Below are 98,651 nucleotides of genomic sequence, written 5' to 3'. Positions count from 1 at the left end.
CTTATCCATCGACTTGGACTTTTTGTTCAGGTCTTTTTGTCTTGCATATTTTTTCATCCCTTATTCGTTATTTTTTTATTTTTCCTATTGACTTTTTATAGTTGGTCTTGTATTTTGAGGGCTTGAAATTGACCCATTTGGGGCTTCCGTCAATCTATATATATATATGCCGAAAACTTTTACAGTTCCGACAACGGGAAAAAAGAGTGGTAAACGCAAAAAAGCGGAGTTCCCAGCCTGAAAAATCAGGTGAAAACTCCGCTTATGCTCATAAAAAGTCTTTGTTTTGCTATTTTTTGGAAAAGGCATCTATGGAAAATCACTTTGGATTTTGCGCTCTAAAAAGCCCGCAAACCCGCATGAATACTAAGAAAAATGTGCCTGACAGTAAAATCAGGCACATAATCTGGTGGGAGAAGGTGGATTCGAACCACCGAAGTCACTGACAACAGATTTACAGTCTGCCCCCTTTGGCCACTCGGGAATTCTCCCATATTTAAGGACTGCATTTAGCAGTCCTCTTTTGGAGCTGGTGGACGGACTCGAACCCCCGACCTGCTGATTACAAATCAGCTGCTCTACCAACTGAGCTACACCAGCGTTTTTGGTGTTTGTTTTTGTTTTGTTTTGTCGCTGTCTCCCTGCGACTGTTATATAATACCACAGGGTTACCCATTTGTCAACACTTTTTTCAAATTTTTTTTGAAAAATTTCCGACAAAATGATTTTATTTTAAAAAGCTGCATTTTCCCTATTTTTGTAGTATATTTTGCACAATCAAACAGGTAATCATCGCACCTTTATATAGTCAAAATCACATCTATTCTCATAATCAAAAACTTTAGATAAATACTTAATTTTTAAAAAAATATTAAAACACAAAAAAATTTTTTTATTTTTTCAAAATTATTTTTTGTTTTTTCCTATTTTTTATTCAACAGAAAATATTATTCTCAAAAAAATTTTAGAAAAAACAGTTTCCTGAAATTTATTTTTTTAAGAACAGATAATTTTTTATTTCTAAATTTTATTTTCAACCCAAATCCGCAATTTAGCAAGAGAATTATTTAAATATTTTTTGTAAAATTTTCAAAATAAAAACACTCCTACGTGCTATTATTTCCTCTCTCCTGCATTTTTTATTTTAAGATATAAGAAAAAACTCACTTCCATATAAAATGCATAAGAGACGCTTCACAGCCTCAAAAGCTTTACCATAAAAAATCCCAAACCATGAAAAAACAGCCGCAGCAAAAGCCACGGCTGTAAAAATTATTTATCAATATTCGCCTTCAGGAAGCGGAGCTTTTTCTTCAAAAGTTCCGTTTACCATTGCTCTGAACTCGTCACCGCTCATCTTCTCATGCTTGATAAGATACTGGGCAACATTGTGGAGCTGGTCAATATGGTCTTTCAAAAGCTTCTCACAAGCCTTGTAACCGTTATTGACAATTCTCAAAATCTCCTGGTCAATCTTAGCGGCTGTCTCCTCGGAATAGTCCTTTACCTGTCCCATATCCCTGCCGATAAACACTTCATTGTTGCCTGAACCGTAGCAAACAGGGCCGAGAACATCGGACATACCATACTTAGTAACCATTGACTTTGCGGTGCTTGTAGCTCTTTCTATGTCGTTAGAAGCGCCTGTGGAGATATCTCCCATAATAAGAGCTTCTGCCACACGTCCGCCCAAAAGAACCACAATATCCTCCAGCATTTCATTTCTTGAGCTGTAGGTCTTATCCTCTGTAGGAAGGCTCATAGTATAGCCTCCTGCTCTTCCTCTCGGAATAATTGAAATCTGGTGAACAGGGTCCTGTGTCGGACAATACTGAGTACAGATAGCGTGACCTGCCTCATGATAAGCTGTAAGCTTCTTTTCTTTATCAGACATAACCTTGGATTTTTTCTCAGTACCAACAACAACCTTGATTGTGGCTTCCTCGATTTCCTCCATGGTTATAGCTCTTTTATTCTTTCTTGCAGCAAGCAAAGCGGCTTCGTTCAAAACATTCTCCAAATCAGCTCCGGTAAATCCGGCTGTTGAAGAAGCGATAGTTCTAAGATTTACATCAGGAGCCAAAGGCTTCTCTCTTGCGTGAACCTTCAAAATAGCTTCTCTTCCGTTGATGTCAGGATATCCAACAACAACCTGTCTGTCGAAACGTCCAGGACGAAGGATAGCCGGGTCAAGAACGTCAGGTCTGTTGGTAGCTGCAATAACGATTACACCTTCGTTTGCGCCGAAACCGTCCATCTCAACAAGAAGCTGGTTAAGTGTCTGCTCTCTTTCGTCGTTGCCGCCGCCAAGGCCTGCACCTCTCTGACGACCAACGGCGTCGATTTCATCGATAAATACAATACAAGGTGAATTTTTCTTTGCTGTATCAAAGAGATCTCTTACACGGGAAGCACCGACACCTACGAACATCTCAACAAAGTCAGAACCTGAAATTGAGAAGAAAGGAACACCGGCTTCACCTGCAACAGCTCTTGCAAGCAATGTTTTACCTGTTCCAGGAGGGCCCACCAAAAGTACGCCCTTAGGTATTTTTGCTCCCAATTTGTTATACTTTTCCGGTGTTTTAAGGAACTGAACAATCTCTTCCAATTCTTCCTTTTCCTCATCAGCGCCGGCAACATCTGCAAAGGTTGTCTTTTTCTTTTCATCGTTGGAGTTTTTAAACTTAGCTTTACCAAAGGTCATTTCTTTGCCGCCAAGTCCTGCACCCATTTTCTTCATCAAAATGAACCAGAACACACCGATAATTACGAACATTATCAATGTAGGAAGCATTTCCAGCCAAATAGACCTGTCAGCAGCTCGCTGAATATCGAATGTAAGCTTTTCACTGTCAGGCTTATCGGCGTTGTACTCGTCGATATACTCCTTTACATCGCTGTAGAAAAGGTCAACACTTGCCAGCTTATACTCTACTATAAGGTTACTGCTGGAATTTCCCTCTCCGAAAAATCCCTGATTCTGCATCATTTGCTTATCCTCAAGGCTTGGAATTTTTGCGCCTTCCTCAAGCTTCATTGTGAGGACGCCGGTTCCGGCATCGACGCTGAATTCCTCTACTTTCTGTTCCTCAAAAAGATACAGCACATCGGAATAAGTCATGGTATTCGACGTGCCGCCTCTCAAAAAGAACAAAAGCAGCAGAATAACCAAAATCGGCAGACCCAAATACAAAAGTAGATTCTTAATCTGCTTGTTTTTGTTCAATATCATCCACTCCTTTGTTTATTATACTAAATCCTCTCTATATTATGTAAACGAAGAAACAGTTATTTTCTCATTCATTATGAATACACAGAAGGCTTGAGTATTCCTATATACGGAAGATTTCTGTAGTACTCAGCAAAATCAAGTCCATAACCCACAACAAACTCATCAGGGATGTCAACGCCGACATAGTCCACAGGGATATCAGTCTGACGTCTTGAAGGTTTATTGAGCAATGTACAGATTTTAACTGAGCCTGCATGTTTCGCCGCAAGATATTTTGAAATAAAGGAAAGTGTGTTTCCGCTGTCGATAATATCCTCAACAATAAGGATATCCATATTTTCAACAGACTGAGAAACGTCCTTCAGAATATTAACTCGTCCCTTACTTACAGTACCGTTTCCGTAGCTGGAAGCTGCAATAAAGTCGATTTTACATGGTACAGTGATTTTCTTCATAAGATCAGCCATAAAAGAAATGCTGCCTTTAAGAAGACCAATGAGCATCAATTCTTTGCCCTGGTAATCCTTGTTTATCTGGTCAGCAATTCTGTCAACGATTTGTGCAATTTCCTCTTCGGAAAGCAGTATTCTTTCAATATCCTGATGCATAGTAAATTATACCTCCGTTTAGTGACGAGAAACTGAAATTTTAATTCCTCTTTTTGAATTTTTACTGAATTCAACATCATATGCCGCTCCGATTCCGTCTATCCACAATACATTGTTGTCAACAGCCACAAGAGGAACCGAGTATCTTTTCTCAGCAGGCATTTTTATTTCATTAAAATATTTTTTCAGGGACTTAGTAACCTTGCGTTTTTTTAGTGTAAAAACATCGCAGTCATCCCTTGTTCTGAAAACTGCGCCACGGCACTTTTCAACATCTAAAACCACCCCGTCGTCTTCTAAACAATCCACCAATTCAAAGCTGTAAACAGTACCCTGAACAGTGATTTTTTTAGGGTAGCTACCATTTATTATATCATCTAAATTCAGATATACAAGTCCTTTTTTTATTTCCTTGTCAAAGCTGTTTTCTTTGATTTTAAAACAGCCTTTTTCAATACAGGCTGTGTATTTTTCGTTAATCTGAACAGCGCCTTTTTCCTTAGAAATAATATCAGAGCAAAGCTCAACAAGCCTGTTCTGATTTATATTGTCCCCTGTCTTTTTAAAATAAATATAATTTATACAGTAACTCAGTAAAGCCGGATGAAGCTCCTTTAAAAGACTGCACCTGCACTCCGTATTTTTTACGGCATCCTTGGCACACTGGGTCATAAAATCGTCAACAAGTCTTGCAGACCTTGAAAGTCTTGTAATATTCCCGTTGACGCCCTCGTTTATATCCTTTAATACAGGTATTACTTTGTGCCTTATTGAGTTTCTTGTATAGTCATCGGTAAGATTTGTACTGTCTGTCACAAAAGAAAGATTGTTCTCAAGGCAATAACTTTCCACCTCTTCCCTTGTGACAAAAAGCAAAGGACGGATTACCTTTCCCCTTATAGGAGGGATACCCGCCAGTCCTTTTATGGAAGAGCCTCTCGCCATATTAAAAATAACGGTTTCACTGTTGTCAGAAGCTGTGTGAGCAGTAGCCACCGCCGCTTTTAATGACTTTGAAAGCTCCTCAAAAAATTCATATCTTTTAATTCTTCCGCTGGTTTCAGTGCTGACTTTGAGCTTTTTCGCCCATTGCGCCACATCCACAGTTCTCGAAAAAAATTCACAGCCTAAGCTTTCTGCAAAATCCTTTGAAAACTTCAAATCTCTTTCTGCCTCTTCACCACGCAGATTGTGGTTTAAGTGAGCCGCCGAAAGCTTAAAATCATATTTTCCGCTGTTTTTAAGCATATACAGACTGTGAAGCAAACAAACCGAATCCGCTCCGCCGGAAAGAGCCACAATAATATGTTCCTTTCCTTTTAAGATATTATAACGGTGGTCGGCTTCACAAATCTTATTTAAAACCAAAACAGAAGCTGTTTTTTCAGCTTCTATATTATTAAAAAAAATATTATTGGTCACGGTTTGCCTCCACAGAAGTAAAACGCATAAATTCGCCCTGCCAATGGAGCTTTACTGAGGTTGTCTCGCCGTGTCTGTTTTTAGCAACAATACATTCACCGGAATTTCTGTCCACATTTGGCTGAGCCTGAGCTTCTTTGGACTTATCCTCATAATAGCCCTCTCTGTACAGGAACAAAACAATATCTGCGTCCTGCTCGATAGAACCTGAATCTCTCAGGTCGGAAAGCTGAGGCTTGTGCTCCGAACGCTGTTCACTGGCACGGGAAAGCTGTGAAAGTGTGATAAGGGGAACATTTATTTCCTTAGCCATAATTTTCAGATTTCTGGTAATTTCAGAAACCTCCTGAACACGGTTGTCTATTCTTCTTCCGCTGGACATAAGCTGGAGATAGTCAATGATTACCAAATCCACATTTTTAAGACGGCGAAGCTTTGCTTTTATCTCAGGAACTGTGATACCAGGCGTATCGTCAAGATAAATCTCGGTTTTACTCAGAATATCTCCGGCAGAAATAAGTCTCTGCCATTCATCCTCGTTGAGCTTTCCTGTTCTAAGCTTTGTACCGCCTACAAGAGCTTCTGTGGACAAAAGACGTGAAGCAAGCTGCTCCTTTGTCATTTCCAAGGAGAAAAACGCCACCCTCTTTTTTGCTATGCATGCCACATTTTTGGCAATGTTCAAGGCAAAGCTTGTCTTTCCCATACCTGGACGAGCCGCAAGCAAAATAAGGTCGCTTCTGTTAAGTCCTGTTATAACTCTGTCAAGGTCACCGATTCCCGAAGGTATCGGCTTCATGCTGTCATCATCATCGCTGTTTAAAAGGTCAAGTCTGTCAAAGGTCTTTAAAATAACCTCATTGAGTCTTTCCAGTCCGTCAACGGTTTTGCCTTTTCTTATGTCAAAAATCTTTTGCTCCGCAGAATCCAAGAGAATTGACGGCTCGTACTCGTTGCCCGACGCCTCGTCGATAATCTCCCTTGCGGCGTTTATCAAGCTGCGGACGTCATATTTTTCACGGACAATTTTTGCATAAATATCAACATTTGATACAGCAGGACAGTTCTCGGCAAGTCTTACTATGTACGCCTTTCCGCTGGTTTCATCAAAATTTTTGTCCATCCTCAAGGCTTCCATCAAGGTGACATAATCCACCGTTTTGCCTTGGGTGTACATGCTCAGCATTGCTGAATATATTGTGCGGTGTAAGGAAAGGTGAAAATACTCCGGCTTAGTCAAAATTCCCACAATCCTGTTAAGACAGTCCGGCTCCATTATAACTGCACCCAGCACCGCCTGTTCAGCCTCAGGACTGTAAGGCATATTTATTCCGTCCAAGCCACCCGACATATTCAAATCGGTCATATTTTCACCCTCCTTTTAATTCAAACTACTAAAATCAAGCTTCGCTTACCTGAACCTTTACCTTTGCAATAATTCCGTTGTAAAGCTTGATTTCTGCATTATATGTGCCAAAAGCCTTGATATCAGCGTCAAGAGTAATCTTTCTCTTGTCAACATCGATACCCTTCTGCTTTTTAATCTCTGCGCTTATCTCCTTTGGAGTTACGCTTCCGAAAAGTTTTCCGCCATTGCCGGCTTTAGCTGTCATCTTAAAGGTTTCACCCTCAAGCATAGCCTTAGCTTCGTTAGCTTTTTTGATATCTGTTTCAATTTTATACTGCTTGGAATTTTCAGCATTTTTAAGCTCGTTCATAGCCTGAGCGTTAGCTTCCTTTGCAAGTCCCTTTGGGAAAAGGAAATTTCTTGCGTATCCGTCGGAAGCCTTAACAAGCTCGCCTTTTTTTCCTAAAGATTTTACGTCCTGAAGTAAGATTACTTTCATTTTGTTCACCTTCCGTAAATTATATTTTATGCAAGAAAATCATCAATAGCGTCAAAGAGCTGTTGTCTTGCACTTTCCATACTGGTGTCAGGCATCTGAGTAGCCGCCATAGTCTGATGACCGCCGCCGCCCAGTTTTTCCATAATAACCTGAACATTTATTTTTCCGTAGCTTCTGGCAGAGATATTCGCCGTGTTTCCGTTTGTCATAAACAGAACAAAGGAAGCCGAAACATCCTGAACGCCCAAAAGCTCGTCAGCCGCCTGAGCGGCAACAAGACGTGGGTCTTTTATTGTGTCGTCGGCAAAAGCCACTGCACAGCCACGGTAAATTTCCGAAGCGGAAACCAGTTTGTATTTTTCCTTATAGGTTTTGATATTCTCTGAGAAAAGCTTTTTAACTGCAACGGTATCAGCACCACGTCTTCTCAAAAACGCCGCCGCTTCAAAGGTTCTTGCACCGGTTTTTACAATAAAGTTCTTTGTATCAAGCATAATACCAGCCATAAGGGCGTCAGCCGCATAGGAGGTAAGACACTTTTCTGCAAGATAATTTATAATCTCGGCGCACATTTCCGAAGCAGATGAAGCTGTGCTCTCGTGATAGAATATCAATGTATTTGATATGTAGTTGACCATCTTTCTGTGATGGTCAATAACAATAACCTTTTCAAATTGCTTATAAAAGCTTTCGCTTTCCAAAAAGCTTGGTGAATGTGTATCAACAACAATCAAAAGAGAATTAGGAGTAACCTTAGAGCTTACATCGCTTGGAGATTTGAAAACATCCTCTTCCTCGTTTTCCTCAATCATATCAATAAGGGATTTCGCCATTGTCTTTTCCTTATTGATAACAACAAAGGCAGGCTTCTCCAAAGCCTTGGTTATCATGCAGTGCAAGCCTACAGCGGCGCCCACACAATCAAGGTCTGAAAATCTATGACCCATAATAAATACCTTGTCACAGGCGGCAATATAGTTTCGCATTGCGTTGGCGATAACCCTTGTTCTTACTTTGCTTCTTTTCTCTACGCCCTGAGAAACTCCGCCGAAAAACTCATAACCGTCGCTTTTCATAACGGCAGCCTGATCTCCGCCTCGTCCCAAAGCCATATCCAAAGCCGCACGGGCCATCATTTCACTTTCCTTTGCGGTTGTAGCGTATCTTCCCACGCCTATAGAGATAGTTGCGCTTAAATCGTTATATTTAATAGTTCTAATTTCGTCCAGTATTTTAAATTTTTCTTCCACCAGCTTTTGAATATCTCTCTCCTGAAAGATAATCATATATCTGCCGCCGGAAAGCTTTTTATAAAGAGCCTTGTAGTTTGCCGCCCATCTCTGCAAAGTATTTTCCAGAGTAAGCAAAACTCTTGCGCTCTCCTCTTCGTTTTCGTTTATAAACTCTTCTCTGTTATCAAAGGCAATAGAAGCCACAACGCTTCTGCTCTCTGAGTATTCCTCTTCAATATTTTTAAAATAGGTATTGTCGAAGAAATACAGAAGAGTTCCTTTTTTGCAAGTGTTTGCATAAACAGTAAATTTTCTCCCGTTGCACTCAATGTCTGTTCCCGCCTTTTCAAGAACATCAGCCACCCTTTTGTGACTTATATAATCGGAGATATCCTCTCCCGACGGGTCCAGCATATTTGCCGGGCTCTCCAAAAACATCTGGTTATACCATATAATAGCCCCGTTGTCGTCAACAAGAACAACAGGAAAACGAAATCTTTCCAGATACTCTGCGTCAGCGTTGTGAAGACTTCTAAAGGCACTGCGCACAGTTTCATAAATTCTGCTTTTAAACTTATAGGTTTCATAAATGGTAACGCCCATAGTTACAATCGAAATAGAAACCTCGATATAACCCATAAGCTGACTATATTGAAAAGTATAAAGCGCCATAAACAACATAACCACAGAAAAGATTCCGAAAAACGGTATGACCGTCCAACTTTTGTTCTTCATAGCTAAACCCCTTTTTAAAAGTGGATTATACTTCCATTAAGATTGGCAAAATCATAGGACTTCTTCTTGTTCTCTGAGTTATAAGCTTTGAAACATCGTCCTTGATTTTGTTCTTGATTGTTCCCCACTCGTGAACCTCGTTCTTATAACAATCCTCCAGAGCTTTATAGGCAAGCTGTTTTACCTCGTCCAAAAGTGACTCGCTTTCTCTAACATAGACAAATCCCCTTGAAACAATGTCAGGACCGCTTATAAGTCTTCCGTCATAGCTGTCTATTGACGCAACAATAATAATAAGTCCGTCCTGTCCCAGGTGCTTTCTGTCTCTCAAAACTATGCTTCCTACATCTCCAACTCCGAGACCGTCAACAAAAATCTTGCCGGCAGGAACCGGAGCAACCTCTTTCATATGGTCAACTGAAAGCTCAATACTTCTTCCGATATCGCCCACATAAATTCTATCCTTGCTCATACCCATAGACGCAGCTAAGTTAGCGTGTTTTATAAGGTGCTTTTGCTCTCCGTGTACCGGAATAAAGTACTGAGGTCTTACAAGACTGTGTATTATTTTAAGCTCTTCACTGCATGCGTGACCGGAAACATGAACCTCATACATGGATTCATATACAACCTGACAGCCTCTCTTTAAAAGCTCGTCAACAACGTGACCCACAGTTCTTTCATTTCCCGGAATCGGATTAGCTGAAATAATGATAAAATCTCCGACGCCTACTTCTACCTTTCTGTGGTCTGAGTAAGCCATTCTGGAAAGAGCTGACATAGGCTCGCCCTGACTTCCGGTTGTAACAAGCACAATCTGCTCTGCGGTATACTTATTGAGCATATCAATATCGATTATAACACCGTCAGGCACATTTATATATCCCAACTCACGGGCAACGGTAAGATAGTTTATCATGCTTCTTCCGGAAAAAGCAACTTTTCTTCCGTACTTATTGGCGCAGTTGATAATCTGCTGTATTCTGCTTATGTTGGAAGCAAAGGTGGCGATTATAATTCTGTTCTTTTCGGCACGTCTGAAAAGACCGTCAAAGCTGTCGGAAACCTTTGCCTCAGAGGGAGTAAAGCCGGGTCTTTCTGCGTTGGTACTTTCAGCCATCAAAGCCAAAACACCCTCGTCGCCCAGTCTTGAAAACTTAGGAAGGTCAATCATCTTTCCTGATACCGGTGTAAAGTCGATTTTAAAGTCGCCGGTATGAACGATTGTACCTGCCGGGGAATGAATTGCAATTCCCACCGCATCCGGTATGGAATGATTTACATGGATAAACTCAATATTAAAGCATCCCAGTTCAATGTTGCTGCTTTCTTTGATAACATTAAGTCCTGTGGAATGATTTATACCATGCTCTTTAAGTTTGTTTTCCACAAGACCGATTGTCAAAGCAGTTCCGTAAATCGGAACATTGAGTTTCTTCAAAAGGAAAGGAATACCTCCTATGTGGTCTTCATGACCGTGTGTGAGAACCAAACCCCTGATTTTATCAAAATTCTGTTCAAGGTAAGTAAAATCAGGGATAACAAGGTCTACACCAAGCATATCACCGTCAGGGAAAGCCATTCCGCAGTCCAAAATAATAATATCGTTGTTACATTCAAAAACAGTGATATTCTTTCCTATCTCATTAAGACCTCCCAAAAAGGAGATTTTAATAACCGGAGCTTCCCTTTTTATCTGTTTCAAAGAGCCCTTTTTGTTTTTATATCTTTTCTCAGGTTCATTTTGAGAAATATACTCAAGCCCCATATCCCCAGGTTTTTTCATAACGCCGTCACGGTTTCCGCCCTTTACATATCCGGCGTTTCTGGTGTTTTTCTTTCCTGTCATACGGGGTGCGCTCTTTTTGTTATATTTACTTTTTTCTTTAATCACTTATTTTTACCTCCGTAAATAAATAAATTATTCTCGTTCTGATTCTATATAATAATGCACCGTTAACCATTTAATTTCCCGAACAATTTCTCAACGGTGCTTTAATGCGTAACAAATAAAAGGTCAAACTAAACCCTTTTTATCAGCCTAAAAGAGCAATCACACAGAAGTTTATCTCAAAAACTTAAAATTCTAATGTTCATTTAGGCATAGATTCCGAGCATATAAATCATTACCTATATATTAACCTTTTATTTCTTTTATGTCAAGTCCCAGAGGAATTACATTAAACCGCCTTAAAATACCCTTGTTTTTGTTGACGTGACAGATATTAACGGATATAATTATATGTAAATAAAGTCAAATCCGGCGATTCGGATACTAAATAAAAGTGATAAATAAGGAGATAATATGAAAGCTGTTGAAATTTTCACAGACGGAGCTTGTAAAGGAAACCCGGGTCCCGGAGGCTGGGGGGCAATTCTCAGATATAAAGATAAAGAGAAAGAAATAAGCGGAGGAGAAGCCAACACAACCAACAACAGAATGGAAATCACCGCCGTTTTAACTGCCCTTAAAATGCTCAAGGAGCCCTGCGAGGTAACACTTTACAGCGATTCTCAGTATGTTTGCAACGCACTGAAGCTGGGATGGGCTAAAAAATGGAAGGAAAACAACTGGATGCGCAATAAAAAAGACCCTGCTCTCAACCCGGATCTTTGGGATGAACTTCTCAAGGAATACGACAAGCACAAAGTAACCATCGTCTGGGTAAAAGGTCATGCAGGCCATCCAGAGAACGAGCGATGCGACCGACTTGCCGTAGCTCAGGCTGAAAAGTACAGTTAAAATAATTTTATATGTACGGAGTGCATTAAGCACTCCGTTTTTAATTTTTTACTTCCTTATCCTTCATATAGTTCTTGTCCTTAATTCCACATTCTCTTGCGACAACAGAAGCGATATTTCTGTAATTCTCCATTTGTTTCCTTGAGGGGGCAAGCTTATCCATAACACTTTTTCTCTCGTCGTCGATATACATATTGTTGTTCATTTTCAACTGCAAACACTCCTTTCAAAATATCTGAAAATATTATTGTCGGGAACAAATACAGTTATGCAAAAGAAAAAGGCGTGAACATAAAATTCACGCCTTAAAATATTTTATATTACTTTTCAGACATAAGCTTGTTAAGCTCTTCAAGGAAAGTATTTATATCCTTAAACTGTCTGTATACAGAAGCGAAACGCACATAGGAAACCTCGTCAACCTTTTTAAGCTCTTCCATTGCAAGCTCGCCAATAAACTGAGAAGTAACCTCTCTGTCAAGAGAATTTTGCAGTTTCATCTCAATATCGTCTACCATTTTTTCTATCTGCTCGATTGAAACCTTTCTTTTCTCGCAGGCTCTGAGTATTCCGGACAAAAGCTTATTTCTGTCGAAAACCTCACGGGATCTATCCCTTTTTACAACAATTATAGGAACTGTTTCAATCACTTCATGTGTTGTAAATCGCTTGCCGCAGCCGAGACACTCCCTGCGTCTTCTTATACGTTCACCGTCATCGGCAGGTCTGGAATCTATAACTTTGCTTTCCTCATAACCACAGTATGGACATTTCATTTACAACACCTCTTTGTCTAAAATAACATCATCATCATGTAATATATTATATCAAAATATTCAATTTATTTCAATAGTTTAAAAGGCTATTTTGACACAAAAAGACCGTTTTCCCCTATAAAATCATCATATTTTAATATTATCTCCAATTAGACTTAACCATTTTTTTCTTTCCTGACAGAGCGTCATTTATGTTCAAAAAGGAATATCTGCGACAATTAAGCAGTTCCTTTCTTCCCTGCTCTGTTCTCGTGTATATGAGATAATATTTGCCCATAATTTTTTCAATATTTTTTCCTAAAAGCTCAGCGGTTTCCTTATTTCCTGCAAGAATACCTGGACATGAATAGCTTTTACTGTAGCTCTTTCGTCCGCCCAAGCCCTTTTTCACAAACACATATCTGGGATTATCAATAGAAGAAAACATTTCTCCTATAGCCTGAGAAAAAATCTGTTTTTCTCTTACAGATGCATTTTCCAAAGTACAGTAAATAAATGTGTTAGATGTATCAGAAGCAACTGTCACATATCCGCCCTTTTGAATTTTTCCGGTTTCAGTAAGAGTTTTTAAAACACAGTTTGCTAAAGATTTCATAGCCTTTTTAGGCGAAATCATTCTGATAAATTTCAATATTCCGGTTATACAAACAGGTACTGCCACCAAAGAGAAAATTACAACTAACATTATCCATACAGGCTCTGAGAAAAACAACAAACTGCTTCCTATACGACAATACAAAACATAAAACACTATAAACAAAAACTCACCGATAAAGTTTCTATACACAAAGCCTCTCGGGAACTTTTCTTTCTCTATTTGATTAACCTCAACAACCGTAGTGTATCTACCGTTACCCATGGACTCAAACCAGCTTTTTGCTGTTCTATCTCTCTGAGAAGCCAAATAGAGCATTTTAATATTTATATTCTTTATTCCCTCTGCATCATACGGCGGTTTAATAATATCAAGCCTTGATATTCCGCTTTCAATAACATTTACACTGTATGCAGGAGCCATAAAACATTCAAATCTCTTTTTTACAGTTTCATAGTCTGCGCCGAATATTTCATCAGGTTTGCCCTCGACAATTTTATTCAAAAGCTGAGACTTTTTATCGCTGACACTTTCCGGCAAAACCGTCACAAGATGCCATATATTTGAAACCTTATTAGGGTTATTCCTATCTACTCTAATAGCTCTTCCCCTCATCTGATTAGAAAGCATAAAACTGCCGACAAAGCTTGCTAGAATCAGAGAATTTATACACGGAGAGTCCCAACCCTCACCCAATAAAGATTTTGTACCAATGAGAATATTTATAAAGCCTTTTTCAAACATTTCCGTTAAAAGAGCGACACGTTCTTTTGAAGTTCCCTCAATTTCAACCTTCAAAAATCCTGTTCCGTTAATTTCCGAAGCCGATACCTCGACATTATCCCTCTGAGCAATCTCTTTTAAAGCCTCAATAATCTCACAGGGTATCACCACAAGGGAACCGGTTAAAATACACATCTTTATTTCCCCGGAAATACTGCGTCGTAAAGTTTCAAATATAGGAACCGTTCCCATTGTATGAAAAGGAGTGTCATTGCCCACTGAATCCAAAAGCTCTTTTTTGATATAGTCTGTCAAAATCAACATTCTTAAACCTTTATTCAGGTTATTCCATTCACTTTTTACAATTTCAACCATACTGTTCAGTTTACCAAGAGATGAAATTAAAAGCTTATCGGTCTCTTTACTTTTAGTCAAAGCCACCGTATTTTTTTCAATAAGTCCATTCCTCTTTAAAATATTTTTGATTTCTTCAGAAATTTCTTTAGTAAATATTTCCTCATGGTCTATGATAAACTGCAAAGCTATCTGACAATAATTAGAATTAAATCTTGGCAAGCCTTTATTAACGGTAATCAATTTTACAATTTCTCCCGGAACAAAAACTCCGCATTCCTCACAAGTTGTCATAAAAGCGGTAAATTCCAGCGGATATTCCAAAAAACAGCTTTCATTTTTATTAAGATTAAAAATTCCCGAAACGTCTACAGCTCTTGCCATAAAATTTTCTGAAACAAATTTTTTTATAAACTCATTTGATTTCTTTCTGTATAAATCTATTATTTCGAACTCTTCATCAGTGGGATAGTTGAAATATATAAAATCCTGATGAGGACAGAGTGTTCCCTGAGCCACAAGCTGAGGCACAAAAATTTCTTCATCAATTTCTCCGCAGGTAGAAATATACCTGTCCCACTCAGCAGGCGTACTGTCATAAGGAGGAGTTGCAGTAAGGGAAACCACAAAAATATCATCGCCCATAGCTTTGATAAATGCTTCAAGAGCTTTCTGCCACTCACTTTTAAGGTGGTGCGCCTCATCAAGGCATATTGTTTTTATTTTCTTTTCTTTAAGCTCAGCGACCAAGTCAAAATTGCTGTAGTCCTCTTTTTCAGTAAACTCAGTTTCCTCTACGCTTTCAACATCCTCAATTCTCTTCATTGCTGCATGCAGAGCCTGATAGGTCACGCAGGTGATAAGAGCCGGATTTTTCAGAGAGTATGAAACATATTCTGCTCTGTCATTTTCCTTGACAAAATGCTGATTAAATCTTTCACCCCACTGCTGTCTAATGGTTATCGACGGGGTTAAAACAATTGCAGGCTCATTTAATCTTCTTATAATCTCCAGTCCTAAAACAGTTTTTCCGCTTCCCGGAGCAGCCACTATATGTATTTTTTTATCATCCATGTGCTTTCCTAAATTGTTCAGAGCGGACTGCTGATAATCACGAAACTTCCCGGAAAATAAAATATTTTTAAAATTCTCCACCAAATCACCCCTAACTTATTTTTAATATAATACCATAATATATCCTGCTTTGACCATAAAATATTCAAAAAAGAACGACCCCGCATTTCTGCGGGGCCGCCGTGTAAAGCTTTTTCACGGGAAAAGCTTTGCTATTCTTGAAAAAGAGATTTTAAATTAGAAAACAGGATCTGTGTCAGCTGTATAGATTTTAACGTTGTCAATCTGGAAGGAGTTAGCATTTCTGCACTCAAATCCAAACCAACCGCCGTCTGTTGGTATTCCACCAGTGACAGTTGAGTTAACCAAAACAACATCATCTACTGTAAGCTTAACTCTATTGTTGCTTATTTCAGCTACAACATGAACTGTATTGCCGCTTGTGAAGTACTCATTATTGCTGAACATTGATGACCAGCTGTTAGCTGAACCATTCCACCACTCATAGAAGTACTGGTTGTTAGCATCGCCTACACCTGTCCAGATTCTCTGGTTCATATTTGCTGCACGGAAGTTAACACCAAATCTGATACCGTTTGCGGACATTGTTGTAACGTCAAATTCGATACGACCATTCTTAACTCTGTCAAGACCTTCGTCCTCGATAAATACGTTAGCTCTGCCGCCGCCAGGGAATCTAATCTGAGCCTTTCCGTCAACTGCTGTAACTGTTACATCGCCGCCTGCATTGTCTTCCTGGTTAACAAGCATTGAAACGTCACCGTCATCAAAGTTGTACTCTGCCAAGAGACCGTCAGCACTTACTGCGTTAAGAACAACGTCTGTATTTGTAACCTCATTAAGAACGATAGGAGCTGTTACGCCGTATCTTGTTGTATAGCCGTCAGCAGATGCGCTTGCGCCATACTCTCTGTTTCTGAGATTCTCAAATGTAACCATACCATTCTCATCAGCTACGCCTGTCTGCTTTGCGATTGAATCATCGTTATAGCAATCAAGAGCAACCTTTGCACCTGGGATTACTTCGCCCTCTTCGTTCTTAACTGTGATTGTGATTGTGCCGTAAGCAACTTCAAGAGCTTCTGCTGCATCGATGAGAGCCTGTGTAGCTGCATCAACTTCTGCCTGCTCTGCATCAGAATTCTGGAACAATGCCTCTACATTTGCGAGAGCCTCTGCGAATACTGCCCACTGATCTGGAGCGTAGTCAACCTCGTTGAGGCCGGAATACTTCTCATATGCTGCCATCATTTCTGATTTGTCAGACTTACTAACCTTAATGCTTACATTATCAATTACGAGATCCTTATAACCGATGAAGGAGTCTGTATTCTCAGGAGCCTTAGATGTTGAGTAGATACCGAACCAAGTCTGTCCGCTCTCACCGCCGATAAGGCTGAAGGAGAATGTATGCTTGCTTGTACCTTCATCTGTGATAGCCTGCTCGTTGAGTGGGAGGAGTGAATAAGACTTGCTTGAGCTGTACTCGCCTTCTCCGTATACAACGCCGTATGTACCGGCTGTACCGATTTCATAGTCGAAGGAAATATCGTATGTTACGCCTGGCTCGAAGCGGAAGTTCTGAGGAATTGTCTGCATAACCATTGCATTTCTCTGAACAAGACCGTTAACCTTTACGGACCACTCGCCGTCGATAACGTCGTCAAGCTTCTTGATATCCCAGCCAGCCTGTGTGTAAGGATCGTGGAGCTCGGAGAGGTGAGTTCTGTTATCCTCAACGCCTTCGATTCCGCCGATTACGAATGGGTAAACACCCTGAACGTTCTTCTCGAAATCATTGTAGAAGCTTACTACATTGCCTTCTTCATCGTACTCAAAGAAGGAAGCGTCGCTCTCTGTGATTCTGATATCGTCGAAGTAAACATTGCCTGTACCTGTCTGCTCGAGCTGGAGGTAATACTTCTCACCTTCAACAGGAGTGAAGAACAAGTAAATGTTCTGGAAGTAGCTTGTGCCGCCGATTGTAGCACTTGAGTTACTATGTGTATAAGCCTTGATATAGTTCTTAGCTATAGATCTGTTTGTGTAGTTTTCTGCTACAACATTGCCGTTAGAATCAAGGATTCTTACATATGCATTGCTGTTGCTTCTGTTGTCAACGCCGAGATATACAGCGTACTGTGTACCTGCTGTAAGATCTGTGAGCTCCTGCTTTGCGCTGATTTCGCCGTTAAGTACGAACATTGGGTTGCTGTACTGGCTCTTCTGAACTGTAGCTGTACCAGAAACTGTAGGAGCCTCTGTTCTGCCTGCTGCGATAAGCTGAATTGCTGTTACGTCAGCAACTGTGATGATACCATCTCTGTTAACATCAGCAATTTTCTCATCAACTATTGTTCCCTCATTCTTATTGATGTAGAGCTGAACAAGTGATGCGTCGTTAATATTAATAACTTTATCGCCGTTTACGTCACCGTAATTAACGTTTTCTGTTTCTACATCCCACAATGTGAGAATATTATCGATACCGCTGTTGAAGCCAGCGTCTACAATGTGCATACCCTCTGACCATACGATCTCGAGTTTTGTAGCGTCACCCTTCTTAACTATGTAAGGAGTTTCAGCGTCTGCCTTAATTGTAATCTGACGGTTTTCGTCAACTTTGATAATCTGCTCTTCTACTGCGCCGAGGTCTGTAAGCTTGTAGTACTTAACTTCTGATACATCGCTCCAAGACTCAGGAAGTGTCCAAGTTGTTGTGCCGCCTGCTGTGTTCCAGTGATAGAGTTTCTCGTCCTTAGAATCAAGGAACTCACCTGTTGAAGAATCCCAAAGCCATGGGATGAGGTATGTCTGGTTACCCTTAGAGTTGTCGTTGTCACCACGGTTTTCAGAACCGTCAAGAACTGTAATACCGTTAAATGTGATAACTCTCTCTCTGAATTCTGCGCTGTTAGGATCGCTTGACTTTCTTGTTACTACTACTTCGTTGCCTGCATCGTCACGGAGAACAGCCTTTACAGAAGGTGTCCAATCAGCTGATGTAGGAACTGTAGGATCTGCGTCATTTGCATACTCCCAAGATACTACTTCGAAGTGCTGCAAGAATTTTGTTGAAAGATTGTGTGTATAAAGGTTTCTAATCCAAGCATCGTAGTCATTTCTACCCTGCCAGCCTTCGAAGTCCTTCATGTTCATACCACCGAGGAGAGGAGCCTGAGCTTCGCCGCCATATGAAGGATAGTCGCCTACCCATACGTCCTTCTGATGGTTTCTGATAAATCTGATAAGTGTGGAGTTAACACCCTTAAGGTCTGCTCCGCCGTATGTAAGGTCTGTTGACCAGTGTGTAAATGTTGCATCCCAGTCGTTTGCAACACCCCACTCATTAGCCATTCTCCAGCCTCTCTCTGTGATTTCCTGAGAAATTACTCTTGTTCCCCAAGTACCGTCAGAAGGAGTCTGTCCGTTGCCCCAAACGTCAACGTATACGAAGTCGAGGTTTGTGCCAACCAATTCATAAAGCTTCTGGAAACGATTTTCTCTGTAGAGATCATCATATGTTGCATCAGGATCATAGTTAGCCATATCGTACCAACCGTTCATGTTGATACCCTGGTCAATCCAGTTCCAACCGTAGTTAGGTGTACCTGTAACATTCCACTTAATACGATTCTCGTTGAATGCCTCTGCTTCTGGATAGAACTCGGAAGCATTTACATGGATACCGAATACTGCGCCGTATTCCTTACCCTTTGTAAGGAGTGTATTCATATCCTCTGCTCCACCGATTCTCTCACCGATATTCCAGTAGTCTGGGTGACCTGAGTCATGACCTTCACTTGCATAACCCTTGAGGAGGATTGACTGTCCAAGACCGTCTGTATGAGCAGCAACTCTCTTAACGTTATCAAGAGTTGTGAGGAATGGGTTCTGAGCCTGTCCGCCGAAGTTCATGGAAATACGATATCCAACCAACTCAGGAACTTCGTCAGATTTAGCGATTTCGTGAGAAATATCACGGAAAGCAATAGCACCATCGTTCCAGTTGATAACTTCGTCGCCATTCTCGTCGCCTGTGATTACAACTCTTACATATGGGAGTTCAATAGCATTATAAACATATGTTGTTGTGTTTGTAGCGCTTCCAACATTTGTTGTTACTCTGTACTGATAGTCCCATGTATTACTCTGAAGTCCGAGAGTCTTAACTGTCTCATATTCGCCGTCTGCGTTAGGAACAGCACCGTCGTAAACCTCAGATACGATTCTTGTGTTGTTAGCGCCAGCGCCGCCGAAACCATTGGATCTGCCGTCAACTGTTGAGTTTGATTCCATTGAAGCACTGATCTTAGAATCAGAGATAACTGCGTATGCGTAGTCAGTTGTCTTGTTTGCAGATGTGCTTGTAAGCTTGAAGTACTCGTCGCCGTCAACCTTTGTCTTTGAAGAAATGATTGCACCGAAGAGGTTTGAAGCCTCGTCATTTGCATTTACAGATACCAAGCTGTGCTGTGGAATGTAAATCTTCAAGATTGGGTTAACCTGAGAATCAAGGTTATTTTTGATTTCTGTAATGTTGAATGCCAAAGTGTTATTCTCAATAACAAGTTCGCATGTCATTTCCATATCAATTGTGTTGTCCTCTGACTTGAGAGGGAACTTATATGTAACCTTGTCAGCAGCTTCTGTAGTTACTACTGTTTCAGGATCTACTGTAAGATCAACACCGTTGATTCTGATAGTATCAAGAGTTTTTGTCTGACCATAAACAACGTTTCCATTTGCAAGGTCGTACTTAATAACTCTCGGGAACTTAGCGTCTACAGTAACGCTCATTGCGTCATTTGTAAGAACAACAGTCTCTCTGTCAGGATCTACAGGAACCTCTGGAGGCTCTGTGCTTGAAGTTGGCTCTGTTGTAGGCTCTTCATCCTTATGCTCTCTTACATAAACTTCTGTAAGCTCCATACCACTTGTGCCGTTGTAAGAACCGCACTTGATAGCAATCTTGTCGCCCTGTGCATATGCAAAGTCAGGAATACTACCTTCAAAGAGGCCTTGACCGTTAACTGTAGCTTTAATAAACTTATTGTCTGTCCATGTAAGCTGAAGTCTGACTGTTTCGCCTGCGTTAGGACCCTTTACTCTGGTACCATTGTACCATGTTTCACCTGTTGCACCGTAGTTCTGCCAGAACCAACCACCTTTATCGTAACCGATGAACATGCCATTGTTGGTATCTGAGTATTTAAGCCAAATACCAAAACGTGTAGTTGAAGCATCGTTTACAGCCTTAATATCCCAATCCAAAGTACCCATATTTTCAATTACCATTGTGTCGTTAACAAAGGTAGCTGGGTTCTTGCTTGGATTTGGGTTGTTTCCGTTGTTAGGACCGGATTTAAAATGCCACCAACCATCTTCAGTCAGCTCATTGATGACGTCGGTTGTGTCAGATTTTTCCTGAGTCCAGCCGGAACCTTCGCCTTCTGCAAATACCATAGATGGAACTATGGATAACAGCATGCAGATGCTGAGTATCACAGAAAGCACTTTTTTGAACTGTTTGTTTTCTGTTCTCATTATTAAATCTCCTTTCAAAAATTCCCGAAAAGATCCGCATACTAATCTTGACGGGTACTGGCAGTACGCAGACTGCCTCTTGTTCTAATTATATCATCAAACGGAAAAAAGTCAACATTTTCACATGTTTTATTTAGGATAAATCACCCGAAAAATTCGATTTATAAGAAAATGAATGTATATAATACACAAAAAAATCAAGTCAATAAATGAACAAAAGGAAAATAAAAGAAATAATTATTAAATAATGAATTTTTTTATAATAGTTACCGAGCAAGAAATTAACATTTTTTTATTTCTCTCATTTTCACATGGATATATTGTACAAAAATTGCCTTCTGTAAAACAAATTCATTACTACCGTACCTTAAACTGACTTTAAAAAAGAAAAAGCAGCGAGTTTTCTCACTGCTTTCCATTATATTTCATTCAAATAGTCAAACCTTAACGCTTGCTGCCCATCTTTCAAAATCTTCTTTTACAGAATCAAATTTGCTTGCTGTAGTTCCGAAGTTTACAAACCAGAAAGATTCTTCAGACTCATAGCAAACGCCCATGTAATTATATTCAACATCGCTTACGGTTGAAGAATACTCAAAATATGGAGCATCTGTTCCTGTAAGTGTTTTGATATCATCTGCACTGTAGCCATTTACTTCTGCCACAAGAGCTGCATACTCCTCAACTGTTGCATCCTCGGAAAGTCCCAATGACTGCAAAGAGCTTTTTGTCTCCTCGATAGCTGCTACAACAATGTCATTGCCAACCTGATAGCATGCAGTATAACCAAGGCTCTGATCCATTTCCTTAGCATTGCCCGGCAATGTAACGGTAAAACCGTTTGATGAAAACTCTTTGTCCTCGGCTGAGCCGCAGCCTGCAAAAACAGAAATCATCATTGCAAGGAACAGTACGAGAGATACAATTTTTTTTCTACTTCTCATTTTTAATACTCCTTAAAATATATTTTTCAATCAGGTATTCTTGTCCACCTGATGAAATTTCTTTAAGTTTCCTTTTTTAGCACTTCTCTTGTCCAGCTCTGCCATAACTTCTTCAAGAGTTATACCCTGCTGAACCATCATAACCATAAGGTGGTAAATCAAATCAGAGATTTCAAGAACAGTTTCGCTGTTATCACCGTTTTTAGCTGCAATTATTGTTTCGCTGCACTCTTCTCCAACCTTTTTCAGAATCTTATCCAGTCCCTTTTCAAAAAGATAGCAGGTGTATGAACCCTCCTCGTTGTTTGCCTTTCTGTCAAGAACTGTTTCGTATAAGCTTTTCAAAACTTCGTCTGTCATTTATGTTTACCTCTCAATTACTTTATTTTAGTATAGAAACAACTGTGGTTTCCTGTGTGACATGCAGCTCCTGTCTGCTCAACTGTTATAAGCAAAGTGTCGTCGTCACAATCGGAAAAAATCTCACATACCTTCTGGAAATGTCCTGAAGTAGCTCCTTTGTTCCAAAGCTCCTGTCTGCTTCTGCTGTAAAACCATGTATAGCCTGTTTCAAAGGTTTTTTCCATGGACTCACGGTTCATATAAGCAAGCATCAAAACCTCGCCGGTGGACTTTTCCTGAATAATGGCAGGAATCAATTCCTGCTTTTTAAAATACTTATCAAAATCCATTTTCTACTCCGCTCTGCAGTCATTGGCTGTTATCTATTATATATAGTATAGCGTGACTGCACTTTTATTTTAAACTTTACTGCAAATCTGAATTGCAAGGCGCAAATCCAAATCCCCTGTATAAATAGCCTTGCCGCATATTGCACCGAAAATATCAATTTCTGCAAGGTTAATAATATCCTTAAGATTGGCAACGCCGCCGCTTGCAATAATATTACAGGATACAGCATGTGCCAGCTGATCCAAATCATTGAGATTAGGGCCGGCAAGAGTTCCGTCCTGGTCTATGTCGGTGTAAATAATTGTATTAACGCCGAAGGACTCCATTCTTTTTGCAAGCTCTATATAATGAATCTCGGAAGAATCTATCCAGCCTTCCGCCTTAACCATTCCGTTTTTGGCGTCAATGCCAACGACGATTTTATCGCCGTAAACTTTCAAAGCTTCTTTTACAAACTCAGGTTTTTTAACGGCAGCAGAGCCGAGAATAACCTTTGATATACCGTTTGAAAGATAATATTCTATGGACTCCATATCTCTTATACCGCCGCCAAGCTCAATTTTAAGATCGGTATTTTTTGCAACATCAAGAAAAATCTGAGAATTAACCCTTTTTCCGTCCTTTGCACCGTCAAGGTCAACCATATGAATCCATTTTGCTCCTGCATTTTGGAACGCAAGTGCTGTTTCTACCGCATTTTCAGCAACTTTATGTACCGTTGAATAATCACCTTTAAATAATCTAACACAATTTCCATCCTTAATATCAATGGCAGGAATTACTATCATTTACAAAACTCCCTTCGCAGATAATACCTCATTACTTCCTCTTTGTTTTACGGCAAGTCTCATGGCATGAGCCACGGCCTTAAACATAGCCTCAACCATATGGTGAGAATTTTTTCCGTATTCAGCGGAAACATGAAGAGTTATTCCGCCATTAAAGGCAAAAGCTCTGAAAAACTCTTCAGTCATACAGCAGTCATATTCTCCGCACCTGTCCTGCGGAAAATCGCCTTTAAAAACAAGATAAGGTCTGCCGCTTATATCGACGGCGGCAAAAGCCAAAGCTTCGTCCATAGGAACGTAAAAGCTTCCGAACCTTTCAATACCTCCCTTGTTGCCCAAAGCCTGAGAAAAAGCAGAACCCAAAACTATTCCCACATCCTCTATTGTGTGGTGGCAGTCAACCTGCAAATCACCCTCAACCTTTACACAAAGTCCGAAACCTCCGTGAATTGCAAAGGAATTGAGCATATGGTCAAAAAAGCCAACTCCCGTGTTTATGGAAATTTCGCCTCCGTTCAAGTTAAGAGACAGATTTATTTTTGTTTCTTTGGTATTTCTTTCAATCTGTGCGGTTCTCATAATTTTCTCCTAAAGCTAAATATATTCAAAAATCAGAAATCAATTCTTCTTTAAATTTTTTAAATAGTTTTCAATCTCTGCAAGAACAAATGCGGTTTCTTCGTCTGTGCCGGCAGAAATTCTTATATATTCTCCCATATACCTTATAGCTACGGATTTCGACAAAAGGTATTTCCAAATGTCCAAAGCCATGGTTGTTTTTACAAAAACGAAATTGGTAACTGTTGGATAAACCCTAAAGTCATCGGTAAAACAGCTACAATTTCTCAATCCATTATACAGCAAATCTCTATTGTATACAATAGATGAAAGAGATTTTTTAAAATATTCCTTTTCCCTGTAAATTATTGTGCCTACTTTCTGAGAAACAGAGTTTACATTATATGGGGATTTTACAGCTTTCATGGCTCTTGTAATTTTCTCATTGGCAACAGCAAAACCAAGTCTTAAAGCCGCAGAACCAAAAGCCTTTGAAGCGGTTCTCAGAACAATCAGATTGTCGTAATTTTCTGTTTCGCCTATCATTGACTGATCCCAGAAATCCATGTAAGCTTCGTCGTCCACAATCAAAGCGTCAACGGATGAAACGATTTTTCTTATCGCCTCTCTGTCAAGTCCCTGACCTGTCGGGTTGCAGGGATTTGAGAAAATAACACATTTTGCGCCGCTGTCCTTAATTGCCTTTATCATTTCGTCGGCGGTGAATTCAAGTTCAGGATTTTTGTTAATCTGAACACATTCAGCCTCGCATATTGAACTGTAAAATTTATACATAGAAAAATCCGGAGCAATAAAGAGAAGCTTTTCCCCTTTCATTAAAAAGGATGTTTCAATAACGCTTATAAGCTCGTCAGAACCATTGGCGGCAGTTACAAGCTTTTTATCAACTCCGTAAAAATCCGCAAAAGCTTCGCAGAGTTCCTCAGCCATAGGGTCGGGATATCTGTTGTAATCAATAGTCTTTACGGCTTCGGCAATTTTTTCTTTGATTTCATCTGTATATGAAAAAGGACTTTCGTTAGCGTCCAATCTTATTTTATATGTACCGCTTATGGGTTCATAGGGTTCAAGGTCTTTAATTTTCTGATTAAGACTATATGCCATTTATATCACCTTCATAGTTTTTAATGTCACTGAATAAAAAGAAACCCGGCAGGAAAAACTTTCCAAAGCAACTGCCTGCCGGGATAAATTTAAAATCAATCTTCAAATCTAACTGTAATACTGTTTGCGTGAGCGGTAAGTCCCTCTTTTTTCGCAAACTCCTCGATAAGCTCTGCGTCTTTTTTCAGAGCATCCTCTGTATAGTAAATAAAGCTTGACTTTTTAACGAAGCTGTCAACGGAAAGCGGTGAGAAAAATCTGGCTGTTCCGCTGGTTGGAAGCACATGGTTAGGGCCTGCAAAATAATCGCCCAAAGGCTCAGGACTGTAATTTCCCAAAAATACTGAACCTGCATTGTGAAGCTTTCCAACATACTCCATTGGATTTTCACAGCAAACCTCCAAGTGCTCCGGCGCAAGCTCGTTTGCAAAGTCCACAGCCTGAGTCATGTCACTGCATACAATTATAGCTCCGAAGTTTGAAAGTGAATATTCGATAATATCCTTTCTTGAAAGCTTTTCAACCTGTCTTAAAACCTCTTTTTCGGTTTCAACTGCGATTTCATCGCTGGTTGTAAGGAGAATTGAAGAAGCAAGCTTGTCATGCTCCGCCTGGCTCATAAGGTCAGCCGCAAGGAATTTCGGATTTGCTGTTTTGTCAGCCACAATCAAAATTTCGCTTGGGCCTGCAATCATATCTATGTCAACCACTCCGTAAAGAAGCTTCTTTGCAGTTGCAACGAAAATATTTCCAGGGCCTACGATTTTGTCAACCTTTGGAACTGTTTCCGTACCGTAAGCCAAAGCCGCTACCGCCTGAGCGCCGCCCATAAGGAACACCCTGTCAACACCTGCGATTTTTGCCGCCGCCATGATGTTGGGATTAGGTTTTCCGTCCTTACATGGAGGAGTAACCATTATAACCTCTTCAACACCGGCAAGCTTTGCAGGAATTGCGTTCATAAGAACTGATGACGGATAAGCCGCTGTGCCGCCCGGCACATAAATTCCCACTCTTTTAAGACCTCTCACACGCTGACCCATAATAACGCCGTTTTCCTTGGTGGTAAGCCAGCTCTGCTGAACCTGTCTTGCGTGGAAATCCTTAATATTTGCCGCAGCTTTTGTTATGGCTTCCAAAAACAAAGGCTCGCAGTCTTTGATAAGCTCTTCTATTTCATCCTTTGTAATCTCTGTTTTTTCAGGGGCTTTGCCGTCAAACTTCACGGTGTAGTCATAAACCGCCTTGTCGCCCTTTTCCCTTACATTATTTATTATCTCTGAAACAGCAGGCACAACATCCTTGTCGGAGTTTTCAGCTCTCAATTTCAGTTCTTTTATAAAGTCATATTCCTTTTTGCCGTCGGCAATAACCTTTGGTATCATTTGGAAATTTCCTCCTTTATCTTGTCAACCAGACCTTCAATCTCCTGTTTTCTAAGCTTTAAGCTTGCAATATTTGCAATAAGTCTTGCAGAAACAGGAACAACGTCCTCAATAACCTCAAGTCCGTTTTCTTTAAGGGTAGAGCCTGTTTCAACTATATCAACAATTCCGTCGGAAAGTCCAACAAGTGGCGCAAGCTCCACCGAACCCTCTATTTTTATAATTCTTACGTCCATTCCTTTTTTTTCGAAAAAGTTCTTTGTGACGTTTGGATATTTAGTAGCTATTGTTTTTTCTGCGTAGCCCTGGTAAAAATCCTTTCCCTTTGGAGCCGCAAGGGCAAAACGGCATTTTCCGAATCCCAAATCCAGAAGCTCATAGAAAATTCTGCCCTGTTCCAAAATTGTATCTTTTCCTACAACGCCTAAATCGCATACGCCGTGTTCAACATATGTGATAACGTCGGCGGCTTTGGCGAGAACAACCTCAATTTCTCCGTTTCCTATTGGAAGAATAAGGCGTCTGCCTTTATTTATAACCTGTGAGCAGTCATATCCGATTGCTTCAAAAAGCGCAATGGTGGATTTCTCAAGTCTGCCCTTTGTAAGTGCAATTCTAAGTGGTTTCATCATTTTATCTCCGTTATATCTTCGCTTACTTTAATTATTTTTCCTATATTGCCGGCTTTTGCATAGGCTTTTGCATCCTCTTCCTTATCAAAGGAGGAAAGCTCAGCTTTAACACCTGTCTTTCTTAAAGAGCGGGCATACTTTACAGCTTCAACCTCATAGCCCTTTTCCGCAAAAACAAGAACCTGTGAAGGTGTTGAAGGCTCGAAAAATCCCGATTTAAACTTAACCTGAGCCATTTCGTCGATATTGAGTGCAAAACCTGCCGCACCCATAGGAACTGAGAAATTATCAAGAAGTGTGTCGTATCTTCCGCCGGAAAGAATAGCCGCTCCGCTTCCGTCCACATATCCGGAAAATACTATACCGCTGTAGTAGTCGTTTCTCTGCACAAGTCCCAAGTCTATTGTAATTTTGTCGCCGTAACCCAGTTCGCAAAGACCACGGTACAGATCCATTATATAGTTAAGCTCGCCGCTTGCAGGAGAAAATTCTTCCATCTCCAAAGCCTTTTCCAAAACATCAATTCCGCCGAAAAGCTTAGGAAGACTTCTCATAGCTCTGACGCTAAGACTGTCCTCAAGTCCGTCCAAAATATCGTTAAGAGCAGGATAGTTTTTGCTCTCAATGGCAATTCTTATATCCTCTCTAATCTCCTCGGAAACATTCAGATTGTCGGAAAGCACCTTAAACAGTCCCGCATGACCTATTTCAATTCTAAAATCCTCAAAAACAGAGGAAAGGCTCTCGATAGCCGCTGATATTATGTCAAGGTCTGCGCACTTTCCGACAGCTCCCAAATACTCAACGCCCATCTGCAAAACCTCGCAGCTTTTTCCCATAAGGGATGGCTTGTTCTGATAAATCGCCTGTCTGTAATAAAGTCTTATGGGCAATGTATGGTTTTTAAGTCTTGTAGCGGCCATTCTGGCGATTGGCAAAGTGGAATCCGGACGCATAACAAGAATTCTTCCCTTGCTGTCGGTGGCTTTGAACATATCCTCCTGAGGAATACCCCAGCTGTCCGCCGAAAACAAATCGAAAAACTCCACACCCGGAGTTATAACCTTTCTGTATCCGAAGTCCTCGAAAACATTTTGTATCTTGTCACAGATACTGTCAAACACATTACATTCCTCAAAGAGAAAATCCTTAGTTCCCTCGGGAGTTATCATCATATATTTTTTCATAACTTTCTCCTGACAGTTTATTTCCAATTATATAAAAAAGGCAGAACATACCTAAAACGCTTTAGCGTGCTAATATGATATCATAAAAAATTACCTTTGTCAACATTTATTCTTCATTATTTTCTTCTGTATCATTTTTAACATCAATCTTTTCTTCACTTTCAAGTCCGTGATTTACCACTTTGTATTTCAATCTTGTTTTTACATTCTTTCCCAAAAGATCGTAAATCACAGCAAACACCGGAACTCCCAGCACCATTCCGGAAACACCGAAAAGTCCTCCGCCTACCAAAACGCTGAACATAATCCAGAAACCGGAAACACCTATCTGATTTCCCAAAATCTTCGGGCCTATTACGTTTCCGTCCAGCTGCTGCAAAACTATAATAAACACAACAAACCACAGACACTGGATAGGGTCAATAAGCAAAAGCAAAAATGCGCTCGGTATTGCGCCGATAAACGGGCCGAACACAGGTATAATATTTGTAAATCCCACAATAACGCTGATAAGGGGAGCATATTCAAATCTGAAAATACTCATACCTATAAAGCAAAGAATACCTATAATAATTGAGTCAACTAATTTTCCTATTAAAAATCGTCCGCACATATTATTTGAAACGTTAACTATTTCAATAGCTTTATTCAAAACCCTTTTCGGCATATAAGCATAGGAAACAGCCTTTACCTGAGCGCAGAGCTTTTCCTTGCAGGCGAGGAAATATACAGAAACGATAATTGCAATAAACCAGTTGTAAATATTTGAAGCTGTATTGATAGCAGCCGGGAAAATTGCATTTAAAAGATCCTTATAGAAATTCTGCATGTCACTGCCTGTAAACAGTGAAACCATTCTTTCAATGAACTTGTTTAACTGATTTTCGCTGATAAGATTTAATCCAAAGGTATTGTCAAAAAATTCAAGAACTTCGTTGAGCGCTTCCTCGGCGCCGTTCAAATACCCCTGCATATTCTGATACAGGGACTCAAAGCTTTTTGAAACCTGAGGAACCAAAATCGCCACAAGGAAAGTGACAATACCGAAAGCCACAATGTACGTACAAATCAAAGACAGGGTTTTATTAAGACTTTTCAGCCTTCTGTTTTTCTCTTCTATTTTGAAAAACACACGTTTCTCAAAAAACAGCATAAGGAAATTAAGAATATAAGCCAGCAAAAAGCCATATATAAAAGGCGTCATTATTGAAAAGAATTTCAAAATTATATCCCATACTGTCTTAAAGTTCATCATCACAAATAATAGCAGAACTGCATATGTAATCCATAAAATAACATTTTTAAACTTATTGTCTTTCAAGTGAAACAACCCCGTAAAGAAAAATTAAAATACGGTTCTATCATATTACAATAATCACCATAATGCAAGAGTTTATCTACATTTTCTCACTTTATTCGACATAAATCTGTATATTTTGAGTAATAATTAAAGTTTAAAACCCCAAGCAAACATTTAGTCCGCTTAGGGTTTTTATAAAATCAAAACAGTGACATCTGGGAACTTTCAGGCAAATCCTTAAAGGCTCCCACCGCTCTCAGAGTTTCGATAACAGATTTTGAAACTTTTGTTATTCTCAGCATTTCCTCAACGGAAAGATACTTTTCTTTCTCTCCGCACTCCTCAAGGCTTTCGGCAGCCGCCATTCCAACGCCTGACAGAACGCAGAAAGGAAGTCTTATTTTTCCGTCCTCGATAACAAACCTTTTCGCCTTTGATTTATAAATATCAATAGGCAAAACCTCAATGCCTCTTGCAAGCATTTCGTTTATTATCTGGAGCATAGGAAGCTCCGCCTGCTCTTTCATGGAGGCTTCTTTTCCCTTGTTCTTAATAAGCTGCATCTTATTTAAAACCGCCTGTCTGCCCTTTATAACTGTTTCGCCGTCAAAACCGTCGTTTCGCACGGTAAAATATGCGGCGTAATATTCAACAGGCTTGTGAACCTTGTACCAGCCCAATCTCAAAGTAGCTATCATATAAGCCGCAGCATGGGCTTTCGGGAACATGTACTTTATCTTCATACAGGAGTCTATGTACCACTGGGGAACATTGTGCTCCTTCATTGCATTAAAATGCTCCTCTGTGAGAAGCTTTGTAGCTTTACCCTTTCTGACAATTTCCATTATTTTAAAAGCCATGCCCGGCTCCAGTCCCTTATGCATAAGATATGTCATAATGGAGTCACGAGTACCGATAACCTCTGAAATTGTGCATGTGCCGTTGTGAATAAGGTCAGCGGCGTTTCCAATCCAAACGTCGGTACCGTGGGAAAGTCCGGAAACCTGCAAAAGGTCGGAAAAAGTTTTCGGCTGTGATTCAACCAGCATGTTTCTAACAAAGTGAGTTCCAACCTCAGGCAGTGAGAAAGTACCTGTCTGAGAGTCGATATCCTCTGGAGTTACACCCAAAGCTTTTGTTGAGGTAAACAAGGACATAACCTCGGGGTCACTCATGGAAACATCCATAACTGAAATTCCGGTAAACTCTTCCAAATAATGGTAAATTGTCGGAACATCGTGTCCAAGCTCATCCAGCTTACAAATCGTATCATGGATGGAGTGGAAGTCGAAGTGTGTTGTTATATTGTCAGATTTCATATCGTTGGCAGGGTGCTGAACCGGACAGAAGTCGTAAACCTCCATACCCTTAGGAACAACAACCATGCCTCCCGGGTGCTGACCGGTTGTTCTTTTTATACCGGTGCATCCTATTGCAAGTCTTGCCTGCTCCGCCTTGTGGAAAGCAGTTCCCTTTTCCTCTTCGTATTTTCTTACGTATGCCAAAGCGGTTTTGTCCGCAACAGTGGCGATAGTTCCCGCCTTAAACACGTTGTCCTTGCCGAAAAGCTCTTCCGTGTAGCGGTGAGAAAATGACTGATACTCACCGCTGAAGTTAAGGTCGATATCAGGAACCTTGTCGCCCTTAAATCCCAGGAATGTTTCAAATGGGATTTCGTGTCCGTCACGGTGCATTTCCTCGCCGCAGTTAGGACAGTTCTTAGGGGGCAAATCAAATCCTGAACCCACACTGCCGTCGGTAATAAATTCGCTGTGCTTGCACTTAGGGCAGACATAGTGAGGACAAAGAGGGTTAACCTCGGAGATACCGGACATGGTGGCAACAAAGGAAGAACCAACGCTTCCTCGTGAACCAACCAGATAGCCGTGAGCCTCGCTGTCTGCAACAAGCTTCTGGGCGGTCATGTACAAAACGGAGAATCCGTATTTTGTAATTGAATTAAGCTCCTTGTCAAGTCTTTCCTTAACAATATCAGGGAGAGGGTCGCCGTATTTGTCCTTTGCCCTCTGCCATGTGATGCTTGTGAGCTGTTCCTCCGCACCCTCAATAAAGGGCGGGAAATTTCCCTCAGGAATAGGACGGACACGCTCTATCATATCGGCGATTTTATTTGTGTTTTCCACAACAACCTCGTAGGCTTTTTTCTCGCCCAAATAGGAAAACTCCTTGAGCATCTCCGCTGTGGTTCTGAAATACAGCGGCGCCTGATTGTCAGCGTCGGTAAATCCCTTGCTGAACTGGAGTATTTTTCTGTATTCGCTGTCGTGCGGGTCAAGGAAATGAACGTCGCAGGTGGCAACAACCGGCTTGTTAAGCTCTTTTCCCAGCTTTACAACAGCCTTGTTAAAGTTCTGCAAATCCTCAACAGAGTTTACCATTCCGTCACGAACCATAAACATGTTGTTACCTGTAGGCTGAATTTCCAAGAAATCGTAAAAAGAAGCTATTTCTTTCTGCTCGACTATGGATTTTCCCTCGATTATAGCCCTCATAAGCTGACCCGCTTCACAGGCAGAACCGATGAGAAGTCCCTCTCTGTGCTTTATAAGCTCCGACTTAGGTATTCTCGGAGTTTTATAAAAATAAGTCAGGTGAGCCATTGAAATAAGCTTGTAAAGATTTTTAAGTCCAACCTTATTCTTTACAAGAATTATCTGGTGATAAGGCTTCAGCTTTTTAAAGTCGCCGCCGTTTATCTTGGTATTTATATCGCAGACATGTGTTATATTGTAGTCCGCCTCAAGACGGCTGCAAAGAGATACAAAAATCTTAGCCAAAATCATGGCGTCGTCACAGGCTCTGTGATGATTAAAATCTCCCAAACGGAGATATTTAGCTACAGTGTCCAGCTTACAGTTTTTAATATCCTTTAAAACCGCACGTGAAATAGCCACAGTGTCTATATAGGTATAATCAAAGGCTTCCCCCATATTGTTGCAGGCGGCTCTGATAAATGATGTATCAAAACCGGCGTTGTGGGCAACCAATACATTTCCGTCGCAGAACTCAAGGAAGCTTCTCACAGCCTCCTCCTGTGACGGAGCGTCCGCCACCATAGCGTCGGTAATTCCGGTAAGCTCTGTGATTTTCGCAGGGATAGGCATTTCCGGATTTGCAAAGGTGTTGAACTCGTCGACAATTTCACCGTTTACAACCTTAACAGCGCCGATTTCCGTAATCTTATCCCTTGCCGCAGAAAGTCCCGTTGTTTCAATATCGAAACAGATAAATGTGCCGTTTAAAGGCTCATCCCTGTTTCCTACAACAGAGTTTACCAGGTCGTCAATAAAATAGGCTTCTGTTCCGTAAATAACCTTAATATCGTTTCCGCTTTTGTTCAGAGCTTCAACTGTGTTCATAGCCTCAGGAAAAGCCTGGGCAACACCGTGGTCGGTGATGGCAACAGCCTTGTGTCCCCACTTGGCGGCTCTTTTTACAATCTCCTCAGCAGAAGAAACACCGTCCATAGATGACATGTTGGTGTGCATATGAAGCTCTACACGCTTTGTTTCTGCGTTGTCAACAACCTCTTTTTTGCTTACAGTGCCGATTGAGTCGGCGTTTAACACAATTTCTCCGGCATACTTGTCATACTCCATGCTTCCGGCAACAACAATAGTTGCGTTTTTGCTTATGGAGTCCAGCACTTCGCAGTCTTTAATGGAATTAAAAACCTTTACCGTGGTTGAGCCGGTGTAGTCGGTTATGTTTATGGTTATGATATTCTTGTCGCCGGACTTGGTGGTTTTCTTTTCAAATCCGAAAACATCGCCCCACACAACGGTTCTTCCCGTATCTGCCGCCAGGGTTCTTATAGGCACAATCTTTCCCTTAATAACCCTGCCGTAAAGTGGTCTTATAGTTGAAGTGACAATACCCGGAGTAAGGTCGTCCCCTTCTCTTATTTCTATAGTGGGATTTTCCACCGCTTTTTCTTTTACTTTCTTTTCGTGAACCTTGTTTCTGTTTTCCTCTTCCTCAATATAGAACTGAGCGGCTTTTGTTTCAGCCTCTCTTTTTATTGTTTCCTGGGCGTGCTGCTGTTCCTGAATATAGACCTCGTTTTCTGCGTCCATTTCAAGAACACCTTTATATTCAATATCAAAGTGCTGGGAAAACTCTGTCTGCACCAGCTTTGAAAACTCCCTGTCAAAATTACAGGAGTCAAGCAGAGCCTTTCCCCCGTGCTTTAACTCAATGGTTATAACCTTTCTTTCATCGTCGCATTCCGCTTCAGCGTTGGCAAAGGTTCCGTTAATTCTTGGAATATGGCGTTTTAAAGCCTCCACCATATCGGGAAAATACTCTGCTTTAAAATTGTCGTTTATAAAACGTGGATTGATATTTGCGCCCATAAGATTCAATCCGGTTTTTTTGATTTTTTCTTCCGCATTGAATATGGCTTTTCTCTCTATGTACTGAGAAAAAGAAACATAAAGATTCAGTGTTCGCTTAGATTTATTTATTTTAACCCCGGTGATTTCTCCACGGGCAATTCTTTCATCAAACGGTTCTTCCAAATAATCGGAAAACACTCTTCCTAAAGTATTCATCAAACATTCCTTTTCTAAAAATTACAGCTTTTCAATTTCTTCAATCAGTGCATCTATAAGTTTATCCTCGGAAACCTTTCTCAGAATTTCGCCTTTTCTGAAAACAAGGCCGTTGCCGTCGCCTCCGGCAATTCCTATGTCGGCTTCCCTTGCTTCTCCCGGGCCGTTTACAACACAGCCCATTATGGCAACCTTAATATTTTTCTTGCAGTCCCTCAAACGTCTTTCCGCCTCGTCTGCAAGGCCGATAAGGTCAATCTTTGTTCTTCCGCAGGTTGGACATGAAACAAACTGAATACCGCTTCTGTCAATATCCAAAGCCTTTAAAATATCCTTTGCGGCATATATTTCCTTTACCGGGTCGGCGGTGAGGGAAACTCTTATTGTGTCGCCTATTCCCTTTAAAAGCAGAGAACCTATACCTGCGGCGGATTTAATAAGTCCCATTCTCTCAGTGCCTGCCTCGGTAACTCCCAAATGCAGAGGATAATCGCACTGTTCAGCCGCAAGCTCATAAGCCTTTACCATTGTTGCAACATCTGAGGACTTCATGGAAAGCACAATGTCGTCAAAATCAAACTTATTCAAAAGTGAGGCATGATAAAGTGCGCTGTCACAGAGTGCCTGAGGTGTTGGATGACCGTATTTTGCAAGTATCTCCTTTTCAAGAGAACCGGAGTTCACGCCTATTCTTATAGGGATGTTTTTTCTTCTGCAAGCGTCAGCCACAGCCTTTACCCTATCGTCAGAGCCGATATTTCCTGGATTTATTCTTATCTTATCAATTCCCGCTTCAACCGCCTCCAAAGCAAGACGGTAATCAAAATGAATGTCGGCTACAACAGGAATACTCACAGCTTCTTTCAAAGCCGGAATAAGGGCAACGGCTTCCTTGTTGGGAATAGCCGCTCTTATAATCTCACAGCCGGCTTTTTCAAGCTCAACCGCCTGCTTAACGCTGTTTTCAATGTCGCTTGCAGGAACATTCAGCATTGACTGAATGGTAATTTTTGCTCCGCCGCCTATTTTCACATTTCCCGCAGTAACCTGTTTTTTACTTGCCATAGCTCTAACCTCCTATTATCTGCCAGATATCCTTCATGGAAATAATCAGCATAAATCCTATCAATATAATAAATCCGGACGCATTTATTGCGTTTTGTATCTTCATAGAAACCGGTTTTTTTCTTATAGCTTCAATAATAAGCATAACAAATCTTCCGCCGTCAAGAGCCGGGAACGGAAGCATATTGAATATGCCCAAGTTTACCGTAATAAAAGCCATCATGAATATCAGCGTGTTAAGACCGTCAATAAATCCGCTTGAAGCAAGACTCTGTGAAGTAATCTGAGAAATTGCAGAAGCCGTACCTATTGGGCCTGAAAGCTCAGATAAACCGAATTTTCCCGTTACAATTCCCACAAGACTGTCCCATACCATCTTTCCTATGGAAACAGTCTGTTTGAAACTTTCACTGACAGCGGTCAAAAAAGTTCTCTCTACAGGAACTGTATAGAAATCCACCGCAACCATAGGCTGCTGTGTTTCTGAATTTAAGTAGGTGTAAAAGTCCACATCCTCCAAAAGCACCTGTCTGCCTGCTCTCTCCACAAGGATATCAACACGGAATCTGATTCTGCTTTCCTTAACCTCTATCTGAGGAACCTGTGCTTCTTCATCGGAAACATAAGCATACAAAGACTTGTATCCATCTTCATATGCGCTCTGAGCCTCTTCCAAAGTTTCAGCGCTGTTCACGTTTTCGACAATCTGCAAATATTCGCTGTACATTGCCTGAGCGTCCTGGTCGCTCATATAATCGGTTTCACCGTTTTTTATGGCTTCATTTCTTTCGGAAAGAGTTGTTCCCAAAAATGAGAAGAGATTTACCAGGCAGTCCTCTTGGTAAACGGTAAGCTCTGTTCCGTCAACCTCAACGGGCTTTGTGGTGGCAAGTGCAAAGGAAATATCCCTAGAGCTTACAATAGAAGTTCCGTTTATCTTCAAAAGCTTGTCGCCCGCCTGCAAACCGCTGTTCTGTGAATAGGAAAGCTCCGGAAAAGAATCAATGGTGGTGGATGAATAAGTAGACTGTTGTACAACCACAACAAACATGAGAATAAATCCCAAAAGTATATTCATCACCGCACCGGCGATTACAACAATCATTCTTTTCCACACTTTAGCCTTTTCAAAGGATCTGGGGTTATTGCTGTCCTCGTCCTCGCCCTCCATGGCGCAGTAGCCGCCTATAGGTATAAGCCTCAAGGAATACTGGGTTTCACCCTTTTTAAATCCGAAAATCTTCGGGCCCATGCCCAGCGCAAACTCGTTTACCTGAATTCCGCTTTTCTTTGCGGTTATAAAATGTCCGAATTCGTGAATACCAACTATCAATTCAAACAGTAAAACTCCGATAATAATAAGTATAACAGCTGTGATAAAATCATCTCCAATTTTATATAATCATTCACTCTTATTATCTACGGCAAACCTTAAAAAATTATGTCGGCATTGCGACGGTTTTCTTAAAATTCACCTGTAACCTTGCAGACATACTCTCTTGCTCTTTTATCTGCATCCAAAACCTCTTTCAAGGTTGTGTAGTCGCCGGCAGCCACATTTTCCACCGCAGACTCAACAAGGTTTCCGATATCCAAAAACTTAATCTTGCCTTTTCTGAACAAAGCGTTTGCCGCCTCGTTGGCGCCGTTTGCGATAGTCGGCGCAAGTCCACCTGCCTTTATGGCTTTTATGCAGGTTTTAAGGCACTTGAAAGTTTCATAGTCCGGCTCGTAAAATGACATTGTGCCGATTTTCACCAAATCAAGCTCCTGAGCCGGAGATTCAAACCTTTGTGGATATGTTATTGCGTACTGAATAGGTATTCTCATGTCTGCAACGCCAAGCTGAGCTATTACGGAATTGTCCACATATTCAATCATGGAATGAATAACGCTTTCCCTGTGAACTACAACGTCTATTTTCTCAACAGGCAAACCGAAAAGCCAGTAAGCCTCGATAACCTCAAGCCCTTTGTTCATCAGTGTAGCAGAGTCGATGGTAATTTTTGCTCCCATGCTCCAGTTAGGGTGATTTAAAGCCTGTTCCACAGTGACATTTTCAAGCTCTTCTTTTTTCTTTCCGAAGAAAGAACCGCCGGAAGCTGTTATTATAAGCTTTTTAATCTCCTTTTGAGAGTTTGCGCCCTGAATACACTGGAAAATCGCAGAGTGTTCACTGTCAACGGGAAGTATTGAAACTCCCTTTCTCTTTGCGGTTTCCATAACAAGCTTACCGCCTGCCACAAGTGTTTCCTTGTTGGCAAGAGCCAAGTCCTTACCCTCTTCAAGTGCCGCCAATGTAGGCTCAAGTCCCACCATTCCCACAACGGAGTTCAAAACTGCCTGTGCCTCTCTTACGCAGGCGGCTTCCATAAGTCCGTCCATTCCGGCAAGAACCTTTGTATTTGTGTCAGCAACATTCTGTTTAAGCTCCAAAGCCTTTTTTTCGTCAACTACAGCCGCAATTTTCGGCTTATACTTTCTTATCTGCTGTTCCAGCATATCAATGCGGCTGTTTGCAGTAAGCGCCCAAACCTTTAAATTAAGCTTATCTACAACATCAAGAGCCTGAGTTCCTATAGAGCCTGTAGAACCCAGAATAGAAATATTTCGCATCATAAATATCACCGTCTTTCGGATATAAAATAATATTCACTTTTATCTGTTACAATGCTGATTTAATTACTTAATAAAAACATCATAGCGGTTATCGAAAAACCGAAAACCGCTATCCTATAATACAAAAGCCTTATGAGCTTTTGTTTAATTTTTTAGTATGTTATATTGATACTGCCGGAGCGATAAGAACCGCATATCTGCAAAACAGATAAACAAGCGGTGCTGTAAAAATAACACTGTCAAATCTATCAAGCAAACCGCCGTGTCCCGGCATAATTGTTCCATAGTCCTTTATGGAACAGCTTCTCTTGATAAGTGAGAAACAAAGGTCACCCAAAATAGCTATAACGGAATTTAAAATTCCAATTAAAGCAAGTCCGCCGTAATTGATATAAACCTTGTCTGCTCCGTAAATAAAGGAAGAGAAAATCATTCCCGCCACAATACCGCTGAGCATACCGAAGATTATACCGCCCACAGCTCCCTCAACTGTCTTTTTAGGGCTGATGTTCGGGCAGAGCTTATGCTTGCCCAAAAAAGTACCGGTAAAGTACGCACCCGCATCGGAAAGCCATGGAACACACAGACAAATAACAACATAAAAGGAAGTATACTGTCCGCCGACACACATAGCGGATATACTTGTCATACCGCATGTAATAAGAAGGGTTCCCACTATGGCAAAAGCCGTATCATCGTAACTTAAGTGGTCGTGATAGAATATAAGCGAAATCATCATAATAAGAGCAAACGCATACATCACAACCATCAAATTCATATAAAAAACAAGTACAGGGGTTACAAGAGACAAAGCTATACAAGGAATTGATATCATGTATTTTCTGTGAAGCTTTTTTGCGCTCAGATACTCACCTGTCATTATTGCATTGACCAAGCCCAAAATTATTCCAATAAAAATAGGAAACATCTCTGCAACAAACAATACGCCGATAACCAGAACAATGCCCACAGCAGCAGATATTATTCTTACTTTCATCTTCATTACCCCTAACTTATATTTTAAACGCCGCCATAACGTCTGTTTCTGTTGGCAAATTCCAGCAAAGCACGGTTCATGTCCTCTTTGGTAAAATCAGGCCAAAGCTTATCCATAATAACATACTCTGTGTATGCCGACTGCCACAGCAAAAAGTTTGAAATTCTGTATTCTCCGCTGGGACGAATAACCAAATCGGGGTCAGGCTGAAAAGCGGTATAAAGATTATCAGACACTGTCTGCTCGGTGATATCCTCAACCGAAAGCTCTCCCGACTTAACTTTCTCTGCGATTTTCTTAACCGCCATGGTTATCTCGGCACGGCTGCCGTAATTCATAGCGATATTGAGTACCATTCCGTCACGGTTTGCCGACTCCTCTTCGTTTTCTCTGATAAGCTCCTGAAGCTCAGAGTTAAAGCCTGTTTTGTCGCCGATAAATTTTACAACAATGCTGTCGTCCTTAAAATCTGTCAAAGCTTCGTTAAGATAAGACTTAAAAAGCGACATTAAAGCGGAAACCTCATCTGATGGACGTTTCCAGTTTTCAGTAGAGAAAGCATAAACCGTCAGGTACTTTATTCCGATATCGCTGCAATATCTTGTGATGGTTCTGAAATTGTTGGCTCCCGCCTTGTGTCCTGCACTTCTGGGAAGGCCTCTTTTTTTCGCCCATCTTCCGTTGCCGTCCATGATAATTCCGACATGCTTTGGAAGTTCAATCTGAGAGATATCGGTAAGTTCTTCTGTATTTTTCTGAGATTTTCCTATGCCAAAGATTGCCATAATCAGATCTCCATGATTTCCTTCTGCTTTGCTTCGGAAACCTTATCTGTTTCTTTAATAAACTTATCTGTGATATCCTGAACTTTCTTTTCTGCCTGCTTCAGATCGTCCTCTGTAAGCTCGCCCTCTTTTTTCATCTTCTTGAGAGTATCCATGGTTTCACGGCGTACATTTCTAATCTGAACCTTTGTATCCTCAGCCATTTTTGCGGCTTCCTTAACGATTTCCTTACGTCTGTCCTCTGTAAGAGGCGGGAATACAAGTCTTATTGCACGTCCGTCATTCTGGGGGTTGATACCGATATCGGAACACTGAATAGCTTTCTCAATGCCTCTGAGCACTGAAGAGTCGTAAGGCTGAATCATAAGTGTTCTTGCCTCTGTTACGGAAACTGAAGCCAGCTGGTTAACAGGTGTAGCAACGCCGTAATAGTCTACAGCTACTTTATCCAAAACCTTAGGATTAGCTCTGCCTGCACGGATAGCGGCGTAATCCTTAACAAGGTGATCAATTCTTCTCTGCATACGCTCAGAGCATTTATTTATTTGTTCTTTCATGGTTAGTTCCTCCGTCAATTACAAAATTTAAAGTTACACAAAGGGACAAATGTCCTCAATTATTTTTTAACAAGGGTTCCGATTTCTTCACCGCAGGCTGCATAGTAGATGTTCATTGGCTCATCAACGCTGAACACAAGAATCGGTATATCGTTATCTCTGCAAAGTGAAGCGGCAGTGCTGTCCATAACAGCAAGTTCTCTGCTCAAAACTTCCTGGAAAGAAAGTGTGTCGTACTTAACTGCGTCAGGGTTCTTCTTAGGGTCAGAATCATAAACACCGTCAACCATTGTGGCTTTAAGGATGATGTCAGCCTCAATTTCAACTGCACGAAGAGAAGCCGCTGTATCTGTGCTGAAGAATGGATTACCTGTTCCGCATCCGAAGATTACAACTCTTCCCTTTTCAAGATGTCTTACCGCTCTGTTTCTGATGTAAGGTTCTGCAACCTGAGGCATGGAGATAGCTGTCTGAACTCTTACGTCAAGTCCAAGCTGCTGCTCCAAAACATCGGCAACAGCCAAAGCATTGATAACAGTTGCAAGCATTCCCATATGGTCTGCACGTGTTCTGTCCATCTTGCCTGAGCTTCTGCCTCTCCAGAAGTTTCCGCCGCCTACAACAACAGCAACCTGAATACCTGCGTCAACGCATTTTTTAATAGGCTCGCAGTATTTGTAAACTGTGTCGAAGTCTATGCCGTGGCCTGCTTTACCTGCAAGAGATTCGCCGGATAATTTCAAAAGAATTCTTTTATACTTTACGTCCATGGAAAACACCTCATTATACTTCATATTTAAGAACATAATACACTATTTTGCTAAATATGTAAATACAAATTACATATTTTAGTTGGATTATCGTCAATTATTTTTGCCAAAACCGCTGTGTTGACAGAATGAACAGCGGTTTACCATTTTCGCTATCAGTGAAAATTTTATACAATTAACACATTAAAGCTTTACAAGTTTAGCAAAGTTTGCCATAAGAATTTTAGTTCCAACCTTATCAAAGGCAATTTCCAGCATTGTATCGTTGCCCATTCTTTCGGTTTTCACAACCATTCCCTCTCCGAATACCTTGTGCTTAACCATATCGCCCACAGAATAGGAAGCAGATCCTGCTGCGCCTGCCGGCTGTTTAACAAATTCAGTGTGGCCCTTAAAGCCGGAGGTTTTTTCCGTTGCGTAAGGCTCACGGTTTGCCATAGGCTCTTTTATCTTTCTTTCCATACCGGTAAGCTCTACAATCTCACCCGGTATTTCCCTGACAAATCTTGAAGGCATATTTCTATTTGTTGAACCGAACAACATTCTTGACTGACACTTTATAAGATAGAGCTTTTCTTTAGCCCTTGTAATGCCAACATAGGCAAGACGTCTTTCCTCGTTGAGTTCCTCCGGGTCCATTGTTGATGAAAATGACGGGAAAATTCCCTCTTCCATTCCCGGAATAAATACAACAGGAAATTCAAGACCTTTTGCGCTGTGCATTGTCATCATTACAACGCTGTCCGCCTCTTCATCGTAGTTGTCAATATCTGTCTGAAGAGCTATATCCTCAAGGAATGTGGAAAGGTCTGCTTCATCTCCGTAGTCCTCTTCAAAGTTTTTGATATTTGAAAGAAGTTCCTCGATATTTTCAATCTTAACTTCCGCATGGTCCTCTTTTGTTGTTTTGAGATAGTTTATATAGTCGGTTCTGTCCAGGATTTCATTGTAAAGACCCTCAAGGCTGTTGTACTCGTCCTGAGCATATTCGCTGAGCTCCTCAATCATATCGCAGAAGCCTTTAAGCTTTGAAGCCGACTTTGAAATATCGGGATAGTCTGCGGCGTTTTTGATAACATTGAAAATACTCTCGCCCAAAGCGGAGGCAATGTCAGCCGCCTTATTGACGGTTGTGTCGCCTATTCCACGTTTAGGTCTGTTTATTATTCTCCTAAGTCTTACATCATCGTCCGGATTGTTGATAACCTGGAGATATGCTGTCATATCCTTTATTTCCTCACGGTCATAGAAACGGTGACCTCCGATAATTCTGTGAGGAATACCGCTTCTGGACAGCGCAAATTCCACGGAGTTTGACTGAGCATTCATTCTGTAAAGCACAGCAAAATCGGAAAACTTTCTTCCCTTTGCCACCTCTTCCACAATGACCTTGGCGATATACGCAGCCTCATCTCTTTCTGTGGAAGCTGTATGCAAAACAATTTTGTCGCCCACCTCGTTGTTTGTCCAAAGGGTTTTGCCCTTTCTTGATGTGTTGTTTGCGATAACATTGTTGGCGGCGTTTAAGATATTCTTTGTGCTTCTGTAGTTCTGCTCAAGTCTGATAACATTTGCGCCTTTAAAAGTATTTTCAAAGGACAGAATATTTTCGATGGTTGCGCCTCTGAATTTGTAAATACTCTGGTCGTCGTCGCCCACAACGCAGATATTGCCGTGTTTTTCAGCCAGCATACTTACAAATTTATACTGAACCTTGTTGGTGTCCTGATACTCGTCAACCATAATGTATTTGAAAAGGTTCTGATAATACTGCAAAATCTCCGGACATTTTTCAAAGAGCAGAACTGTATTCATAAGCAAATCGTCAAAATCCATTGCATTTCCGGACTTTAAACGCTCCTGATAAATAGCGTAAGCCTTTGAAATGGTTATTTTTCTGCTGTCACAGCCTGCCTCCGCCTTCATCATTTCAGGGGTTATCATCTTGTCTTTCGCCCTTGAAATTTCATTGAGCACTGTTTTATGGGAAAGGATTTTTTCATCAACGGAAAGCTGTTTCAAAATATCCTTCATAAGTCTTTTTGTATCGTCGGTATCGTAAACGGTAAACTTATTGGTATATCCCAGCCTGTCACCGTATCTTCTCAAAATTCTCGAACAGGTTGAATGGAAAGTGGCTGCCCAAATATCGTCGCCGCCCTCGTCAACCGCATTGCATATTCTCTCTTTAAGCTCCCCTGCCGCCTTGTTGGTAAAGGTTATAGCCAAAATCTGCCAAGGTCTGCAAAGTCCCGCCTTGAGTATATATGCTATTCTGTTTACAAGCACGGTGGTTTTGCCCGAACCTGCGCCTGCAAGAATAAGCAGAGGGCCTTCCGTACAGAAAACCGCCTTCTGCTGCATATCGTTCATTTTAGAAAACTGCTTTTGCAATTCTGTAAGTTCCATAGTTTCTCCTTAATCGCCTTATTATTTCGATTTATTATACCACACAGAGCGTGCTTTCACAACAGAAAATTATATGAAAAGAACCGCCGAAAAAACGACGGTTCTATAATTGTAAAAATTAAATCTGTGATGAAACGCCGGCGTTGAAAATCATTCTGTATCTTGCCGGAGTTATGGAATATTCGCTTTTGAAAACAGCGGAGAAGTGACCGGAGTTTGCATAGCCCAAGGTTTTGGCAATCTCCTCTATAGACATTCTCGTTGTTTCAAGGTATTCCTTTGAAGCCTCAAGGCGCATATACTTGTGTAGCTTCTTAGGTGAAGTACCCAGGTAGTCATTGAAAATATTCAAAAGCGTTCTCTCGTTTATATTCAGATATGCGCTTAAATCGTCAACGGAAAATGTACTGAGGTTTTCCCTGATATAGTTTGTAGCCGAGGTAATAACCTTGTATTTCTTATCCATAACGCCACGTTTTATCTTGTCCAAAGCTATGTAATACAAAGAAGCAAACAAGGTTGACGCCAAAACACGGTTTTCCTCTTTCAAAGCCTCCAAAGCCATGGAGCTCATCATAAGCTCTTCTTTTTTCATAAAGAAATCGTAAACCACATTGGGCGTCAGGCTGTTTGTGCTGTTTTTGTACTCAAAGAGCCAGAAATTCCAGCACTTACCCGAACATGAATAGCTTAAACTTTCCTTGGCGTTGACAACTAAAAGCTGGTTTGCCACCACGTTAATCTCCTTGCCGTCAACATAAAACTTGCCCTTTCCCTCCATAGTATAGACAAAAATATATTTCTCGGCATCTATGTTCTTATGCACAGACAGATAACCCGGGTCGGTATAAAGCTTGTAAATGACCTGAACGCTTATTCTGTCAGGATATTCCCAGACTTCGCTTCTGTGAAAATCAAAATACATAGACGAGTTCCACCTTTCCAATCAAACATTCAACTCAAATATTGCCGGAGTTATCTTCACAATTATTATTTTCCTCAGTTTTTAAACAGCCTGCGCATTTGGAGCAGTCTCCGCAGCAGCTTCTGTTCTTTTTTGAGAAAAACAATCTGTAAATAGTATAAGCCACCATCGCCGCCGCAAGAATAGCAATAATAATATCAGCAGCCATAAAATACCTCCACAAAAAAGAGAACAGTTTTTAAAATCTTATTCATCAATTCATCATTTATCAATAAATCCCTGTTATAGGGGAAATTCTGTTAAATAAACAAGCTTCCTATCTGGAACACGGCAAAAGACATAATCCAAGCCACTGCAAGCTGGTAAACTACAGAAACCGCCATCCACTTTCTGCTGCCGAATTCCTTTCTCATTGCGGTGAGCGCTGCCACACAAGGTGTGTAAAGCAGAACAAACACAAGGAAAGAAAATGCGGACAATGTGGAAAATGCGCCTGTAAGAGAACCGCCGTAAAGCACAGCCATTGTGGAAGCCACGCTTTCCTTAGCGGCAATTCCTGTCACCAGTGAAACCGAAGCTCTCCAGTCGCCGAAGCCGCACAGTGTAAACACAGGAGCTATCAGCATTCCGATTGAAGCCAAAATACTTTCGTCTGACTCCACCATTTGCAGGCTGAAATTAAAGCTCTGCAAGAACCAGATAAGTATTGAAGCGCCCATAAGAACAGTACCTGCACGAACCAAAAAGTCCCTTACCCTCTCCCAAATGTGGAGCAAAAGAGTTTTTGCGGACGGAAGTCTGTATGGAGGAAGCTCCATAACAAAGGGGGAATTTTTGCCTTTAAGAACCGTTGACTTAAACAAAAGTGCAGTCAAAACGGCAATCACAACTCCCAGAATATAAATGCCGAATATCACCAAAGGTCCGCTGTCCTTGAAAAACATTGAAACCATCAAAAGATAAACAGGCATCTTTGCAGAACAGGACATGAAAGGAGTTATAAGGATTGTAAGCTTTTTATCCTTTTCACTCTCCAAAATTCTTGTTCCCATAACTGCCGGAACGGTACAGCCAAATCCCATAAGCATAGGAACAAAGGCTCTTCCGGAAAGTCCTATACATCTCAAAAGCTTGTCCATAATAAATGCCGCTCTCGCCATATATCCGCTGTCCTCAAGGAGTGAAAGCAAGGTAAACAGCAGAACAATCTGAGGCAGGAATGAAATAACAGAACCGACGCCGCCTATGATACCGTCTATCACAAGACTTTCAGCCCATTCGGAAGCATTTACATTATGCAAAAATGTAGTAAGTCCTCCGGCAAGCAAATCGGATATAAGCCACTCTGCCCCGTCCCTTAAAAAGTTTCCGATAGGGCCAAAGGTTATGGCGAACACCAAAAACATTGTCACCAAAAACAGAGGTATAGCCAAATATTTGTTGGTAGCTATCCTGTCAATCTTATCTGAAACCGTAAGCTTGCAGGGGTCATGATTTTTATGTACGGCACGGCTTGTTATTGCGCAGATATATTTATATCTTTCATCGGCAATAATCATTTCCCTGTCGATATTTTTACTGGAGTTTACCTCCTCAATATGGGAAATAATGTGTTCCCTTTGTTCTTTTGTGAAATCGTAATGATTCCATGTAACGCTGTCGCCCTCAAAAAGCTTAACGGCAGTCCAGCGTTTTCTGTGATACTTGCTCTGTTTTACCTCCTCCAGAGCGTCCTCTATATCCAAAAGCACATTGTTTACTGATTTTGAATAAATATTTTTAACCGGCACATATTTTGAAGCCTTGGCAAGCTCCACCGTTTTTTCTATCAAAGCTTCTATTCCTATATTCTTGCTGGCAGAAATAGGGACAACCGGTATACCCAGTTCCTTTTCCAAAAGCTTCTCGTCGATAGTGTCGCCGTTTTTTTCCAGCATATCTATCATATTCAGCGCAATAACCATAGGTCTGCCAAGCTCTGCAATCTGTGTTGTCAGATACAGGTTGCGCTCTATGTTTGTGGCGTCCACAATATCAATGATAACCTGAGGGTTATCGTGAAGCAGACAGTTTCTTGTAACTATCTCTTCAGGTGAATAAGGAGAAAGTGAATAAATTCCCGGTAAATCTATTATGGACATTTCCAAACCAAATTTATTTTTTATTTTTCCTTCTTTCTTTTCAACAGTAACTCCCGGCCAGTTTCCAACATACTGATTACTGCCGGTAAGCTGGTTAAAAAGAGTAGTTTTACCGCAGTTGGGGTTTCCCGCCAATGCAATCTTTATAACATTCAGGTTTCCGTCAGCGGAACCCCTCTCTTCATTTGCCATATAGTACAGCCTCCGTATTGTAAGATTGCTTGTTATCAATTGTTTTTTTCTGTATTTGTCCCCGTACAGGCTTCGCATTTCTTAAAAATTTTAACATACTAAATCAAACCAAACGCAAATCAGCCGGTATTCAAGGTTATTAAAACAATCTCAGCAAAGCTCGACAAAAATTTCTTTCGCCTCGCTTCTTCTTATACTAAGCTCGTATCCTCTTACGTTTATCTCAATAGGGTCACCGAAGGGCGCAGTTTTTCTCTTGTAAATAATTGCGCCGGGAGTAATTCCCATGTCGATAATTCTTCGTCTGAGCATTCCGGAGCTTCCAAGGCTTACGACCATGCACTTCTGTCCGATTTTAATTTCATCAAGCGTCATTAAAGATTACCACCTATATACAAAGTACAGTTTTCAATATCTAACCCACTTTAATAATTCTATTACATTTGAGAGAGAAAATCAACATAGAAAAGTAACATATAACAAAACAATCTTTCCTTTTTAACTTTTTGTACAATTTTTATTGTAACCGAGCTTTAAATATGTTAAAATATAAAAGTGAACTTTTATTAAGCGTATTTCAAATAAGAAAGGGAGTTTTTTATGGTTGTCAAAGACTTGATAGATATTTTGAAAGCAAAAGTTATCCTTCCGGGAGATTTGGACGCTGAAATAAAAACAGCCTGCGGCAGCGACATGATGAGCGATGTTTTAGCCTATGTAAAGGACCAGTCCGTGCTTCTCACAGGACTTGTAAACCCCCAGGTTGTAAGAACAGCCGAAATGATGGATATGCTTTGTATTATTTTTGTCAGAGGAAAAGAGCCAAACGAGGATATTATAAACTTGGCAAGAACCAGAGATATAACACTTATGTCAACACCGTACAGAATGTTTACAGCCTGCGGACTGCTCTATTCCAATGGTCTGCGAGGAGGCTGTGAAGTATGAGTGTAATACATCTTACATATGAGGTTTCCGGCGATGATTTTACAAGAGCCGGCGAAGCCTCAGGAATGGTAAAAAGCAAGCTTAAAAAGCTTGGATACAATAAAGACGCCATAAGACGTGTGGCAATCGCCATGTACGAGGCTGAAATAAATATGGTAATACACGCCGACGGAGGCGTGGTAGACGTGGATATTTATCCCGACAAGGTGGAGGTTGTCCTTGCTGATAAAGGACCTGGTATCCCGGATGTGAAAAAAGCAATGCAGGAGGGCTATTCAACAGCTCCCGACAATGTAAGAAACTTAGGTTTCGGCGCCGGCATGGGACTTCCAAACATAAAAAAATACACAGATGAAATGAAAATAGAAACCACCTTAGGCGTCGGCACAACAATGTATTTAACCGTACTTGTTAAACAATAAAATAGTATAAAAGAGGTCTTAATATGCCCGAGTATTTTCACTCCGTTGTTTTGGAGGAGGATAAATGCTGCGGATGCACCAACTGCATAAAGAGATGCCCCACCGAGGCAATTAGAGTAAGGGACGGAAAGGCTCATATAATAACAGAACGCTGTATAGACTGCGGCGAGTGTATCAGAGTCTGTCCTCACCATGCAAAAAAGGCACGCTCCGACAGCATCGAAGAAATAGAAAAATTCAAATATAAAATAGCTATACCTGCACCGGCTTTATTCGGACAGTTTAACAATATGGACGATATCGACATAGTTTTAAACGGACTTTTAAAGCTGGGATTTGACAGTGTATACGAGGTTTCAAGGGGCGCTGAGCTTGTTTCTCAGGCAACAAGACAGCTCATAAGAGAAAACAAGCTGAAACACCCAATAATAAGTTCAGCATGTCCCGCTGTTGTAAGGCTTATAAAGCAAAGATTTCCGGACCTTTGCGAAAATGTAATGCCCATGAAAGCCCCAATGGAGGTTTCCGCAATGCTTGCAAAGAAATACGCCATGGAGGAAACAGGACTTCCAATGGAGGATATAGGCGCATTTTTCATAACGCCATGTCCCGCCAAAGTAACGGAGATAAACCGACCAATGGATGTAAATAAACGCTCCTACTGTGACGGAGCTATTGCAATTTCAAAAATATACCCGAAGCTCACCTCGGCTATGGATAAGCTGACAAGCATAGAGCCTTTGGCAAATTCCGGAGTAATAGGCGTAGGCTGGGCTACCAGCGGCGGAGAAAGTGCCGCAATGCTTGGGGACAGATACCTTGCCGCCGACGGAATAGAAAACGTAATAAGAGTACTGGAAGAGCTTGAAGACGAAAGAATAAGGAATGTGGATTTTGTAGAGCTTAACGCCTGCACCGGAGGATGCGTAGGCGGAGTTTTGACCGTTGAAAATCCTTATGTAGCTCAGGCGAGAATTCATACCCTGAGAAAATATCTTCCTGTTTCACAAAACCACTTAAAAGACGGTGTTCCCGATAAAATGATGTGGGATAAACCTCTTGAATACGATGAAAACGTATTGAGCCTTGACAAAGACATAAACAGGGCTATGGAAATGATGGAGCAGATAGAAAAAATAGAAGCCAGTCTGCCGGGTTTGGACTGCGGTTCCTGCGGTGCGCCATCCTGCCACGCAATGGCGGAGGACATCGTAAAAGGCAGTGCAAAGGAAACCGAATGTATATTTAAGCTCAGAGAACAGATACAGCAGGTTTACCGTGACCTAATGCAGATGATGTAATCCGCAATAAAAAAGAGAGAGAAGGAAAAAATATGACAGTAAAAGAACTTGCCGAAAAATTGGGAGCAGAGATTATAACAGGAAAAAACAGCCTTGACAGAGAGGTTGACGGCTGTTATATAGGCGATTTATTAAGCTGGGTTATGGGCAGAGCTGAAATGGACAATGTATGGCTTACAGTTATGGGAAATATAAACACCATAGCAGTGGCAACACTTGCCGACGTGTCATGTATTGTTTTAACTGAAAATGCAGCCCTTGACGCCAACGCCAAGGCAAGAGCTGTTATGCAGGATGTGGCTATACTGAAAACAGAGGAGAACAGCTATCAGACTGCCATAAAGATTTACAAACTTTTTGAGGAAGAAGCTTAAAAATGAAAGCCTTTTATGACCTTCATATGCATTCCTGCCTTTCTCCCTGCGGAGATCCGGACATGACGCCAAATAATATTGTAGGCATGTCCACCCTTTTGGGATTAAATCTTATAGCTTTAACCGACCACAACACCTGCCAAAACTGTCCGGCAGTTGAGGAGCTGGGAAAAGCCAACGGAATCTGTGTTTTAAGCGGAATGGAGCTTACCACCTCCGAGGAAATTCATGTGGTATGCCTTTTCCCTACCGCTGAAAAAGCCTTGAAATTTGAAAGCTTTGTTTCACAGCACAGAATGAAAATCAAAAACAAAAAAGAAATATACGGAGAACAGCTTATTTTAAATGCCCAGGATGAAAAAATCGGAGAAATAGAAGAACTTCTGATTTTAGCCACCGATATAAGTATTATGGATATAAAAAAGCTGTGCAGCGAATACGGTGGAACTGCTTTTCCCGCCCACATCAACCGTGACAGCTGTTCTGTTCTTTCCGTTTTGGGTGAGATACCGCCGGAATGTAACTTTTCCGTCGCCGAGGTTTCACAGAGCGGTGATATTGAAAAGCTTACAGCCTCTCACCCCATATTAAAAAACATGTACATAATAAGGGACAGCGACGCTCATTATCTCGAAAACATGCGGGATGCGGGCCCGTATATTGAGATTGATGAACTTACGGCTGAAAACGTGATGAACTTTCTCGAAGACCCCTTAAAATAGCGAAAACGCCCTGTAAGATTTTTATTTCTTGCAAGGCGTTTTCCCTTTCTATTTTATTTATTTCATTCTTTTGTATCGTAATAAAATTCTTCCAATGTATCAAGACAGATACAGCCAAGGGGATTTCCGAAAACCGCACCGCAGTCTATGGCGATGTGGTTGTTTTTCTGCCATATTTTCCCCGTATAACTCTCGTCAATAAATCCTGTGGGCGTGTGTCCCGTCACAAAAAATCTGTCCTTGTCATAGACCTTTTCGTAATCCACCTCACCCATGAGAAAATCACTCATTCGGCAGTCATCAAAGCTGTCCATTTTTTCTTTTTCAGGAATGGTGTGAGAAAGAAAAAAGTTTTTTCCGTTTACGGTAATTTCCCTGTAATAAGGCAAAGTCGCAAGATAATTTATTATCTTTCTTCTGTCCTGTTTGTTAAGCTTTTTAAAGGCTTTGTAGGTGGTATGTCCGCCATCTGAAATCCACATTCTGTAGATTTCCAAAAGGCTCTCTGTGTCGTAGGAGTCAACGGACATTCCCAGGTGTTTCAGCATAAGAAAAGCCGTGTGGTCGTGGTTTCCCCTTAAAGCTACTATATTTTTTCTGTCCATAAGGTCAAAGAGCAGCTTTATTCCGTCCTTTCCCCTGTCCACCATATCACCGAGAATGTACATTGTGTCATCATCGGAAAACTTAATCAAATCCAGCAAACCCAAAAACTTATCATAGCATCCGTGAATATCAGAAACCGCATAAATCATTTTTAACACCCCCGTTTTATTTATTATACCACAGTATATCACAGTCATTGTTCTTAAAAAGTAACATAAAAAGCTAAAACAGAGAACCACACAAGCAGTTCCCTGTTAGAATACAAATCTGTCCATGAAATAAAGATAAAAAATTCAGCAGACTTTAAAAAGAGGTTGTATTTGTCGGCGGTTCAAAGCTTCTTCCAAAGCTTCCGTCAGAAGATTAAAATCAGCCACAAGTGAATTTGGTTTGTTCACACAGTCATCCTGAGCCATTGGCACAAAGTAGATGTTTTTCACATTGAATAACCTGCCGATATTCTGAGCAGAGCTTCCCAAAGCGTCGTTTGTTGCAGGCGCAAGCAAAACAGGTCTTTGAATTCTCAAATGAGATTTAACCGCCATAGTAACGCTGGTGTCGGTAATCCCGTTGGAAAGCTTCGCCAAGGTGTTGCCCGTACATGGTGCAACAACCAAAATATCACACATTTTTTTAGGGCCGATAGGCTCTGCTCCGCTTATTGTGGAAATAATTTTCTTTCCCGAAATACCCTCTATTTTATCTGCAAAGTCTTTTGCCTTTCCGAATCTTGTGTCGGTGGAGTATGCGTTTTCCGACATAATGGGAATAAGGTCGTACCCCAGCTCCGACAAAAGCTCAAACTGTTTTAAAACCTTTGAAAAAGTGCAGTAAGACCCGCAAAAGGCAAAGCCGACAGTGGCCTTTTTCACATTTCAGCCTCCCTGAGCATATTTACAACAGTATCTTTAATTATTTTTCCGGCTGTATCAGGCGACATTTTTCCCGGCAGGGACAGGGCATGTATAGTTTTTATTCCCAGTTCCTCTGCGGCTTGAAAATCCACGCCTCCGGGAACAGACGCCAAATCTATAATCAAAGTTTCTTTGTTAAGACGGGAAAGCAGTTTTCTGTCAAAGACCATATGAGGAACGGTATTGAAAATTATATCAAAATCAAGCTGGCAAATCTCCAAACCGTCGGTTCTAAGGGAATTCATGCCGTTTGCTTCAATCCAGCCTATATCCTCCGGCTTTCTTGCGCTTACCCAAACCGAAGCCCAAAGCCTTTTCAGCATAGGCGCCAGCACCCTGCCTATTCTTCCGCAGCCGCACACAAGACATCTGCTGGAACAAATGGTTTTCTCCGTATTGCCCATAGCCACATAAAGTGCGCCCTCGGCGGTAGGCATGGCGTTTCTCACGGCAAAATCCTCTCTTTCGCCGTAATCAAAAAGACTGCACTCCGAAAGCTTCGGATACAAAGCAAGAAGCTTTTCTTTCATAGGGGTAAAAACTTTCTTTCCTTTCAGAAAAGGCAGAATATCTTTCCCGAAATCAACGGTTTTTTCGCTGTAAACGCAGTTGAGATTTCCCTCTTTTATAGGAGGAACAGGAAACAGAACAATTTCACTTTCCTCAATGTTTTTTTGAAAATCGCTGAGAAAAAAACTGAGCTGCTCGGGATATTTTTCAAACCCCGAAGCCAAAACCTTGTATCCCTCTTTTTCAAGATACTTTCCGGTGTATACCAGTCTTTTATCTCCGCCTAAAATTCCGATTGATGGCTTACTATCTATATTCATAAAGCTTCACCGTCTTTCAAAAAACTATTTTGATTACAAAACATACTATGATAATCACCTTTATATTGTGAATTATCTTTGAACACTCTGTCCTCCACCTGCCAAATTTCAATCACAAATCACTCCACAAAAACAACAAAAATTCTGCCGCAGACCCAATTGCATCAAAACCATTGTCATTTCTAATAGAAAACGTCTCGCCCGCCTTGTAATGAGCTTCACTTCTAAATAAGAGTTTTTCAAGGCGGAGATAAAATAAAAGGTTTCGCCCGCCTTGTAATCAACTTTATTTTCCAAAACAACCTATGCAAGGCGGAAAAAAAAGACTCTGCCGCAAACTTAACTGCAACAGAGCCATTGTTATTTCTAAAAAGAAGGTCTCGCCCGCCTTGTAATGAGCTTCATTTCTAAATAAGAGTTTTGCAAGGCGGAGATAAAAAAGTCTCGCCCGCCTTGAAACGACGTTTATTTCCTAAAATAACCTTTGCAAGGCGGATATAAAAATCAACGGTTGAAGATTTTTATGTAGTCTTCGATTATGTCAACGCACTTTTCAAAACCAAGCTTGCTGGAATCAAGGGATAAGTCATAGTTTCTTGCGTTGTCCCACTCTGTGCCGGCATAATATCTGTGGTAATCGGCACGTCTTTTGTCGGTTTTTGTGATAATTTTCAGAGCCTCTTTCTCGTCAACACCGTAAAGCTCGCAGACATTTTTAACACATGCGTCCTGAGAAGCATATACAAATACGCTTATTACGTTTGGCATGTCTTTTAGAATGAAGTCTGCACATCTGCCTACGATAACGCAGCTGCTCTCCTCGGCTAAGTCTCTGATTATCTTTGCCTGATAATTGAAAAGATTGTCGTCGGAAGTAAAGTCGCTGCTGTCAGGAGGAAGGATTTTGTGGTCATAGACAAAATTCTTCTTAAAGAAAGATTTTCTCAAATTTTCATCTGCCTGACCGAAAAGAGCCGCATTTATTCCGCTTTCCTCAGATGCAAGGTAGATAAGCTCCTTGTCGTAAAAATGAACTCCCAGACGCTCGGAAAGCATACCGCCTATTATACGTCCGCCGCTGCCGAAGCCTCTGTTGATGGCTATTACAGTTTTTTTGTCGCTCATAAAATCCACCCCTGTTCTTACTCTCCCAGATATGCTTTCTTAATCTGGTCGTTGTTCATAAGTTCCTTGGCGTCGCCCTCCAAAACAATTTTTCCTGTTTCGAGAACGTAAGCTCTGTTTGCTATTGAAAGAGCCTTTTTAGCGTTCTGCTCAACCAAAAGAACTGTGGTGCCGCTTTTATTTATTGACTGAATAATATCAAAAATTTCAGAAACAAGCAAAGGTGAAAGACCCATTGAAGGCTCGTCCATCAAAACGATTTTAGGATTGCTCATCAAAGCTCTGCCCATTGCCAGCATCTGCTGTTCGCCGCCGCTGAGAGTTCCCGCAATCTGCTTTTTTCTTTCCTCAAGACGTGGAAAACGCTTGTAAATCATTTCAAGATTTTCTGCAATTTCTTTTTTATCTGAACGTGTGTAAGCGCCCAAAATAAGATTTTCATAAACAGTAAGCTGCTGGAAAATTCTTCTTCCTTCCGGAACATGAGCCATACCCATCTCAACAATTTTATGAGGCTGAGTTTTTGTAAGCTCCTTGCCGTTAAAGAGAATGCTTCCCTCTCTTGCCTTTAAAAGGCCTGAAACAGTGTGGAGAGTGGTTGTCTTTCCTGCGCCGTTGGCGCCGATAAGAGCGATAATTTCTCCCTCTTCAACCTTGAAAGAGATACCTTTAATAGCCTGAATCATTCCGTAGTTTACTTTAAGATTTGATACCTCAAGCATCGCCATAAAAATACCTCCTTATTCTCCAAGATATGCGGTGATAACTTCCGGATTGTTCAAAACCTCGGAGGTTTCACCCTTTGCAAGCTCCATACCGAAATTCAAAACGGTGAGCTGTTCACAGATACCGCTTACAAGACGCATGTCGTGCTCGATAAGCAAAATAGTCATGTCGAATTCATCACGGACAAAACGAATTGTTTTCATAAGCTCTTCTGTTTCATTTGGGTTCATACCTGCCGCAGGCTCGTCCAAAAGCAAAAGCTTAGGATGAGTAGCCAGCGCACGGGCAATTTCAAGCTTTCTCTGCTTTCCGTAAGGAAGATTTTCAGCGGTTACGGAAGCCTCTTTGTCAAGGTCAAAAACCTTTAAAATATCCATAGCTTCCTTGTTCATAGCCTTTTCCTGTTTAAAGTAGGAAGGCAGTCTGAAAACTCCTGCAAAGGAAGAATATTTATTATTGTTGTGAAGTCCAACCTTTACGTTGTCCAGCACAGACATTTTTGAAAACAATCTGATATTCTGGAATGTTCTGGCGATACCCTTGTGGTTAATCTGAGCCTGTGATTTTCCGTTGAGAACCTCTCCGTCAAGGGCAAAAGTACCGATAGTAGGCTTGTAAACGCCTGTGAGCAGGTTAAACACAGTGGTTTTTCCTGCACCGTTAGGGCCGATAAGACCATACAGGGTACCCTTCTCAATACGAAGATTAAGTCCGTCAACAGCTCTCAAACCGCCGAAAGAAATTCCGAGATTTTTTACTTCAAGCAATGCCATCAGACTTCAGCCCCCTTTGTTTCTTTTGGTACTTTTTTTCTTTTAAACTTGCTCTTAAAGATGTTCAATTTATCCTTAATAGTGTCGTTGTTGTTTATAATCATCATAACGATAAGGATAATAGCATATATGAGCATTCTGTAATTGTTGATATTGTCGTTGAACTGTCTTAATACCTCAGGCAAAGCGTAGAGGATAATTGTAGCTATTACAGAACCTCTGATGCTTGCCATACCGCCGAGAACAACATAAACAAGAACCATGATTGACATCATGTAACCGAAGTTCTTTGTTGTTGCGGAAAGTGAAGCTGTGTTGTGTGAATACAAAGCTCCGGCAACGCCTGCAAAGAAGGCTGCAAGTGCAAAAGCGATGAGCTTGTACTTTGTAACATTTATACCAACGGAAGCTGCTGCAATTCTGTTATCTCTGATAGCAGTGATAGCACGGCCTGTTCTTGAGTTTACAAAGTTCATGATAACAATGAGAGTTATCATAACAAGGATAAATCCGATTACAAAAGTTGAATCTCTCGGAGTTCCTGTAATTCCCTGAGGGCCGTTCAAAATCATCTTTCCGCCGTTTGCATAGTCCAAATTGATATTAGCTGAATTTTCAATAGCAATCTGTACACCGTTGTTGTCAACGCCCACATAAAGAACATTTACTATATTTTTGATAATCTCGCCGAAAGCCAAAGTAACAATGGCAAGATAGTCACCACGAAGTCTTAAAACAGGAATACCAACGATAATTCCGAAAATAGCTGCACAGATTCCTCCTATGAGGATTGCAATGGCAAAGCGCAGAAGTGAATTGCCTATTGTATTCTGTGTCATAATTGAGAACATACTTGATACATATGCGCCGACACACATAAATCCGGCATGTCCCAGGCTCAGCTCTCCCAAATAACCTACAACCAGGTTAAGGGAAACAGCCATAATAATATAAATGCAGATAGGAACCAAAAGTCCCTGATAAAGACTTCCCATGCTTCCGGAAGCCTGCCAAATCTGAACAATAGCAAAAATAACAACGCACATCAAAAGTGTGATGAGATTTTTCTTTGTAAGAGGATTGAGATTTGAAACATTCTTTTTCATATCCAATCACCTACACTTTCTCTGCAATCTTTTTGCCCATAAGACCTGTAGGCTTAACAAGCAAAACGATAATAAGAACAGCAAACACTATAGCGTCGGAAAGCTGTGAACTGATATAAGCTTTTGAAAGGTTCTCGATGATACCAATCAAAATACCGCCTATCATAGCTCCAGGAATACTTCCGATACCGCCGAATACCGCAGCAACGAAAGCTCTGATACCAGGCATAGCACCGATGTAAGGTGTAAGTGTTGTGTATGAAGAACACATAAGCACGCCTGCAACAGCTGCCAAACCTGAGCCAATAGCAAAAGTAAGGGAAATAGTTCTGTTTACGTTTACACCCATAAGCTGTGCAGCGCCTCTGTCCTCAGAAACAGCAAGCATAGCTCTTCCGGGCTTTGTTCTGTTTACGAAAAGTGTAAGCACAATCATAAGGATAACGGAAACTATAATTGTAACAATAGTTTCGCCGGAGATTGTAACCTGTCCGTCAAACAACGAAATAGGCTTCATGCTTACTACAGAGGTAAATGTCTTTCCGCCTGCTCCAAACACAATAAGTGCCAGGTTCTGGAGGAAATAGCTCATACCGATAGCTGTAATAAGAACAGCCAAAGAAGTTGCGTTTCTCAAAGGCTTATAAGCAACCTTTTCGATTACAACACCGAGCAAAGTACAAAAAACTATGCCGATTAAGATTGACACCCATGTGGGCATTCCCATAGTAGTCATAGAAGTAAATACAACATAACCGCCTATCATGATAACGTCGCCATGGGCAAAGTTAAGCATTTTAGCAATACCGTAAACCATAGTATAGCCCAAAGCAATAAGGGCATAAATACTGCCAAGGCTTATGCCGTTTACCAAATATGAAATAAATTCCATACTTTTTCTCCTTTCATACCCAATAAAATAACAATTTTTATTGTATCACACTTTTTTCACCAATACAATATTAAAACCGATTATTTTGCATTTTAAACGCCAAAAAGGCTAATAAGTTACAGCTTTAAACAGGTAAAAAGCGGAAAAATAAAAAAAGGAGTCTAACTCAATCAAAACAAAACCCCGCCCAAGGGTTTTATACCTCAGACGGGGAATTTTAAAATTTTAATTTACAAAAGTATTATACCGAAATTACATTGCTTTGTAAGCGCCGTCTTCGATAATCATACCCTTAGGCTCCTTGTTAGGCTCACCGTCAGCAGTCCAAGTGATTGTACCTGTAACGCCCTCAACAGTGATTTCTGTCATAGCAACCTTGAGGATATTACAAAGGTCTGAATAGTTCATTGTTGGGTCTGTTACGTTGCCCTTCTCCAAAGCAGCCTTAATTGCATAGATTGCATCGTATGCGTCTGCTGCAAACTGGTTAGGAGTCTCGTTGAACTTCTCTTTGAAAGCAGAAACGAAAGTAACAGTCTTTTCATCCTGAGCGTCTGCTGCGAATGGTGTGAGGAGCATTACGCCCTCTGCAAGGCTTGTGTCGAAGTTATCCATAGCAAGGATACCGTCCAAACCGTCGCAGCCGAAGAAGAGTGGCTCATAGCCCTTGCTCTTAGCCTGCTGGAGGATAAGAGAAGCTTCCTGATAGTAGATTGGAAGGAATACAAGCTCTGCGCCTGCGCTCTGTGCCTTCTGGAGGTGAACAGAGAAGTCGGACTTAGCGTCAGATGTGAAAGCCTCAGCAGCTACGATCTCAAGACCGTCTTTCTCAGCCTCAGCCTTAAATGTGTTGTAGATACCTGATGAATATGGGTCAGAGCTGTCATAGATTACAGCAATCTTTGTAGCAAGACCCTGCTGTGAGATATACTCAGCAGACTTAGCACCCTGGTTAGGGTCAGAGAAGCAAACTCTGAAAGCGTTGTCTGTGTTGATGCTCTCTACTGCTGTAGCAGAAGGAGTCAAAAGGAACATGTTGTCCTGTGAAGCATAAGAGTTAACATTGATACATGGCTTACTTGTAACAGAGCCAAGGGAAATCTGCATACCCCAGTCCTTAAGAGCGTTGTAAGCTGTAGCAGCCTTCTCAACGTCGTTTTCGTCGTCCTGCATCTTGAACTCGAGCTGGTAGCCGTTTACGCCGCCTGCTGCGTTGATTTCGTCAACAGCCAGCTGTGCGCCGTTCTGAACAGCCTTACCGTAAACAGCAGTATCACCTGTGAGAGGGCCTGTTGCGCCGATCTTAATAGTACCGCCTGTTGCACCTGTGTTTTCAGAAGCACCGTCAGCTGTAGTTGTGTTTTCTGTAGCTGTGTTGTCTGTGTTGTCTGTGTTGTTTCCGCCGCATCCTGCAAGTGCGCCCACTACCATGAGTGATGCAAGTGCGAGGGCAATAAATTTCTTGAACACTTTAAATACCTCCATTTTATTCATTTTTATGCATAATCTTCGCAATGTTATTGCACTTTGAAATATACTACCATTTTCAGCTTTTGTCAATAAATAAGGTAAAAAATACAAGTGCTTTGTAAAAAACATGTAACTAAGATAAAAAATACAGTCTGAATATGTGCATTTTTATTCATAAATTTTCTTTTTCTTGTCATAACAAAAACAACAGAATGATAAAACATCCGCCTAAGCCCTTACATAAAAAGCTTTAGACGGATGTTTCTGCTGTTACTATTCAGTTGTTTTTAGCTTTCAGCCCGGATTTCCGTTGGTTTTTATTTTTGGAATGTGGTAAATTCTTCTGAGGAGAAAAGATAAAAACTTCGGTCTTTCAATAAGTATAACTTTCATAAGCTACCTCCTGCCACAGCTCAAAGCTATTATTATGATGGTTATGGCTGCAATCATGACTACACATTCACATTCAAATATACTCGCCACAATCAATCCGGCGCCGAAAGCAATAGCCACAGCGTTTGGGCCTCTTCTGCAGCGGCTCATAATCATCACCCTTTACCATAATATACAAAGGCAAAAAACTTGTTACATAAAATTCTTGAAGTGACATTCTTATCTTGGTATAATGATTACCGTAAAACTAACAGGACGGTGTAATATGAGAACCATTGAAATAAACAAAAACGACAGCGGACAAAGGCTTGATAAATTTCTTACAAAGAGATTTAAGACAATGCCTCTGCCATTGATGTACAAATATATAAGAACCAAATACATAAAGCTCAACGGTAAAAAGTGCGAAATATCCTCACGCCTTAAAGAGGGCGACGTTCTCACCCTGTATATTAAGGATGAATTTTTTGACGCTCCAGTATATGACAGCTACGACTTTTTAAAAGCTCCCTCAAAGCTTTCAATAGTTTACGAGGACGAAAACATACTTCTTGTGGACAAGCAGCCGGGACTTATAGTTCATCAGGACGAAAACTACCACTTTGACAGCCTTATTTCAAGAATACAGCATTATCTTTACGACAAAGGCGAATACGACCCAAAGGATGAAAATTCCTTTGTTCCAGCTCTTGTAAACAGAATAGACCGCAACACAGGCGGAATTGTAATTGCCGCCAAAAACGCCGAAAGTCTTAGAATTTTAAACCAGAAGATGAAAAGCCGAGAGCTTGAGAAATACTATCTCTGCCTTGTTTTCGGAACTTTAAAGAAAAAAGAGGATTTGCTCATAGATTATCTTGAAAAGAACGAAAGCCAAAACCGTGTTTACGTTCTTAAAAAGCCCACAGAAAATTCCAAAACCATAAAAACAAAGTACAAGGTTTTAGACGAACAAAGAGGACTGAGCCTTGTGGAGGTAGAGCTTCTCACAGGAAGAACCCACCAGATAAGAGCACACATGGCTTCAATCGGTCATCCCTTAGCCGGCGACGGAAAATACGGCTTAAACGCTCAGAACAGAGCTTTGGGACTTACACGTCAGGCTCTTTATTCCTACAAGCTTGTTTTCAAATTTGAAACCGACGGAGGAATACTTTCCTATCTTGACGGCAAAGAGTTTTCAGTAAAAACAATATGGTTTGCAAAAAACGGCAAAATCGACTTTACACCTTTTGAGAACATGAAAACTCTCCCCTCCTCAAAGGAAAACAGCTCAAAAAAATCTGCTCCAAAAAGTCAGAAAAATAAAAACTACAAAAAACCGGACAACAGAAAAAAGCCAAGGAAATAAAATTCCTCGGCTTTCAAAAATTTATTTAATACACATAAAGGCGCTCATTGTGCCTCTTTTACCGTTTGTGGCACGGTGGCTCCATAAAAGGTCGCTGTTGCATTTTGTGCAAAGGTCGCTCAAAACCACATTTTCGGGATTAACTCCGGCGCTCACCACAATCTGTCTGTTACATTCCAAAAGGTCAAGCATATACTTGCCTTCGCCCTTATCAAAGACAAACTTTGAGCTGTCCAGTCCCTCAAGCCCTAAAAACTTTTCAGCCACAGGACTGTCAACCTCGTAACAGCACTTTGAAATTGCAGGGCCTATACATACCTTTACATCCTGAGGGTTTGTGCCGTAGTTTTCTTTCATGGTTTTTAAGACCTTTTCGCCTATTCTGCCCACGGTTCCACGCCATCCCGCATGGGCAAGGCCTATAGCCTTATTCTTTGTATCCACAAAGAACAGCGGTGTGCAGTCTGCGTAATATGTAACTAAGGTAACTCCCTTTTCATTTGTCACCACAGCGTCAACGCTCTGGATATCACGTGGTTTATAGATTCCCACGCCTTTATCCGCCTTAGTCACAACCCTTACAAAAGTATTATGGTCCTGAGCGGAAGCCACAAGGCTTTCATAGTCAAAGCCTGCTGCGTCGCAGAAAATCTTATAATTCTCAGTAACATTTTCATCCGGGTCGCCTCTGCCAAATGAAAGGTTCATAGATGTAAACTCATTTTCAGAAACTCCGCCTATTCTTGTAGAAAAGGCGTGATTTATAAAATCAATTTTTTCAAGCTCATTATATTTGAGAAAGCAAACACCTTTATTTTCTTTAAGTGTCATGGTCTTTGAATTTATACTGAACATTAAAACAACTCCCTTTAAGTGATTTGTTTGATTAGTTTATTTTACTATATAAGATTATCACTTGCAAGAAAAAATAATCGATGATATAATTTAATTATAAACAAAAACTATATTTTTCTGCCAAAACAATAAAGCAAAGGACGTGTAAACATGAAAACACCGCTTTTCGGAGCTTCAATAGAGGTAAACTGCGAATACTGCCAAAATTCCGTAAGCAACGGAAAGGAGTTTCTTTGTTCCGCAGGAAAAACAATCAAAAACGGAAAATGCAGAAAGTTTAAATACAACCCAACCATGCGCAAGCCAAAAGGAGAACCCACCCTCTCCCAAACCTTCACCCCCGAAGACTTCATGCTTTGATTTTTATATCCGACCTGCCAAGGTTGGATATAAAAATCAACTTCTACACAGGTCGGACGAGACGTTTTGTTTAGTCTTTGGAATGGTTCGCTTTCATTTAGCTTTTTTATTTTTTATTTCCTATCTGCCGAGGTTGGATATAAAAATCAACTTCTACACAGGTCGGACGAGACGTTTTGTTTAGTCTTTGGAATGGTTCGCTTTCATTTAGCTTTTTTATTTTTTATTTCCGATCTGCCAAGGTTTGATATATAAATTAACTTCTGTACAGGTTGGGCGAGGCGTTTTGTTTGGTCTTTGGAATGATTCGCTCTTATTTAGCTTTTTTATTTTCATAAAAAATAACATTAAACGAAAGGGAAGCGTTAAAAAAAACACTTCCCTTTCTTCATATTTTAAAGTTCAATCAGATATAGTAATCCGCAATGTGGCGGATTTTTTTTCTTGCGTTTTGAATGTGTCTGCAAACAGTTGAAGGACTCAAGCTCATCTCCGTTGCGATTACCCTAATGGTTTTGCTTTCAAGATAATATCTTGTCATGCACACTCTTTGTTTTTCTGTAAGCTCTTCCCTCATTGCTTTTTGCAGGATTTTTTTCATTTTGTCCTTTCCGCAGGAAACTCCGCCTGAATTTGCGCAGTAATAATCAAAAAACACTGCGTCGGCGTTGTCGTCCTTAATATGAATTACATTATTCGGCATCTTGTTCCACTCTCCACACTTCTGTTTCTCAAAAATTCCGCTGTTTTAAGACTTTCGTAATATATGGTTCTGTATTTTCCCAAAAGCTCATAAAAAGTACTTTTTTTCTCTGGGGGCGCATTTTTAATTCTTTCCTGTATCTTGTCGATATTACTTTTTATGATTTCCGCATTTTCCATATATTCTTCAGACCACTTAATATAATCCACCACAACCATCCCTTTCACATAAAAGAAATATTTTTTATATAACTTCCAAACGAGTTTTGCGGGGCGTTCAAAACTCTAATAAAATTTTAGCAGGTAAGGAAGAATTTTACAATATTTTCATCGAACGGTTGTTCCATGTGAAAGATATTTAACATTCACTGTACCAAAAAAGGTACAGTACTGCGAAAAATGTAGAAATATGTAGAAAAAATTTCCAAAAACTCTTGACAAAAAAATCCTCCCCGAAGATTCCGGAGAGGATTTTGTAAATAAAATATTATGATTCCTGATAAAGTTTAGTAGCTGCCAGCTTCATTTTACGTTCTGTCTGAGGTTCTTCCTCATTGACCGGAGCAGGCTTTAAAAACTTCTTTTTAAACTTAACCCCGTCAAAGCAGAGCTTATAAACAAACATAGCTGTTCTCTTTTCTCCGCATGAGTCGCAGGAAAAATCGGCACGAAAACCTCTGTTGTGGAATTTCAAATCAGAAGTGCGTGTCATCTTTTTTCCGCAGACAGGGCAGTCCATTTCAATAAGGGATTTATCCACCAACGGATTATCCAAATCCCTCAGATACTTGGGCTTGAAGCTCATTCTTCTGAAAAACTCGTCGTCAGTAACCGCAGTCTGAGAATCCAAAACATCACGGTTGTACACAGCTTTCAAGCACATTGCGCTGACTTCCGCATCGTTTACCGCTCTGTGGAGAGGAATTTCCGGTATCTCAATACCCATATGCTCACAGGCGGCGCTTAAACCCATCTGTTTTGATGCGTCGTACATATTCAAAGCCTTAGCGCAGTAAGTCTGCAAGTTGCAGTACTTTTTAACAAAGAGCGGTTTTGCGGTACCGAAATGCACACGGCAGTTTTCAGACAGCACCGACAAATCTGTGCTTCCCCAGGTCATAAGAACCGCATCTCCCAGAAAAGCGCCGAATTTTTTATAAACTGTCTTAAAATTCTCTTTTGCGCTGTTTAATTCCCACTGAGAAATGTGTGTAAGCTCCTGAACCCAAGGGTTAAACTTCATATTAAATTTCTGCATAACAATTTCAGAAAAGGTGTCAACTGTTTCAAGATTGCTGTCCAGCTTCACCGCTCCGATTTCGATAATCTCATTAAAATTTCTTTTAAGCGTTCTGCAAAAACCGCTGTTCCATTCAAGGTCCAAAATAACTATAAAATCTTTAACGTAATTATTCTCACTCATTCTTTCTTCTCAGCACTTTCGGTTAATTTTCTTGATAAGACAAAATTTACAGAACCAAATTCAAAACAAATTACTTCTTAAATGCTTTCTTCATTCTCAGTTCCTTGGAGAGAATTTTCTTGCGCATACGGATGCTCTTTGGAGTAACCTCAACAAGCTCGTCGTCTGCGATAAACTCAAGACACTGCTCAAGTGAAAGTATTGTAGGAGGTGTCAGCTTCAAAGCGTCGTCGGAACCTGAAGCTCTTGTATTTGTAATATGCTTTTTCTTACATACGTTAACAGTTATATCCTCAGCTTTCGGGCTTGCGCCGACAATCATTCCCTCGTAAACAGGAACGCCCGGGCCTACAAAAAGTCTGCCTCTGTCCTGAGCCTGGAAAAGACCGTAAGCAACTGTTTCGCCTGTTTCATGGGCAATCAAAGAACCCTGGTGACGTGTTATAATTTCGCCCTTAAACGGCTCGTAACCATCGAAAACGTGGTTCATAATACCGTTACCGTTTGTATCTGTCAAAAACTCTGGACGATATCCCATAAGACCTCTTGCAGGAATTCTGAATTCGATATGTGTTATACCGCTTTCACGTGTGCCCATGTTGATAAGTTCAGCCTTTCTTGAGCCGAGCTTTTCCATAACTGCGCCCACATAGCTGTCCGGAACTTCAATCATAAGATATTCGATAGGCTCACACATAACGCCGTCTATCATCTTTGTGATAACCTGAGGACGGGAAACCTGGAACTCATAGTTCTGTCTTCTCATCTGCTCAATAAGGATTGAAAGATGAAGCTCGCCTCTTCCGGAAACCTTAAAGGTATCTGCGCTGTCTGTTTCCTCAACACGCATAGCAACGTTTGTTTCAATCTCTTTGAAAAGTCTGTCTCTGATATTTCTTGAAGTTACAAACTTTCCTTCACGGCCTGCAAATGGGCTGTTGTTTACCATGAAGTTCATGGAAACTGTAGGCTCGTCAATCTTTACAAAAGGCAAAGGCTCTACACAGTCCATGGAGCAAACTGTTTCACCGATATTCAGGTCTGCAATACCGCTTACGCAAACCAGGTCGCCAACGGTTGCGCTTTCGCACTCAACTCTTTTAAGACCCTCGAACTGATAAAGCTTAGTAATTTTTACATTTTTGGTAACGTCGCTTGAGCTGCTGCAAAGTGTCACTGTCTGACCTGTCTTTACTGTACCTCTTTCAACTCTTCCGATGCCTATTCTTCCCACATAATCATCGTAGTCAATGTTTGAGAAAAGAAGCTGTAAGCCTGCTTCCGGGTCGCCCTCCGGAGCAGGAATTTCTCTTATTATCTCTTCAAAAAGAGGTTTCATATCTGTACCCGGAACATCAGGGTCAAGAGAAGCAAAGCCGTCTCTTCCTGAAGCGTAAACCACAGGAAATTCAAGCTGGTCCTCATCTGCGCCCAGTTCGATGAAAAGGTCCAAAACCTCGTCCACAACCTCGGCAGGACGTGCGCCGGGACGGTCGATTTTGTTTACAACAACCAAAGGCTTTTTGCCGAGACCCAAAGCCTTTTTAAGCACGAAACGGGTCTGAGGCATACAACCCTCAAATGCGTCAACCAAAAGCAAAACTCCGTCAACCATCATAAGGATACGCTCAACCTCGCCGCCGAAATCAGCATGTCCGGGAGTGTCAACTATATTTATTTTTACGCCGTTGTACATAACGGCTGTGTTTTTGGAGAGAATTGTAATTCCTCTTTCACGTTCAAGGTCGTTGCTGTCCATAACACGTTCCGCAACGTTCTCATTTTGTCTGAAAATACCGCTCTGTTTCAAAAGCTGGTCAACCAAAGTTGTCTTGCCGTGGTCAACGTGAGCGATAATTGCTATATCTCTAATATTCTCCATTTTGCTCATCAAATCATTCCCTCTTATAAGCATAAATTACTGTATCTCACAATCTGTAATTATAGCATAAGGCTCATTAAAAAACAAATAGTTTAACAATGGGGAAACTCAATTCTGTATTATTGTTAAATTTTACTCTTTTAAAGACAAAATTATTGTTTAGTTTAATTGATTTTCCGATACAAAGAAAAAAATACAGCAATAAACAGCAATAAAGGGTATTTTATATTTTACAAATGTTTTAATCTGTCTTTTCGGTGAAAAACTTTACTTTTTTACCCATATATAGTATAATAAGCAACGTAATTAACTAATTTGCACAAAATCGGGAGGTTATAATAATGGGCTACACTATAGCGCAGAAAATTATCAAAAACCATCTCCTTTCCGGCGAAATGGTAACCGGAACGGATATCGGTCTTAGAATTGACCAGACTCTTACTCAGGACGCAACAGGCACAATGGCTTATCTTGAGTTCGAGGCAATGGGAGTTCCCAGAGTAAAAACAGAAAAGAGCGTTGCATATATCGACCACAACACTCTCCAGACAGGATTTGAAAACGCAGACGACCACCGCTTTATCCAGACTGTCTGCAAAAAGCACGGCATCTACTTCTCACGTCCGGGAAACGGTATCTGCCATCAGGTTCACCTTGAAAGATTCGGCAAGCCGGGCAAGACACTTATCGGTTCCGACAGCCATACACCTACAGGCGGCGGTATCGGAATGCTTGCAATGGGCGCAGGCGGACTTGACGTAGCTGTTGCAATGGGCGGCGGCGCATATTATATAACAATGCCTAAAATGGTAAGAGTAAACCTCACAGGCAAGCTCAGACCTTGGGTTTCCGCTAAGGACGTTATCCTTGAGGTTTTGAGAATTATGTCCGTTAAGGGCGGCGTAGGCAAAATCATCGAGTACGGCGGAGAGGGCGTAAAGACTCTCACAGTTCCTGAAAGAGCTACAATCACAAACATGGGCGCAGAGCTTGGAGCTACAACCTCCATCTTCCCATCAGATGAAATCACAAGAGAATTTTTGAAGGCTCAGGGCAGAGAAGAGGATTACACAGAGCTTTCCTCAGATCCGGACGCAGTATACGACGAGGTTATCGACATCGACCTCAGCGCACTGAAGCCAATGGCAGCATGTCCGCATAGTCCTGACAATGTAAAGACAATCGAAGATCTTGCAGGCGGCAAAATCGACCAGGTTTGCATAGGCTCCTGCACAAACTCCAGCTATCTCGACCTTATGCGTGTAGCTGCAATCCTCAAAGGCAAGACAGTTCATCCTGACGTTTCCCTTGCAATCGCTCCGGGAAGCAAGCAGGTTTACAATATGCTGGCATTAAACGGCGCATTGGGCGACCTTATCGCAGCCGGCGCAAGAATTTTGGAATGTGCCTGCGGCCCATGTATCGGTATGGGACAGTCACCTAACAGCAAGGGTATCTCCCTTAGAACCTTCAACAGAAACTTTGAGGGCAGAAGCGGCACAGCCGACGGACAGATTTACCTTGTTTCCCCTGAGACAGCAGCGGCTTCCGCAATTACAGGCGTATTCACAGACCCAACTACTTTGGGTGAAGAAGTTAAAATCGAGCTTCCTGAGAAGTTCCTCATCAACGACAACATGGTTACTCCTCCTGCTTCAGAAGAGGATATGGACAAGGTTGAGGTTTTGAGAGGTCCAAACATCAAACCTTTCCCAACAACAAAGCCAATGGAAGACACAATCAATGCAAGCTGCGCATTGAAGGTTGGCGACAACATCACAACCGACCACATTATGCCGGCAGGTGCTAAGATTCTCCCGCTTCGTTCAAATATCCCTGCTATCTCTAACTACTGCTTCACAGTATGTGATAAGGACTTCCCTGAAAGAGCAAAGATGCTTGGAAGCAGCGTAATCGTAGGCGGAGCAAACTATGGTCAGGGTTCTTCCAGAGAGCATGCGGCTTTGGCTCCTCTCTATCTTGGCGTTAAAGCAGTTTTAGTTAAGAGCTTTGCAAGAATTCACAGAAGTAACCTTATCAACGCAGGTATTTTGCCGCTCACATTCGTAAACGAAAGCGATTATGATAAGATTTCTCTCGGCGACGAGCTTGTACTTCCGGATGTTAAGAAAATCATCCTCGAGGGCGGCGACGTTGTAGTTGAAAATGTTACAACAGGCGAAAAGATTATGGCTAAGTGCGAGCTTACAGGAAGAACAAGAGATATCATCCTTGCAGGCGGACTTTTAAACTATACAAAGGAGAACAGCTAACATGGAAAAAATCAGAATGACCACTCCCCTTGTGGAGATGGACGGCGACGAAATGACCAGAGTTATCTGGCAAATGATAAAGGACATCCTTTTGACACCTTTTATCGACCTTAAAACAGAGTATTATGATTTGGGTCTTGTTCACAGAAACGAGACAGACGATAAAGTAACCTTTGACAGTGCAGAGGCTACAAAGAAATACGGCGTTGCAGTTAAGTGCGCTACAATCACACCAAACGCTGCAAGAATGCCTGAATACAACCTGAAAGAGATGTGGAAGTCCCCTAACGGCACAATCAGAGCAATTCTGGACGGTACAGTTTTCAGAACTCCTATTCTTGTTAAGGGCATCACACCTTACATTCCAACTTGGAAAAAGCCAATCTGCATTGCAAGACATGCATACGGCGACGTTTACAAGAACACAGAAATGGTTGTTGAGCAGGGTTCAAAGGCAGAGCTTTGCGTTACAAAGCCTGACGGCACAGTTGAAAAATCTCTCATCCATGAATTTAAGGATTCAAACGGCATAATCCAGGGTATCCACAACCTTGACAAGAGCATTGGTTCCTTCGCAAGAGCATGCTTCAACTTTGCACTTGACCAGAAGCAGGATATCTGGTTTGCAACAAAGGATACAATCAGCAAGAAATACGACCACAGATTCAAGGATATTTTCCAGGAAATCTATGACAACGAATACAAAGAGAAATTTGAAGCCGCAGGCATCGAATATTTCTACACCCTTATCGACGACGCAGTTGCAAGAGTTATCAGAAGCGAAGGGGGCTACATCTGGGCATGCAAGAACTACGACGGCGACGTTATGAGCGACATGATTGCAACAGCTTTCGGCTCACTTGCAATGATGACAAGCGTTCTTGTTTCTCCTGACGGAATTTACGAGTACGAAGCTGCACACGGCACAGTACAGCGTCACTATTACAAGCACCTCAAGGGTGAGGAAACCTCCACAAACTCAGTTGCAACCATCTTTGCATGGTCAGGCGCATTGAGAAAAAGAGGCGAGCTTGACAACATTCCTGAGCTTTCAGCATTTGCAGACAAGCTTGAAAAGGCTACAATCGACACAATCGAGGACGGCGTAATGACAGGCGACCTCTATCTCCTTTCAACTCTTGAGAACAAGAAGAAAGTAAACACAAGAGAGTTCCTTGAAGAGGTTGGCAGCAGACTTAAAGCAATGCTTTAATCAAAAGAGGTGGTAAAATGGCAAAAAGCAACGGGATTTCCATGTCCGTAATCAGGCGTCTGCCAAGATACTATCGCTTTTTGACAGAACTGCACTCTGAGGGAGTCTTAAAAATCTCCTCCACAAATCTTGCGTCAATAATGAATGTGACCGCTTCCCAGGTAAGACAGGATTTAAACTGCTTCGGCGGTTTCGGTCACCAGGGATACGGATATTGTGTGGAAGATTTAAAAAATGAAATTGAGAATATTCTGGGGCTCAACAACAACTATCAAGCAGTGTTGCTGGGCGCCGGAAATCTGGGCAAAGCTGTGGCACGCCATATAAATTTCAGCGAAAGAGGATTTCAGCTTACAGCTATATTTGACCGTGACCCTGAAAAAATCGGAACAGAGCTGGGCGGCATAATAATCAGAAATGACAACGAAATTTATGATTACTGCCGTCAAAACAAAACCGATGCGGTTTTCCTCTGTATTCCAAAAAACAGCGTTGAAAACGTCATTGATAAGCTTTACGAGCTGGGAATCCGCAATTTCTGGAATTTCAGCCACTATGACATAGCAAAGGTTTATCCCGACACAGTGGTTGAAAACGTCCACATGAGCGACAGTCTTATGACTCTCTGTTACAGAATAAACGACAGCCAAAAAGAAAATTGATTTATAAACATAACCCCGCACCTGCAATAACTGCAAGTGCGGGGATTTTTACTATATTAAACTTAAATACTTTGGCGGCACAGCTTTTGTAAGCCATACACCATTTTCCGACAGATAAAATTTAAAACCATCCTCAGCCATTTTCCCTGTTTCAATTTTCAAAACAGCCGGCTTTCCGTGGCGTTTTCCAACCTTCTCTGCGGTTTCCACGTCCTTTGAAAGATGAACATAAAGCCGTGATTTAGGAACAAGTCCCTCTTTCATAATCGACTCTAAAAATCTTTCCGCCGTTCCGTGATACAGAAGCTCCGGCGGAGTAAGCTCTTTAAGCTCCACATCAACATCGATTGAATGTCCCTGTCTTGCTCTTATTTTGCTCTTGTCATCGCTTAAAGAATATCTCTGCTTGTTGTCCGTCTTTACTATGTATTCAAGCCTTTCCCTGTTGAAATCAGGGTATTTCTTTTTTACTCCGTTGATAAGTTCATCTATATTCGCCCAGCCGTTTTTATCAAGTTCAATCCCGATTATTTCGGGCTTGTGCCTTAAAATAAGGCATATATATTTTCCTATTTTAATATCATTCATTTTTATCACTTCCTATAAAAAATACATTGACACAGTTATATTATATGATATACTAAAAATAAAAAGCCAAGGAGATGAGCGGTAATGGCAAAGCTTGAAAAAATGCTCTATGATGATTTTAACAGAATTATCGGAAGAATTGAGGCAGAAATTCTTTCCGGAAGCAGTTCAGCCTCCCTTGAGGACACAAGCGATTTTGTAGACGGAGATGCAAGGTGCAGTGTCAGGATTTTTGAACGCTACAGCGCATTCGGAGGCAACCGTGTGAGCCTTTCCGTCACTCTCTTTCAAAAGGGAAACGGCCCTATACATCTTTCGGCAATCACCGCCGGCGGAAGCCAAGCTATGTTTTTTAAGCTAAATACCGTTGGCGAAGAAGCTTTTCTTGATAAGCTCCGTGAAATACTCTGATAAACAAAAAGTCACTGACTAAACCCAAAAGGCGCAATCGGTGACTTTATTTTTTATTAAAGCTCTCTGTCGATTTTCTCCCAGTCAATCTCCTTTGAACAATGACTGCAAATATCAGGTCTGTGATAGAGCATAGATTTCAAAGGCTTGTTACAATGAGGACAGCGATAACGCAGATGCATAAATAAAAACAGTGCGCCAAACACAAGGGTCACGCCCAAAAACATCAATGTAGGAATAAGCTTGGAAAAGTTGCCGTATTGCATAAAGAATGTAATAAAGAAATATGCATAAGCTAAGATTAAAATAATTGAAATGTATCTGATGTTTTTAATATTTATCTTCATAAACTCTCACCTCTGTATTTGAAATCTATTATACAACCATTTCTATAAAAAAAGCAACATTTTTCACAGAAAATATTTTAGACCTTGAAGAACTACGTCCTCCAAACCTTCTACCAAATAGACAGTGGTCCCTTTGGAATCACAATACTTTCTAATAAACTAAAAGGCTGTGGTCGATAAAACCACAGCCTTAATAATTTTTTATTTAAATTAAGTCAAACCCAATCGCAAGCGAGCCATTCTAAGTCGTTTAACAAATCGTCTCGCCCGCCTTGAAACGAACTTCATTTTCTAAAGGAAGCTTTGCAAGGCGGAAATAAAATAGAAATGTCTCGCCCGACGTGAAATAACATTAACCTATAATATTAAGTCATAAATGTCAGAACTAAAACAAAGGTCTCGTCCGACGTGAAATGACGTTAACCTATAAAACTAAGTTCTGCACGTCGGAAATAAATTATACGGGGTGAACTTTGTTTTCCATGTCTGCTACGTCGGAGTTGATTCCAACTTTAGCGTTTCTTCTCTTCTCGAAGAAATCAAGTGATACCTTCGGGAACTGAGCGTAGGAAAGAACATCCTCTTCCTGCTCAAGATACTGTGCAGGGAACTCCTGTCTGAGCTTCTCAAGTTCTGGCTTGAGCAAGTCTGCCGGACGGCAGTTTACAGGCTTCATGTCGCCGATGATCTTCTTTCTGAACTCTGGGTCGATAGGCATTGGAGTTGTACCGTACTTGCCGGCAACAAGGTCCTTAAACTCGTTTGTGCACATCTTGTAACGCTGACCCATGATTACGTTGAATACAGCCTGTGTACCAACAATCTGTGATGTAGGTGTAACAAGCGGAGGATAACCTGCGTCCTTACGAACTCTTGGAACTTCGTTGAGAACCTCTGTAAGCTTGTCTTCCTTGCCTGCGTCCTTAAGCTGCTTCAAAAGGTTTGAAAGCATTCCGCCCGGTACCTGATAGATAAGAGCGTTTGCGTCTGTAGCAAGCATTTTGGGGTCGAGAAGTCCGCTCTTTATGTACTTCTCACGGAGAGTCATAAAGTAATCTCTGATTTCTGTAAGAGCAACAAGGTCAATACCTGTGTCGTACTCTGTACCCTGCAAAGCTGCAACGATTGACTCTGTAGGAGCATGTGATGTGCCAAGAGCAAGCGGGCTGATTGCTGTATCGACAATGTCAGCGCCTGCCTCGATACCCTTCATAAGGCACATTGATGCAAGGCCTGAAGTGTAGTGTGTGTGAAGCTGAACAGGAAGGTCAACAGCTTTCTTGATAGCCTTAACAAGGCTCTCTGTGTTGTATGGTGTCAAGAGAGCAGCCATATCCTTAATGCAGATTGAATCTGCGCCTGCGTCTGCAATTCTCTTAGCGTACTCAACATAGTATTCGTCTGTAAATACAGGGCCTGTTGTGTAGCTTATTGCAACCTGAGCATGAGCGCCCTCTTTCTTTGCAGCCTTGATAGCTGTTTTGAGGTTTTTAATATCGTTGAGAGCGTCGAAAATTCTGATGATGTCGATACCGTTTGCAACTGAACGCTGAACGAAATATTCAAGAACGTCATCAGCATAGTGACGGTAGCCCAGCATATTCTGTCCACGGAAAAGCATCTGAAGCTTTGTGTTAGGGCATTTCTCTCTTATAATACGAAGTCTCTGCCATGGGTCCTCGTTCAAAAATCTAAGACAGCTGTCGAAAGTTGCGCCGCCCCAGCACTCAAGAGAATAGAAACCAACCTTGTCCATTTTCTCAAGTATAGGAAGCATTTCCTCAGTTGTCATTCTTGTAGCAATGAGTGACTGATGAGCGTCACGCAATGCGGTTTCAGTAATCTTTATCTTTTTAGCCATTTTGTATCATCCTTAATATTCAGATTATTTCAAAGTAAGAAGAACCTTTCCTGAGTCAACTGCTTCGCCCTTGTTAACAGCGATAGAAGCAACTGTTCCGTCCTCAGGAGCCATGATTTCGTTTTCCATCTTCATAGCTTCAAGAATTACCAATACGTCGCCCTTCTTAACAGCCTGGCCAACAGATACAGGAACATTAACGATTGTTCCGTTCATAGGAGCTGTAATCTCTGTGCCGCCTGCAACAGGAGCAGGAGCTGCCTTTGGTGCCGGAGCTGCTTTAGGAGCCGGTGCTGCAACAGGAGCAGGAGCTGCACCTGCGCCAAGCTCTTCAACCTGTACGTCGTATGCTGTGCCGTTTACTGTAATTCTCAAATTTTTCATTGTAAAATCCCCTTTTCTAAACCCACGCAGTAAAATAATTTAATGCAGGAATATATTTTATGTCGTTATATGTTTAATCAGATTGTTGAATGTTTCTTTGCAAGTGTTGGAACTCTCTTGCCCTCAAGCATCTCAAGAGCAGCAGCAATCTTGCCTCTGAGCTCGTCCTCAGTGATAACATCCTCAACAAAGCCGTTTTCAGCAGCCTTAAATGCTGAAAGCTCTGCCTGTGCAAACTTCATTGCAGCTTCCTTCTGCTTTGCAGGAACAACGTTCATCTTCTCAGGAGCCATGATAAATGCAGCAGCCTCAGGAGTAACAGGAGAGATTATAGCCTGTGGAAGAGCAAAAGTAACATCTGTGTTTGCGCCGCTTCCAGCCATTGCGATGTACAAAGCGCCTACAGCAGTACCTGTAACAACAGAAATCTTAACAGTTGTTGCCTCAGCATATGCGCTTGTAACCTTAGAAGCAGTCTTGATTGAAGTAAATTCTTCGCTGTTTACAAAAGTGATAACAGGAATTGAGAAAGCGTCGCAGAAACGAACAAACTTTGCAATCTTGTCGCCTGCATGATAGCCAACGCTCTCGCCCTTTGTGCCAACAAAGCCTACAACTCTGCCGTCAACTCTGCCAAGGCTTACAACAGCCTGTGAACCGTAGTTTGCATAGAGTTCAAAGAGAGTGTTCTCGTCAGCAACCATCTCAGCAGGGCACTTAGGAGCAGCAGCAGGTGCAGCCTCAAATGCAGCAGCTGAAGAGCTGAGGTTATTTGAAGGGAGATATGTAATAAGCTCTCTTGCCTTTGCAATAGCCTCTGCGTTGTTCTCTGCTGTAAGAGCGGAGATACCCTTCTTTGCGTTATCCTCAGCAGTTCCCTCTGTACCCATTGTGGAGAGAGAAAGTGTAGCCTTTTTATTCATGATGATAAAGTCAGCGTTAGCAGCTGTCAAAGCGCCTGTTCCGAGGCAGTTTCCGAGGATTACGGAAATCTGAGGAACAACACCGGAAAGCTGACCGGAAGCATTCAAAACATCGCCGTAACCAGCCAAAAGCTCGTTACCCTCTCTGAGCTTGCCGCCGATGCTGTCGTAGAAGCCTACAACAGGAGCGCCTGTCTTTAAAGCCAAGTCATATATCTTCTTTACTTTAGCAGCGTGAGCCTTGCTCATTGCGCCGCCGCATACGTCTCTGTTCTGAGCGAAAGCATAAACCGGCATGCCTTCTACCATACCAAAACCTGCAACAACTTCAGCATAGTTCTTGCCGGATTTTGCGAAGCCGTCTATTTCAGAAAAGCTGTTTTCGTCAAAAAACTTCAGCAGGTTCTTATATGCGGATGTATTCATTGCCGCTTCCCTTGCCTTGGTCATTTGTTCAATACTCATTTTAATATTCCTCCATTTAATTCTTTGTCAGAATTCAGTCTAATGAGGCAATCTTTGAGTTAGATTACCCCCAAAATATCACAGTTTATATTATATTATAAATTTAGTCAAAGTACAAGAAAAAATTTCTCTTTTTGTTAATTTTTACACGGTTTAAATAATTGACTGAGATTTATCGTCACTTTATCGTCAATTTGCTGAAAACCAAGCTGTACAAGCAAGTGGAACAATTCCTTTTTTTCACATTCCATAACGGATATATCCCTGTTCCATGCATAAGAGCCTGCCGCACGGACAAGGCAGTCACCGTCAATTCTGTCCTTTTGGCTAAGTTTTTCTGTATTCGGGCAGTAGTAAAGCTCCATTCCGATTATCTTTAAAAGGCTTCCAACCTGTTCTACACAGATATATCCTATTTCCTGACCCTTTTCCCTTGAAATGAGAGCCTCTGCACAATCTGTCTCTGGACAGCATTTTTCGATTATCTCACTGTCCTTAGATGGTAAAATAGTAAGCATAAAAATTCCCTGCCTTTATTTCTTGACAACATGCCTTGAGGGGTTCGGATTGGCGGTAAGCTTTTTAACCTCTTCTTTGGTAAGCTCACGCCATTTTCCCGGCTGAAGCATACCAAGCTTTACCTGACCAACCGCTGTTCTTTTCAGTCTTGCAACCTCAATTCCCAGCTTCTCGCACATCTTTCTAATCTGACGGTTTCTGCCCTCTCTAAGCACGATTTCCAGAACCGCTCTTCCCTCCTGCTTTTGAATAACTCTAACCTCAGCAGGCGCAGTTTTGTAGCCGTCGATTTCCATTCCCACAGACATTTCCACAATCTGGTCCTCGGTAATTCCCGGGCGCACCGTTACTCTGTAGACTTTATAAATATGTTTCTTAGGATGTGTGATTATGTTCGCAAATTCTCCGTCATTGGTCATCAGAAGCATTCCCTCTGAATCCCTGTCAAGTCTGCCAACAGGATATATTCTTTCCGGAATATCCTTTACAAGCTCCGCAACGCACTTTCTGCCTCTTTCATCGTTCATGGTTGTGATATATCCTCTTGGTTTATGGAGCATAATATATCTGTATTTCGGCTTTGCGGCGGCGGTAAGCTTTTTACCGTTTACGAAAACCTTATCGTTATAGGGGTCAACCTTATCCCCTATTTCCGCAACAACTCCGTTTACCTTTACTTTTCCCTGTGCGATAAGCTCTTCACACTTTCTTCTGGAAGCCACACCGCAGTCAGCCATCATCTTCTGTAATCTGATAATCATTCATTTCCTCCTTCTTGAAGGACTCCGTCCTCCAAACCTCCTGCCAAAGGGACGGTGGTTCCTTTGGCATCCCGGTTTTGCTCACATATGCGTTTTCATTAGAAAACAGCTTCATCATTCATTTGAGTTATTTTCCGGAAACAGCAAAAAGCTTTCCAATTTATTATTTCCGAGATAAACAACAGCTTTTCCGTAAGGTTCATCCCACATTACGGGCTGATAAATAAATTTAGGTATATAATAACGTACATTTTCTTCTATGTCAAAGTCCTGACCGCCGATTTTTCTCACAAAAGTCAAATTTTTATCGGGAACGAGCTTAATTTTCTCTCCTGTTCCGGCGACAGGCACTTCCACCGAAAGACTTTCCTTTGAAATCTCCACACTTTCTAACAGGGAAAAACCGTAATTGTAAAGGTTAATATGGTCATTCCAGTCAGATGGGGCATTTAATGTTACGGCTATTAAAGTCACTCCGTCTTTTTCGGCGGCAGTCACAAGACATCTTCCGGCGGCTTTGGTAAATCCTGTTTTCCCTCCGATACAGTATTCATACAAGCTCAGAAGCTTGTTATGGTTTGTATAGGAAAGAATTTTACCCTCCGGATAAATAAGCTCCACAGAGCCGTTTTTCATCTTAGCGATTTCCGCAAAGTCCTGATTTTTCATAGCCTCGCCCATAAGCAAAGCCATATCGTAGGCGGTGCTGTAGTGATTTTCGTAGTCCAAGCCGCTGGGAGTTACAAAATGGGTATCATTCATGCCTATTTCTTCCGCCCTTTTATTCATCATTTCGGCAAATTTTTCAGCACTTCCGCCGATGGTTACAGCCGCCGCATTTGCACCGTCATTTCCGGAAGCCAGCATCATACCCACTGCCAAATCGGAAAGCCTGAGCTTGTTGCCATCCTGCAAATACATAGAACTGCCCTCTGCAACCATATCTAGAGTAAACTCAAGGACTTTATCATCTTTTTCCGCCTCTTCCAGCGTCAAAAGGGTGGTCATAATCTTGGTTGTGCTGGCAATTTTCATTTTATCATGGGCGGATTTCTGAAAAATCACCTCACCGTTGTCCGGACAAAACAGTACCGCCGACTGAGCGGAAAGTTCAGGTTCGGCGGGATTTTCTGCGGCGTCCGCATAGGACGTTTTTATAACCAAGGTCAAAAACATCAACGACAACGTCAAAGCTCCGATTTTTCGCATTATCATAAAATCACCTCACATATTTGTTCACAAATATGCTTTGAAAAATAATTTTATGATAATTTTCAGACATCAAAATTATATTTCAGGGTCGTCAAGCTTTATATCTGCAAAATCTTCCTTTGCCGGCTTGTCCTTTTTAAATATAGCCCCTACCTTGCTCACCATATCGGGAACCATTCCTATTACATTTTCTATGGTTCCGTTATTGTTTTCAACAGTAACCATTCTTACATCGCCCTTACAAACGGTAAGAAATCCGATAGGTGTGATTGAAACGCCTGCGCCGCTTCCGCCGCCGAAATTATCTCTGTTTTCTCTTTTTGACGGAAAATCTGTTCCGCCAGCGGCAAAACCGTAGCTTACCTTTGAAATCGGAATAATTGTTGTTCCGTCAGGTGTTGTTATAGGGTCACCGATAATTGTGTTTACATCCACCATTTCTTTAATTTTCTGCATGGTGGTGTCCATCAGTTTGTTAATTGGATGTTCTTCCATGTTGATTACTCCTTTTTCTTTGAATTATTTTCATCAGACACAGTATTATTTTTTATTTGACTTTCCCGGCTGTTTGCAGGTTTTTTGCCTTTTCTCTCTCCTCTGATAATAGAGGGGATAATTCTGTTTTTATAGATTTTCAAAAGCTTCAAACCGTAAACAACCGCTGTTTTTATAATAAAAAACAGTTTTACTCTTCCCTTAAAGTCCACCGATATTTTACTTTCCGATTTATCATCAAAATCGGGATATATGTTTATATCGTAACTTCTGCATTTTGTATTTGAAACAATTATGCCGGCGCAGGGATAAACTCCGGCGCATACCTGTCCGTAACGTATCGCAGTTTTTGCGGCGTCGCCGCAGGCGACAGATATATCTATATAAAATCTTTTTACAATTAAGTGTTCAAAAACATATTTTAATGCGCCTTGGGCAATCTGTGATACATCACGAAGTATATCTATTATACCCGTCAAACCTTCCCCTTTATACAGATTTTTTAAAAAAGAAGATTTCGGTTTTTCCGGCTTTTTCTCCTGAGGCTTTTCTTCCTTTTTTTCCTCAGTTGTTTTTTCCTTAAAATCCTCGGAACTTATGGAAATAAAAAGCCACCTGAGCTTATATTTCATTTTTTTATCGTAGGAAAAACTCACATGTACGGAAGAAATCAGAAAAAGTATCAGCAACAGCGCAACAGAACCTAAAATCCACAGCCACGCCAATGTACCACCCCAATTCTTTTATTAAGCCTGCGCCTGTTTTGTTATGATAAGGACTTATTTAGCCATATCAAGAAGGCTTTGAGCCTCACCGGCAAGGGCGGAAAGCTCTTCTCCGGTAAGGGGTTCTTCTTTTTCTCCCTCTTTTTCAGGCAGGCTTGGCAAATCATCCAAAGAGGAAAGACCGAAGCATCTCAAAAAGTTTTCAGTCGTTCCGTAAAGCAGAGGTCTGCCGGGAAGTTCAAGTCTTCCTCTTTCTTCAACCAAATCCTTAGCCGCAAGGCTTGACAGAACGCCGCTGCAGTCAACACCTCTCACCTGCTCCACAAAAGCCTTGGTGACAGGCTGATTGTAAGCCACAACCGCCAAAACCTCTAACGCCGCCTGGGATAACGGTGTGTTTCTCTTCAAATCCATAACGGTGCGTATCTGAGGCGCATAAGCTTTTTTAGTAACCATCTGATAGGAGTCGTTGAGCTTTATAATCTCAAGTCCTCTTTTCTCACTGTTATATTCTTCCACAAGCACTTTGATATATTCAAGTGCCTGAGCCTTTTTTATGTCCAAAGCCGACATTATTTTATCTATGGAAACAGAACCGCCGGAAGCAAACAAAATCGCTTCTATGGCGCAAATATTTTCTCTGTCTGTCATACTTCTTCACCACCTGCTTCATTTTCCGGTTCTTCATCTTTAGAGTAGGACAAATCCGCCTCTCTCTGGAGCTGTTCTATATCGCCCAAATCGTCCTTAACAACCACCTGAGCATTTTCTCCGTCGCCCTCTATTCGTATGCGCTTGCCCTTTACAAGCTCCAGCACAGCCAGGAATGTGGCAACAAGCTCTCCCCTTTCGGTACTTGTTTCAAAAAGATTGCCGTAGGTAAGGTTGTGTTCGTTTTTAAGGCGTCTGAGCACATGGACAATCCTTGAGCCGACAGACACAATCCTCTTTGCCACAATTCCGGAAAAAGCCTCTGCCGGCGGCGGAAGACGTCTTTTTCCCCTGCCGCAGGCGCTCTCGTAACCTCTGGCGATATCCTCGGGAGGATGCTTTCTTTTATAGGTGAGGTCGTACTCGACCGGAGAAGCTCCCCTGTAAAAGGCGTCAAAGTTTGCCATAGTTCCCAGAATAGCGGCTGTTTTTCTGCAAAGCTGATACTCTATAAGCTGACCCTCAAGCTCTTTTTTAAGCTCCTGAGCCTCTTCCTCGTGCTTTGGAAGCAGGAAAACCGACTTGATATAGACAAGTCTTGAAGCCATCTCCAAAAACTCGGAAGCTATATCCATGTCCTGCTCCTGCATTTTTGAAATCTGCTCCATATACTGCTCTAAAAGCTCGCTTATTTGAATATCGCAGATATTTATTTTATTTTTGGAAATCAGAGTAAGCAGCAAATCCAGCGGCCCCTCAAACTCGGGCAGCTTGTATTGCAGCACAACCGGTGAATGTTCCAACAATTATCCCTCCGCTGTAAAACTTATTATAAGAAACTAAAAGGCAAACCAGTAAGCCACATAATGCCGTTGTAAATATAGTTTGCAACAAAGTTGATAGGATAAGAAAGCACTCCCACCCACATCAAAGCCAAAACTATAAGGATAAAGTATCTTTCATAAGGAATAAACTTATAAAGTATTCTGTCAGGCAAACATGCATAGAGCACCTTTGAGCCGTCAAGGGGCGGTATTGGAATAAGGTTAAACACCGCCAAAATAATATTGATAAACACATAATTCACTAAGAAACTCAAGATGATATATCCTGCGGTATTTGTATAAATAAATCTTGCACAGAATGTAACATACATGTTTAAAAACAGTCCGCCCACAGTTGCGGCAATCAAATTGGCAAGAGGACCTGCCAAAGCCACAAGAGCCATATCTCTTTTTGGCTTTTTGAAATAGCGTGAATCAATAGGTACAGGCTTTGCCCAGCCGAAACCAAACAACAGCAGACACAAAGCACCTAACGGGTCTATATGCTCAATAGGATTTAATGTAAGTCTTTTTCTGTATTTGACGGACACATCGCCCAACTTGTAACCAACAAAGGCGTGAGCCCACTCGTGAAATGGCAGAACCAAAAAGATAATAAGCAGAACCGCCAGAATTGTAGCTATAGCGGATTCAAAGGTGAGTCTGCCGTTAATCAAATCGAAAAGCATAATATACCTCCTGATATACTTGATTTTGTAGTATTTTTGTTTTATACTCTGTATTTGAATACAGAAATACAGTTTAATTATATTACATTTTCCTTTTAATTACAATAGCCATAAAGGTATACATGTAAATAATGCACAAATATTGGTAATATAAAAAAATTATTGAAATAAAAAGTTAAAACCCCTTGCATTTACAGATGAAATCTGTTATTATAGCATAGTTAAAATGTTTATTATGATTCTAAGGAGGTGCAGAAGCATGGCAAAATGTGATTTCTGCGGTAAGGATATTGCTTTCGGTATAAAGGTTTCCCACTCACACAGACGTTCAAACAGAACATGGAAGCCAAATGTAAGAAGAGTTAAGGCTGTAGTTAACGGTACACCTAAGCACGTACACGCTTGCACCCGCTGCTTACGTTCAGGTAAGGTAACAAGAGCTGTTAGCGCTCCTAAGGCAGTTTAATATCAATACGCACACTTAAATCCCCGAGCAGGACTCGGGGATTTTTATTTTTGTATTTTTTCTACAAATACATATGTTAAGGTTTGTACATAATAATATTGCGAACCCTATTGACAGTCACGTGAACTCATGATATAATCTTCTCAACTCAATAAAGGGAGTGATGAATTTGATATTAACAATCCCGGGAACGGCAATATCATATAAAGAAGGTAACGAGAACAATGTATACGGTTTAATCGAACCTGTATTCAAGGCAACCGGAGGTCTTACTCTCGCCCAGGTAAGAGAGATTACGGGACTTGAAACCACCACAATCCAAAATTGGGTAAAGCGTGGCTGGGTTATGAAACCCGAAAACAAGCGTTACAAGGAACGCCATGTTATAAGAATTATTCTTATAAACAGTATAAGAGGTTCAATACAGATTGAAAAAATTATCCGCCTTATGGAATACATAAACGGCGACGTGGAAGACACCTCCGACGACCTTGTTCCGGACAGCACTCTTTTTAACTTGTTTTTCAAAACTGTTTGGCTGTGCCAAAGAGATAACTTAAACGGCGAAGAAGAAATGCTTAGGGCAATCGAAAATGAAACCCAAGGTATTGATTATCTTAATTCCGACGGAAAAGAAAGATTATCAAAAGCTTTGCTTATTATGACTCTGGCATACCAAAGCTCCGTTATAAGACAAAAGGCAGAACGTATTATAAATAATTTATTATGATTTTTAAATCAAAAAGTGAGGAAGTAGAAATGGAAGGATTCAATCCGGTAAACAAAGTAAATTCAAAGGTCAAAAAAATTATCCCCATAGTTGCGGTCATTATTGTAATAGCAATTATTGCATCATTTTCCATAGTAATCGTTCCCGCCGGAAGCACCGGCGTTGTGATGACGCTTGGTAAGGTTTCCGACAATGTAATGCAGGAGGGACTTCATTTTAAAGTTCCTTTCGTTCAGAATGTGGCGATAATAAGCAACAAAATCCAGAAACAGGAAGTTCAGGCAAACGCTGTTTCAAAGGATTTGCAGACAGTTGAAAGCGAAATTGCGGTAAACTACCGTGTAGGACTTGACTCCAGCGCCAACATTTATAAGAACATCGGCGAAAGATACGAGGAAATAGTTCTCCTCCCCGCAGTTCAGGAAAGCATGAAGTCAGTCAGCGCAAAATACACAGCCGAAGAGCTTATAACTCTCCGTGCTCAGGTGGGCGAAGAAATCAAATCTTCTCTTGAAGAAAAGGTAAGCGAATACGGTATTGTTATCGAGAAATTCAGCATTGTAAACTTTGATTTCTCAGAGGAATTTAACGAGGCAATCGAAGCAAAGCAGGTTGCCGAACAGAACCTTATAAAAACCAAAACCGAGCAGGAACAGGCTATAGTTATAGCTGAGGCAGAAGCCCAGAAAAAGCTTATTGCCGCTCAGGCAGAGGCAGACGCTATCACTGCAAAGGCACAGGCACAGGCGGACGCCAACAAGCTTTTGGCAGAATCCCTCAACGACAATGTTGTTGAATATGAAAAAATCCAGAAGTGGGACGGAAAGCTTCCGACTGTTACAGGTTCAGACGCTTTGATAAGCTTTGACCCCAACCAAAACGAAGAAGAATAATCACAATTTAAAACAATTTAGTTTTTGTCAGGCAGTGAAAACTGCCTGATTTTTTATATAATCTTGTGCAAAAAACAAGACTTAAACTCCCTCTTTTCGGCAATTATTTTTTTGAGTGTTGCACTTGACAAAATCCGGAGACATGCTATAATAATTAAAGTTATGTTAATTTTACCTGCATAACTTTCCTTGCGGCGAAAGCCGCCAAAAGTCCAAAAGGAGGTGCAACAAATGGCAGTAAAGGCTAATTACGAGACAGTAATGGTTATTTCAATGAAGCAGGGTGAAGAAGGAATCCAGGCAATCGTTGAGAAGTTTAAGGCTTTGATTGAAAAGCACGCTACACTGCTCAACGTTGACGAGTGGGGCAAGAGAAGACTTGCATACCTCATCAACAAAGAGAGTGAAGGCTATTACGTTTTGATGAACTTTGAGAGCGAAGCAGAGTTCCCGGCAGAGCTTGATCGTGTTTACAAGATCACAGACGGCGTTCTCCGTTCTCTCATCATCAAAAAAGGTGAATAATTAAGGTATTGGAGAACAACTATGCTAAATAGAGTTATTTTGATGGGCAGACTTGTTTCAGACCCTGAACTCAAGACAACATCATCAGGCATCAGCGTTACAAGCTTCAGAATTGCGGTTGACCGCAGTTATGTTAAAGCAGGCACAGAACGCCAGACAGACTTTTTTGATATAGTTTGCTGGAGAAGTACCGCAGAGTTTGTATGCAGATATTTCTTTAAAGGCTCTCTTATCGCCCTTGAAGGTCAGCTTCAGAGCAGAACCTATCAGGCAAAAGACGGCTCTAACAGATATGTTGTTGAAGTTGTGGCTGACAACGTTTCATTCACCGGCGAACGCAGAGAAGGCGGCGGATATTCCCCGGGAGGCTACTCACAAGGCGGCTACTCTCAGGGTGGTTATTCACAGCCATATGACGCAGCTCCTCAGCGTGGTTATTCTGCTCCGGCAGAACCGGCAGCTCCTTCCTACTCAAACGGTTCGGCAGGAGATTTTGAAGAGATGCCCCTCGACGACGACTTACCGTTTTAAGACCTTAACACCTTAAACAAAAACTTAACGATTAAATATATGAAAGGAGACCTTTACCATGGCTGAAAGACCTATGAATCGCAGCAGAAAGCCACGCAAGAAAGTTTGCGGTTTCTGCGTTGACAAGGTAGAAAACATAGATTACAAGGATATCGCAAGACTCCGCCGTTATATGTCAGAGCGCGGCAAGATTTTGCCACGTCGTGTAACAGGCACATGCGCAGCACACCAGAGAGCTCTCACAGTAGCAATTAAGCGTGCTCGTCACCTTGCTCTTCTTCCTTACACAACAGACTGATAATTGTCTATGTGACTTAAAAATTACACCCTATCCGATTGGATAGGGTGTTTTTTTCATAGAAAACTTTTAATTATATAACTTTTTTAGTTTTCTGCTAAAAAAATTTGAATTTTCATTATTTCCGCACCGAAGCAGAAAATGACTGTTTTTTGAAATTTTTTTAGGTTCTTTTAGAACTTTGAAATCACTTTCAAGAACAAATCCGCATTTTTTTAGAAAGTCATACCTTTCTTTTTCCGACATACCGTCAAGAGCTATTTCTATTTCAGATAGAATCCTTTCTTCTTTAGTCACGGATATCACTCCTTCTTATTATCTGCGTAAATTTAATGCAGCTGTTATCCTTTACACAGAATTCTTTTCTCAATGGCCTTTCATCCATTATCATTTCAATTACTTTTGGCTCTCTTGGAAAACTTCTCGACATAACCTTAATAGTATCGCTCAGTTTCCAAATACAATTCATCGCTGCACATTGATTTTTTTGAGCCATCTTTTTATCCTTAGGGTTAATTACTACTCCATATTTAATTACCATGTCAATAGCTTTACGACAAATATTTAAGCCCTCTTTAGTATCAAGATCAAGATATTCATCGTCGTCAATTTTTATAACTGAATGCAGAATTGATTCGCTGTTTATCCATTCATACGCATCTGCAAAATTAAAATAGAAATATATTCCTTTTCCAAGCCATTCCTTATCACTTTCGGATGGCTTAAAAAAATTCTCCTTTAATATATTATCTGCACTTTTGTTACTTGTACCATGATAACCAGTTAGAAACATAACCTCACCCTATTATATTATAACAAATGCGTCAAGAAAAAACAATAAAAACATCGAAAAAACAGAAAAATATTAAAATAACAAGACAGCTCCAATACATTATCAGAGCTGTCTCTAATTTTTTATATAATATAATATAATATAATATAATTGTATAATATATAAGTTACATCAAAGACTTGTAAAGAGCCTTTATTTCCTCAACTGAGGTGTCACGTGGGTTGCCCGGACGGCAAGCGTCTGCATAAGCTGACTCGGCAAGGAAGTCCAAATCCTCTTCTTTTACGATTTCTTTCAGGTCAGCAGGAATACCAACATCAGCGGAGAGCTTCTTAACTGCGTCGATAGCAGCCTTTCTGTACTCTTCAACGGTCATTTTCTCTGTTCCCTCTACGCCCATAGCTGCGGCAATGTACTTATACTTGTCGCCTGTTGCCTCTGCGTTATATTCCATAACTGTTGGAAGAATAATAGCGTTGGCAACGCCGTGAGGTGTGTCATAAACTGCACCAAGAGGATGAGCCATTGAGTGAACTATACCCAAGCCAACGTTGGAGAATCCCATACCTGCTACATACTGACCGAGAGCCATTCCCTCTCTGCCCTCCGGTGTGTTTTCAACTGCACCACGGAGGTTTTTAGAGATTATCTCAATAGCCTTCAAGTGGAACATATCTGTCATATCCCAAGCGGCTTTTGTTATAAAGCCCTCGATTGCGTGGGTCAAAGCGTCCATACCTGTAGCAGCGGTAAGTCCCTTAGGCATTGATGACATCATGTCAGGGTCGATGATTGCAACAACGGGGATATCGTGTGTATCAACACATACAAACTTTCTGTTCTTCTCAACGTCTGTGATAACGTAGTTTATTGTAACCTCAGCAGCTGTACCTGCTGTTGTAGGAATAGCGATTGTAGGAACTGCTTTATTTTTTGTAGGAGCAACACCCTCAAGACTTCTTACATCTGCAAACTCAGGATTTTCAACAATAATGCCGATAGCCTTTGCTGTATCCATTGCGCTTCCGCCGCCGATTGCTACAATGTAATCAGCGCCGCTGTTTTTGAAAGCTTCAACGCCTGTCTGCACGTTTTCGATTGTAGGGTTAGCCTTTACATTGCTGTATACTTCATAGGCAAGGTTGTCCTTATCGAGAACATCCAAAACCTTCTGTGATACTCCGAATTTAAGCAAATCAGGGTCAGTAACAACAAAAGCCTTTTTAAAGCCTCTTGCCTTTGCCTCTGTTGCAACATTGGCAATAGCGCCTGCTCCATGATAAGATGTTTCATTTAATATAATTCTGTTAACCATATGTATATCCTCCATTTCGTTATGGCTATTATTTACAATATATATTGTGGCACAGCAAATGTTAATTGTCAATATAAATCTTTTAAAAATCACCTATATTTCTATTTATATATTATGAATTTTCACACATATATCCATATTATTTTAAAAAAATCGGGACAACCGCAATGCAGTCATCCCGTGAATATCAAAGTATCATTTTGTCTGTAAATGAATCGTTGGCTGTATCTGAGTAAAGCTTCATAAGCTTTTCAAGGGTCATACCCTTTCTCTCTTCCCCGCTGAGGACCATAACAATTTTACCGCCTGACATTACAATTGTTTTATTTCCTGTTGTGAGAGCGTCGGAAATATTGTGAGTTACCATCATTGTTGTTATGTTATTCTCCTTGACAATGCTGTTTGTCAAATCCATAACCTTTTTAGCGGTAACAGGGTCAAGAGCGGCTGTATGCTCATCCAGCAAAAGAAGCTTTGGAGTAACTATTGTAGCCATAAGCAGTGTAAGAGCCTGTCTTTGACCGCCGGAAAGCAAACCAACCTTTGTTTTAAGTCTGTCCTCAAGTCCCAGACCCAATCTGCTTAGTGTTTCCTTATAAAACTTCTCGTCGCTTTTTCTAACTCCTATTCCAAAGCCACGGCGTGTGCCTCTGCCGTAGGAAAGAGCCAGATTTTCCTCAATAGTCATGTTGGGAGCAGTTCCCTTTAAAGGGTCTTGGAAAAGTCTGCCCATATACTTTGCCCTTTTGTGGTTTGGCATATTTGTAATATTCACACCGTCCAAAGTGATTTTACCGCTGTCGGGGATAAAAGTACCGGCAATAGCGTTGAGCATTGTAGATTTTCCCGCTCCGTTGCTTCCGATGATTGTTACAAAATCGCCTTTTTCCAAATTAAGAGAAACACCGTTGAGGGCAACCTTTTCATTTGCGGTATTGGGATTAAATGTAAGGTAAATATTTTCAAGACTTAACATTCTTTGTCACCCTCCTTGTTTTCTTCTTTGCTATCTTTTCACCGGTAACCTGTACACAGATTGCAATTACAACAATCAAAGCGGACAAAAGCTTGAAGTAAGAAGCCGGCAAACCGAACTGCAAAACGATTGTAATGAAAATTCTGTAAACCACAGCACCTAAAACTGCTGAGATTATGTTGTTCAAAATAGAACGCTTTCCGAAAATAGTTTCACCGATAATGATTGAAGCGATTCCCACAACTACAGTACCTGCGCCGGACTTTGCATCTGCAAAGGTCTGATCCTGTGCCAGCACAGCTCCGGAAAGAGCCACAATTCCGTTGGCGATTGCAAGTCCCAAAACCTTCATATTGTCGGCATTTATAGAGCTTGCCTTAACCATTTCCTCATTGTCGCCTGTAGCTCTCAAAGCCATACCCACCTGAGTACGCAGGAACCATACAAGAGCGATAACAGCAATTAAAAGTATTACAAACATAACCGGAATAATTGCAAGCTTTCTTGACACAGCGTCGCCGCCTATAAGGTCAATAGCAGGTGTAAACACTGTAGTCATTCCGTTTATGGAAACTGTAGGCTTGTCGCCCATGATAATCAGGTTGATTGAATAAAGTCCGGTCATTGTAAGTATTCCGGCCAAAAGTGCGGGAACTTTCAGCTTTGTGTGCAAAAGTCCTGTGATAACACCGGTGATTGCTCCGGCAAGAAAAGCCAAAATAAGGGACAAAATCGGGAACAAAACTCCGCCGCCGAAAGGCTGCTGAAGCTGAGTGACCATAACTGATACTGCGGCACCTGTTATAAAGGAACCGTCAACTGTCAAATCAGGTATATCAAGAACTCTAAGGGAAACAAATACGCCCAAAGCCAAAATAGCGTATATAATTCCCTGTTCTATAGAGCCAAGACCCAAGGTTAAATACTGCAAAATAAACACCTCTCAAAAATTCTTCATACATACTCATCCGCCGGAAAACTATTTTTGTTAACCGGCGGAATTATTTTAATTATTCAAAAATCACTGTTTTGTCGCTGTTCAAAATCTCATCGCTGAGTTCAACTCCGATAGCGTCTGCTGTTGTTGTATTTACATATGTGTACAAATCCTCAAAAACCATAACAGGAATATCGGAAATGCTTGTTCCTTTAAGAACCTTATCAACCATATTGGCTGTTTCAATTCCCAAATCCTCATAGGTAATACCGATTGATGCAAAACCGCCGTCCTGAACAAGAGAATCTGCTCCTACATAGCATGGGATTTTTGCATCCTTACAAATCTGAGAGAGAATTGACATACCCTCGGCAACAGTGTTGTCTGTCGGTGAGAATACTGCGTCGCACTTTGTAACAAGTGATTCAGCCGCCTGCTGAATAGCTGTGCTGTTCTCAACATTGGCTTCAACATAACTCAAGCCCTTTTCCTCACAATATGCCTTTGCTCTTTCAATATTTGCTACAGAGCTGTCCTCACCTGAGTTGTAGATAAATCCAAAGGTTTTGATATCCGGTGTAAGCTCCAAAGCCATGTCGATTATCTTTTCAACAGGAACGCTGTCTGAAGTACCTGTGATGTTTTTGTCAGGCTTTTCAAGGCTTGTGGTAAGGTTTGCTGCAACCGGGTCGGAAACCGCTGAGAAAACAACAGGAATCTGTGAAGAATAGTTCATAGCAGCTGTAGCTACCGGTGTGGAAATTGCGACAACAATGTCGTAACCGTCTGCTACAAATTTATCCATCATAAGAGGAATTGTTGTTGAGTCATTCTGAGCTGACATACAGGAAATCTCAGCATTTTCGCCGTCCTTGTATCCAAGCTCTTCCAGTCTGTCAATAATTGACTGTTCAATGGTATTGAGGGATGAATGTTCAACTATCTTGATAATTCCGATTTTAACTGATTCACCTGATGACTGACCATCTGTGTTTCCGCCTTCGCTGTTTCCGCCGCATCCTGTGAAAATCGCTGCGCACATAAGAATTGACAATACTATAGATAAAAACTTTTTCATTTTTACTCACCTTTCATATTTCAAAAAATTATTTTATACTGATATTTTTCTAAAAAACTTTTATGAAATACGCCATCGTTCTTTAAGTAAAATCATATTATCACCTTAAAAACAAAAATAAAAAAGTCCTCGGGTTATACTATAACCCAAGGACAGACAATCAAAATATCTGCGGTGCCACCTTGTTTGGCGAAACGCCCACTCATCGAATGCAAACACATTCTATCTCTGTAACGTGAGAACACGTTGCGGGATACTTTGTTCCCCCGCACCCTCCGAGGTCCATTTGCAATACCGGTTTCTGCCTCAATCCCAGCACCTGAGGCTCTCTGTGAGATCGTATAATGCGTTATCTCCTCATCAATGGTTTAATGTATTAAAATATTAACTGACATTATTATATTCTCATTCATTATAAATGTCAAGCTTTTTTTGACATTTTATTCAAAACATTACAAATTTACGTCATTAAACTATGTAACCCGCTATTATCAGCTGTAAGCAAGTCACGTCTGTCACGTTAAATTTTCCGTCACCGTTAAAATCATAAGTGGATTTTCCGAAAAAACATTCCTTCTTTTTTGTAAGAAACTTTTGAAGAAGTTCGCAGTCAAGGTTATTAACAACTCCGTCGGCATTTAAATCTCCGGCGTTGTTGTTTTCAAACTTGTTGTAGTTCCCACCTGTGACAAAGGAATTCCCGCCAGCCTCATTAGCTTCCTGAACTTCACCTACAGAGGAAAACTCAATCCCCTTTTCATTGGCAAAGGTTTCGGCATAGGAACCGCTGTAGCCGTATATTACAAGCTTATCACAGCCGTCAAAAGCATGCTCTTCAATATATGTAGTTGCCGGAGGTATATACACATATTCAAGTGATTTACAACCGTAAAAAGCATACTCTCCTATTGACTTAACAGTTTCCGGAAGAGTAATTTCCTTAACAGAAGAACATCTGTTAAAAGAATATTTCTCTATACTTTCCGGCTGTCCCTTAATTTCAATGGTTTCGGCAGATGAACAGCTGTAAAAAGCATTTGCGCCGATTTTTGTCACCGAAGCCGGAATAATTATTTTTTTAAGATTTATACACCCTGAAAAAGCGCTGTCGCTTATGGTTTTTATAGTTTCAGGAAAGTTTACCTCTGTTATGTTTTTGTTACCGTAAAAAGCGCTCCAGGATATTTCGGTCACATCTCTGTTTGAAATCTGACTTGGTATATCCAAAACGGAAGAAGTTCCCATATATCCTGCAACGGCGATAGTTCCGTCATACCTGTATGTATACTTATAATCATCACTGGCAAAATATGTCTCTGCGCTTACAGGGAAATGGGTTAATACGGTAATAAAAAAAAGAACTGCCGCTGCCGGCAATACACCTTTTGCGCATTTCATTGATATTCCTCCCTATCAAAGGAAAAACACTTTAGTAATCCCATAGTTCCTTTTAATTCTATCTGATTTATCAAAATAAATCAAGATAATATCCTCTTTTGCGCTAAATTTCATTAACTTTTCACATAATGCGACATATTTTTCACATTAAAACAGCAAAAGAGAAACCCAAACCGAAAAACGGTTCGGATTTCTCCTGTAAATATGTTATCTTAAAAATTATTCCTTTATCATGTCGAGAATAATTGCCTTTGCCTGCATAATAGCCTCGTCAACCTTTGTTGGGTCTTTAGCTCCAGCCATAGCCAGGTCAGGCTTTCCGCCGCCGTTGCCGCCTGCAATCTGAGCAACTGCCTTAACTATCTTGCCTGCATTTGCGCCCTTCTCTCTTGCTTCCTTGCCGCATGCGCATCCGAAAGTAACCTTACCCTCGTTGATACCTGCAAGAACAATTACAGCCTTTGGAGCAACGTCGAGAATTTTTCCGCACATTTCCTTAATCATGTCGCCTGTAACGTCAGTCATAGCTGCACAGATAATTCTAACGCCCTTTTCAAGCTGGCTGTTAGCCATAAGGGAATCAATCTGAGTTGCAGCAATCTTATCGCTGAGCTCCTGAATTTTTCTTGACTGCTCTTTAAGCTCGCCGGCAACTCTTTCTGCGCCTGCAACAATCTCTCTCGGATTGGAGATTTTAAGTGTAATAGCTGTCTGTGCAATCATGTTCATTGCGTTTTCAACCATAGCCAAAACGCCGTGGCCTGTCACTGCCTCTATACGTCTTACGCCTGCTGCAACAGAGCCTTCCTGTCTGATTTTAAACAAGCCGATTTTTGCTGTGTTGTCAACATGAGTACCGCCGCAAAGCTCTGTAGAGATATCTCCTGCCTTTACAACTCTTACGATGTCGCCGTACTTTTCGCCGAACAAAGCCATTGCGCCCATTTTCTTAGCCTCTTCAATAGGCATTTCCTTAACCTCAACAGGCATACCTGCAAGGATAACCTCGTTGACTCTCTCCTCTACAGCCATAAGCTCCTGAGCTGTCGGAGCTGAGAAGTGTGTAAAGTCAAATCTTACAGAATGGTCTGTAACAAGCTGACCTGCCTGCTCAACGTGATTTCCCAAAACCTCTCTCAAAGCAGCCTGGAGCAAGTGAGCAGCAGTGTGGTTTCTCATAATATCCATACGGCGCACAGCGTCAATTTTAGCGTCAGCAGACATACCTACAGCCACGCTGCCTGACTTTACAACACCAGCCTGGAGGAAAATTCCGCCCTGGTCCTTAGTTGTGTTTGTAACTTCAATCTCAAAGCCCTCGCCGGAGATAACGCCTGTATCGCCAATCTGACCGCCGCTTTCACCGTAGAAAGGAGTTTTGTTGAGAACAAATATTGCGCTCTCGCCCTCGCCTACAGCCTCTACACGCTCGCCGTCCTTTACAATAGCGAGAATTTCAGCCTGAGTTTCATTTTCGCTATAGCCTACAAACTCAGTTTTTGCAACGTCTGTAAGGTCTGTGCTGTCGCTTATCCAAGCGTCTGCGCCTGCGTTCTTTCTCATATCACGGGAACGCTTTTTCTGCTCTGCCAAAAGCTCATAGAAACGGTCTATATCAACGGAGATACCCTTTTCCTCAAGAATTTCTCTTGTAAGGTCAATCGGGAATCCGAAAGTATCGTGAAGCTTAAAGCTGTCCTCACCGGAGAGAACCTCAACATCGCCTCTGTCGATAATGCCCTGGAGCATATTCATGCCCTGCTCAACAGTGTTAAGGAAGTTTTCCTCCTCAACCTTAATAAGCTTTGTGATGAACTCCTGCTTTTCTCTAAGCTCAGGATATGCGCTTTCGTTTTCCTTAATAACAGTTTCGCAAACCTTGTAGAGGAAAGGCTCTTTCATGCCCAAAAGTCTGCCGTGACGTGCAGCTCTTCTCAAAAGTCTTCTGAGAACATAGCCCTTGCCCTCGTTTGATGGCATAACGCCGTCGCCAATCATAAAGGTTGTGCTTCTGATGTGGTCTGTAATAACACGAAGTGAAATATCGCTCTTTTCGCTCTCGCCGTACTTAACACCTGTAAGCTCGGAGATGTGCTTCATAATGTTCTGAACTGTGTCAACCAAGAACAGGTTGTCAACACCCTGCATTACACAGGCAAGACGCTCAAGTCCCATACCTGTATCGATGTTTGGATGGTCAAGAGGTGTGTAGTTGTTGTGTCCGTCGTTGTTGAACTGAGTAAATACCAGGTTCCAAACCTCAACAAATCTGTCGCACTCACAGCCAACATGGCAGTCAGGCTTGCCGCATCCCTTTTCAGGGCCTCTGTCGAAATAAATCTCAGAGCAAGGGCCGCATGGACCTGAACCGTGCTCCCAGAAGTTGTCCTCTTTGCCCATTCTTACAATGTGGCTTGGGTCAACTCCAACCTCCTTTGTCCAGATGTCAAAAGCCTCGTCGTCGTTTTCATAGATAGAAACATAGAGAAGCTCCTCAGGCATTTCCAAAACCTTTGTAAAGAATTCCCATGCCCAGGCTGTAGCCTCGTGCTTGAAATAATCGCCGAAAGAGAAGTTACCGAGCATTTCGAAATATGTTCCGTGACGAGCTGTAATACCAACACGCTCAATATCAGGTGTTCTGATACATTTCTGACATGTTGTAACACGCTTTCTCGGAGGTGTAACCTCTCCTGTAAAATACTTTTTCATAGGAGCCATTCCGCTGTTAATAAGCAAAAGGCTGTTGTCGTCCTTTGGAATAAGGGAAAAGCTTGGAAGTCTTAAATGACCCTTGCTTTCAAAGAAAGAAAGAAACTTTTCTCTCAATTCGTTAAGTCCTGTCCACTGCATAATTATTACTCTCCTTGTTTTCCTTTTATCTCATTCAATAAAATAAAAAACTCCTGCCCCGAAATGGGACAGGAGATAAACCTGCGGTACCACCCAAATTGCCGTTTTAAAATTAAAACGACCCCTTGAATTTCTTTAACGCAGAAATACGTCCGGCTCATCACCGAAAGCTCAGGGGCGGCCCATAACCTTTTCCGAAGAACTTTCCACCAGCCGTTCTCTCTCTTTGCGGAAATAAAAGTTAATTAACCCCGTCAACGCCGTAATAGGTTATATAATTTTATCTTGATTATTATACTCCCAATAAATCCTATTGTCAATACAAAACATAAATCATTCCGCTGAATAAAATTCCATTGACACACCGGAGTCAAAAACAAGCACATCCTTTGGCATTTTTGAAATCTTATGTACAACATACATATCTCCGGTAGAACCTGCGATATTATAAATCTGAATCAGGTATATCACCCAAAACCATTCAATACCGCAAATCAGATTAAGTATCATAAGCACCACGCCCCAAATCACCATGGGAGCCAGCGCAGTAACAATATACATATTTTTATTGAAATAATCCTTGCTGCCGGCATATGCATACAAGAGAGAAAATCCGTATTTAACGGTCTTTGAACCGAAAAATTTCATTGCCATTCCATGGACAAGTTCATGCAATACCAAGTAGATAAACATGCCGGCAAATATAATTATAATTTTTACAATGTCAAAATACAGAAAATATTCTCTTGTAGTAACCACGCCGGCGATTATTCCCATTACAGCGGCAACAGCCAAAGCGGCTATATTTATTCTAAGCGCAAGCTTTTTATCCTTTTGCAAATCCAAGGATAAAATCCTTCTGTAGCCCTGCGGTAATTCAGATAAGCATTTCATTGTTCTATCCCTCATATTTAAAACAAATTATTTTTCTCTCGCAAGTGACTGAGCCATTCTGTGGTAAGTGTGTCTTATTCCCCTTATAGCCACACTGTAAGCCATAATATTTTCAGGCAGAGCCATTCCCACATAACCTGAATCGCCTATATGGTGAATATCTGTTCCTGTCATCTTACACTCAAGGGCAATTCTCTTTATTGTGTCTGTGTCTGCACCCTCCTGAGATGTTCCTATAGATGTTATTGTAAGCTTTCCAAGGCTGTGGGCATAGCTTACAAGTCCTCTGATATACTCTGTAGTGATACCCGGAACTGTTCCCGGCGCAGGAAGAAGAATAATATCTGCACCAGCCTCGGCAAAGCTTTTTATATCATCCTTGGTTATAATATTTTCTCCGCCCTCTCCCACAATACCGGAAGCGTGCATTTTTCCTGCGCAAAGGGCAATTCTATCCCCGACTCTTTCGGAAATTGATTTCAGAGAATCTACAATAGCCTTATTGCTTACGCCGTTTCCCGGATTGCCGGTGAGAACAATCATATCAACGCTCATATCTGCGGCAATTTCAGCATTATCTGCTGTTGCATATCTTCCTGCGCTCATTTCCCACAAGGTTTCTGCGTTTTCCTTAGCTGCTTCATCGTCAACAGGTTCAAGGTTTATTCCCACCATTCTTCCTGTAAGTCTTTTAACCTCTCTCACAGTGTCCTCCGGCTTTACTTTAGGCAGAGCCATTATATTCGGTGTTCTCACGTCAAACATATTTAAAAGTATTAAATCTGCCCCCATAGAAGCTGCAAACTCTGCATTTGTAACATCTGTAAGCAGAGGTATTGTAACGCCGATAGTTTCAGAAGCAAGTACTCTGCCCTCGCTTCCTGCTATAGCGGATAAAAACTCGTCCTTTGTAAGATTTATAAGCTCCTGTGGAACCATATTCAAAATTCTTTTTGCCAATTTTAATTCCTCCTTAATGTGGATTTTTTATTTTAATTATACCATAACGCAGACTTAACGTACAGCTTTTATTATGTCCATAATAACCGAAAAAACAGCTTTAATTTTTCACATATAAAATAAGTAAAAAACATATAATCTTATTGTAATTTTCACATAATTAGACTATAATAAAAATGTAACAAAAAGACAAAATATATGTAAGACTCAAAATTAAAGGAGGATAATAACATGAAACAAAGATTTTTTAAATGTGAACACTGCGGTAACATCATCGCATTTGTAGAGGACAAAGGTGTTCCTGTTGTATGCTGCGGAGAGAAAATGAAGGAAATCATTCCTGGTTCTACAGACGCTGCAACAGAAAAGCACGTTCCTGTTATCGCTGTTGACGGTAAGAAAGTAACAGTAACAGTCGGCGAAGTTCCACACCCAATGGCTGAAGAGCATTTTATTGAGTGGATTTCCATAGAAACAAAAGAAGGCAACCAGCGCAAAGAGCTCAAGCCGGGCGCAGAACCAAAGGCAGAATTTGTTCTCTGTGACACAGACGAAGTTATCTCTGCTTTCGCATACTGCAACCTCCACGGCCTCTGGAAAGCTGACAAATAATTTTTTTATATCCGTTTATTTTATTTCCGCCTTGGACAGATTCATCTGGAGGATTACCTCCTCGATGCGGCGGGTTTAAGTTTGTTTTCCTGACTGAGAGTGGTTTACTCTATCAGAGGTGCGATTATAGTTCAATCTAAAAAACACCATATGTCAGGGTTAAGTTTGTTTTCTGACTGAGAGTGGTTTACTCTATCAGAGGTGCGATTATAGTTCAAGCTAAAAAACACCATATATCAGGACTAAGTTTGTTTTCCTGACTGAGAGTGGCTTTCTCTATCAGAGGTGCGATTATAGTTCAAGCTAAAAAACACCATATATCAGGACTAAGTTTGTTTTCCTGACTGGGAGTGGCTTACTCTATCAGAGGTGTGATTTATGTAACTATAAAACAACACTTATAGTTCAATCTTAAAAAACACCATATGTCAGGGTTAAGTCTATTTTCTGACTTGGAACCGTTCATTTATAATTTTTAAAAAAGCTAAAACTGCCGGAAAAGTTTTTACACTTTCCGGCAGTTTATTTTTTTATCTTTTTTTATAAAGCAGGTATCTTATTATAGCCAAAACGATTACACCGCCTGCTATCCAGCAAAATATATACTCCATAAAACGCCTCCGAAATCAAAGCTCACGTTTTTTCATTATTCTGACGCTCATCATATAGGATATTACAAGTATAATAACAGTTCCAAGAATTCCAGCCGCTGTCATAAGCACCATATTTTTCATAATCTCGTTTACAAAGAAATTCAATGTCTCTTCACTGTAATTTCTCAGCACCAAAATCATTGCCGCAAGCACCAGCATACTTCCGATTATAATGCACATAAGAACAGCCTTTCCGTTTATAGAACCGAATTTCAGCTGTACAGGTATTAAAACTGACATTAAAACAATCATAACCAGCCACAAAAGGCAAACTATAAGCATAAGTCCGTTAATATCCAAAGTATCTCCCTTTAAAAAGGTTACAGCCGTTACAACAGCTATTGAAACTACTACACCTAAAATAAGACTTACAACACCCAGCAGGTATTTGCTTTTGACATATTCTTTCCTGCTGACCGGCATTGTCATCAAAAAAGACGTGCCGTTTTCCATATCATCAAAGCTTATGGTTGTTGTAAGCAGAGAAATAACCATAACTGCAACATATGCGAATAAATACACTGCCAGTCGGGTTTTTGAGAAAGCAGCCATAGACACTAAAATCGGAATAAATAGAAAAACATTTTTATTGCTGAATATAATCCTTATATCCTTTATTATAAGACCTTTCATTTATTCTCACCGCCAGTCTTTTCTATCAAAGCTCGCGTTTTTTCATTATACGATTGCTTATTGCGTAAGAAAGACACAAAAGAAGTGCAACTACCAAAACGCTTATAACAGTTGACATAACAGCATTTCCCAGAATTACAGTTTCAAGAAACCAGTTCAAATCTAAATTCAAGACCTCTAAAAGCTGAATAGCTCCGAAAGCACCTGCAACACTCAAAATAACCACTGCAAAGAGAACCACTCTTCCATGTTCTCCTCCAAATTTAAGCTGAATGGGCAGTAAAATTGATATAAAAACAAGCATCATGAAAAATATCACGGCACAGGAAAATACCAGCTCGTTAAAATCAACCTGACCCTTTTTCAGCATATTTATAGCTACATTCAGAACCACAGACAACAAGATGCCGCAAAGCTCAGCAACAACAGCGAATACATATTTTCCCCTTACGTAATCCTTTCGGCTCACCGGAAGAGTCATCAAAAATGATATACATCTGTCGTAATCGTCATAGCTGATTGTTGTAACAACCAGAGTTGTAAAAAGGATTGATATATAGGAGGTTACAAAAGCTGATATAGCCACATCGGTAAAGGCAACCATACCCATAATCACAAGTATAACTAAAAACATACTCTTGTTGCTAAGTATGATTTTTAAATCCTTAATTAACAGGCCTTTCATGGATTTTCACCGCCTATCATCATTGTAATGACGCTGTCAATTCCTCCACGCTCCACAACTATTCCCGGATAATTATCCATATAGAACTGTTTTTCATCGGTAAGACAGCTGACACCGAAGTTTTCTTTTTTAATCTTCAAAATATGTGATTTATCAAGCTTTCTGTATTCTTCATCCCTGAGCTTTAATATTCCGTAACTGCTCAAAATAACGTCGGTATCCTGATGAAGAATAATTTTTCCGTTATCAATCATGTATATATCGTCGCATAAACCTTCCAAATCTCCGGAAATATGGGAGCTTATAAGTATCGCTCTCTCCCCCTGCTCCATATATTCCCTAAGCATATCAATTATACTTTCCCTTGCCATAACGTCCATACCTGCGGTTGGCTCGTCTAAAATCAGCAAATCCGCATTGTGGGTTATGGCAATAATCAATTTCAACCTTGCTTTCATACCTGTGGAAAACTCTTTTATTTTCTTATTCAGAGGCAGTTTCATCTGTTTGCATTTTTTCAAAAAGTCTTCCTTATCAAACTGTGAATAAACAGCGGACAAAACAGGTATTATATCCTTTACCTTTAATTCTCCGGAAAAACCGCTGTCCGAAAGCAAAACGCCTATTTTTTCCTTATCCTTTGACTTAAAATCGGAAAGCTTCTTTCCGAAAATCTCAATTTCTC

At 41.0% G+C, this 98,651-nt stretch carries 95 protein-coding genes, 2 tRNA genes and 2 other annotated features; of the genes, 19 read left to right on the top strand and 78 right to left on the bottom strand.

From position 1 onward, the window contains the following. Positions 1-407 precede the first annotated feature (407 nt). From B5F08_RS06135 to B5F08_RS06095, 9 genes are all read right to left on the bottom strand, one after another. Positions 408-492: transfer RNA gene (locus B5F08_RS06135), tRNA-Tyr, on the bottom strand. Positions 493-524: 32 nt separating this feature from the next. Next, positions 525-600 (bottom strand) — tRNA-Thr (locus tag B5F08_RS06130). 679 nt (positions 601-1,279) lie between these two features. Further along, positions 1,280-3,229 carry an ATP-dependent zinc metalloprotease FtsH gene (gene ftsH, locus B5F08_RS06125; protein WP_087377430.1) on the bottom strand — a complete coding sequence of 650 codons (1,950 nt, stop codon included), beginning with the start codon at positions 3,227-3,229 and terminating at the stop codon, positions 1,280-1,282. A gap of 77 nt (positions 3,230-3,306) precedes the next feature. Further along, positions 3,307-3,843, bottom strand: a complete 537-nt coding sequence (gene hpt / locus B5F08_RS06120) for a hypoxanthine phosphoribosyltransferase (RefSeq protein WP_087377428.1) — start codon at positions 3,841-3,843, stop codon at positions 3,307-3,309. Between the two features lie 18 nt (positions 3,844-3,861). After that, positions 3,862-5,265: a tRNA lysidine(34) synthetase TilS gene (tilS, locus tag B5F08_RS06115; protein ID WP_087377426.1), complete on the bottom strand. Its 1,404-nt coding sequence runs from the start codon at positions 5,263-5,265 to the stop codon at positions 3,862-3,864. Continuing rightward, on the bottom strand, positions 5,255-6,631 hold the full coding sequence (gene dnaB, locus B5F08_RS06110; protein ID WP_087377424.1) for a replicative DNA helicase: 1,377 nt from the start codon (positions 6,629-6,631) through the stop codon (positions 5,255-5,257). Before dnaB ends, tilS begins: the two co-directional genes overlap by 11 nt. A gap of 34 nt (positions 6,632-6,665) precedes the next feature. After that, on the bottom strand, positions 6,666-7,112 hold the full coding sequence (gene rplI / locus B5F08_RS06105) for a 50S ribosomal protein L9 (protein ID WP_087377422.1): 447 nt from the start codon (positions 7,110-7,112) through the stop codon (positions 6,666-6,668). Positions 7,113-7,138: 26 nt separating this feature from the next. Next, on the bottom strand, positions 7,139-9,079 hold the full coding sequence (locus B5F08_RS06100) for a DHH family phosphoesterase (RefSeq protein ID WP_087377420.1): 1,941 nt from the start codon (positions 9,077-9,079) through the stop codon (positions 7,139-7,141). Positions 9,080-9,104: 25 nt separating this feature from the next. Beyond that, on the bottom strand, positions 9,105-10,973 hold the full coding sequence (locus B5F08_RS06095) for a ribonuclease J (protein WP_442856063.1): 1,869 nt from the start codon (positions 10,971-10,973) through the stop codon (positions 9,105-9,107). Positions 10,974-11,384: 411 nt separating this feature from the next. Here B5F08_RS06095 and rnhA point away from each other — a divergent pair, with 411 nt between their 5' ends. Next, entirely contained in the window at positions 11,385-11,822 is a 438-nt protein-coding gene (gene rnhA / locus B5F08_RS06090; protein WP_087377418.1) for a ribonuclease HI, read from the top strand. A 40-nt stretch (positions 11,823-11,862) separates the two neighbouring features. Here rnhA and B5F08_RS13255 read toward each other — a convergent pair whose 3' ends face one another. From B5F08_RS13255 to B5F08_RS05960, 27 genes are all read right to left on the bottom strand, one after another. Beyond that, a complete protein-coding gene (locus B5F08_RS13255; RefSeq protein ID WP_158096238.1) occupies positions 11,863-12,033 on the bottom strand; it encodes a hypothetical protein in 171 nt (56 codons plus the stop codon). 109 nt (positions 12,034-12,142) lie between these two features. Further along, on the bottom strand, positions 12,143-12,598 hold the full coding sequence (nrdR, locus tag B5F08_RS06085; RefSeq protein WP_087377416.1) for a transcriptional regulator NrdR: 456 nt from the start codon (positions 12,596-12,598) through the stop codon (positions 12,143-12,145). Positions 12,599-12,737: 139 nt separating this feature from the next. Further along, complete coding sequence (locus B5F08_RS06080; RefSeq protein WP_158096237.1) at positions 12,738-15,425, bottom strand: DEAD/DEAH box helicase family protein; 2,688 nt, start codon at positions 15,423-15,425, stop codon at positions 12,738-12,740. A 156-nt stretch (positions 15,426-15,581) separates the two neighbouring features. Continuing rightward, positions 15,582-20,912 (bottom strand): endo-alpha-N-acetylgalactosaminidase family protein, encoded by a 5,331-nt coding sequence (locus B5F08_RS06075; RefSeq protein ID WP_087377412.1) that lies wholly within the window; start codon positions 20,910-20,912, stop codon positions 15,582-15,584. A gap of 437 nt (positions 20,913-21,349) precedes the next feature. Next, positions 21,350-21,856, bottom strand: a complete 507-nt coding sequence (locus B5F08_RS06070) for a hypothetical protein (protein ID WP_087377410.1) — start codon at positions 21,854-21,856, stop codon at positions 21,350-21,352. 30 nt (positions 21,857-21,886) lie between these two features. Next, the gene (gene hisE / locus B5F08_RS06065; RefSeq protein ID WP_087377408.1) at positions 21,887-22,216 is read right to left on the bottom strand and encodes a phosphoribosyl-ATP diphosphatase; all 330 of its coding nucleotides are present in this window, start codon (positions 22,214-22,216) and stop codon (positions 21,887-21,889) included. A gap of 17 nt (positions 22,217-22,233) precedes the next feature. After that, positions 22,234-22,548 carry a phosphoribosyl-AMP cyclohydrolase gene (gene hisI / locus B5F08_RS06060; protein ID WP_087377406.1) on the bottom strand — a complete coding sequence of 105 codons (315 nt, stop codon included), beginning with the start codon at positions 22,546-22,548 and terminating at the stop codon, positions 22,234-22,236. 69 nt (positions 22,549-22,617) lie between these two features. Then, complete coding sequence (gene hisA / locus B5F08_RS06055; protein WP_087377404.1) at positions 22,618-23,337, bottom strand: 1-(5-phosphoribosyl)-5-[(5-phosphoribosylamino)methylideneamino]imidazole-4-carboxamide isomerase; 720 nt, start codon at positions 23,335-23,337, stop codon at positions 22,618-22,620. Continuing rightward, positions 23,338-23,916, bottom strand: coding sequence for an imidazoleglycerol-phosphate dehydratase HisB (gene hisB, locus B5F08_RS06050; RefSeq protein ID WP_087377402.1), 579 nt, complete (start codon positions 23,914-23,916; stop codon positions 23,338-23,340). Between the two features lie 39 nt (positions 23,917-23,955). Next, a complete protein-coding gene (hisC, locus tag B5F08_RS06045) occupies positions 23,956-25,020 on the bottom strand; it encodes a histidinol-phosphate transaminase (RefSeq protein WP_087377400.1) in 1,065 nt (354 codons plus the stop codon). A 95-nt stretch (positions 25,021-25,115) separates the two neighbouring features. After that, entirely contained in the window at positions 25,116-26,405 is a 1,290-nt protein-coding gene (gene hisD / locus B5F08_RS06040) for a histidinol dehydrogenase (RefSeq protein WP_087377398.1), read from the bottom strand. Next, positions 26,402-27,037 carry an ATP phosphoribosyltransferase gene (hisG, locus tag B5F08_RS06035; RefSeq protein ID WP_087377396.1) on the bottom strand — a complete coding sequence of 212 codons (636 nt, stop codon included), beginning with the start codon at positions 27,035-27,037 and terminating at the stop codon, positions 26,402-26,404. The genes hisD and hisG overlap by 4 nt, the downstream gene beginning before the upstream one ends. After that, a complete protein-coding gene (locus B5F08_RS06030; protein WP_087377394.1) occupies positions 27,034-28,224 on the bottom strand; it encodes an ATP phosphoribosyltransferase regulatory subunit in 1,191 nt (396 codons plus the stop codon). The genes hisG and B5F08_RS06030 overlap by 4 nt, the downstream gene beginning before the upstream one ends. A 106-nt stretch (positions 28,225-28,330) precedes the next feature. Then, entirely contained in the window at positions 28,331-29,545 is a 1,215-nt protein-coding gene (locus B5F08_RS06025) for an AI-2E family transporter (RefSeq protein ID WP_087377392.1), read from the bottom strand. Between the two features lie 179 nt (positions 29,546-29,724). Continuing rightward, complete coding sequence (locus B5F08_RS06020; protein ID WP_087377390.1) at positions 29,725-34,098, bottom strand: PolC-type DNA polymerase III; 4,374 nt, start codon at positions 34,096-34,098, stop codon at positions 29,725-29,727. Positions 34,099-34,119: 21 nt separating this feature from the next. Then, positions 34,120-35,163 carry a flavodoxin-dependent (E)-4-hydroxy-3-methylbut-2-enyl-diphosphate synthase gene (gene ispG, locus B5F08_RS06015; protein ID WP_087377388.1) on the bottom strand — a complete coding sequence of 348 codons (1,044 nt, stop codon included), beginning with the start codon at positions 35,161-35,163 and terminating at the stop codon, positions 34,120-34,122. A 4-nt stretch (positions 35,164-35,167) separates the two neighbouring features. Continuing rightward, positions 35,168-36,496, bottom strand: coding sequence for an RIP metalloprotease RseP (rseP, locus tag B5F08_RS06010; protein WP_242968312.1), 1,329 nt, complete (start codon positions 36,494-36,496; stop codon positions 35,168-35,170). 131 nt (positions 36,497-36,627) lie between these two features. Beyond that, positions 36,628-37,782, bottom strand: a complete 1,155-nt coding sequence (locus B5F08_RS06005) for a 1-deoxy-D-xylulose-5-phosphate reductoisomerase (protein ID WP_087377384.1) — start codon at positions 37,780-37,782, stop codon at positions 36,628-36,630. A gap of 160 nt (positions 37,783-37,942) precedes the next feature. Beyond that, positions 37,943-38,779, bottom strand: a complete 837-nt coding sequence (locus B5F08_RS06000; protein ID WP_158096236.1) for a phosphatidate cytidylyltransferase — start codon at positions 38,777-38,779, stop codon at positions 37,943-37,945. Positions 38,780-38,802: 23 nt separating this feature from the next. Beyond that, on the bottom strand, positions 38,803-39,564 hold the full coding sequence (locus B5F08_RS05995) for an isoprenyl transferase (protein WP_087377380.1): 762 nt from the start codon (positions 39,562-39,564) through the stop codon (positions 38,803-38,805). A 2-nt stretch (positions 39,565-39,566) separates the two neighbouring features. Beyond that, positions 39,567-40,121 (bottom strand): ribosome recycling factor, encoded by a 555-nt coding sequence (gene frr / locus B5F08_RS05990; RefSeq protein WP_087377378.1) that lies wholly within the window; start codon positions 40,119-40,121, stop codon positions 39,567-39,569. Between the two features lie 59 nt (positions 40,122-40,180). Next, positions 40,181-40,891: a UMP kinase gene (gene pyrH / locus B5F08_RS05985; protein WP_087377376.1), complete on the bottom strand. Its 711-nt coding sequence runs from the start codon at positions 40,889-40,891 to the stop codon at positions 40,181-40,183. Between the two features lie 183 nt (positions 40,892-41,074). Beyond that, positions 41,075-43,300, bottom strand: coding sequence for an ATP-dependent helicase (locus B5F08_RS05980; RefSeq protein WP_087377374.1), 2,226 nt, complete (start codon positions 43,298-43,300; stop codon positions 41,075-41,077). A 118-nt stretch (positions 43,301-43,418) separates the two neighbouring features. After that, on the bottom strand, positions 43,419-44,225 hold the full coding sequence (locus B5F08_RS05975) for an AraC family transcriptional regulator (protein ID WP_087377371.1): 807 nt from the start codon (positions 44,223-44,225) through the stop codon (positions 43,419-43,421). A 34-nt stretch (positions 44,226-44,259) separates the two neighbouring features. Further along, entirely contained in the window at positions 44,260-44,433 is a 174-nt protein-coding gene (locus B5F08_RS05970; RefSeq protein ID WP_087377369.1) for a FeoB-associated Cys-rich membrane protein, read from the bottom strand. Positions 44,434-44,524: 91 nt separating this feature from the next. Beyond that, positions 44,525-46,558: a ferrous iron transport protein B gene (feoB, locus tag B5F08_RS05965; protein ID WP_087377367.1), complete on the bottom strand. Its 2,034-nt coding sequence runs from the start codon at positions 46,556-46,558 to the stop codon at positions 44,525-44,527. 150 nt (positions 46,559-46,708) lie between these two features. Then, positions 46,709-46,933: a FeoA family protein gene (locus tag B5F08_RS05960; RefSeq protein ID WP_087377365.1), complete on the bottom strand. Its 225-nt coding sequence runs from the start codon at positions 46,931-46,933 to the stop codon at positions 46,709-46,711. Positions 46,934-47,158: 225 nt separating this feature from the next. Between B5F08_RS05960 and B5F08_RS05955 the strand changes: the two genes are divergently transcribed. The 5 genes from B5F08_RS05955 to B5F08_RS05935 are packed head-to-tail and all read left to right on the top strand — an operon-like array spanning position 47,159 to position 50,325. Beyond that, positions 47,159-47,506, top strand: a complete 348-nt coding sequence (locus B5F08_RS05955) for a DRTGG domain-containing protein (RefSeq protein ID WP_087377363.1) — start codon at positions 47,159-47,161, stop codon at positions 47,504-47,506. Further along, positions 47,503-47,928, top strand: coding sequence for an ATP-binding protein (locus B5F08_RS05950; protein WP_087377361.1), 426 nt, complete (start codon positions 47,503-47,505; stop codon positions 47,926-47,928). The genes B5F08_RS05955 and B5F08_RS05950 overlap by 4 nt, the downstream gene beginning before the upstream one ends. 23 nt (positions 47,929-47,951) lie before the next feature. Then, complete coding sequence (locus tag B5F08_RS05945; RefSeq protein WP_087377359.1) at positions 47,952-49,229, top strand: [Fe-Fe] hydrogenase large subunit C-terminal domain-containing protein; 1,278 nt, start codon at positions 47,952-47,954, stop codon at positions 49,227-49,229. A 32-nt stretch (positions 49,230-49,261) separates the two neighbouring features. Continuing rightward, a complete protein-coding gene (locus B5F08_RS05940; protein ID WP_087377357.1) occupies positions 49,262-49,603 on the top strand; it encodes a DRTGG domain-containing protein in 342 nt (113 codons plus the stop codon). Between the two features lie 2 nt (positions 49,604-49,605). Next, positions 49,606-50,325 carry a PHP domain-containing protein gene (locus tag B5F08_RS05935; RefSeq protein WP_087377355.1) on the top strand — a complete coding sequence of 240 codons (720 nt, stop codon included), beginning with the start codon at positions 49,606-49,608 and terminating at the stop codon, positions 50,323-50,325. Positions 50,326-50,387: 62 nt separating this feature from the next. Here the strand turns inward: B5F08_RS05935 and B5F08_RS05930 are convergent, their stop codons facing one another. From B5F08_RS05930 to B5F08_RS13250, 10 genes are all read right to left on the bottom strand, one after another. Next, positions 50,388-51,080 carry a metallophosphoesterase gene (locus B5F08_RS05930; RefSeq protein WP_158096235.1) on the bottom strand — a complete coding sequence of 231 codons (693 nt, stop codon included), beginning with the start codon at positions 51,078-51,080 and terminating at the stop codon, positions 50,388-50,390. A gap of 144 nt (positions 51,081-51,224) precedes the next feature. After that, complete coding sequence (locus tag B5F08_RS05925) at positions 51,225-51,803, bottom strand: dipicolinate synthase subunit B (RefSeq protein ID WP_087377351.1); 579 nt, start codon at positions 51,801-51,803, stop codon at positions 51,225-51,227. Continuing rightward, entirely contained in the window at positions 51,800-52,675 is an 876-nt protein-coding gene (dpsA, locus tag B5F08_RS05920; RefSeq protein ID WP_087377349.1) for a dipicolinate synthase subunit DpsA, read from the bottom strand. The genes B5F08_RS05925 and dpsA overlap by 4 nt, the downstream gene beginning before the upstream one ends. A 504-nt stretch (positions 52,676-53,179) precedes the next feature. Next, a complete protein-coding gene (locus tag B5F08_RS05915) occupies positions 53,180-53,800 on the bottom strand; it encodes a cytidylate kinase-like family protein (protein ID WP_087377347.1) in 621 nt (206 codons plus the stop codon). Positions 53,801-53,817: 17 nt separating this feature from the next. Beyond that, on the bottom strand, positions 53,818-54,528 hold the full coding sequence (locus tag B5F08_RS05910; protein WP_087377345.1) for an ABC transporter ATP-binding protein: 711 nt from the start codon (positions 54,526-54,528) through the stop codon (positions 53,818-53,820). Positions 54,529-54,540: 12 nt separating this feature from the next. Then, on the bottom strand, positions 54,541-55,299 hold the full coding sequence (locus B5F08_RS05905) for an ABC transporter ATP-binding protein (protein ID WP_087377343.1): 759 nt from the start codon (positions 55,297-55,299) through the stop codon (positions 54,541-54,543). Beyond that, the gene (locus B5F08_RS05900; protein ID WP_087377341.1) at positions 55,299-56,405 is read right to left on the bottom strand and encodes a branched-chain amino acid ABC transporter permease; all 1,107 of its coding nucleotides are present in this window, start codon (positions 56,403-56,405) and stop codon (positions 55,299-55,301) included. The genes B5F08_RS05905 and B5F08_RS05900 overlap by 1 nt, the downstream gene beginning before the upstream one ends. Before the next feature lie 10 nt (positions 56,406-56,415). After that, complete coding sequence (locus tag B5F08_RS05895) at positions 56,416-57,297, bottom strand: branched-chain amino acid ABC transporter permease (protein ID WP_087377339.1); 882 nt, start codon at positions 57,295-57,297, stop codon at positions 56,416-56,418. Positions 57,298-57,549: 252 nt separating this feature from the next. After that, positions 57,550-58,767, bottom strand: coding sequence for an ABC transporter substrate-binding protein (locus B5F08_RS05890; RefSeq protein ID WP_442856062.1), 1,218 nt, complete (start codon positions 58,765-58,767; stop codon positions 57,550-57,552). Positions 58,768-59,163: 396 nt separating this feature from the next. Next, positions 59,164-59,310 carry a hypothetical protein gene (locus tag B5F08_RS13250; RefSeq protein WP_158096234.1) on the bottom strand — a complete coding sequence of 49 codons (147 nt, stop codon included), beginning with the start codon at positions 59,308-59,310 and terminating at the stop codon, positions 59,164-59,166. Positions 59,311-59,425: 115 nt separating this feature from the next. Here B5F08_RS13250 and B5F08_RS05885 point away from each other — a divergent pair, with 115 nt between their 5' ends. Further along, on the top strand, positions 59,426-60,511 hold the full coding sequence (locus B5F08_RS05885) for an RluA family pseudouridine synthase (RefSeq protein ID WP_087377336.1): 1,086 nt from the start codon (positions 59,426-59,428) through the stop codon (positions 60,509-60,511). A gap of 21 nt (positions 60,512-60,532) precedes the next feature. Here the strand turns inward: B5F08_RS05885 and pgeF are convergent, their stop codons facing one another. Beyond that, entirely contained in the window at positions 60,533-61,366 is an 834-nt protein-coding gene (pgeF, locus tag B5F08_RS05880; RefSeq protein ID WP_242968310.1) for a peptidoglycan editing factor PgeF, read from the bottom strand. Positions 61,367-61,516: 150 nt separating this feature from the next. On the opposite strand from pgeF, the gene B5F08_RS05875 reads away from it, so the two are divergent. Then, the gene (locus B5F08_RS05875; RefSeq protein ID WP_087377334.1) at positions 61,517-61,726 is read left to right on the top strand and encodes a hypothetical protein; all 210 of its coding nucleotides are present in this window, start codon (positions 61,517-61,519) and stop codon (positions 61,724-61,726) included. 406 nt (positions 61,727-62,132) lie between these two features. On the opposite strand, the gene B5F08_RS05870 is transcribed toward B5F08_RS05875, so the two are convergent. The 4 genes from B5F08_RS05870 to typA all read right to left on the bottom strand — a co-directional run bounded on the left by B5F08_RS05870 (position 62,133) and on the right by typA (position 65,742). Beyond that, positions 62,133-62,429, bottom strand: a complete 297-nt coding sequence (locus B5F08_RS05870; protein ID WP_087377332.1) for a sigma-70 family RNA polymerase sigma factor — start codon at positions 62,427-62,429, stop codon at positions 62,133-62,135. Beyond that, positions 62,414-62,638: a hypothetical protein gene (locus B5F08_RS05865; RefSeq protein WP_143256362.1), complete on the bottom strand. Its 225-nt coding sequence runs from the start codon at positions 62,636-62,638 to the stop codon at positions 62,414-62,416. The genes B5F08_RS05870 and B5F08_RS05865 overlap by 16 nt, the downstream gene beginning before the upstream one ends. Positions 62,639-62,915: 277 nt before the next feature. After that, the gene (locus tag B5F08_RS05860) at positions 62,916-63,851 is read right to left on the bottom strand and encodes a 3'-5' exonuclease (RefSeq protein ID WP_087377329.1); all 936 of its coding nucleotides are present in this window, start codon (positions 63,849-63,851) and stop codon (positions 62,916-62,918) included. A 70-nt stretch (positions 63,852-63,921) separates the two neighbouring features. After that, entirely contained in the window at positions 63,922-65,742 is a 1,821-nt protein-coding gene (gene typA / locus B5F08_RS05855) for a translational GTPase TypA (protein WP_087377327.1), read from the bottom strand. A 332-nt stretch (positions 65,743-66,074) separates the two neighbouring features. On the opposite strand from typA, the gene B5F08_RS05850 reads away from it, so the two are divergent. Genes B5F08_RS05850 through B5F08_RS05840 form a run of 3 tightly spaced genes read left to right on the top strand, consistent with a single transcriptional unit; the run spans position 66,075 to position 69,881 of the window. Beyond that, positions 66,075-68,006 (top strand): aconitate hydratase, encoded by a 1,932-nt coding sequence (locus tag B5F08_RS05850; RefSeq protein WP_087377325.1) that lies wholly within the window; start codon positions 66,075-66,077, stop codon positions 68,004-68,006. 1 nt (position 68,007) lies between these two features. Further along, positions 68,008-69,219, top strand: a complete 1,212-nt coding sequence (locus tag B5F08_RS05845) for an NADP-dependent isocitrate dehydrogenase (RefSeq protein ID WP_087377323.1) — start codon at positions 68,008-68,010, stop codon at positions 69,217-69,219. A 17-nt stretch (positions 69,220-69,236) separates the two neighbouring features. Continuing rightward, positions 69,237-69,881 carry a redox-sensing transcriptional repressor Rex gene (locus B5F08_RS05840; protein WP_087377321.1) on the top strand — a complete coding sequence of 215 codons (645 nt, stop codon included), beginning with the start codon at positions 69,237-69,239 and terminating at the stop codon, positions 69,879-69,881. A 51-nt stretch (positions 69,882-69,932) separates the two neighbouring features. Here the strand turns inward: B5F08_RS05840 and B5F08_RS05835 are convergent, their stop codons facing one another. Further along, positions 69,933-70,469 (bottom strand): RNA 2'-phosphotransferase, encoded by a 537-nt coding sequence (locus tag B5F08_RS05835; RefSeq protein WP_087377319.1) that lies wholly within the window; start codon positions 70,467-70,469, stop codon positions 69,933-69,935. Between the two features lie 84 nt (positions 70,470-70,553). Here B5F08_RS05835 and B5F08_RS05830 point away from each other — a divergent pair, with 84 nt between their 5' ends. Continuing rightward, a complete protein-coding gene (locus tag B5F08_RS05830; RefSeq protein WP_087377317.1) occupies positions 70,554-70,880 on the top strand; it encodes a DUF6054 family protein in 327 nt (108 codons plus the stop codon). 56 nt (positions 70,881-70,936) lie between these two features. Here B5F08_RS05830 and B5F08_RS05825 read toward each other — a convergent pair whose 3' ends face one another. The 13 genes from B5F08_RS05825 to B5F08_RS05770 form a co-directional block, all read right to left on the bottom strand. Next, entirely contained in the window at positions 70,937-71,227 is a 291-nt protein-coding gene (locus tag B5F08_RS05825; protein WP_087377315.1) for a hypothetical protein, read from the bottom strand. 457 nt (positions 71,228-71,684) lie between these two features. Continuing rightward, the gene (locus B5F08_RS05820) at positions 71,685-73,088 is read right to left on the bottom strand and encodes an oxaloacetate decarboxylase subunit alpha (RefSeq protein ID WP_087377313.1); all 1,404 of its coding nucleotides are present in this window, start codon (positions 73,086-73,088) and stop codon (positions 71,685-71,687) included. Between the two features lie 24 nt (positions 73,089-73,112). Next, positions 73,113-73,472: a biotin/lipoyl-containing protein gene (locus B5F08_RS05815; protein WP_087377311.1), complete on the bottom strand. Its 360-nt coding sequence runs from the start codon at positions 73,470-73,472 to the stop codon at positions 73,113-73,115. Positions 73,473-73,549: 77 nt separating this feature from the next. Further along, entirely contained in the window at positions 73,550-74,860 is a 1,311-nt protein-coding gene (locus B5F08_RS05810) for a carboxyl transferase domain-containing protein (protein ID WP_087377309.1), read from the bottom strand. Between the two features lie 137 nt (positions 74,861-74,997). Then, positions 74,998-75,378, bottom strand: a complete 381-nt coding sequence (locus tag B5F08_RS05805) for a hypothetical protein (protein ID WP_087377307.1) — start codon at positions 75,376-75,378, stop codon at positions 74,998-75,000. Positions 75,379-75,393: 15 nt separating this feature from the next. Further along, entirely contained in the window at positions 75,394-76,140 is a 747-nt protein-coding gene (locus B5F08_RS05800) for a pseudouridine synthase (RefSeq protein ID WP_087377305.1), read from the bottom strand. After that, entirely contained in the window at positions 76,109-76,258 is a 150-nt protein-coding gene (locus B5F08_RS13245) for a hypothetical protein (protein ID WP_158096233.1), read from the bottom strand. The genes B5F08_RS05800 and B5F08_RS13245 overlap by 32 nt, the downstream gene beginning before the upstream one ends. After that, positions 76,255-77,355 carry a D-alanyl-D-alanine carboxypeptidase family protein gene (locus B5F08_RS05795; protein ID WP_087377303.1) on the bottom strand — a complete coding sequence of 367 codons (1,101 nt, stop codon included), beginning with the start codon at positions 77,353-77,355 and terminating at the stop codon, positions 76,255-76,257. The genes B5F08_RS13245 and B5F08_RS05795 overlap by 4 nt, the downstream gene beginning before the upstream one ends. 72 nt (positions 77,356-77,427) lie before the next feature. After that, a complete protein-coding gene (ytfJ, locus tag B5F08_RS05790) occupies positions 77,428-77,847 on the bottom strand; it encodes a GerW family sporulation protein (RefSeq protein WP_087377301.1) in 420 nt (139 codons plus the stop codon). Between the two features lie 5 nt (positions 77,848-77,852). Then, on the bottom strand, positions 77,853-78,572 hold the full coding sequence (locus tag B5F08_RS05785; protein ID WP_087377299.1) for a DUF2953 domain-containing protein: 720 nt from the start codon (positions 78,570-78,572) through the stop codon (positions 77,853-77,855). A 54-nt stretch (positions 78,573-78,626) separates the two neighbouring features. Further along, positions 78,627-79,223 (bottom strand): SMC-Scp complex subunit ScpB, encoded by a 597-nt coding sequence (gene scpB / locus B5F08_RS05780; protein WP_087377297.1) that lies wholly within the window; start codon positions 79,221-79,223, stop codon positions 78,627-78,629. Further along, entirely contained in the window at positions 79,220-80,026 is an 807-nt protein-coding gene (locus B5F08_RS05775; protein WP_242968308.1) for a segregation and condensation protein A, read from the bottom strand. Before B5F08_RS05775 ends, scpB begins: the two co-directional genes overlap by 4 nt. A 26-nt stretch (positions 80,027-80,052) precedes the next feature. After that, positions 80,053-80,736, bottom strand: coding sequence for a site-2 protease family protein (locus B5F08_RS05770; RefSeq protein ID WP_087377295.1), 684 nt, complete (start codon positions 80,734-80,736; stop codon positions 80,053-80,055). 259 nt (positions 80,737-80,995) lie between these two features. Here B5F08_RS05770 and rpmB point away from each other — a divergent pair, with 259 nt between their 5' ends. The 6 genes from rpmB to rpsR all read left to right on the top strand — a co-directional run bounded on the left by rpmB (position 80,996) and on the right by rpsR (position 84,179). Next, positions 80,996-81,202 carry a 50S ribosomal protein L28 gene (gene rpmB, locus B5F08_RS05765; protein ID WP_087377293.1) on the top strand — a complete coding sequence of 69 codons (207 nt, stop codon included), beginning with the start codon at positions 80,996-80,998 and terminating at the stop codon, positions 81,200-81,202. A gap of 169 nt (positions 81,203-81,371) precedes the next feature. Continuing rightward, entirely contained in the window at positions 81,372-81,932 is a 561-nt protein-coding gene (locus B5F08_RS05760; protein WP_158096232.1) for a DUF1836 domain-containing protein, read from the top strand. A 29-nt stretch (positions 81,933-81,961) separates the two neighbouring features. Next, a complete protein-coding gene (locus B5F08_RS05755; RefSeq protein ID WP_158096231.1) occupies positions 81,962-82,825 on the top strand; it encodes a prohibitin family protein in 864 nt (287 codons plus the stop codon). A gap of 231 nt (positions 82,826-83,056) precedes the next feature. Beyond that, entirely contained in the window at positions 83,057-83,350 is a 294-nt protein-coding gene (gene rpsF, locus B5F08_RS05750) for a 30S ribosomal protein S6 (protein ID WP_087377288.1), read from the top strand. 21 nt (positions 83,351-83,371) lie between these two features. Next, positions 83,372-83,881 carry a single-stranded DNA-binding protein gene (locus tag B5F08_RS05745; protein ID WP_087377286.1) on the top strand — a complete coding sequence of 170 codons (510 nt, stop codon included), beginning with the start codon at positions 83,372-83,374 and terminating at the stop codon, positions 83,879-83,881. A 58-nt stretch (positions 83,882-83,939) separates the two neighbouring features. Further along, positions 83,940-84,179 (top strand): 30S ribosomal protein S18, encoded by a 240-nt coding sequence (gene rpsR, locus B5F08_RS05740; RefSeq protein ID WP_087377284.1) that lies wholly within the window; start codon positions 83,940-83,942, stop codon positions 84,177-84,179. A 69-nt stretch (positions 84,180-84,248) separates the two neighbouring features. Here the strand turns inward: rpsR and B5F08_RS05735 are convergent, their stop codons facing one another. From B5F08_RS05735 to B5F08_RS05690, 10 genes are all read right to left on the bottom strand, one after another. Further along, positions 84,249-84,476: a hypothetical protein gene (locus tag B5F08_RS05735; RefSeq protein ID WP_087377282.1), complete on the bottom strand. Its 228-nt coding sequence runs from the start codon at positions 84,474-84,476 to the stop codon at positions 84,249-84,251. After that, positions 84,469-84,972, bottom strand: coding sequence for a hypothetical protein (locus tag B5F08_RS05730; protein WP_087377280.1), 504 nt, complete (start codon positions 84,970-84,972; stop codon positions 84,469-84,471). Before B5F08_RS05730 ends, B5F08_RS05735 begins: the two co-directional genes overlap by 8 nt. A gap of 166 nt (positions 84,973-85,138) precedes the next feature. Then, a complete protein-coding gene (gene fucO / locus B5F08_RS05725; RefSeq protein WP_087377278.1) occupies positions 85,139-86,287 on the bottom strand; it encodes a lactaldehyde reductase in 1,149 nt (382 codons plus the stop codon). Between the two features lie 187 nt (positions 86,288-86,474). After that, a complete protein-coding gene (locus B5F08_RS05720; protein ID WP_087377276.1) occupies positions 86,475-87,263 on the bottom strand; it encodes an ABC transporter ATP-binding protein in 789 nt (262 codons plus the stop codon). Further along, positions 87,250-88,194: an ABC transporter permease gene (locus tag B5F08_RS05715; protein WP_087377274.1), complete on the bottom strand. Its 945-nt coding sequence runs from the start codon at positions 88,192-88,194 to the stop codon at positions 87,250-87,252. The genes B5F08_RS05720 and B5F08_RS05715 overlap by 14 nt, the downstream gene beginning before the upstream one ends. Before the next feature lie 79 nt (positions 88,195-88,273). Further along, a complete protein-coding gene (locus tag B5F08_RS05710) occupies positions 88,274-89,278 on the bottom strand; it encodes an ABC transporter substrate-binding protein (protein ID WP_087377272.1) in 1,005 nt (334 codons plus the stop codon). Positions 89,279-89,423: 145 nt separating this feature from the next. After that, positions 89,424-89,651 (bottom strand) — a binding site (T-box leader). Between the two features lie 95 nt (positions 89,652-89,746). Beyond that, on the bottom strand, positions 89,747-90,676 hold the full coding sequence (locus tag B5F08_RS05705; RefSeq protein ID WP_087377271.1) for a leucine-rich repeat protein: 930 nt from the start codon (positions 90,674-90,676) through the stop codon (positions 89,747-89,749). A gap of 219 nt (positions 90,677-90,895) precedes the next feature. Next, entirely contained in the window at positions 90,896-93,529 is a 2,634-nt protein-coding gene (gene alaS / locus B5F08_RS05700; protein WP_087377269.1) for an alanine--tRNA ligase, read from the bottom strand. 61 nt (positions 93,530-93,590) lie between these two features. Next, positions 93,591-93,796 (bottom strand) — a binding site (T-box leader). A 66-nt stretch (positions 93,797-93,862) separates the two neighbouring features. Then, positions 93,863-94,423 (bottom strand): DUF3267 domain-containing protein, encoded by a 561-nt coding sequence (locus B5F08_RS05695; RefSeq protein ID WP_158096230.1) that lies wholly within the window; start codon positions 94,421-94,423, stop codon positions 93,863-93,865. A 27-nt stretch (positions 94,424-94,450) separates the two neighbouring features. After that, positions 94,451-95,383: a DUF7916 family protein gene (locus B5F08_RS05690; RefSeq protein WP_442856061.1), complete on the bottom strand. Its 933-nt coding sequence runs from the start codon at positions 95,381-95,383 to the stop codon at positions 94,451-94,453. Positions 95,384-95,614: 231 nt separating this feature from the next. Between B5F08_RS05690 and B5F08_RS05685 the strand changes: the two genes are divergently transcribed. Beyond that, a complete protein-coding gene (locus B5F08_RS05685) occupies positions 95,615-95,995 on the top strand; it encodes a desulfoferrodoxin family protein (RefSeq protein ID WP_087377265.1) in 381 nt (126 codons plus the stop codon). A gap of 626 nt (positions 95,996-96,621) precedes the next feature. Here B5F08_RS05685 and B5F08_RS05680 read toward each other — a convergent pair. The 3 genes from B5F08_RS05680 to B5F08_RS05670 all read right to left on the bottom strand — a co-directional run. Next, positions 96,622-97,281: an ABC-2 transporter permease gene (locus B5F08_RS05680; RefSeq protein WP_087377263.1), complete on the bottom strand. Its 660-nt coding sequence runs from the start codon at positions 97,279-97,281 to the stop codon at positions 96,622-96,624. Between the two features lie 25 nt (positions 97,282-97,306). Continuing rightward, positions 97,307-97,966, bottom strand: coding sequence for an ABC-2 transporter permease (locus B5F08_RS05675; RefSeq protein WP_087377261.1), 660 nt, complete (start codon positions 97,964-97,966; stop codon positions 97,307-97,309). Then, positions 97,963-98,651: ATP-binding cassette domain-containing protein (locus tag B5F08_RS05670; protein WP_143256361.1), on the bottom strand; the 689-nt coding region annotated here is incomplete at its 5' end. The genes B5F08_RS05670 and B5F08_RS05675, both read right to left, overlap by 4 nt.

This window comes from Anaeromassilibacillus sp. An172 (assembly GCF_002160515.1).
GTDB classification, from domain to species: Bacteria; Bacillota; Clostridia; order Oscillospirales; family Acutalibacteraceae; genus Limousia; species Limousia pullorum.
This window is presented reverse-complemented; position numbering and strand designations above follow the sequence as displayed.

Excerpts from the sequence above, each read along its gene's own strand:
- hpt (WP_087377428.1), bottom strand. The coding sequence starts at position 3,843 with ATGCATCAGGATATTGAAAGAATACTGCTTTCCGAAGAGGAAATTGCA.
- dnaB (WP_087377424.1), bottom strand. The coding sequence starts at position 6,631 with ATGACCGATTTGAATATGTCGGGTGGCTTGGACGGAATAAATATGCCT.
- rplI (WP_087377422.1), bottom strand. The coding sequence starts at position 7,112 with ATGAAAGTAATCTTACTTCAGGACGTAAAATCTTTAGGAAAAAAAGGC.
- B5F08_RS06100 (WP_087377420.1), bottom strand. The coding sequence starts at position 9,079 with ATGAAGAACAAAAGTTGGACGGTCATACCGTTTTTCGGAATCTTTTCT.
- rnhA (WP_087377418.1), top strand. The coding sequence starts at position 11,385 with ATGAAAGCTGTTGAAATTTTCACAGACGGAGCTTGTAAAGGAAACCCG.
- nrdR (WP_087377416.1), bottom strand. The coding sequence starts at position 12,598 with ATGAAATGTCCATACTGTGGTTATGAGGAAAGCAAAGTTATAGATTCC.
- B5F08_RS06075 (WP_087377412.1), bottom strand. The coding sequence starts at position 20,912 with ATGAGAACAGAAAACAAACAGTTCAAAAAAGTGCTTTCTGTGATACTC.
- B5F08_RS06070 (WP_087377410.1), bottom strand. The coding sequence starts at position 21,856 with ATGAGAAGTAGAAAAAAAATTGTATCTCTCGTACTGTTCCTTGCAATG.
- hisE (WP_087377408.1), bottom strand. The coding sequence starts at position 22,216 with ATGACAGACGAAGTTTTGAAAAGCTTATACGAAACAGTTCTTGACAGA.
- hisI (WP_087377406.1), bottom strand. The coding sequence starts at position 22,548 with ATGGATTTTGATAAGTATTTTAAAAAGCAGGAATTGATTCCTGCCATT.
- hisA (WP_087377404.1), bottom strand. The coding sequence starts at position 23,337 with ATGATAGTAATTCCTGCCATTGATATTAAGGATGGAAATTGTGTTAGA.
- hisB (WP_087377402.1), bottom strand. The coding sequence starts at position 23,916 with ATGAGAACCGCACAGATTGAAAGAAATACCAAAGAAACAAAAATAAAT.
- hisC (WP_087377400.1), bottom strand. The coding sequence starts at position 25,020 with ATGGCATATAGTCTTAATCAGAAAATTAAAGACCTTGAACCCTATGAA.
- hisD (WP_087377398.1), bottom strand. The coding sequence starts at position 26,405 with ATGATACCAAAGGTTATTGCCGACGGCAAAAAGGAATATGACTTTATA.
- hisG (WP_087377396.1), bottom strand. The coding sequence starts at position 27,037 with ATGATGAAACCACTTAGAATTGCACTTACAAAGGGCAGACTTGAGAAA.
- B5F08_RS06030 (WP_087377394.1), bottom strand. The coding sequence starts at position 28,224 with ATGAAAAAATATATGATGATAACTCCCGAGGGAACTAAGGATTTTCTC.
- B5F08_RS06020 (WP_087377390.1), bottom strand. The coding sequence starts at position 34,098 with ATGAATACTTTAGGAAGAGTGTTTTCCGATTATTTGGAAGAACCGTTT.
- ispG (WP_087377388.1), bottom strand. The coding sequence starts at position 35,163 with ATGGCAAGTAAAAAACAGGTTACTGCGGGAAATGTGAAAATAGGCGGC.
- B5F08_RS06005 (WP_087377384.1), bottom strand. The coding sequence starts at position 37,782 with ATGATGCGAAATATTTCTATTCTGGGTTCTACAGGCTCTATAGGAACT.
- B5F08_RS06000 (WP_158096236.1), bottom strand. The coding sequence starts at position 38,779 with ATGAAAGTAAGAATAATATCTGCTGCTGTGGGCATTGTTCTGGTTATC.
- B5F08_RS05995 (WP_087377380.1), bottom strand. The coding sequence starts at position 39,564 with ATGGCAATCTTTGGCATAGGAAAATCTCAGAAAAATACAGAAGAACTT.
- frr (WP_087377378.1), bottom strand. The coding sequence starts at position 40,121 with ATGAAAGAACAAATAAATAAATGCTCTGAGCGTATGCAGAGAAGAATT.
- pyrH (WP_087377376.1), bottom strand. The coding sequence starts at position 40,891 with ATGGACGTAAAGTATAAAAGAATTCTTTTGAAATTATCCGGCGAATCT.
- B5F08_RS05980 (WP_087377374.1), bottom strand. The coding sequence starts at position 43,300 with ATGGAACTTACAGAATTGCAAAAGCAGTTTTCTAAAATGAACGATATG.
- B5F08_RS05975 (WP_087377371.1), bottom strand. The coding sequence starts at position 44,225 with ATGTATTTTGATTTTCACAGAAGCGAAGTCTGGGAATATCCTGACAGA.
- B5F08_RS05970 (WP_087377369.1), bottom strand. The coding sequence starts at position 44,433 with ATGGCTGCTGATATTATTATTGCTATTCTTGCGGCGGCGATGGTGGCT.
- feoB (WP_087377367.1), bottom strand. The coding sequence starts at position 46,558 with ATGGCAAATGAAGAGAGGGGTTCCGCTGACGGAAACCTGAATGTTATA.
- B5F08_RS05960 (WP_087377365.1), bottom strand. The coding sequence starts at position 46,933 with ATGACGCTTGATGAAATTAAAATCGGACAGAAGTGCATGGTCGTAAGC.
- B5F08_RS05955 (WP_087377363.1), top strand. The coding sequence starts at position 47,159 with ATGGTTGTCAAAGACTTGATAGATATTTTGAAAGCAAAAGTTATCCTT.
- B5F08_RS05950 (WP_087377361.1), top strand. The coding sequence starts at position 47,503 with ATGAGTGTAATACATCTTACATATGAGGTTTCCGGCGATGATTTTACA.
- B5F08_RS05945 (WP_087377359.1), top strand. The coding sequence starts at position 47,952 with ATGCCCGAGTATTTTCACTCCGTTGTTTTGGAGGAGGATAAATGCTGC.
- B5F08_RS05940 (WP_087377357.1), top strand. The coding sequence starts at position 49,262 with ATGACAGTAAAAGAACTTGCCGAAAAATTGGGAGCAGAGATTATAACA.
- B5F08_RS05935 (WP_087377355.1), top strand. The coding sequence starts at position 49,606 with ATGAAAGCCTTTTATGACCTTCATATGCATTCCTGCCTTTCTCCCTGC.
- B5F08_RS05930 (WP_158096235.1), bottom strand. The coding sequence starts at position 51,080 with ATGATTTATGCGGTTTCTGATATTCACGGATGCTATGATAAGTTTTTG.
- dpsA (WP_087377349.1), bottom strand. The coding sequence starts at position 52,675 with ATGAATATAGATAGTAAGCCATCAATCGGAATTTTAGGCGGAGATAAA.
- B5F08_RS05915 (WP_087377347.1), bottom strand. The coding sequence starts at position 53,800 with ATGAGCGACAAAAAAACTGTAATAGCCATCAACAGAGGCTTCGGCAGC.
- B5F08_RS05910 (WP_087377345.1), bottom strand. The coding sequence starts at position 54,528 with ATGGCGATGCTTGAGGTATCAAATCTTAAAGTAAACTACGGAATGATT.
- B5F08_RS05905 (WP_087377343.1), bottom strand. The coding sequence starts at position 55,299 with ATGGCATTGCTTGAAGTAAAAAATCTCGGAATTTCTTTCGGCGGTTTG.
- B5F08_RS05900 (WP_087377341.1), bottom strand. The coding sequence starts at position 56,405 with ATGAAAAAGAATGTTTCAAATCTCAATCCTCTTACAAAGAAAAATCTC.
- B5F08_RS05895 (WP_087377339.1), bottom strand. The coding sequence starts at position 57,297 with ATGGAATTTATTTCATATTTGGTAAACGGCATAAGCCTTGGCAGTATT.
- B5F08_RS13250 (WP_158096234.1), bottom strand. The coding sequence starts at position 59,310 with ATGAGCCGCTGCAGAAGAGGCCCAAACGCTGTGGCTATTGCTTTCGGC.
- B5F08_RS05885 (WP_087377336.1), top strand. The coding sequence starts at position 59,426 with ATGAGAACCATTGAAATAAACAAAAACGACAGCGGACAAAGGCTTGAT.
- pgeF (WP_242968310.1), bottom strand. The coding sequence starts at position 61,366 with ATGTTCAGTATAAATTCAAAGACCATGACACTTAAAGAAAATAAAGGT.
- B5F08_RS05875 (WP_087377334.1), top strand. The coding sequence starts at position 61,517 with ATGAAAACACCGCTTTTCGGAGCTTCAATAGAGGTAAACTGCGAATAC.
- B5F08_RS05870 (WP_087377332.1), bottom strand. The coding sequence starts at position 62,429 with ATGCCGAATAATGTAATTCATATTAAGGACGACAACGCCGACGCAGTG.
- B5F08_RS05860 (WP_087377329.1), bottom strand. The coding sequence starts at position 63,851 with ATGAGTGAGAATAATTACGTTAAAGATTTTATAGTTATTTTGGACCTT.
- typA (WP_087377327.1), bottom strand. The coding sequence starts at position 65,742 with ATGAGCAAAATGGAGAATATTAGAGATATAGCAATTATCGCTCACGTT.
- B5F08_RS05850 (WP_087377325.1), top strand. The coding sequence starts at position 66,075 with ATGGGCTACACTATAGCGCAGAAAATTATCAAAAACCATCTCCTTTCC.
- B5F08_RS05845 (WP_087377323.1), top strand. The coding sequence starts at position 68,008 with ATGGAAAAAATCAGAATGACCACTCCCCTTGTGGAGATGGACGGCGAC.
- B5F08_RS05840 (WP_087377321.1), top strand. The coding sequence starts at position 69,237 with ATGGCAAAAAGCAACGGGATTTCCATGTCCGTAATCAGGCGTCTGCCA.
- B5F08_RS05835 (WP_087377319.1), bottom strand. The coding sequence starts at position 70,469 with ATGAATGATATTAAAATAGGAAAATATATATGCCTTATTTTAAGGCAC.
- B5F08_RS05830 (WP_087377317.1), top strand. The coding sequence starts at position 70,554 with ATGGCAAAGCTTGAAAAAATGCTCTATGATGATTTTAACAGAATTATC.
- B5F08_RS05825 (WP_087377315.1), bottom strand. The coding sequence starts at position 71,227 with ATGAAGATAAATATTAAAAACATCAGATACATTTCAATTATTTTAATC.
- B5F08_RS05820 (WP_087377313.1), bottom strand. The coding sequence starts at position 73,088 with ATGGCTAAAAAGATAAAGATTACTGAAACCGCATTGCGTGACGCTCAT.
- B5F08_RS05815 (WP_087377311.1), bottom strand. The coding sequence starts at position 73,472 with ATGAAAAATTTGAGAATTACAGTAAACGGCACAGCATACGACGTACAG.
- B5F08_RS05810 (WP_087377309.1), bottom strand. The coding sequence starts at position 74,860 with ATGAGTATTGAACAAATGACCAAGGCAAGGGAAGCGGCAATGAATACA.
- B5F08_RS05805 (WP_087377307.1), bottom strand. The coding sequence starts at position 75,378 with ATGCTTACTATTTTACCATCTAAGGACAGTGAGATAATCGAAAAATGC.
- B5F08_RS05800 (WP_087377305.1), bottom strand. The coding sequence starts at position 76,140 with ATGATTATCAGATTACAGAAGATGATGGCTGACTGCGGTGTGGCTTCC.
- B5F08_RS13245 (WP_158096233.1), bottom strand. The coding sequence starts at position 76,258 with ATGATGAAGCTGTTTTCTAATGAAAACGCATATGTGAGCAAAACCGGG.
- B5F08_RS05795 (WP_087377303.1), bottom strand. The coding sequence starts at position 77,355 with ATGATAATGCGAAAAATCGGAGCTTTGACGTTGTCGTTGATGTTTTTG.
- ytfJ (WP_087377301.1), bottom strand. The coding sequence starts at position 77,847 with ATGGAAGAACATCCAATTAACAAACTGATGGACACCACCATGCAGAAA.
- scpB (WP_087377297.1), bottom strand. The coding sequence starts at position 79,223 with ATGACAGACAGAGAAAATATTTGCGCCATAGAAGCGATTTTGTTTGCT.
- B5F08_RS05770 (WP_087377295.1), bottom strand. The coding sequence starts at position 80,736 with ATGCTTTTCGATTTGATTAACGGCAGACTCACCTTTGAATCCGCTATA.
- rpmB (WP_087377293.1), top strand. The coding sequence starts at position 80,996 with ATGGCAAAATGTGATTTCTGCGGTAAGGATATTGCTTTCGGTATAAAG.
- B5F08_RS05755 (WP_158096231.1), top strand. The coding sequence starts at position 81,962 with ATGGAAGGATTCAATCCGGTAAACAAAGTAAATTCAAAGGTCAAAAAA.
- rpsF (WP_087377288.1), top strand. The coding sequence starts at position 83,057 with ATGGCAGTAAAGGCTAATTACGAGACAGTAATGGTTATTTCAATGAAG.
- B5F08_RS05745 (WP_087377286.1), top strand. The coding sequence starts at position 83,372 with ATGCTAAATAGAGTTATTTTGATGGGCAGACTTGTTTCAGACCCTGAA.
- rpsR (WP_087377284.1), top strand. The coding sequence starts at position 83,940 with ATGGCTGAAAGACCTATGAATCGCAGCAGAAAGCCACGCAAGAAAGTT.
- B5F08_RS05730 (WP_087377280.1), bottom strand. The coding sequence starts at position 84,972 with ATGTTTCTAACTGGTTATCATGGTACAAGTAACAAAAGTGCAGATAAT.
- fucO (WP_087377278.1), bottom strand. The coding sequence starts at position 86,287 with ATGGTTAACAGAATTATATTAAATGAAACATCTTATCATGGAGCAGGC.
- B5F08_RS05720 (WP_087377276.1), bottom strand. The coding sequence starts at position 87,263 with ATGTTAAGTCTTGAAAATATTTACCTTACATTTAATCCCAATACCGCA.
- B5F08_RS05710 (WP_087377272.1), bottom strand. The coding sequence starts at position 89,278 with ATGAAAAAGTTTTTATCTATAGTATTGTCAATTCTTATGTGCGCAGCG.
- B5F08_RS05705 (WP_087377271.1), bottom strand. The coding sequence starts at position 90,676 with ATGAAATGCGCAAAAGGTGTATTGCCGGCAGCGGCAGTTCTTTTTTTT.
- alaS (WP_087377269.1), bottom strand. The coding sequence starts at position 93,529 with ATGCAGTGGACAGGACTTAACGAATTGAGAGAAAAGTTTCTTTCTTTC.
- B5F08_RS05695 (WP_158096230.1), bottom strand. The coding sequence starts at position 94,423 with ATGAAATGCTTATCTGAATTACCGCAGGGCTACAGAAGGATTTTATCC.
- B5F08_RS05685 (WP_087377265.1), top strand. The coding sequence starts at position 95,615 with ATGAAACAAAGATTTTTTAAATGTGAACACTGCGGTAACATCATCGCA.
- B5F08_RS05680 (WP_087377263.1), bottom strand. The coding sequence starts at position 97,281 with ATGAAAGGTCTTATAATAAAGGATATAAGGATTATATTCAGCAATAAA.
- B5F08_RS05675 (WP_087377261.1), bottom strand. The coding sequence starts at position 97,966 with ATGAAAGGCCTGTTAATTAAGGATTTAAAAATCATACTTAGCAACAAG.